This window comes from Ruegeria sp. HKCCA5929, from assembly GCF_013034525.1.
Classification (GTDB): Bacteria; Pseudomonadota; Alphaproteobacteria; order Rhodobacterales; family Rhodobacteraceae; genus Ruegeria.
This window is the reverse complement of record NZ_WQGE01000005.1, coordinates 56,920-167,960: the sequence shown is the minus strand read 5'-3', so window position 1 is coordinate 167,960 and position 111,041 is coordinate 56,920. Positions and strand designations below refer to the sequence as shown.

Here is a 111,041-nt window from a genome sequence, read left to right as displayed (position 1 = left end):
CCAGAAACTTAAGCGACTGACCCATGTAGACAGTACCATGGCCGGGCAGTTGTTCGCCAATCACCGCCGAGATCAGACCCGCTGTCAGCATCCCGTGGGCGATACGGCCCTCAAAGATTGTGTCGCGGGCATAATCGTCATCCAGATGCACCGGATTACGGTCAGTTGAAACCTGCGCGAACATCTCGATGTCTTCGTCCGTCACCACTTTGCGCAGGTAGCGGGACATGCCCATTTCGATGTCTTCAATACAGATCGTTCCGCGTGGAAGATTGTCCAACATGTTGCCCTCACTCGAAATCGGCCGTGAAAGAAAAAACCATCTTTAGGCCAAGGTTGGCAACTTTATTACTTCGCAACTGCAGAAAATCAAGTCTTTTCTGATTACCGCAAGCGACCGATCGTAAAGGTCGGGTTGATCTTTTCCCTTTTGATATAATCGGTTAGCGATTCATGATGCGGGTGGTGCGACGTTTTTGTCTCGGCTGCGGCCAGACCGCCTGAAATAAACAGGGAATCAATGCCCTCTCCCATGCCGCCCAGAATGTCTGTATGGGGTCCGTCGCCGATCACCAGAATGTCACCATCTGGAACATCATGCCCCAGCTCCTGCAACCTGCGGCGGGCCAGATCATAAATCGGCGGATGCGGTTTGCCGAAATACAGGCTTTCACCACCCATTTCGGTATAGAGCTTTGCCAACGCCCCCGCGCACCATTCCCGGACCTCTCCTCGGTCGACAACAATGTCGGGATTAGCGCAAAGCAGTTTCATTCCCATCTGCTTGGCATAGAGGAAGTCGGGTCGGTTCACATCCGGGTCTGCCATTGGATCGAACGGGCCACAGCAAACGATGCCTTCGGCCTCTTTAAGCGGCACACGTTCGATATGAACGGGGTGATGCAAAAGCTTCAAAGGTTCGAAAAAGCCCGCATCCCGCTGCCATTCACCCATGAAGTAAACCTTGTGTCCGACAGCGCCCCGGAACATCGCTGAGCGCGCGGAATCTCCGCTGGTCGCAATGGTGTCATAGGCATCGGCGGGCACATTGAACTGACCCAACTGTTCAGCCACGCCAGCCCGAGGCTTCGGTGAGTTTGTCACAAGTACAACAACCCCGCCTTTTGCACGATAGGTCTGCAATGCCGCAACGGCTTCGGGGAAGGCGGTGATGCCGTTGTGCACACAGCCCCAAAGGTCGACAAACAGCGCCTTATAGCGGTCAGAGATCTCGGCAAGCGAGGAAACGATCTGGGTCATTGGGGCCTCTGTAAGTAAATTCGCGGTTGCGACAGCTATGGCAAAGCTGAGACCCAAACACCATCCCGCATTCCCTTTTGCGCCGAGGATTTGGTGAATCTACTAGTCGTCTTCAGTAACGTCCGTAACATCCGGGGCCTGCTGGACGTTTTCAGTTCCCAAAATGATCTGTGCTCCAATTCGGGTCTGGTACCGAATAACGGCCAGATATCCGGGCCCGAGTTCCTCCTGCAATACATCAACAAGGGGGGGATCACGCAGGTTTTCAGGCAGCATCCCCGCAACGGAAGAAACTTTGAACTGTGCTTCGACAGGCAGGTCGACGATCAGCCAGACTTCGACCCGTTTGCGCTGGGCGTTGACATCTACCCGAATGATTTCAACTGAAACAGGATCGGCCCATTCTCTGATGGCTTCGGCCAGTTGCGCCTCGGTGCGCGTTTCAAGATATCGATTGTATGTGGACTTCCCGAGTTGCAGCACCACGACGACCAGGAATGCCAGCGCAACAAACACGCTTGCTGTAAAATTCAGTTTTCGCTTGCCCTTGCTGAAAACCACGGACCGTGCTGCGTAGACCAGATAAACGGCACAGGCCGAAAGAATAATTGCGCCAAGATTTGTTGCGAACAACAAGCCCGCCTCGTAGGCCTCGGCAGGCTCGCCAAAATACAACAAAATACCTGCTGCTGAGAGAGGCGGCACCAGAGAAACGCCAATGGCTGCGCCGGGCAAAAGGCTCAGCTCGGATTTGTTGATTTGAACATAGGCCCCGGCAACGCCAGCGGCGAGCGCGACGATCAGGTCTTCGGTTCCGGGGTCTGTACGTGCAAGAACCTGATCGGGGATCAAAATACCGCGTGGGACGTCTGCGACATAGACCATAAACCATGCCATCAGCACACAGGCACATGCCGCCAAGCATACCGTTAGGGCCAGAGCAACTGCGCGCTTTAGCCAGCCCATGACCATCGCGGCAGCCACCCCCAGGATTGGCGTCATAAGGGGCGCGACAAGCATGGCCGCAATGACAACAGCCCCGGAATTGCGCAGCAATCCCATGGTGGCAATCACAACAGACAGGGTCAGCAGCATCGCAAAGCGTCGCCAATATGCGGCTTTGTCTGTCCCCTCAAATCGAAGGATGCCCTTGGTCGTACTGAGGCTTCGAATAACGATGGTGTGTGCCTGACCTAATTTGAGTTCCGTACCCAAAGACAGATTAACAATCGTTACCGTTTCCGCAAATGGCCGAACAGAAAGAAAAAAAGGCGCCCGATTGGACGCCTTCTTTTTGGCTTCAGGTGCCGATCAAACCTTCAGGTTTGGAATGATCTGCTTTTTACGGCTCATGATGCCCGGCAGAACAACGGCATCGCCATCAACGGCGGCACCAAAGCTTTTCTCGGCAACAGATTTGACCAGATCGTTCGGAACCAGCAGCGTGGCCTCTTCGTTCAGAATGTCGACGACGAACAGAAGAACCTGGTCGACACCGTCTTCAGCGGCCACGTCAACCATCGATGCAGCCAGGCTGGCTTTGCGATCCAGCACAACGCCGGGGGCTGTTGTTTCCAGAACCGAGACGCGGAACTTGGTGCCGTCGACCTCGTATTCCTTGCTGTCCATGCGGATCAGCTCGGCGTCAGAAAAGGACGAGACGTCTGATTTCGCGGCAAACATGTCGGCGGCATAGGCCGAGATGTCCAGCTCCAGCTCAGCAGCCAGCTTTTCCGCCACCGCACGGTCATGCGCTGTGGTTGTAGGCGAGCGGAATTCCAGCGTGTCCGACAGAATGCAGGTCAGGGCCGCGCCCTTGATGGCGTCGGGCATCTTGGCAGCGTCGTCGCCCATGAGGTCGACCATGATGGTCGCGGTGCAGGCCAGCGGGCGCACGGTGATGTCGATCGGACCTTTAGTTTCCAAGCCACCGACCAGCTTGTGGTGGTCGATGATGGCGCGGATATCAGCGTCGTTGATGCTGGCGGGCAGTTCTGCCGGGTTGTTGGTGTCGACGATGACGACGGGGGTGTCCGCAGCCAGATCTTCGATGATGCGTGGCTTGGGCAGGTCCCAGTTTTCAAGCATAAAGGCCGCTTCGGTGTTGGGCTCACCCAGCAGAACCGGCTCGGTCTGCTCACCTTTGATCTCGTTCAAATACCACGACCACAGGATCGGCGAGCCGGTGGAGTCGGTATCAGGGGATTTGTGGCCAAAAACTAGCGTTGTCATGTCAGCGTCCTGCGGATTGGAAATTTGCGCGCCTTATAGGGCGAGCAAACGCGGTTGTCACGACACAGTCGATAATGTGCGACCGTTGGTCTGAAAATGGCCCAGCGGTTCAGAATTCCGCCCGCGTCAGGCTGTATCCTGCCTGCTCTAACTGGTTCAGCAGACCATGTTCATCGCTAAAGTGGCCGACGCCTACCGCAATGACGGCAGTTTGATCTTTGATCTCAAGAATATGCGTCATCCAATTGGCATTGCGTTCAATCAACAACTGCTGTTCGAACTCTGCCCATTCGGCCTCAAATTCTGCTTCGGTCAGACCTGAAAGCTCTTGCCCCAGCATTCTGCCCAATACAAAGACTTCCGCGTGTTTTTCTTCGAAATACGAGCTCGCCATGGTGGCGATCTGGTCTTCGATGTTTTGGAAGGTTCCAGCCATTCGAGCGAGTGATTGAGCCTGTTCTTCGATCGAGTAAGCGTCGAACATGGTCATCAGGTCTTCGATGCTTTCCAGCGAGTATTGCGGGATACCGTGCTCTTTTGCCAACTGCGTCAGACGCGCGTCCAATCCGTTGGTTCCGTTGGGATCCTGTATGATGCAAGCCGGCAAAGCCAAAGTCATACTCAGGAACCATGGGCGCATCTTGACGCCCATCCAGCTGGGAATGCCGCGATCAGCCATCTCTGATGAAAGAGTGGCCCAATCCTCTTCGGAAATCAGATCCACAAGTGTGGGCCCCGATGTGATCAGGACAGGGCTTGGGTCAGCTGCAAGTTTCCGCTCCCAATCTTTCATTTCCTCCTGAAGGATTTCGAAATAGAACGCATCAGCCTGCGTGAGCGTTGGAGTCAGACGCTCGACGATTGCGTCCATCTGCGGGTAGTTCAGGTGCATGGTGCCCACAAGATGCAGCACAGTGTCGTCTTTGGTCGCAATCCAATGATTGCCTTCGGGATACAGAATGTCTGCTAAAGCGTCCTGCAGGTCGGCTTGGACCGCAGGGGACAAATCGCCTCTCAGGTCGCGTCCCTCGCAGCCAGCCTGCACTATGGCGGGCCACAAAAGACCGAGGAAGAAAAGAAGCACGCGCATCGTTGAATTTCCTTTGAAATCAGAGTTGCTGCAACACTGTACTGGCGGATGGGATGTTGCAAGTTCGATTGCGTTTTCCGATCGGCGGGCTGGTAATCCACTGCAGTTTGCGTAGCATAAACCCATGACCCGCGAGCAGGACCTCTATCCCCCGATCAAAGCACTGTTGGAGTGCCAGGGGTACACCGTAAAGGGCGAGGTGGGTGCGGCTGATGTTGTTGCGGTGCGCGAGGGTGAGGAACCCGTGATCGTCGAACTGAAACTAAGGTTCACGCTGTCGCTGTTCCACCAGGCGGTCACACGGCTGAAATTGACAGATCAGGTTTATGTGGCTGTTCGTAAGCCCACGGGTCGAAGCGCGCGACGGGCGCTCAAAGATAATCTGGCGCTGTGCCGACGTTTGGGCTTGGGCCTGATCACAGTGCGCGCTGACAATGCGGTCGAAGTACAGTGCGATCCCGGCCCCTATGCGCCGCGCAAGAACAAAGCCAGGACCACGCGGCTGCTGCGTGAATTCGACCGGTTGGAAGGGGACCCGAACGCGGGTGGCGCCACGCGTCATGGCATCGTGACCGCCTATCGACAAGACGCGCTGAAATGCGCGGCCTTTCTGGCCGAACATGGCGCAACCAAAGGTGCAGAGGTCGCCAAATCGGCAGGCGTTCCGGCTGCGACCCGGCTTATGCGAGAAAACCACTACGGGTGGTTTGAGAAGGTTGAAAAAGGCGTCTACGGCCTTACTTCTCAGGGAAGCGAAGGGCTGAAGCACTGGGCTTACAGCTGGGAACAGCAGGACTGATCCGATCCGCGAAAAAAATCCCTCACAACTTGTTGACTCGGGGTTTTAGACTCCCTAGCTATGCGTCGTTATCACTCACGTACCCCGAGTGCTAACGCCCCGTCGGAAGGCGAGGGGAGGATTAACAACTTTGAGCCCAAGGAGCTGCAAAGATGGCATTGAAACCGCTTCATGACCGTGTGCTGGTTCGCCGTACCGAAAGCGAAGAGAAAACCGCAGGCGGCCTGATCATTCCTGACAGCGCAAAAGAAAAGCCCAGCGAAGGCGAAGTCGTCGCAACCGGCGAAGGCGCGCGCAAGGACAGCGGCGAATTGATCGCAATGGCGGTCAAAGCTGGCGACAAGATCCTGTTCGGCAAATGGTCGGGCACCGAGGTTCAGGTCGACGGCGAAGAGCTGCTGATGATGAAAGAAAGCGACATCATGGGGATCATCGAGTAAGCCAAAGCGCTTTCTCTGATCTTCATCACAAACTTATTTCTCAAGGAGAAACGACATGGCTGCAAAGGACGTCAAGTTCGACACCGATGCCCGTAACCGCATGCTGGCAGGTGTGAACATCCTGGCCGATGCTGTTAAAGTGACCCTGGGCCCCAAAGGCCGCAACGTGGTTCTGGACAAATCCTTCGGCGCACCGCGCATCACCAAAGACGGTGTTTCGGTTGCCAAGGAAATCGAACTGGAAGACAAGTTCGAAAACATGGGCGCGCAGATGGTGAAAGAAGTCGCCAGCCGCACCAATGACGAAGCCGGTGACGGTACCACCACCGCAACCGTTCTGGCCCAAGCCATCGTTCGCGAAGGTCTGAAGCAGGTTGCAGCGGGCCTGAACCCGATGGACCTGAAGCGCGGCATCGACCTGGCAACCTCGAAGGTTGTTGAAGGCATCAAGTCGGCCTCGCGCGAAGTCAAAGACTCGGCAGAAGTTGCTCAGGTTGGTACTATCTCGGCCAACGGCGAAGCAGAAATCGGTCAGCAAATCGCAGACGCGATGCAGAAGGTTGGCAACGAAGGCGTTATCACCGTCGAAGAAAACAAAGGTCTGGAAACCGAGACCGATGTTGTCGAAGGTATGCAGTTCGACCGTGGCTACCTGTCGCCTTACTTCGTCACCAACGCAGACAAGATGATCGCAGAACTCGATGACTGCATGATCCTGCTGCACGAAAAGAAACTGTCCTCGCTGCAGCCGATGGTTCCGCTGCTGGAACAAGTGATCCAGTCGCAGAAACCGCTACTGATCATCGCGGAAGACGTTGAAGGCGAAGCGCTGGCAACTCTGGTTGTCAACAAACTGCGCGGCGGCCTGAAAATTGCTGCTGTCAAAGCACCGGGCTTCGGCGATCGTCGTAAAGCCATGCTGCAGGACATCGCGATCCTGACTGGCGGTCAGGTCATCAGCGAAGACCTGGGCATGAAGCTCGAGTCCGTCACCATGGACATGCTGGGCACCGCCAAGAAGATCGAAATCACCAAAGACGAAACCACCATCGTTGACGGTGCTGGCGAGAAAGCCGAGATCGAAGCCCGCGTTGGCCAGATCCGCACTCAGATCGAAGAAACCACCAGCGACTACGACCGTGAGAAGCTGCAAGAGCGCGTTGCCAAACTGGCAGGCGGTGTTGCCGTTATCCGCGTCGGCGGCATGACCGAAGTTGAAGTGAAAGAGCGTAAAGACCGTGTGGACGATGCTCTGAACGCAACACGCGCTGCCGTTCAGGAAGGCGTTGTTGTGGGTGGCGGTGTTGCTCTGGTTCAGGCCGGTAAAGCACTGGACGCTCTGGAAGGTGCAAACGCTGATCAGAACGCAGGCATCAACATCGTTCGCAAAGCCATCGAAGCGCCGCTGCGCCAGATCGCCGAGAACGCAGGTGTTGACGGTGCGGTAGTTGCTGGCAAGGTTCGTGAATCCGGCGACGTAACGTTTGGCTTCAACGCTCAGACCGAAGAATATGGCGACATGTTCTCGTTCGGCGTGATCGACCCGGCCAAAGTTGTTCGTACCGCTCTGGAAGATGCGGCATCGGTTGCTGGCTTGCTGGTCACCACCGAAGCTATGGTTGCTGACAAGCCTCAGAAAGACGCACCTGCTGCAGGCGGCATGCCCGACATGGGCGGCATGGGCGGCATGATGTAACCACGTCGAATTCGCTGCGGCGAATTCTGACAGCCCCGACAGGTGATTGGCTGAATGGCCGAGCTACCAAGAGGGGGTGCCATAGTGCTTGTTTTCGGGGTCGCCTTCGGGCGGCCCCGTTTTTGTTGCCAATAGCCGCTGTGCGGCTATGCCTCCGGCGGGAGTATTTTGGAAAAGATGAAGAACGGGCCGCATGTCCAAGGATTGTGAGTGTCCATATCGCTTGCAACCGGATATGCGGGTTCCATGCAACTGTTTGTTCTGACCGCCTTGACCATGTGCGCCTTTGCGGCGAATTCCATCCTGAACCGGTTGGCCATCGACAGCGGCGCCAGTGATCCGGCCGGTTTCGCGGTTATGCGAGTGCTGGCGGGCGCGCTGGTTTTGACCGCGTTGGTTTTGGCACGTGGCGGGCACTTGCCTTTGCTCAACCGTCGGCGGGTCATTGGGGCGGGATCATTGTCTCTGTACATGATCGGGTTTTCCCTGGCGTACCTGACACTGGATGCAGGTCTTGGTGCGTTGGTTTTGTTTGCCGTGGTGCAAATCACGATGTTTGCATTCACTGCCGTCAAGGGTACGCTTCCAACCCGGCAACAGTTGGCGGGCGCGGCCATGGCCTTGGCGGGGTTGGCCTATGTCCTGTGGCCATCGGGCACGGTGCGGGTTGACCCGGCAGGCACCGCCCTGATGATTGCCGCAGGTGTCGGATGGGCCGCTTATTCTTTGGCAGGGCGATCCGAACCAGATGCTTTGCAGGGCACGGCTGCAAATTTCCTTATCGCTTTGCCTGTCACCGGATTAACGCTGCTGATCACAGGGGCAGAATGGAACATGACTGGTATGGGCTATGTGCTGGCAGTTGTGTCCGGGGGTATTACGTCAGGGTTGGGTTACGCTTTGTGGTATCGCGTGCTGCCGAACCTTGCGCCAACAGTGGCGGCCGTGGTTCAGCTCAGTGTGCCTGTCATTGCGATCCTGGGGGGTGTTGTGCTGCTTGGTGAAACGGCAAGCGCCCGGCTTGTCTTTGGCACGGCAGTGGTTCTGGGCGGTATTGCGCTGGCTGTGCTGCAACGTCAGCGGAGCTAGGGCTTTCATCGGCGTCTCATAGGCTTTATCTGGCGCGTATGAGACTATTGATTGCCCTGCTGTTTTTCATTTTCCCTGCTGCCGCCAGCGCGAAATGCGTGATCCTTTTGCATGGGCTGGCGCGGACTGAGGCTTCGTTTGCCGTGATGGAGGAGTTGTTCGAGGCACATGGCTATAAGGTCGTGCGCCCCGGGTACCCATCGACCGAAATTGGCATTCCGGAACTTGCTGAACAGACCCTGCCTGATGCTTTCGCCGCTTGCGGAGAGGATAAAGTCAATGTCGTTGCGCATTCCATGGGCGGCATCCTGCTGCGGTATTGGCTAAAGGATCACCACCCCGCCAACATGGGCCGCGCTGTCATGCTTGGCCCTCCGAACCAAGGCAGCCAGCTGGTTGACGAGCTCAGCGCGTGGGAGGTGTTCGGGTATCTGAACGGCCCAGCAGGGCTGCAACTGAGCACAGGGCCCGAAGGCATCCCTCGTCGTCTGCCCCCGGTGGATTTCGAACTGGGTGTCATCGCAGGAAGTGAATCTCTGAACCTTGTGTTTTCCTCGATTATCGATGGTCCCGACGATGGCAAGGTTTCGATTGAAAGCACCAAGGTCGAAGGTATGACCGATCATCTTATCTTACCGGTGACGCATACTTTCATGATGAACAACCCGCAGGTCATGGCACAGGCACTGCATTTCATCGAATTCGGTCGGTTTGATCCGCAGATCACTTGGCTCGATGGTGTGATGGACATAATAGACGAGATCTGTATCGGGCAGGACTGCCCAGACCCGGACTCGGAGCGTTCACGATGACTGCTTTGAACCTGACATTGACCGGGGCAGAGGTTCTGTTGCCGGGTGAGGGTTTGTCTCGTGCTGATCTGACCATAGCAGAAGGTGCGATACAGGCAGAGCCAACCGGGCGCAGGGTTGATCTGAGCGGCTATCTTGTCTTGCCCGGCATTATCGATCTGCACGGGGACGGTTTCGAACGCCATATCGCCCCACGTCGCGGTGCGATGAAGCAGATGAACGAAGGCATTCTTTCGGTCGAGGCCGAGTTAGCTGCGAACGGCATTACCACCGCAGTGCTGGCTCAGTTTTACAGCTGGGAAGGCGGCGTGCGAGGACCGGACTTTGCGGCGCAGGTGTTTCAGGCCATTGCCGCCGTAAAAGACAGCACCGTCACGGATCTGATCCCTCAACTGCGGTTTGAGACCAATATGTTGGAGGACTATGCCGGATTGGCCCGTCGCATCGCTGACTGGCAGGTGCCTTACGTAGTGTTTAATGATCATCTGCCGCATGATCGCTTGGCGCAGGGTAAAAAGCCTCCACGCCTGACCGGGCAGGCGCTGAAGGCCGGGCGCAATCCAGATGCGCATTTTGAGATGTTGCTCAACATGCATGCGCGTCGTCACGAGGTGCCAGCGGCGGTCGAGGCGCTGTGTGCTGACCTGGGGGAAATTGGCGTACGTCTGGGCAGCCATGATGACGCCACCGCTGATGCAAGGGCATGGTGGCGTGATCGAGGTGTCCGTATTGCCGAATTCCCGGAAACGCTGGAGGCTGCCGAGGCGGCACGTTCAGCCGGGGATCACATCATCCTTGGTTCACCCAACGTAGTGCGGGGTGGATCGCATAAAGGAAACGCCAGTGCGGTCGAACTGATCGCTATGGGCCTTTGCGATGCCTTGGCGTCAGACTACCACTATCCCAGTCCGCGCCGGGCTGCATTGATGCTGTTCAAAACCGGTTTGCTTGATTTCGAATCTGCTTGGAACCTGATTTCTTCGGGTCCTGCAAAAGTGCTTGATCTGCCGGACCGGGGCACACTTACCCCCGGCAAACGGGGTGATTTGGTCATTCTCGATGCGGCTACCCACCGGGTCGCATCGACCATGGCCGGTGGGCGTATCAGCCACATGTCAGGGGACATTGCGGCACGCTTTCTGAACGCAACGATGCCGTAGATAAAGTATTACTTTATCGCTTAATCCTGTTGAAATGCCCCATCTTGCGTCCGGCTTTGACCTCGGCTTTGCCGTATAGATGAAGTGCTACGTCCCGCTCGCGGGCCAGCTCGGGCACGCGATCCATGTCGTTGCCGATCAAGTTCTCCATCACCACATCCGAATGACGCTGCCCGTCGCCCAATGGCCAGCCCGCCACGGCCCGGATATGTTGTTCGAACTGATCCACAGCACAGCCATTCTGCGTCCAATGGCCCGAGTTGTGCACGCGCGGTGCAATCTCGTTTACGATCAGACCAGCGGGCGTGACGAACAGTTCTACCCCCATGACACCTACATACTCCAAGGCATTGAGAATGTTGGCGGCCAGCAGGATTGCATCTGTGCGCTGGGCAGGGGACAGGCGGGCAGGGATCGTGGTGGTGCGCAGGATGCCGTCGCGATGTACATTCTCGCCCGGATCGAAACAGGCCACCTGGCCGTCCAACCCGCGTGCTGCGATGATCGACACCTCGTGTGAGAAGTCTACGAACCCTTCCAGAATAGCAGGCGCGCCCGCCATGTCGGCCAAAGCAGCCTCGGCGTCCTCGGGGATGCGCAACCGCGCCTGCCCCTTTCCGTCATAGCCAAAGCGGCGTGTTTTCAGGATGGCCGGTGTCCCGATTTGTTCGATTGCCGTGTTCAGGCTGTCCAGATTGGAAATATCCGCAAACGGGGCCGTTTTCAGACCCAGGTCTTGCAGGAAATTTTTCTCGGTCAAACGATCCTGACTGACCCGCAGCGCTTCGCGCCCCGGGCGGATCGGGCGGTGGGATTCCAGAATGTCCAGCGCCTCGGTCGGGATGTTTTCGAACTCATAGGTGATGACATCCACCGCGTCGGCAAATGCTTTCAAGGCATCGATGTCGTCGTAAGCTGCCGTCGTGACACGATCCGCGACTTGCCCGGCGGGCGGGTTTGCGCCCGGTTCATAGATATGTGTGACAAAGCCCAGCCTTGACGCCGCCACCGACAGCATCCGGCCCAGTTGACCGCCCCCAAGAATTCCGATCACCGCACCTTGGGCAAGCATTTCTGCCATCTTCAACTCTCCAAACGTTTGCCAATTGCACTCAACGCCGAACGCAGCGCGTCATGCGCGCCCTGATCCTTCAGGGTGTCTGTCATCTGCAAGCTCAATGTGCCCTCTGTCGCAAGCGCGTCTCGCTCCTGCGCCAGCCGACCTGCGTTGCCTTTTTCCATCGTGGCCAGGAAGCCTGACATCAATTGAGTGGTATAGAATTCCGCCCTGTCAGCATCGCCGGTCGTCTCGCCCAGCCATTTGGCGCCGGTGGCCATCAGATCGAGAATGCCGGGCACCATGGCGCAGATAGCGAAATGTGCGTTCAGCGCGAATTCATCCGCAACCTTGACCACAGGGTTCTCGGGCTCAAACAAGCTGGCCAGCAACCGATCGTTGCCAAAAGCAGCCATCGGGCAGCCGCCGGTTTCAAGAAAACCCAGCGGAATGGTCTGCACGAAATCCGATGCTGGCGAACACAACTCGGAAAGCTGTTCGGCGGAAACCGCCGCCATGACCGAAACGATCTGCTGATCGGAACGAAAATTCAGAGGGGCCAGAACCTCAGCGGCGATATGCGGGCGCAGGCACAGGAACACAATGTTCGAGGCATCAATCACTTCCTGGGGGGCAGCGACCTTCACGCCCAGCTCGGTTTTCAAGGCGGAAGAAACATCGGTATTGCGCTCGGTCACGCAGATTTCATGTCCTTTGGCTGCCATCAGCCGCGCGATTGGGGCGGCGATATGGCCTGTGCCGATGAGGCCGATGCGGCTCATCCCTGCGGTTCCTCAGGGATTGAGGCTGACAACGCCTCGCGCCAGTTGTCCAGCCGTTCGGCCAAAGCCTCGTCTTGCAGAGCCAGAATACCGGCAGCCATCAGGCCGGCGTTGGCTCCTCCAGCGGACCCGATTGCCATGGTCGCAACGGGAAAACCCTTGGGCATTTGCACGATGGAATACAGCGAATCCACGCCTGACAGGGCGCGGGTGTGTACGGGAACTCCGATCACCGGCACCCGCGTTTTCGATGCCATCATGCCAGGCAGATGCGCAGCGCCGCCAGCGCCCGCGATGATCACGTGCAATCCACGCGATACGGCGGTCTTGCCATAGTCCCACAGCCGGTCTGGTGTGCGGTGGGCGGACACGATGCGCGCTTCATAAGCGATGCCCAGTTCGTCCAGAATATCTGCGGCTTCTTTCATCGTGGGCCAGTCAGATTGGCTGCCCATGATGATCCCGACTTTCACTTCGCTCATCCGCTTTTGTCCCTGCGCTCAGAAAGAGCGCGCACTATAGCCAAATCCGGTTCTCTGGCAATGCGCTACAGGGCGTTCAGGCAATGATATCGGGGGTCAGGCGGTCTTCGATGATGCGGATGATGTCTTTCAGACGCAGTTTCTCTTTTTTCAGTCGTCGTAGCGTCAACTGATCCGCAGTTCCCCGGTCATGCAGCGCTTCAATCGCTTCGTCCAGATCGCGGTGCTGACGGCGGAAAACTTCCAGCTCAACCCGCAGAACTTCGTCAGTTTTCATGGAAAGATCAGTGGGCGCGTTCATTGGCGACTCGGGGTTGTTGTGGTGCTTGCCCAACAAGATAGTGTGTCAGACGTTATCGCGCCAGACCTTGTGGACATCCTGGTTTCTTCCCATATTCTATTACAGGCGGTTGCCAGAACGGGGCCGCACACCACGTCGCTTTGACAATAAAGGACGAAAATACGTGTCGAAACTTACTCTTGGCTCATACCCGCATCTTTTGGGGTTCGAGCAACTGGAACGCCTTCTGGAACGGTCTGCAAAGGCTGGCAACGAAGGATACCCGCCCTATAATATCGAACAGACTTCGGACTTTTCCTATCGCATCACTCTGGCGGTGGCCGGGTTTGCCGAAGAGGATCTGTCGATCACGATCGAGGATCGCCAGCTGGTGATCCGGGGCCGTCAACGCGACGACAGCGAGGGGCGAATATTCCTGCATCGCGGCATTGCGGCGCGCCAGTTTCAGCGCATGTTCGTGCTGGCTGACGGTGTCGAAGTGGGCGAGGCGATCATGGAAAACGGTCTGCTGCACGTGGATCTGACCCGCGCCGTGCCGGAAGCTGTGGTGCAGACCATCAACATACGGAAGGGGTAAGAGCAATGAATACACCGATAGAACTCGACACCGAAGGCGACCGTATCGTTTATGTCAAAACGGTCGAGGTTGCCGATCTGCCGCGTGATCTGCGCGATCAGGCAGGGGATCTGGACCAGCTTTACGCTGTGCATGATTCCGATGGGCAGCAGCTGGCGCTGGTGGCCGACCGCAAGCTGGCTTTTGTGCTGGCCCGCCAGCATGACTTGTCCCCGGTGGCCGTTCACTGAACGGCCTCTCTGCGCCTATTGGGGCGTGACAATTCCCGCAACACAAGCGACACATACGAACTGGCGGACTATGCCGCTTTCACCTGTTCCCCGGAGCTAATCGCATGAGCTGGTTCGAATTCGATTGGGTAGACGCCTTCAGTGACCGCGCCTTTGGTGGCAATGGATGTGCTGTGGTTCATGACGGTGCACATCTGCCCGAGCAGGTGTGCATGGCCTATGTGCGCGAAACCTCTCTGGTCGAATGCACATTTACCGGCCCATCTGACGTGGCCGATATCCGCGTACGGTATTTTCTGGCCAGCCGGGAAATTCCCTTTGCCGGGCATCCAACAATTGCCACTGTCGCTGCCATGCGGTCGCGTGGGATGATCGAAGGCGAAAGCCTGACACTGGAAACCGGGGCAGGGGTCGTCTCGATTCGGTTGACAGGTGATGAGATCGAAATGACCCAGGTCGCACCTCAATTTGGTGCACATGTTCCTGTGGATCTGGTGGCTTCGACCATCGGCCTTCCTGAAAGCGCCATAATCTCTCCGCCTCAGTTTGTTTCAACCGGTCTGCCGTTCTGCATCACCGTTCTGCGTGACCATAAGGCCTTGCGAGCGGCTCAACTGGTCGAGGGTCCTTTGAGAAAAGTGGCCGAGGCCGCCGGATTTTCGGGTTCGGATATGGCTGAACCCTTTCTGGTCACGCTGGAAGGAGCCACCGATGCAGGTGATACGTTCTCGCGTCTGTTGCTCGCCCCTCCCAGCCCGCCCGAAGACCCGTTCACTGGGTCTGCTACGGGCGCCATGGCGGCGTATCTTTGGAAATATGGATTGATGTCCAAAGACAGTTTCATCGCGGAACAGGGCCACGACATGGGACGTCCCGGACAGGCGACTGTCACGCGTGTCGGCCCGACAGATGGAATGACCGGGATCAAGGTCGCTGGACGAGGGCATGTGTTGATGCGCGGGCAGGTCGATCTGCCGACGAACGAATAGACAAGGACCGGGATTTCGCAATTTTGCGCGGAACGTCTGACAAACAGAACTTCCGCTGAACTGGCCGCGTGTGGCCACGCCGCGATGTGAAATCGCACACTATACTGTCTTTACCGCCTTGGCGCAGGTCGCATCCAGTCCAGTGGTTTGATCGGCGCGGACCGAGGGTCGATTCCATGTCGGGCGCAAAGCGTATCGAGATATGATCCCGGAACCGGTAGTCCGGCCAGTTGGGTTGCCAACAGCTTTTTCTGATGACCGTAGACATGGACCGAATGCGTAACTTCGCCCTCGATCTCTTCCAGCGCCACGTTCGGGTCATGCAATTTCCAAAGCTCGGCCGGTGCCAGCGGATAGAGGGTCTCGGCCGCCATCGCGTACTTGTCTTCACCGGTTTGGCGCAAGAAATGCCCAAAGGCTTTTGGGCAAGAGCTGCCCCAGGGCAGGCTTTCTATACCCCAACTTTCACCGTTTGCGATACGCTCACGATTATGCCGTCTTGCACGCCGACCACGCCACGGTTGGGTTGGGTTTGCCGACATCACGAAATCTTGCATCAGCCCAAGTGTTTGGGAGTTATTGGGCAAGCGTAAAACCCCGGTTGGAAAGTCGTCGGCTTTGGAGCGCGCGAACACCCAATCAGACGAAAAGTCGAAGGCTTTCACGCAATATGCGTCGAGATCGACCCAGATAACCTCGCTTTGCTGAATCAGATGCAATCTGAAGATGTCAGAGAATACGGCTACGCCCTGTCGGTCTCCGGGTTGCAGGGGATAGGGCGAGGGCCAGAAGACGTCGCTGGCGGGGCGCGTCTGGACACCTGCGGGGATGCCTTGTGTCTCGTGCGGGAGATACAGAACAAACGCATGCCCTTGGTCCAGAAAGGATCGAATGCAGATCTGCTCCAGCCAGGTCAGATCGGACCCGAACCAGAAACTGGCAATGGTTGGCAAAGTGCGAGTCATGGTTCGTGTCTACCCGGCATCCCGCCACACAGCACCAACCCAAGCAGCGCTTGTCAATCAGGACAAACAAAAAAGGCCCCCGGAAACCGGAGGCCGAAAAGTCTTGGTGCGCTGGCGTCAGTTTGCAGCGATCAACCCCATGCTTTCCAGCTTCAGCAGAACCTGATGGGCACAGTTATCGACGTCGACATTCTCTGTCTCGACGGACAACTCCGGGTTCTGTGGTACGTCATAGGGGTCAGAGATGCCGGTGAACTCTTTGATCTTGCCCTCGCGCGCCAGCTTGTACAGCCCCTTGCGGTCACGGCGTTCGCATTCCTCAATCGAGGTCGCAACATGCACTTCACAGAAGGCACCGAACTGTTCGATCTCTTCCCGAACCGCCCGGCGGGTGGTCGCATAAGGTGCGATCGGTGCACAGATGGCGATACCACCGTTTTTGGTGATCTCGCTGGCCACATAGCCAATGCGGCGGATGTTCAGGTCGCGGTGCTCTTTCGAGAAACCCAGTTCTGACGAAAGGTTCTTACGCACGATGTCTCCATCCAGCAGCGTCACGGGACGGCCACCCATTTCCATCAGCTTGACCATCAGCGCGTTGGCGATGGTCGATTTGCCCGAGCCTGAGAAGCCGGTGAAGAACACGGTAAAGCCCTGTTGGCTGCGTGGCGGCTTGGTTTTGCGCAGTTCGGCCACAACCTCGGGGAACGAGAACCATTCCGGGATTTCCAAACCCTCGGCCAGACGGCGGCGCAGTTCTGTGCCGCTGATGTTCAGGATGGTGACATCATCTTTATCGAGAATCTCGTCATTCGGCTCGTATTGAGCGCGTTCCTGCACATAAACCATGTGTTTGAAATCAACCATCTCGACGCCAATTTCATCTTGGTATTGGCGGAACAAGTCCTGCGCGTCATAGGGGCCATAGAAATCTTCCCCGGCTGAATTCTTCCCCGGACCGGCATGGTCGCGCCCGACGATGAAGTGTGTGCAGCCGTGGTTGGCGCGGATCAGCCCGTGCCAGACCGCCTCGCGCGGGCCAGCCATGCGCATCGCCAGGTTCAACAACGACATCGATGTGGTGGATGCTGGATATTTGTCCAGCACAGCCTCATAGCAACGGACACGGGTGAAGTGATCCACGTCTCCGGGCTTGGTCATGCCGACCACAGGGTGGATCAGCAGGTTGGCCTGTGCTTCCTTCGCGGCGCGGAAGGTCAGTTCCTGATGCGCGCGGTGCAGCGGGTTGCGGGTCTGGAAAGCCACAATGCGGCGCCAACCCAGCTTGCGGAAATAGGCGCGCAGTTCGTTCGGTGTATCGCGGCGGGCGCGGAAGTCATAGTGAACGGGCTGTTGAATACCCGTCACCGGACCGCCCAGATAGACCTTACCGGCCACGTTGTGCAGATAGTTGACTGCGGGGTGTGCGTCGTCGTCTGCGCCGAACACCTTCTCGGCCTCACGCGCCTTGTCCGGCGTCCAGCGGTCGGTCACGGTCATGGTGGCAAGGATCACGCCTTCCTGATCGCGCAGGGCGATGTCCTGGCCCAGCTGGATGCTATCGGCAAACTCTTCGCTGACATCCAGCGTGATCGGCATCGGCCAGAGCGTACCATCTGACAGACGCATATTCTCGACCACACCGTCATAGTCGGCCTCGGTCAGGAAGCCCTTGAGCGGATTGAAGCCGCCATTCATCAGCAGTTCCAGATCGCAGATCTGGCGTGGGCTCAGGTCATGGCTGGTCAGATCCGCCGCCTCAACCTTCAGTTTCGCAGCCGAGTCATACGACACATAAAGCTCGGGGATCGGGCCATAGGGCATGACTTTTGCAGGGCGCGGAGCCGCCTCAGTTTTCACTTGCTTGTTCATTTTCCAAAGACTTTCAGACGGTTTCCGACACGCGGATGCGGTGCTTGTACAGGTGATCGTAGTGAGGCTTCATCCGACGATGGACGCGACGCACACGTTCCGGAGCATCAGCCACTTCGATATATTTACGTTTTTGTGGTGTCAGGCCGGTGGATTGCGCCAGATTGGCGTGGAACGAGCCGCCATCCCACCAACTGTGCTCGGACGGGTCGCCGCCCGCTTCCCAGGTCAGCGCCTCTGGGATGAAGGGAATGCCAACGGAGTCGCAGAACGCCTTGGTCATGTCATGGGGGTTTTCCAGCAAGTCGTCACTGTCAACAACCGGGGGGGTCTTGCCGTCGTTCAGCGCCGTCAGCAGGTCGAACAGCGCGCGCTGCTCGGGAAAGCCAACCTCCAGCTCATCGAAATCCGGCCATTTGTTGTACATGGACGAAATCGTCTTGGCCGGGTCGCGGATCAGGAACGCATGGGTGAAATGCGACAGAAACTCAGGATCCCACATGTGGTTGATATAATGCGGGAAGTCTTTGATGAAGACGGGGCCTTTTTCGGCACGGGCTTTGATGTCGTCCGACACGCTTTCCAGGGTGAGGCCGGGGGTCGTGACCTCACCTTCTTTGTAGCGCGGCCACATTGGGTCTTCACCTTGGTACCAGGCTTCGCCGAAAGGTTCGTGCAGGCAATCCAGATCGCCACGCTGGCGCATCATCCATTCAAACGCGGTCGAGGTAGAGCGGGGTATCGCCCAAAGAGCTACAATCTTGTGCATTCGCTTCAGTCTTTCAGTGAGGAGAGCAGGCTGCCCTGCTGGGTTTCCGGGGCCAGGCCCAGGGTTTTGAAGATGCGCCAGTAGAGCGCAGTGTCATGGCCGATGACCGGCTTGCCGAGGCGTTCTTCCAACTCGACCTCATAGTGAACCGGACGTTGCGCAATTCCGTCAGACGGACGGCGGTAGTTGCTCATCCCGTTGATCAGATAGGCATCCACATTGGGGGCTTTGTCGGCGGTATAATCGAAGGACTTGTAAATCAGCTCTTCGTCAAAACACCAAATGCAATCATCGACCGCCTCTTGGCTGTCGAACCAACCCTGATCAAAGAAGTTGCCGGCCCAGACCACGTCGAACCCGGCTTCTTTCAGAAATCCTACAGTTCCTTGATACCATGTGTCCCTGTGATAGCAGGCGTTGAGCGCAACCTTTTCGACATTCTGATCCCGCAGCGCCTCGACCATCGAATAGCCAGACATGTGAAACGGCGTTTCGTACTTGTCGCTCAGCATTTCGATATGTTGGCGGATGCCCTCAACACCTAGACCACTGGCGTGCACCCAGTTCGAACCGACCTGCCCGCAGACGTCAGCGCCGTTGTTGGCCATACATTCCATGTATTCTTCCAGCAGGCCAAAGTTCTTTTTACGCTGATCAAGGCGATGGGCGTAGTCCGGCACGTGAAGCATACGCCCGTGAACGCCCACACTGCGCGGAGCCATGCGCAGGAAGTCCGACGGGGCTGCATCAAAGTCATGCGGAGGGCAAGTGAAGCCCACCTGATGCGGGAACAGTTTAACCTTGGGGTTTTCCCACTTGGGCGGCTTTACGTAGGTGTTCATCGCTCTTCTTTTCCATTGGAGAATTCTAGCCGAGAGTTAGACCTGTTTCGCCTAATTTTCCTATTGCTTTTTTGTGCCTCTACTCATATCGAAATTGATATGACGTCCCGTATGTATAACCTGCCATCAACAAGTTCTCTGATTGCGTTTGAGGCGGTGGCGCGGTTACAGGGGTTTGCGCGAGCAGCCGAAGAACTTAATACCTCTCAGCCTGCAATCAGCCGTCACATCCGCAATCTGGAAATTCGTTTTGGGGCGGATCTTTTTCATCGGGACAGAACACCGATTTGCCTGACGGCTAAAGGAAGCTTGTTCTATGCCGGAGTCGTTCAGGGATTTGACGCATTACAGAACGCGGTTCGGGATCTTGAGCGCGTCGAGAACCGGGTCACATTGGTGTGTTCACATTCAGTATCGCATCTGTTGCTTATGCCCCGCTTCGGAAAACTCCGGCAGGCGTTGGGTCGCAATGTCGAGCTACGTTTTATGACATCGGCGTACAATCTGGTTCAGGCTGCTGTTGAGACAGGCGGTGATATCGTTTTTGAATACTCTGCATCACCGCCGGAGCACGAACATGTCGTTGTTTGCAAGGAAGAAATTAAGCCCATTGGAACGCCCGAGAACGTTGCCAGAGCGATAGACGCTTTGCAGGGCAAATGCGATCCGCCACCGCTTTTGAAGCTTCAAAAGGAAAACTATGGTTGGATGGACTGGTCCGACTGGCAAAGCGCGCATCCCGACTATGCCAATTGGCCGATTTCGGAAGAATTCGATAGCTATGTCTATTTGTTGGAAGCCGCTGCTTCCGGTGAGGGGCTTGGCCTTGGGTGGCGTAGCTTTGTCGATGCCTATCTGGACCGTGGCGATCTGGTTGAAATGCCCGATGACTGGTATTCAAGAGAGACGATTATTTATGCCAGGCTGACCCGCTACGGGCAACAGAACCCTATCGCTCGAAAATGCCTCAAACTGCTGGAGAACCTTTAGCCACATCGCTGTTGGTCCACGAATTTATAGCGGACACATGGGGGCGAAACACCGTATCGCAACACAAGCCTTTGATATGGGCAGCATCAGGCGTAAAACAGATTTGCGAGCAGAATCCCCTGCCCTCGAAAAATCCCCTGCCCTCGTAAAAAAACGTCAGATCAATCACCGCTTGAAGCTGAAGAAACGCCGTATCTGCTGATCATCATTTCAACACTGTTTGCGATCGTTTGCGCCATTTCCGATTCGCTAAGCGTTCCACCCGTGAACATCAGCGGCCAAAAAGCACGCGCCTTGATCAGACCGACAAACTCGATCCCCGCGCGTTCGGGATCATCGACCTGCAACTGCCCGTCCTGGGCCGCATCCTTCAACATCGCAATAAAGGTCTGGGTCTTGTCCAGTTTCCCTTGAACCTTCGCCGCAAGTTCAGGGTTGCGCAAAGTTTCGCTGACCACCATCCGCGCCATGGCGATCACGTCGGGATGCATCAGAATCCGCCCCTCGGCCCAGGCCAGTTCAGTCAATTGCTCACGAATATCGCGGCCTTTTTCATACCGGATTTCCAGAACTTCGGCAAAACGGCTGGACAGCTCAACAACGATAGAGCGAAAAAGATTGTCCTTACTTTCGAAATACTTATACAGCGTACGCTTGGACACTTCTGCCCGAGCTGAAATTCGATCCATACTGGCCGCAGCAAAACCCTTTTCCTGGAATTCGGCCACAGCAGCTTCGATGATCTGTGCGTATTTGGACGCATTCGGTGTGCTGCATTCGTTCATATCAGAGCTATAGACCCATTGACGGGGAGCGGTCAAACCCTAGGTAAACGCAAGAGTTTACGAGGGCGCAAATCTGTGCCACTAGTAAACCCGCCAGTTTACCACTCTGGGAACCAGCGCTAACAGGAGAGTCCCCAATGTCCTTAACTTTGAAACTAAACGGCAAGACCCATGAGGTTGATGCCGAACCCGGCACGCCCTTGCTGTGGGTGATCCGGGACGAGTTGAAGCTGACCGGAACCAAATTCGGATGTGGCGTTGCGTCGTGCGGCGCGTGTACCGTGCATTTGAATGGCGAGCCTGTCCGCTCGTGCCAGACTTACATCGAAGACGTCGAAGACGCCGAAATAACCACAATCGAAGCGGTTGGCGACGACAAGATCGGTGCTGCTATTCAACAGGCATGGGTCGAGCTGGATGTGGTTCAATGCGGCTATTGCCAATCGGGTCAGGTGATGTCGGCAGTGGGGCTGCTTTCGGAAAATCCCAATCCCTCTGCGGAAGAGATCGACGATTACATGGCTGGCAACGCGTGCCGCTGCGCCACCTATCAACGCATCCGCGCCGGTATCCAGCGCGCGTCTGAAATCCTGGAGGCCTGATTCATGACTATCAACACTTCCCGCCGTGGATTTCTGAAAGGTGCTGCCGCTGCTGGTGCCGTCCTGCTGGTTGGCGCTCGTCCTGATGGCTCGCTTGCTGCCACAACAACGGAAAGCGCACAGTTCAATCCGTTTGTGAAAATTGACGCCGATGGCACAGTGACCGCTATCGTAAAGCACTTTGAGATGGGTCAAGGACCAGCGACCGGCCTGCCCACTTTGATTGCCGAGGAAATCGGCTTACGCATGGACCAGATCGAGTATGAATTTGCGCCGTCCAATGCACAGGTCTACGCCAACTTGGCGTTCGGTCAGGCACAAGGCACCGGCGGGTCGACCGCCATGGCAAACTCTTGGCAACAATACCGTCAGGCCGGAGCCGCAGCGCGCGAAATGTTGATCAACGCAGCCGCTCAGGCTTGGGGCGTGGATGCATCGGGTGTGACCATCGAGGAGGGCATCGTCAAAGCGGGCGACAAGTCGGCACCGATTGCTGAATTTGTTGCTGCTGCTGCACAACTCGAAGCGCCAGCCGAACCGCAGCTTAAAGACCCGTCAGAGTTTCGCCTGATCGGCAACGAAGCCGTGCGCCGTAAGGATTCGGCGATCAAAGGCAATGGCCAGGCCATTTACGGCATGGACCTGCACCTGCCCAACCAAATGGTTGCGATGATCAAACGTCCAGACGCTCGCGGTGGAACGGTCAAGAGTTTTGACGACAGCGGGTCACAGCAAGTCAAAGGTTTCATCAACGCAGCGACCCTGCCGAACCAGGCCGGTGTGGCTGTCTATGCCGAAAACACATGGGCGGCTATTCAGGCGCGTGAAGCGCTTGAGGTTGAATGGGATGTTTCCGCTGCCGAAACCCGCAGTTCTCAGCAAATTGAGGAAGAAATCCGCGCCGCTTTGGACGCTGCGCCTCAGTACAACGTCAACGGGGCGGACGCGACCGAAGTTGCAGCAAAGATCGACGGTGCCGACACAGTTCTGGAGAAAACGTTCTACTTCCCGCTGCTAGCACATGCACCGATGGAACCGATGAACTGCACCATCGAACAGGCAGAGGACGGTACGATTGTGCTGCACGACGCGGCGCAGATTCCTACCATCGTACATTTCGCCCTGGCCGCAGTCTTTGAATTGCCGCCTGAGAAAATCCAGATCAACACCCTGTTGGCCGGTGGTTCTTTTGGACGCCGCGCAACACCGGACGCAGACTATCAGGTCGAGGCGGCGTTGGCCTTTGTGCTCACAGATCGCACCCGCCCGGTGAAGCTGGTTTGGACACGTGAAGATGATATCCGCAGCGGCTATTACCGCCCGGCGTTCGGCCACAAGGTTCGGATTGGACTGGACGGTCAAGGCGACATCGTCGGATGGCAGCACCAGGTCGCAGGCCAGTCCATCATGAAAGGTACACCCTTCGAAGCGGTATTGGTTCATGACGGCATTGATCACAGCTCGATCGAAGGTATCGCGGACAGCCCTTATGCAATTCCCGGTATGGCCTTGGGGTTAACGGACACACCAAAAGCAACCTCGCTTCTGTGGTGGCGGTCTGTGGGGCACACCCACACGGCCTATGTCATGGAAACCATGATGGATCTTGCCGCTCAGAGCGCGGGACGCGATCCGGTAGAGTTCCGCTTGGCTCATTTGTGCGACAGCAGCAATCCTGACCAGCAGCGCAAGGCGGCCGTGTTGAAGCTGGCTGCGGAAAAGGCTGGCTGGGGAACCCCTCGTGAGGGCCGGGCATTAGGTGTTGCGGTTCACAAGTCTTTTGGGTCTTACGCAGCTGAAGTGGTCGAGATTTCGGGCGATCCGGAAAGCGGCATCAAGATCGAAAAGGTCACTTGCGCCGTGGATTGTGGCATTGCCGTGAACCCCGATACTGTGCGCGCCCAGATGGAAGGTGGCATTGGATACGGCATTGGCCATGTGATGCGTGACCAGATCACACTGACCAGCGGAGCGGTAGATCAGAGTAATTTCCCTGACTATGAACCGCTTCGCATTGGCGATATTGCCGCGATCGACGTGCATATCATGCCGTCCGCCGAGGCACCGACTGGTGTTGGCGAACCCGGCACTCCGCCTTCGGCGCCGGCGCTGGCCAACGCGATCCACGCCTTGTCGGGCGTTCTTGTTGCGCAACTGCCGATGGAAGAGAACGGCGTTAGTTTTGCATAAATAGCTTCGCCCCGCGCCGGGTCACACCAGCGCGGGGCTTGGCCTTGGTCTCCTGATCTAGAATTTGATCAAATTTGGTGACAAAACAGGTTCATTGAAGTACATCACGGGGAACCAGCACCGACGGAGCCCCCTATGGACCTGAGCGCCCTGCACAATTTTCGCGTTGCCGCATGTGACTTGAATGGCCAGATGCGTGGCAAGCGCGTTCCCCCTGCCTATGCGGACAAATTGGACAAAGGCGCTGTTCGAATGCCGTTTTCAGCATTGAACGTCGATCTATGGGGCGCCGATATCGACGGCAGCCCGCTTGTCTTTGAAACCGGTGATGCTGATGGCGTGTTGCGTCCGACCGAACGCGGCGCAGTCCCTGTACCATGGCTTGAGAGTGAAACAGCCCTGGTGCCAATGAGCCTTTATGATGATGAAGGCGTTCCATTTGCCGGAGATCCACGCCACGCGTTGTCAGCCACGCTGGACCGTTATGCGCAACGCGGCTGGTCGGTCATGGCGGCAACCGAGCTGGAGTTTACTCTGGTGGATGCCTCTGGCCCGCAACCGCAACCTCCGATAAACCCTATTACCGGACGTCGTATGTCGGACGAAGCCGTTCTGTCGGTCGCTGAAATGGACGCGTTCGAGGAGTTTTTCACCGACCTGTACGACGGCTGTGCCGACATGGGCATCCCTGCACAGACGGCTATCTCAGAAAGCGGTATCGGCCAGTTTGAGATCAACCTGAACCACCAAGGCGCTATGCGATGCGCTGACGATACGTGGCTTTTCAAGACCTTGACGCGTGGGCTGGCCCGCAAACATGGGTTTGCGGCTACCTTCATGTCGAAACCCTATGCCGATGATGCAGGCAACGGGATGCATGTGCATTTCTCGGTTCTGGATCAGGACGGGCGCAACGTGTTCGACAACGACGGGTCAGAAGGTACTCAGGTTCTGAAGTCTGCCGTTGCAGGCTGTGTTGCGGCCATGCCGGGAAGCACACTGATCTTTGCGCCGCACGGCAACTCTTACACCCGGCTGGTGCCGGGCGCTCATGCGCCGACGGGGGCGTGCTGGGCCTACGAGAACAGAACTGCTGCCATTCGTATTCCGGGCGGAAACCCATCCGCGCGCCGTATCGAGCACCGCGTCGCAGGAGGGGACATCAACCCCTACCTCATGCTGACTGCGGTTCTGGGGGCGGCACTGGTTGGTATAGAAGACGGGCTGCAACCGCCTGCTCCGATTTCCGGAAATGCGTATGATCTGACAGACTTGCCGCAGCTGATGCCCGACTGGTCAACGGCAATAGACCGATTTGAAGCAGACCCCATGATCGCTCGCCTGTTCCCTACCGATCTGATCCGGTATCTGGCCATGACCAAACGACAGGAAGTCAAACGGTTTTCGGGCATCCCACCAGAGGCGCACTGGCTGAGCTACCTTGAGGCGGTTTGACCCTCTTGCCGCCTTGTATGGACTCGGCTAGTATGAATTTGATCAAATTTGGTGACGTATGAAAATCGGCATATTACAAACCGGCCACACCCCCGATGTGCTGCAGGGTGAATTCGGAGATTACGATGCTCTGTTTCCCAAACTTCTTGATGGGCACGGGTTTGATTTCGAAACCTTCGCCGTGGTGGACGGCATTTTCCCGAAGGATGCTGATGACGCAGACGGTTGGGTCATCACCGGTTCGCGCCATGGCGCTTATGAAGACCTGCCTTGGATTGCACCGCTGGAAGCACTGGTCCGAGAGATCCACCAAAGCGGCAAACCCCTTATTGGTGTGTGTTTTGGTCACCAGATCATCGCGCAGGCCCTTGGCGGCAAGGTCGAAAAATTCTCGGGCGGATGGGCCGTAGGGCGCACCGAATACGACTATAACGGGGATAAGGTCTGGCTGAATGCCTGGCATCAGGATCAGGTTGTAGACCTTCCTGAACAGGCGCGTGTTCTGGGACGGAATGCATTCTGTGAAAACGCGATGCTGGCTTATGGGGACACAATCTGGACCGTTCAGGCGCATCCAGAGTTTTCCAACGGTTTCGTTTCGGGCCTGATGCGAACACGGGGCAAAGGCGTGGTTCCCGACACCCTTATGCAAGCCGCCGCAAACCGTGAAACTGCACCTGATGACAATGCCAGAATCGCGCGCCAGATGGCCGAGTTTCTAAAGAAAGAGAGAGCCTGATGGCTGATTGGACCGATAAACTGCCGGACGCCGCCAAAGCGTATTTCCATGGGCAAAGGCTGGACGAGGTTGAGTGCATCATCTCAGACCTGCCGGGTATTGCGCGGGGCAAGGCGGTGCCTGCCTCAAAGTTTGCAAAGCAGTCGTATTTCCACCTACCCGACAGCATATTCTACCAGACCATCACTGGTGGCTGGGGTGAAGCTGCGGGTGAAGATGGCTTTATCGAGCGGGACATGATCCTGAAGCCCGATTTCTCGACCACCTCCGCCGCGCCCTGGACCGGAGACTGGACGCTGCAGGTGATCCACGACGCCTATGACCGAGAGGACAACCCTATCCCGTACAGCCCGCGTAACGTCCTGAAGCGTGTTGTACAGCTTTATCACGACAAGGGCTGGAAACCTGTTGTCGCGCCCGAGATGGAGTTTTTCTTGGTCGCCCCCAATGTCGACCCGGCACAGGGCATTAAGCCGATGATGGGGCGCTCTGGTCGCCCAGCCGCCGCGCGACAGGCCTATTCCATGACTGCGGTGGACGAGTTCGGCCCGGTGATCGACGACATCTATGATTTCGCTGAACACCAGGGGTTCGAGATCGACGGCATCACGCAGGAAGGCGGAGCCGGACAGTTGGAGATTAACCTGCGTCACGGCAATCCGATCAAGCTGGCGGATGAGGTGTTCTATTTCAAACGCCTGATCCGCGAAGCCGCGCTGCGCCACAACTGTTTCGCGACGTTCATGGCCAAACCGATCGAGGAAGAGCCCGGATCGGCCATGCACATCCACCATTCGATCATCGACATGGAAACCGGTGAGAACATCTTCTCCGGTCCGCAAGGCGGTGAGACGGACGCGTTTTACCATTTCATCGCAGGCTTGCAGAACCACTTGCCTGCTGGTCTGGCGGTGATGGCACCATATGTGAATTCGTACCGTCGCTATGTGAAAGACCACGCCGCGCCGATCAATCTGGAATGGGCCCGCGACAACCGTACAACCGGTATCCGCGTGCCCCTATCCAGCCCGGCGGCGCGCCGTGTCGAAAACCGCATCGCCGGAATGGACTGCAACCCGTATCTGGGCATCGCGTTGTCACTGGCCTGCGGCTATCTGGGACTGGTCGAACAGGAACGCCCCCGCCGCCAATTCTATGGCGACGCTTATGAAGGCGAAGGGGATATTCCTCAGATCATGGGGGAAGCGCTGGATCTGTTTGACGGGGCCACTGCCCTGCACGAGGTCCTTGGACCTGAATTCGCCCGCGTCTACGGCATTGTAAAACGGGCCGAGTACGAGGAATTCCTGCAGGTCATCTCTCCGTGGGAACGCGAACATCTTTTGGTCAACGTCTGAGACGCGCCGTGAACCTGCTTTATTCTAATGACCGCAAGGGCGAATACCCTGCCAGTTGGTACGCTGCGACGTCAAACCCGACGGATCGTTTCCCCGCACTGTCAGAAGACGTCAAAGCAGATGTGTGTGTTGTTGGTGGTGGCTATACCGGCCTGTCCGCAGCATTGCATCTTGCCGAAGCCGGGTTCGACGTCGTATTGCTTGAGGCCCACCGCGTCGGCTTTGGCGCATCCGGCCGCAACGGTGGTCAGTTGGGCAGCGCACAACGGATGGATCAAGAGGATCTCGAAAGCCTTGTTGGCGATGAAGATGCCGCCAAACTGTGGAGTCTGGCCGAAGACGCCAAGGATTTGGTCAAGTCTCTGATCACCAAACACCAGATCGCATGTGACCTGAAACCCGGCGTCGCGGTTTTGGGGCTAAGCACCTCAGAGCAGAAAGAACTGCACGACCATGCCGGTCACCTGTCTGACCGGTACGGCTATGATCAGATTGAGCTGTTGGACGAAAACGCAGGCCGCGCGCTCTGCCCGTCCCCAGCTTACAAAGGCGGCTATCTGGATATGGGCGCGGCGCACCTGCATCCCTTGAACTATGCCTTGGGGTTGGCGCACGCGGCGGCAAAAGCGGGTGTGCGGATTTTTGAAAGCACCGAGGTCACAGGGATTGATGACTCCCGGCCTGCGGTTATCTGTACCTCTGACGGTACTGTTCGGGCCGAGCATGTGATCCTGGCGTGCAACGGCTATCTGGGCGACCTCAATCGCTCCGTGGCTTCTCGGGTCATGCCCATCAACAACTTCATTGCCGCCACCGAGCGATTGGGCAGCGATGCGGCGCGGGTTTTGACACAGGATGTCGCGGTTGCGGACACCAAGTTTGTGGTAAATTACTTCCGCCTAAGTGCGGATGGTCGACTGTTGTTCGGGGGCGGAGAAAGCTATGGCTACCGTTTCCCTTCGGACATTGCCGCCAAGGTTCGCAAACCCATGGCCGAAATTTTCCCCCACCTGCGTGATGTCAAAATCGACTATGCTTGGGGGGGAACGCTGGCCATTACTATGCGGCGGATGCCCTATTTGGCCCGCGTCGCGCCAAACATCCTGTCCGCTTCGGGCTATTCCGGTCACGGAGTTGGCACCGCGACCCACGCCGGGCAGCTCATGGCATTGGCCATTCAAGGACAGGCTGAAGGGTTCGACACAATGGCGCGCGTGCCTGCCCTACCTTTCCCCGGCGGACCCGCGCTGCGCAACCCGCTGTTGGTGCTTGCGATGACCTGGTTCGCTCTGCGCGACCGGCTTGGGGTCTGATCCACGTAAATTACGACAGATTGGTGAATTTTTGCCAACCCTGTGATTGAGGGCTTGGATTGCCATGTGATTACCTTTATCTTTCCCAAAGATAGAATTCGGGAAATCCAAATATGACGCTTCCACCAAACGTCCATGACGCCGAACCCATCCCCGCAGCAGCCCGCGAAGCCATCGACGCCTTGATGCAATCAGGCGATCTGTTCCGCTATACCGCAGCGCAAGACGCCCCGGTGGCCTTGCTGGAAGCTGAGTTCGCGGAATTGCTGGGCTCGAAATACGCGCTTGCAGTGTCGTCCTGCTCGGCCGCTCTGTTCCTGTCGCTCAAGGCGCTGGATTTACCCCGCGACGCGCGCGTTCTGATCCCAGGCTTTACCTTCGCAGCAGTGCCGTCATCCGTCGTTCATGCAGATTGCATCCCCGTACTCTGCGAAGTGGGCGAAAACTATCGCATCGACATGGCCGATTTCGAAGTCAAGCTGAACGGCGTACAGGCCGTGATCATCAGCCATATGCGCGGACATACATCCGACATGGACGCAATAATGGACCTGTGCGACGCGCGCGGCATTCCAGTGATCGAAGACGCTGCGCATTCGCTGGGCACCACGTGGCATGGCCGCAATATTGGTACGATCGGCAAGGTCGGTTGTTTCTCGTTCCAATCCTACAAGATGATCAACGCAGGCGAAGGCGGCATTCTGGTCACAGACGATGCCGATCTGGTGGCCCGCGCTGTCATCATGTCCGGCGCGTATGAGCATAACTGGAAGAAGCACAAAACCCCGCACGGCGATAACTCGCCCGAGTTGGAAGAGGCGTTTGCCCGTTGGCAGAACAAACTGCCCCTGTATAACCTACGTCTTAGTAATCTGAGCGCGGCAGTAATCCGCCCTCAGATCCCGGAACTTGCGCGCCGTGTGCGCGACGGTCTGGCGAACCACGACTATGTGGCTGAACGCCTGAACACCTCACCCTATATCGATGTTCCCGCACCGCTGGCACCTGAACGGCGTGCACCCGACTCGATCCAGTTCAATCTTGTTGGGATGGACGAGGCCGAGATTCGCGCGTTTGCCGCCGCATCCGAGGCACGCGGCGTAAAAGTTCAGGTCTTTGGTCTGAGCGAGGACAATGCCCGCGCCTTCTGGAACTGGCAGTTCCTTCCTGAAACATTCGAACTGCCGCAAACCCGCGCCATGCTGATGAAAGCCTGTGACGTCCGCCTGCCTGTGCGACTGACGCGCGAGGAACTGGATGTGATCGCGGATATTATTTTGGCCTCGGTGGGTGAAGTGACCGGCCCGATGCCGGTCTATGGCACCTAAAAAAGCAGGCCCGCTTAGCTGCGGGCCTTTTCTTTTCGATATCAGTTCAGCTTGGATAGTTTCTGCTGAAGCTCTGCCAGCTGTTTCTTGATATCATCCAGATCCTCTTTCGGCTCGGCCTTTTCCTCTTGCGCGTCAGGCGCAGACCATCCGCCGGACAAGCCCCCGGTCATGGCTTTCAAGAACGCTTGTTGCTGCGCTTGCAGCGCGTCGAAACCCGGCATCTGAGACATCGGGTTCATGGCGCTCATGTTCTCCATCATCTTGCTTTGGCTTTCGCGCAGCATCTCGAACGAGCTCTGTAGGAATTGCGGCATCATACCCCCGCCCGGCACCATATAGCTGCGGACCAAATCGTTGAGTACGTTCACCGGCAGTACGTTTTCACCCCGGCTTTCATGTTCAGCAATGATTTGCAGTAGATACTGCCGCGTCAGGTCATCCCCGGTTTTCAGGTCAATGATCTGCACCTCACGCCCGTCGCGGATAAAGCCCGCAATATCTTCAAGCGTCACGTAGTCGCTGGTCTCGGTGTTATACAGCCGACGGCTGGCATAGCGCTTGATCAGCAGCGGTTTTTCTTGGTCCGACACCGGGTACCCTCCCCAAGGATGATGCGTTGCAGCACAGGTTATGCGACTGCAGCACAAAAAGAAAGGGCAGGTCAATCGACCTGCCCAACGCGATTGCACCTCATGGGAGGATTGGGTGCGCTTCGCGGACGTTCTTACTTGGCCGCTGCGGCTTTCTTAGCAGCAGTGGTCACGTCGTTGGTTGCTTTTTTGACAGCAGCAGTTGCTTCTTCTGCAGCGTCTTTACCAGCAGCCATCAGCAGCTCGACGGTTTCGGTCTGAACTTTTTTCGCGATTTCAGCGAAAGCAGCCAGGTTTTCAGCTGCAACTTCAGCCGACGCGCTTGCAAAATCGGTTGCCGCTTTTGCGTAGTCAGCAGGTTCTGCCTTTGCTTTCGACATCTCGGTCAGTTTGGCCAGAGTTTCTTTGGTCCATTTGTTCGAGATCTCAGCCGATTTCTCAGCAGCTTCCAGAGCAACACCCGACAGCTTTTCGTTCAGCGAAGCGGTCGATTTGAATGCGTCTTCCATTGCGGTGGTGTCCACCGGGAATGCGCCCATCATGTCTTTCATGATCGCGCTAAAGTCTTGGGTCTTTGCCATTGTCCTAATCCTTTTAGCCGGTCCGGGCCCACCCCGGGCTTCATCAGCTTGAGGACAATATGATTGCTGCGCCGCAGCATTGCAAGTTTTTTCTTGCTGCAGCGCAGAAAAAGTTAAGTTTCAAAATGAAATCAGGCGTTTGGATTTGCCAACACATAGGCCCCCGGGGCGGGCGCAAGGATTGGATGGTCCGAATCGCCTGCATCGCGTGCTGGCACTTGTTTGCCGGACCGTTTCTTCAGCCAAGCGTCCCACATGGGCCACCACGATCCTTGGTGAAAATCTGCTTCTTTCAGCCAAGTATCAGAGTCCGCTTTCAAGTCCGGATTGGTGTAGTGCCCATATTTCTTCTTGCTTGGCGGGTTCACAATACCGGCGATATGGCCCGACTCTGAAACCACGAAAGTCTTCGACCGCGAGCCCATCTTTTGGACACCGCGATAACAGTCTTTCCAGGCAGCGATATGATCGGTTTCGCAGGTGATGGCCATCAAGGGAACGTCGACGTCGCTTAACGTCAGCTTGTGACCCATCAACTCAAAACCGTCCGTTGCGAATTCATTGCGCTGACACAGGCCACGCAAATACTGCACGGCCATTTTGGCCGGAAGGTTCGCACCATCGCCGTTCCAGTACAGCAGGTCAAACGCCGGAGGCACCTCTCCCATCATATAGCTGCGAATGGCCGGTCCATAGACTAGGTCGCGCGACCGAAGGAACGACATGGTACGCGCCATGATCCACGAGCGAAGGACACCTTCCTTGTTCACTTCTTCCTCGATACCGTCGATGAAGTCGTTCTGCAGGAAAGGCGTGAACTCACCCTGATCAGAGAAATCCGTCAACGCCGTAAACAGCGTGGCCGATTTGACCGACTTGTCACCGCGCTGTTTCAACAACGACAAGGTGAGGCTGAGCGTCGTGCCCGCGATGCAATAGCCGACCGCGTTGACTTGCTTGACCTTGCAGATCTTCTTGGCGACGTCGATTGCCGTCAAAAAGCCGTCCTGAATGTAATCTTCCATGCCGGTTTCGGCATAACTTTCGTCTGGATTGACCCAACTGACGACGAACAAGGTGTAGCCTTGATCGGTGATCCATTTGATCAGGCTGTTTTGCGCTTTCAGGTCCAGAATATAGAACTTGTTGATCCAGGGCGGAAACAGGACGATCGGCGTCTCGTATACGGATTCCGTTGCAGGCTTGTATTGGATCAACTCTATCATCCGGTTGCGGAACACCACGTCTCCCGGTGTGGTTGCCAGGTTTCCGCCAACCTCGAACGCATTTTCATCCGCAAGCTTTACAACCAATTCGCCATCATTGGCCTCCAAGTCGGAAACAAGGTTTTCCAATCCCTGAATCAAGGACTGGCCTTCGGTCTCAACCGCTTTTTGCAGGGCATCAGGGTTTGTTGCCAGAAAATTGGTGGGGGCCATCATGTCGATGATCTGCTGCGAAAAGTACTGCAAACGCTGTTTGTCCTTGGCATCCAGATCGTCGACCGAGGCGACAGCTTGTGCAATGGCCTGCGCGTTGGTTTGGTATTGCTGTCGGATCAGACGGAAATAAGGGTTGGTTTCCCATAGGGGGTTCGAGAAACGCTTGTCTCCGGGGGCGGGGTTTTCGTCTTCCACTTCACCTTGGGTCAATGCCTGCTGCGCTTCGGCAAAGTTCAGAACAGACTTTCCCCAGAATTCTATTTGCTGTTCCAACAGTTTGGCGGGATTTTGCCAAGCTTCGGCCCAATATGCCGTTGCTGCTCGTGCGAAAAGCTCTTGATTCGGGCCATCCAGCGCGGGGGTATGCGGCTTTTTAGTAGCCATGACCTCAATCAATCGCTTCGAGAGCTGCTCGACCTTGTCCATATTTTCTTTAAGGCGTTCAATGTGTTCGTCTGATACGTCTGGCATTTGGTCTTCGCTAGTTGTCATTTTAACAATTCCCCCCTAACCTCGCTGCTATGCAGAATAACGTCGTGGGTGCTGGGGGGCAAAGCGACGAATGGTCCGAACTTTCAGGCTGACACTCAGGAGGCCCCATTTATGCGCTACATGATGACCTACGACCTTATGGAAACCATGCGCAACACCAACCAATGGCTTGGTGCGACGGCCAGCGCGATGGCCTCTTACCCGATGTTTTCGATGGTGCCCAACCCGGCTTTCAACTGGATGGCCGCCTGGGGTGAGGTGACTGAGCGTACTTTCCAGCGCATGATTGTGAAACCTGACTGGGGTATTCGCACCTTCACTTGTGAAGACGGCAAGGACCACCTGGTTGAGATTACAACTGTTCTGGAACGCCCATTCGGCGATCTGGTCCATTTCCGCGTCAACGGCCGCGAAGAACAGCCGCGCAAGGTGCTGCTGGTCGCGCCCATGTCGGGCCACTACGCAACGCTGCTGCGTTCGACCGTCAAAAGCCTTCTGGTCAATTGCGAAGTCTACATCACCGACTGGCATAATGCGCGCGATATCCCTGTGTCTGCGGGCAAGTTCGATGTCGAGGATTACACCCTCTATCTTGTCGATTTTATGAAAGAGTTGGGCCCAGAAACGCATGTTGTTGCAGTCTGTCAACCGGCCCCTCTGACCCTTGCGGCCACAGCCTACCTGGCCGAAGTGGAACCGAAAGCACAACCCAGCACCTTGACCTTGATTGGCGGCCCGGTCGACCCGGATGCGACCCCCACCGACGTGACCGATTTCGGACGGCGCGTGACCATGGGTCAGTTGGAAGAAACGATGATCCAGCGTGTCGGCTTCAAATACAAAGGCGTCGGTCGCATGGTCTATCCCGGCCTGTTGCAGCTTGCATCTTTCATGTCGATGAACGCCGAACGCCATTCCAAGGCTTTTTCGGATCAGATTCAACGCGTTATCCGGGACGAAGCCTCGGACATGGACGCCCACAACCGGTTCTATGATGAATATCTGGCCGTCATGGACATGACCGCCGAGTTTTATCTTTCGACTGTCGAGCGTGTCTTCAAGAACCGCGAGATTGCGCGGAATGAGTTTGTCGTCGCCGGTCACAAGGTGGACATGTCCAAGATCACGGATGTTGCAGTGAAAACTGTCGAAGGGGCAAATGACGATATTTCAGCACCCGGTCAGTGCATCGCCGCGCTTGAACTGTGCACCGGCCTGCCTGACAGCAAGAAGGCAAGCCATGTGGAACCCGGCGCAGGTCACTACGGCATCTTCGCAGGCCGCAGCTGGCGTGACAACATCCGCCCGCTTGTGATTGATTTCATGAATGAAAACAGCCGCAAGCCACGTCGCCGCGCTGCCAACACCAACAAAGTCGCGTAAAACGGAATGAGCGAGCCTGCGCATAGCGGCCTCGCCTTTTCCTGCCAGTGCGGAAAGTTGCAAGGGCACATTTCCGCAAGGGGCGTTCGGCAAGGGACTCATGTCTCCTGTTTTTGCCACGATTGCCGCGCCGCACAGCTGTATTTCAAACAACCGGACCCAGCCCCCGGACCTGTCGACATACTGCAGATGGCACCGGAAGAGATCGAAATCTCTACCGGCAGTCAATTTTTGGCCGCAATGAAGCTTGGCCCCAACGGGATGCTGCGATGGTACGCCAGTTGCTGCAATGCCCCGCTGGCAACAACGCCACCACGCGCAAGTTTTCCCTTTGCCGGATTTCTGGTTCGCAGGATCACCGACGACATTTCGGTCCTGGGTCCCGTCACAACGCGCGGATTTGTGCCCCAACCCGATGGAAAACAGAAACACGAGAAAATCAGGTTTGCGGCCTTCGGTCTGATACGTCGCGTTGCAGCTTCGCGTCTGTCTGGGCGTTGGAAGAACACACCGTTCTTCGACCCGAAATCCGGCGAACCCGTTGCGACGACCTTGCTGATAACGAAAGACGAACGCGCAGCGCTCTATCCATAGTCGAACCGCAGTTGAGCATTTAGCCAAGTTTGCAGGGCTTCGTTCACGTGGTCAGGCGCTTCAAGGGTCAAAAGATGACCTGCGTTTTGAAGAACAAGCATTTCGGCCTCCGGTATCAAATCAGCCATAAACGAATGTCGTCTGACCGGTGCAAGAGTGTCATGTGCGCCGCATAGCACCAGTGTCGGCACCTTGATTTTCCGCAAAGCCGCTTGCTGATCAGGGCGGCGTTGCAAGGCTCGCATCTGGCGCACGAACACTTCGGCCCCCAGCCCCTCTGCCATCGCCAAAAGATCGTTCAGGATGGGGATGCGCCGAGGCCCCGGCGCCAAGGCATCGGATCCTACAAGTTTGCGCATCATCTCTTCCAGACGACCGCCTTGCGCACCAATGATCAAATCTTCCCGACTGGCCGCCATTTGCGGTGTATCGGCCTGCGCATCAGTGGCCATCAGACACAGCCGAGAAATCCGTTCCGGCGCCCTGCGCACCAGTTCCAAGGCCACCACGCCCCCCATACTGTGCCCGGCTAGGGCAAAACGATGCGGCAGTTGGTCGAGTAACCCCGATGCGATTTCTTCAATCCGCTCGCCGCCAGACACAGGTGCGACAGTCACAGACCGCGCACGCGACAACAGCTCGATCTGAGGGCGAAACAGTCGGGCATCACACATCAACCCAGGCAAGAACACCAGCGGCTCGATCACGCGGGGCCTCCATTTACTCGGTTTTCCGAGCCCTTCCCTTTTCTGTCAGGATGAAAGGTTTGCTACAATCGAGCAAGGGAAACCTTATGGATAGGCGATTCCGCGAAACGCAGGGAAATCCGCGTACCGGAGCTGACGTTTGGCCCTGTCTTCATCGGGTTCGGCCCCCGGCTTCAACAGGCAGCCCCGCGGGTCGATATAACTGTCAATCCTGCGCAGCGGCTCGGGCCGCCACACCAAATTGAATGCACAAAGCTTGGGAAAAAACCAGATCTCGGAATAGGTCAGATGATCGTGCATCCACCACGCCAGATCCCGCCAATCCCGCCCTTGTGCGTAGTGATCTGCAAACCAAGGGATCACGATAGAAGCTCCTGCAATTCGCGCATCGCCTTCGCCGCGATCCCAGATATGGCATTCCAGCGGGTTGTCATTGCGGGCGCAGTTCAGCCGGTTTTCATTGCCGAACCGGTTCAAAGACGGCGACCTGTACCCTGATCGCACGGCGACACGGCCAAAGGTTTCCTCCAACGGGTCCAGCAGTGTTTCGCAAAACGCGCGCCCCGTCTCGATCGCCAGGTCCGGATTGTCGGGAATATTCTGTTTTTGGTGGAAATTGCCGATCTCCGAATACAGAAAATCGCGCATGAAGAAATGCCGGGACAAGCGAACGCGACCCAAGGTCTCTAGACTCCACATGCTGCCCGGCTTTCGCATTTTGCCTCCTCAATTCCGGTTGGGCTTTACTCTATCCCCAGTTCTTTCAACCAAGTCAGGATACCCTCAACGGCGGCATCGGTCTGCCCCGGCGACATCAGCCGCCCGGCAATGACATGTGATGCGGGATCGTCTCCTGGCCCCATTGTGACCAACTCGACCGTTGCTGAAGCGCCCCAGGCCTCGGCGACTTTATGTGTCTTGTCGGGACGCACAACCTGATCATCGTCCGAAAACCAAAACAAGGCTGGCACCAGAGCTTCGGAAAAATCCAACGCATAAACGACATCAACCAGAACGGACATCGGAACGACGGCTTCCCAAGGATAGACGGCGGACCAATACGTGTTCTTCTCTGGATCCGGTCCGGACACATCACGCTCTGGCCCCATAAGGATCGGTAACCAATCCCGGGCCCAAGGCAGCGTCGGCACCCACGCCGCGGCAGTATTCACACCGAAATTCGGCGACACAAAGACCATTGCGGCAACATCTTTGCTAAGATCCGCGTCAAGCGCTGCAGCCGCTGCCAAAGTACCACCGGTAGAGGTTGAGATGACGATCACCTTGTCGCCAACCGCCCGTGCCGCAGCCAACCCTTCGGCAGTGTCCTGCATCCAACCTGAGGCCGTGCCTTCCGCCATGGCAAATCCATCTCGGCCATGACCCTGCAGGCGCGTGTAGACAAGGTTTGCCCCAAGCGCATCGGCGACCAGATCAGGCACCGGACGGATTTCTTCGGAACTTGCAGAAAACCCATGGATATAGAGCACAGAATAAGGTGTGCGCTGTTCCTTGAAACCTTCCTGCCAGTCCACACGCTTCTCAACGCCCGGAACAATATCGCCAAAGGCTGATTCAGTGCTTTCGAAATAGACCTGAACACCTTCACCAAACTTGCGCGAGTCGAATGTCGGGCGCAAATTCACTTCCTCGCGCGGCCCAAACCAATAGAGGAGGCCGCCGACGACAATCAGCGCCAACAGAAACCGCCCAAGCAACCAGCCCAAACGCTGCATCAGACGCCTCCCACCACATCCAGCACCGCGCCTTCAATCAGCCCCAGACAGGGACCGTCCGAAAAGCGATGATCCGCATCCTTGACCAGCAAAAGGCGCATATTCGGCCCGGTTGCGTGATCCAATAGCCGCACCGCGGTTTCCGTCGACACCGCCGTATCCGCCGTTCCCTGAAGGAAACGCACCGGGAAAGGCAGATGAAGCGGATCTCGAAGAACCAACCGCTGCCGCCCGTCTTCGATCATTCGTTTGGTGATGATGTAGGGTTCCATATAGTCAGAAGGCAGTTCCACCTGACCAACTTTGTCCAGCTCCGCCTTTTGTTCATCGCTGAATGCCGCCCAGTAGCCGTCTTCTGTGAAGTCCGGCGCAGCAGCAATTGTGACCATGCCCGCAATCCGGTCCGGCATCGCTTTAGCCAACAACAACGCCTGCCACCCACCCATGGAGGATCCCACAACAATCAACGGCCCATCAGTCAACGCCGTCACGGCCGCTACAGTATCTTCGTGCCAATCGCCGATACACCCATCGGTAAACGCTTCCGAGCTTTCACCGTGCCCCGAATAGTCAAACCGCAAGAAGGCCTGCCCTCGCGCCTGTGCCCAGGCCTCCAGATGAACCGCCTTGGTGCCTTCCATATCTGACATCAGCCCGCCCAGGAAAACGATGGTCGGGCCCGCACCCTCACTTTTGTGATAGGCCAACCGGCGGCTTTGCGCCGTCTCCAGAAAATTTGTTGCTGCCATGAAATCCTCTTTCCTTTCGCAGCATCATGCACGCCACGTACCCAAGTGCAATTCCCGGATCCCTCTTCATCTGGCTCAAAATACCTCGGGGTGCGCGAGGGGCTGGCCCCTCGCTCCTGCCCTTGACACAGGATCAACCACCTGCCAAACGAGCCGAACGCAAATAACCCGCAACCGGGCGTTCAGTGGGCGCCAAACCGACGAGGAGAGCCGATATGGCCCTGGATTCAAAATCCGTCTCTCTCACCTTTCCCGATGGCAATGCACGCAACTATGACGCAGGCGTTACACCTGCGCAGGTGGCTGCAGATATTTCAACTTCATTGGCCAAAAAGGCCATCTCGGCCACGGTAGATGGCCAACACTGGGATCTGCAATGGCCCATTGAAGCTGACGCCCAGATCGCCATCCACACCATGAAGGATGAAGAACAAGCCAATGAGCTGATCCGTCACGATCTGGCTCACATAATGGCGCGCGCCGTTCAGGAAATCTGGCCCGCCACCAAGGTCACCATTGGCCCCGTGATCGAAAACGGCTGGTACTATGACTTTGACCGAGCGGAACCGTTCACGCCCGAAGATCTTGGCCTGATCGAGAAAAAGATGAAAGAGATCATCAACAAGCGCGATCCCGTGACCACCGAGGTTTGGGACCGTGACCGCGCGATCGAATTTTATAAGGCCAACAATGAGCCCTATAAGGTCGAGTTGATCGAATCCATCCCTGGCGACGAACCGCTGCGCATGTACTGGCACGGCCATTGGCAGGACCTATGCCGTGGCCCGCACCTGCAACACACCGGCCAGGTGCCGGGCGACGCGTTCAAGCTGATGTCAATCGCTGGCGCCTATTGGCGTGGCGACAGTGACCGCGCGATGTTGCAGCGCATCTATGGCGTGGCCTTCACAGGTAAAGAAAAGCTGAAAGCCCACCTGCACATGTTGGAAGAGGCTGCCAAACGCGACCACCGCAAGCTTGGTCGTGAAATGGACCTGTTCCACATGCAGGAAGAGGCCCCCGGCCAGATCTTCTGGCATCCCAACGGTTGGACCGTCTACACGCAATTGCAGGACTACATGCGCCGCCAGCAGCGCAAGGGCGGCTATGTCGAAGTCAACACCCCTCAGGTCGTTGACCGCAAACTGTGGGAAGCTTCGGGGCACTGGGACAAATATCAGGAAAACATGTTTATCGTCGAAGTGGACGAGGAACATGCGCGTGAAAAGGCGATCAACGCTCTGAAGCCGATGAACTGCCCTTGCCACGTACAGATATTCAACCAGGGTCTGAAGTCTTATCGCGACCTGCCGCTGCGGATGGCAGAATTCGGATCGTGCAACCGTTATGAGCCGTCAGGTGCCCTGCACGGCATCATGCGCGTGCGCGGCTTTACGCAGGATGATGGTCACATCTTCTGCACCGAGGATCAGATTGAATCCGAGACTGCCGAATTCATTCGCTTCCTTTCCGAAATCTACAAAGACCTCGGGTTCGAAAACTTCTCGGTCAAATTTTCGGATAGGCCCGAAAAGCGCTCTGGATCGGATGAGGTTTGGGACAAGGCCGAAGCTGCCCTGCTCAGCGCGACCCGTGCGGCGGGGATCGAACCGGAACTCAACCCCGGTGAAGGCGCGTTCTACGGCCCGAAGCTTGAATTTGTTCTGACCGATGCAATCGGCCGTGACTGGCAGTGCGGAACGCATCAGGTGGACTTTGTTCTGCCTGAACGTCTGGATGCGACTTATATCGGAGCCGACGGCGGCAAACACCGCCCTGTGATGCTGCACCGGGCAACTTTGGGTTCGTTCGAACGTTTCATCGGCATTCTGATCGAGGAACACGCAGGCAAGCTGCCTCTCTGGCTGGCCCCGCGTCAGGTCGTGGTCGCCTCGATCACGTCCGAGGCCGACGCCTATGTTGCCGAAGTTGTTGAAACCCTGCGGGCCGCCGGTGTGCGGGCCGAAGCAGATATTCGCAACGAGAAGATCAACTACAAGGTCCGCGAGCACTCGGTTGGCAAAGTGCCGGTGATTCTGGCCGTTGGTCACCGTGAAGTTGAGGAACGCACCGTCAGCGTCCGGCGTCTGGGTGAAAAACAGACGCAGGTTCAACCGCTTGATGTTGTAACAAATGAGCTGTCGCAAGCAGCCACACCACCAGATCTGCTGTAACAATCAGCGGCATATCGCTGGAAATCCGGCCCTTGAAACGGGGCCGGATTGTAACATTTCACTCTTTCTTCATCAAAAACAATGCATTAGGCTTCAAGAGGGCGTGCCGCCCCCTGACGCGCTTGTGAGACACGGGCTCGTGAATTCAACTCTGGCCGACAAGCCACTAGTTTTGTCAGTGTCACAAGCAGACATACCCTGTCATCAAGAGGATTACCGAGATGTCGAACACAGCTAAGTCCCTGGTTATCGCAACCGCAGTCGCAGCCGCCGTATCGGGCGCTGCAACCACAGCAACCGCGCAAGCCAAAGAAAAATGCTATGGCGTATCGCTGGCCGGTCAGAACGACTGTGCAGCTGGCCCCGGCACCACATGCGCGGGCACCTCGACCGTTGACTATCAGGGCAACGCATGGACCCTGGTTGACGCCGGAACATGTGCAGACATCGAACTGCCGGCCGAAGCAGACGGCACCCCGCGGAAAGGTTCGCTGGAAGCACTGGATCGCGACCTGCCGGCATAAGGTCGACCAAACGAATTCAGAGGGGCGGGCCAGATCGCCCGCCCCTTCCTTTTCGTGATCAAGGAACTGACCCATGTTGGATGATGCGCTCCGCTCGAATCGCCTGCCCGCAGCGCCGGGTGTAGGGTACAAGCCGCAACACTTCGCTCAGATACTTGAACACGCGCAGCCTGTTGCATGGCTGGAAATTCACGCCGAGAACTATATGGGCGATGGTGGGCGCCCCTTGGCACAGCTGCGCCACCTGTCCGAACATTTTCCGATTTCAGTCCATGGCGTTGGACTGTCCATAGGTGGCGAAGACCCCTTGGACCCAGACCACCTTGCCCGACTGAAACACTTGATCGGCTGGTTGAAACCCGCGAGCTTTTCCGAACATCTGGCCTGGTCCACCCACGAAAGCCATTTTTACAACGACCTGCTGCCGCTTCCTTACACGGACGAGAGGCTGACGCGAGTCTGCGAGCACATCAATCAGGTGCAGGACACCGTTGGGCAGCAGATGCTCCTTGAAAACCCGTCCAGCTATCTGGCTTTTGAAGAAAGCACCTGGTCGGAACCCGATTTCCTGCGAGAGATTGCCAAACGCACTGGCTGTGGCTTGCTGCTGGATGTGAACAACGTCTTTGTTTCGGCCACCAACCTCGACTTCTCGCCCCAAGGCTATATCGACGCCTACCCGCTTGAAAAGGTGGGTGAAATCCATCTTGGAGGCCATGATGAGGACGAAGATGATCACGGCCATCCGTTGCTGATCGACAGCCATGGGCGCGAAGTGGTCGATCCGGTCTGGGCCCTGCTCGACTATGTTCTGGAACGGTCGGGCCCCAAGCCGCTGCTGGTCGAGTGGGACACCGATGTACCCGACTGGCCGGTGTTGCGCGAAGAAGCAGTTCGCGCTCAGACCGCACTGGACCGGGTACCGGCATGAGCGTATCTCAGTCCGAGTTTCGCGCCGCCATGATGGATGCTTCCGCGCCGGTTCCATCCGGTCTGCTGGACGCCGACGCGCAACCGGCTGGGCGCAGGTTCAGCGTCTATCGCAACAATGTTGCCGTTTCTCTGACCGAAGCGATGCATCAGGCGTTCCCTGTGATCGCTAAACTGTTGGGTACTCAGAATATGGACGGGCTGGCCGGGATTTTCTTGCGCCAGCATCCGCCATCCTCACCGCTTATGATGTTCTACGGTGAGGCGTTTCCCGAATTTCTGGCTGGGATGAAGCAGCTTTCGCATCTTGGCTACCTGCCCGACATAGCCCGGTTGGAACTGGCGCTGCGCCGGTCTTATCACGCAGCCGACAGCCAACCTGCACCGACCGAGGCATTGGCCGTAGACCCCGAACAGGTCATGCAGGCCAGGTTGCAGTTTGCCCCATCCATGCAAGTGATCCGGTCGACATGGCCCATTCATGCGATCTGGCGTTTTAACTCTGTGGCTGACGCCCCGAAACCTCAAGCGCAAGCTGAGGATGTGTTGGTCACGCGCGCCGAATACGACCCTGAACCTCATTTGCTGCCAGTGGGCGGGGCGAACTGGATCACGCATGTGCAAATTGGGGACACGATCGGATCGGCGTTTGAGAAAACCGCCGCTGAAACCCCCGAATTTGATCTCGGAACCACTCTGGCACTGCTTTTACAGGGCGGTGCAATAACCTCTGTGACTATCGAAAGGCCGAAGACATGACTGCGCTGATCTCATTGCACAACAACACCCTGGGACGGTTGGGCGTGACCTCCGGCTGGCTCACACCAAGCTTGGCCCGGCTGGTTTTTGCCGCGACGTTGCTTGTGTACTACTGGAACTCGGCAACAACCAAACTGGGCAGCGGTATCTTTGGGTTTCTGCGCCCATCGGATGGAGCCTACGTGCAAATTTTCCCCAAGGCGATGGAAGCCGTCAGCTATGACAGCTCGCAACTGGGCGTCTTCCATTGGGCTGTGGCCGTCGCAGGCACATGGGCCGAATTTCTGCTGCCAGCCTTGATCGTCATCGGTCTGCTGTCGCGATTTGCCGCCTTGGGTATGATTGGGTTTGTCTGGGTCCAGACCATTGTGGACGTGACTGGTCACGGTGCTGAACTGGGCAGCTATTTCACCAACGCCCCAACCTTACTGGACGACCGAACAATCTGGACATTCCTGCTGGCGGTGATTGTCATTCATGGTTCAGGCCCGCTCTCGGTTGACCGGATCCTGCACCTGAAGTGATCTAGAAATGCGCCTTGGGCTGATCCGGTTTTCCTGCCGCCAGCCCAAGCACGCCCGCCACACCGGCGAAGGCAATCGGGAACATGGTAAAGACACCAAACCCAAACGCGTAGTACATTGCCCCTGCTGAGATCAGCAACAAAACCCCACCGATCAGAGCCCGCGCAGGCGCCATAGCGCCACCGGCAATCGCCAACAAAGGCGCGACGATCGAAAGGGCCTGGATCAGGCCGGGGTTGTCGACTTGGCTCAGAACGCCATCTATCTCGCCAACATGGTCAACCACAACCACCCTGGCATACCCGAAGAACCCGACGATCATGCCGATCAGTCCGGCAATAACGCCCAAAATCATTGCGGCATTGCGCATAGGTAATCCTCATTCTTGACCATTGGCAGATAAGCACCCGTTTAAGAAATGCCAAGCTGACCCCGCGTTTCAGCGGTCCACCCCAACAGCAGCCGACCGTTATCCTCGATCAACGGGCGCTTCATCAACGTCGGATGTTCCTTCAAAAGCTCCAACGGTACTTTTGCACGCTGACTCTCATCCAACCCGCGCCAAGTGGTTGATCTTGTGTTGAGCAGAGCATTGCCGAATTCGGCAAAAGCCTGCGACAGCACCGGCTCGGGTACGCCATCAATTCGAACGTCGAGAAAGACCGCATCTGGCAAAGATTTCAGCGCCTTACGACAGGTGTCACAGGTCTTTAGCCCATAAAGTTTCATTTCTTGGATACTCCTGCTCGTGCTTCGATTTTGTGCAATCACGCCAGTTTTTGGCAGTTATTCTTGATTTTTTACTTCACCGTGCAATGTTGAAAAAGGCGAAACATGTAAATTGGACTGTTCTGCAAACGCGAAACAGTGGGGTTTACGATGACGCTCACCACAGCCCCCACCAATTTGTGGGACAATGCGTAAGTAGAAGGAGACACGGGACATGCCAACCGGCACCGTGAAATGGTTCAATACCACTAAAGGCTATGGATTTATTGCCCCTGATGAAGGGGGCAAAGATGTGTTTGTTCATATCTCGGCCGTAGAACGGTCCGGCCTCACCGGACTCGCAGACAACCAAAAAGTCTCGTACGAGTTGCAGGACGGACGCGATGGCCGCCAAATGGCAGCTGATTTAAAGCCGTTGTAACGACACCCCCGCACTGCGCGGGGTTGAAACATCTTAGGATGGCGGCCAATTTCCGGCCGTCACCCGCCCCCCACCGGATTTGTTCCATTACCCTCGCGCGGGCTTCGGCTTGTCATGAGCAGTCCAGTTGTCGCCCATGGCAACGATGCAGGACGTCCCGGTTGCGTAGGTCACGACCATCGTCCAGTCGCCGCGTGGGTTAGACCAGACCTCCATGATTTGCTCAGGTCCACGAATACCGGTGGCCACGCGCTCGGAGCGGAACTGTCCCTTGAGCTTTTGGTGCAACCTGGGTGTGGGTTCACACAGAATTTCAGCGATAGGTGACTGCGCCTGCACGGGCAAAGCCATGCCTGATACAAGACACAGTAAAGCGGGTTTCAAAATACGCATCATGGAACCAATGTAACGGTTCCATGACAGAATGTATAGACAATCGCTATGCGTTGACAGCCGTTACTTGCGGATGATCTCTTCAAACTCGCGCCATTCACGGGCGGTCATGCCCGAGTTTTCCTGCGTGACCGTCTCGCCCGCCAGCATGTTCCGAAGACTCTCTACCATCTGAGCAGACAGGTTGACTGCGCCCAACCGGTAATCCTCGAACGCTTTGTAAGCAAACGGCACCCAGTCGGCGACAATCTTGCACATCGCATCGGCATATACGCGGATTTCGTATTGCGCATGAGGGTCCGCGCGCAAGCGCAGGAAATGGAACAGGTTGTGCAGGTCAACCTTCCAGTACCATTGCGTATAGATATTGGCGGGAAGGTTCATCCGGGCCAACTCACGCGCCAACCCCTGTTGCCCGTCCTGGCTGATCAGGGCTTCGTAATTGTCATAGCAGCGGGTACTGTCGGCCTTCAGTATCTCCAAAACACGCGCGGCTTCTTCACCTTCCAGCGTTGATCCACGGCCCTGATTGTTCACCTCTGACTGCGCCGCCACATGTTCGGGCGCGGGGATGTAAAACTCACGATCCAGAATAGAGTACCGGGCGGAGTATTCGTTCACATTTGCCGTCCGGTGCCGAATCCATTGGCGGGCCACGAAAACCGGCAGTTTTACGTGCAGTTTGACTTCGCACATCTCAAACGGGGTCGAGTGCCAGTGCCGCATCAGATACCGGATCAACCCTTCGTCGTTCTGAACCGATTTTGTGCCTTTGCCATAAGACACACGGGCCGCCTGACAGATCGCGGCGTCATCGCCCATATAGTCGATCACGCGGACAAAACCGTGATCCAGAACCTGATGTGCGGTGTACAAATGGTCTTCCATTCCCGCTGAAACGACGCGACGTGTGGGATGCGATTGCGCGCGTTGCGCCTCGATCTCGGCCTGTTGGTCAGCGGACAGCGGCATCAAATCTTCCTTTCTGGCAATGAGTCGCCCCCTACTATATATCGCTAACCCCGCCATCGGAACCGCGATATATGCCGCAACCTGCTCTAATTTCGATTTGGGCTGTGCAGTGCCCTCGACAGGCCAAACCAGTGCGCTAAGTTGCTGGCAAAACAAATCAATGAAGGATGGCCAAAATGGCGCTGACATATCTACACACTATGATCCGCGTGAAAGACCTGGAAAAGTCCATGGCGTTTTATGAACTGCTGGGATTAAAGGAAACACGCCGATATGACAGCGAGGCCGGGCGATTCTCGCTGATCTTCATGGCGCCTCCGGGGCAGGAAGACGCCCCAATCGAACTGACGTACAACTGGGATGGCGATGACAAGTTACCCAGCGACAGCCGCCATTTTGGCCATCTGGCATACGGTGTCGACAACATCTACGAGGTTTGCCAGCATTTGCAGGACAACGGCGTGACCATCAATCGCCCACCACGCGACGGTCGCATGGCCTTTGTCCGTTCTCCGGACAACATCTCGGTCGAGTTGCTTCAAAATGGCGACGCGCTGGAACCAGCCGAGCCCTGGGCCAGCATGGAGAGCACCGGCCACTGGTGATCCGTTGGATCATAAAGATGGGGCTGGCCCTGTTGGCCAGCCCTTTGCGGGCTGAACAATGCCGTTTGGCCCTTGCGCTTGCGTTGGACATTTCGGTTTCGGTCGACGACGCGGAAGACATTTTGCAGCGACAGGGACTGGCCGCGGCACTGCTGGCACCTGAAGTGCAAGAAGCGTTCTTCTCATCTCCGCTACCTGTTGCGTTGGCCGTTTATGAATGGAGCGGGCAAAGCACCCAGCACGTTATCCTGAACTGGCGCTTGATCGAAAATCACGGAGATCTGGTGGCTGCGGCGACCCGGATAAGTCAGTCGATCCGGTCCAATGAAGGCTCGGCCACGGCTATGGGCCACGCCTTACGGTTTGGGGCCGAACTGTTCCAAACCGCGCCTTCGTGTCTGTTTCGCACCATCGATCTTTCAGGAGACGGGTCCAACAACGACGGTTATGGACCACAGATCGCATATCAGCGGTTCTTTAGTCATGACATCGTCGTTAATGGTCTGGTGATAAACGCCGCTGATTTTGAAGGAGAACTTTTTCTCATCCCCTTTTTCGAAAACAACGTCCTGCATGGCCCGGGCGCTTTTCTGGAAGTCGCACAAGGTTTTGAAGACTTCGAACGCGCGATGCGCAGAAAACTTGAACGGGAACTGAGCGGGCTGCAAATTGGTGCAGTACAAGTGTACGACCAATGAAGACGCGCTTGCTGGTCATTCTGCTCTTCCTGCTGTCAGGGCCTGCCCTTGCGCAATGCCGCCATGCCTTGGCTTTGGGTCTGGATGTGTCGGCATCTGTCGATAGCGGTGAATACAGATTGCAGCTTGAGGGCCTGGCCGCTGCTCTGCGCGATCCTGAGGTCAGTCAACTGATGGTGGCGAATGGCTCAACATCCATGAGGTTGGCCGTTTATGAATGGACAGAACCAGGGCACGAGAGGGTTCTGCTCAACTGGACTGATATCCAAACCTCGACCGATCTGAACGCCATAAGTACGCGTCTCATCCAGACATCGAGGCGATCAACCGCAGAAGGAACGGCGGTGGGGGCGGCGATGGAATTTGGTGCTGAGTTGTTGAATCAGCAAAAGACGTGTTGGCGGCGAACTCTGGATCTGTCAGGCGATGGCAAACACAACCTTGGGCCCCATCCCCGAGATGTCAGAACAGCGTTGCGCGGCAGTGGCATTACGATCAACGGGCTTGTTATCGGTGCGGATGATCCAAGTTCAGGTGATCGGCGTTATGTGCAAGTTGGGGAATTGTCGGCGTATTACAATGCCTGGGTTATTTCCGGCCCAAACGCGTTCGTTGAAGTCGCGCTGGGGTTTGAGGCCTACGCAGAGGCCATGACCCGCAAATTGATCCGAGAGTTGGACAGCCTCGTTCTGTCAGATGCACGCCCCTGATCAATAGATATACCTGATCTGATCGGTCCAGTACCGTTCCACGCGGCGCAGAGAGGTTGTGATATCCTCGATGCCATCCAGTTCCAGCACGCCTCGTCCCTGCAAGCCTTCGGCGTGGCGGGCAAACAAATCCGAGACGATATCCCGGATCTCTCGGCCTTGGGGCGTCAGGCGCACGCGCACCGAGCGGCGATCGATCTCACAGCGTTGGTGGTGCATGTATCCCATCTCAACCAGTTTCTTGAGGTTGTAGCTGACATTGCTGCCCTGATAGTAGCCACGGCTTTTCAGTTCACCGGCTGTGACCTCATGATCACCGATGTTGAACAACAAAAGCGCCTGCACAGCGTTGATTTCCAAAACGCCAACGCGTTCAAACTCATCCTTGATGACGTCCAGCAGCAACCGGTGCAACCGCTCCACAAGGGCCAGCGCCTCAAGGTAGCTGGTCATGAACCCCTTGGTTTCCGGTCCGGAGACCTTCATTTCCATACTCATCCGACCCTCCGATTCAGTCGTGCTGTTTGAGACACGATGAACCGAAAATCCGAAAAATCGGTTAAGCTTGAATTGTCTTTATTTTTGAAATGTTTGTGCGATGTCCGAAACGAGATCGGCAAACTGGCTGGGGGGCTGAACCTGTCCGGTCACCCATTGATAGAGATCCTGATCATTTTCATGAAGCAGCGCGTCATAGATATCCAATCCGGCGTCATCCATATCCGCGAGATTACGATCCGCATAAGCGGAAAGAATAATATCCATCTCTTTGATCCCACGCCGCATCGAGCGCATTTTCATACGCTTGATGCGCACATCCCGCTGTTCGCTCAATGTCGTTGCTCCAACATCAGACGCATTTTCTTTTCAAGCCGCGCCGCGCGCTCGGCGCAGGCGCGCATTTCACCGCGAATGGCGCGCAATTCAGCCACGGCGGTTGATAACTCCATTCCGCCTTCGCCCTCGTCCACCGGTGCGTCCATTCCTTCGCCTTCGCCAGTCAAAAGCCACATGATCGAAACGTTGACCATCCCAGCCATCATCGACAGGCGGTTTGCGCGCGGCTCGGACAGGTCGTTTTCCCAATCAGCAACGGTCGCCTTTTTGACACCGAGGCGTCGCGCCAATTGCGCCTGGGTCATTCCGGCGGCTTCACGCGCGCCAGCCAGACGGTCCCCAAATGTTGCAGAATCCGGACCATACCAGTCGTTTTCATCAGTCATTCGGATCTCCAACTCAGAGTTTCTATACGGCTTGAACGTCTTTCGGGCGCACCCTATGACAGTCAGGTTGAACATACAAACCGAGGCCGACCATGAGTTTCCTGTCTGCGACACTGTCACGCGTCAAACCTTCGCCCACCATCGCCATGACAGCCAAGGCAGCCGAACTGCAGGCCGCCGGTCGCGATGTCATCCGCCTGAGCGCGGGAGAACCGGATTTCGACACGCCTCAGAACATCAAAGATGCCGCTGTTGCAGCTATTGCGGCAGGAAAAACCAAGTACACCGCGCCAGACGGCATTCCCGAGCTCAAACAAGCGGCCTGCGCCAAGATGAAGCGCGATCATGGCCTGGACTACACCCCTGCTCAGATATCGGTCGGAACCGGCGGCAAACAAACGCTGTACAACGCCCTGATGGCGACAATGAACCACGGCGACGAGGTCATCATCCCAGCGCCCTATTGGGTGAGCTACCCGGACATGGTGACGCTTGCGGGCGGTACGCCGATTATGGTTGCGACAACGCTGGAGAACAATTTCAAGCTGACCGCAGAACAGCTTGAAGCTGCGATTACCCCAAAGTCAAAATGGTTCATCTTCAACTCACCCTCAAACCCGACAGGTGCCGGTTATAGCCGGGACGAGTTGAAAGCGCTGACCGACGTCCTGATGCGCCATCCGCATGTCTGGATCATGTCGGACGACATGTACGAGCACCTCGCCTATGACAGATTCGAGTTTTGCACGCCTGCCGAAGTGGAACCCGGCTTGTATGACCGTACACTCACCTGCAATGGGGTTTCCAAAGCGTACGCCATGACCGGCTGGCGCATTGGCTATGCAGCGGGTCCGGTCGAGATCATCGCGGCAATGCGCAAAATCCAGTCTCAATCCACCTCAAACCCGTGTACGGTCAGCCAGTGGGCCGCAGTTGAGGCGTTGAACGGCACGCAGGAATTTCTGGCCCCGAATAACGAGATGTTCAAACGCCGCCGCGATCTGGTTGTGCGCATGCTGAACGAGATCGACGGCATCACCTGCCCGACGCCGGAGGGTGCGTTTTATGTTTACCCTTCAATCGCCGGGCTGATTGGTAAAACAACTCCTGCCGGAACGGTCATCGACACGGACGAAGCTTTTGCTAATGCCCTGTTGGAAGAGGCAGATGTTGCCGTTGTCTTCGGCGCTGCCTTTGGACTTTCGCCGAATTTCCGGGTCAGCTACGCTACGTCCGATGCGGCGCTGACCGAGGCCTGCAGCCGCATTCAGCGTTTCTGTGCATCACTGAGGTGACCATGTCTGCCGATCTTCCCGAATATTACTTTCGCATCCGTGAAAACGGGGCTGCAGTGTTTCGGGTCGATACGGAAAATCGCCAACGCCGGATTGAGATGGACCAGATCGCGGTCATCAACATCCGCAATGGTGACGTCAAACCGCAAGGACAGCGGACCCTTTCAGAGCGGGATCAGGCCGAAATCCACCGTTGGATGGAAGAGCGCCGGGCACTGCTGGCGCAGCGCGACATTGACGACATTCACCGTGCCGTCGATCATCTGAACCTGACTACTCAATGGGTTCAGTCCAAGGCAACCGACGCCCAGCTTGAGGATGTGACTGACAGGCTGCTGATGGCGATGCATGACCTGCGCACAGTTCTGGTTCGGAAAAAAGCAGATCGGCTGAGTAAAGACTAAGCAGGCTCAGCCGCTGCTGGCATTTGCCGCACCGAATGCATCCAGAACCGGGCCATGAGGAGCACGGCAGCAAATGCCAAGCCAAGCACGAGCCCCAGCCAGATTCCAATGCCATCCATCTGCCGGACGAAACCGAAATAGTACGACGCCGGGATACCCACAACCCAATAGCTGAGCGCTGCCATGACCATGGGAATCTTGGCATCCTGCAACCCGCGCAACAGGCCCAGCGCAATGACCTGCGCGCCGTCCACCAATTGAAACAACGCCGCCATGGCAAGCAACCCGGTTCCAATGGCAAGGATTTGTCCACGCTGCGGATCGTCCGCCTCCATAAACAGGGAAATCAATGGTTCGGCACAGGTCAGAAACAGGATGACTGTGAACACAGACATAACCAGCGACATGCCTGTCACCGCAATTGCGCCTTTCTCCAGATGCGCGCGATCCCGACGTCCCAGCGCATTACCGGCCCGGATAGTGGCCGCATTTGACAACCCCAGATGCACCATGAACGTGGCCGAAGCGAGGTTCAGCGCGATCCCATGCGCCGCCAGTGGAACCTGTCCCAGCCACCCCATCATCACAGCTGATGTCGCAAACAAAGACACCTCGGCCAACGTGGTCAGGCCAATCGGGACCCCAAGCTTCCACACACTGACAAACATCTCCCAATCCGGTCGCCAGAAACGCTGGAAAAGGCTGTGTTCCGGCAGCGTTCGAACCACGTAGATGACAACAGCGATCAGCGAAACGACCTGCGTCGCGATTGAGGCGATTGCTGCACCCATCACACCCAATTCCGGTGCGCCCCAATTGCCGAAGATCAGCGCATAGTTGGTCACCGCGTTCACAAATGCCGCCGCGACTGTGATCCACAGCACAATCTGCGTGCGCTCCAAGGCCGCAAGGTAGGATTTGAGCACCATCACGATAAGGGCCGGAAACAACCCCCAACCAGCTACGCGCAAATACTCGGATGCTGTTTCAGCAACCTGTGGCTCCTGCTTCATGGCGATCAGGATTGGATAAGACCACCACAGCAACGGCATGACCACTACTGCGTAGAGCAACGACAGCCAAAGCCCCATGCGGGTCGAGCGTCGAATACTGGTTTCGTCCCCTTCCGCCGCAGCTGTGGCAACCATCGGCATGACCGCCCAGCCGAACCCGGCCCCAAACAAAAACAGCACAAAGTAATAGCTGCTGGCCAACGTGACCGCAGCAAGTGCCTCGACCCCGTACCAACCCAGCATGATGGTATCGGTCAAACCGATGGCAAACTGCGCCAGATGGCCACCGACCAGCGGCAAGCCAAGCACGGCAATGGCCCGAAAATGGGCGGGGTATGTCATCACTTTTGTCATTGCACCAGCCATATGCGCGGGCTTGGTGCGGGACAAGAGCGGATCAGTAAAATTTCACTTTGAGACTATGGCGCCCGCCTCACCATTAAGAACGGGCGCGTTGAGGATTAGCGGGCATCCGGATGCAATGTTGCGCCCAGAATATGCTCGGACCGGTGGATGACGTGGTGGGCCTGTCCAACGATCAATGGATCAGGGTCCCCTACGACGTTCAAGTCCTTGCCCGGGTAATCCAGCGTCGACAGGAAATGGCGCATACAATTCAGGCGCGCACGTTTCTTGTCATTCGACTTGATGATCGTCCATGGCGCGTCTGCGGTGTCAGTATAGAAGAACATCGCCTCTTTCGCCTCGGTATAGTCGTCCCATTTGCTAAGGCTGGCCTTGTCGATCGGCGACAGCTTCCACTGCTTCAGTGGGTCGGTCTCGCGGCTTTTGAAACGGCGCTGCTGCTCTTCCTGCGTGACCGAGAACCAGTACTTGTACAGCTGAATACCCGAGCGCACCAGCATCCGCTCCAGTTCCGGCGTCTGACGCATGAATTCCAGATACTCGTTGGGCGAGCAGAACCCCATCACACGTTCGACACCCGCGCGGTTGTACCAGGACCGGTCATAGAACACCATTTCGCCAACGGTCGGCAGTTCCTGAACATAGCGCTGGTAATACCATTGCCCCTTCTCTTCCCAGGTCGGTTTGTTCAGTGCAACCACGCGGGCCTGACGCGGATTCAGATGCTCCATGAACCGTTTGATCGTGCCACCCTTGCCAGCGGCATCACGGCCTTCGAACAGCAGAACGAACCGTTGCCCCGTATCCTGCGCCCACAGCTGAACCTTCAAAAGCTCCGCCTGTAGGCTTGCCTTCTGCGCCTCATAGGTCGACCGCGCCATCTTGCGGCCATAGGGGTATTTTCCGCTTTCGAACGCCTGCCGGATCTTCTCGGGGCTTGGCTCTGCCGCGTTTGCCGCCTTGGCCTCTACGACTTTGATCTGAGGGGATTTTGCTTCGACCGGAGCAATGGCTTCCATACATCTTATCCTTTTTCAACTGTCCTGAATGAGGGCTAGCAGAAACGTCGAAAATCCGCTTTGATTGGTGTCAAATTGATGCCTCAAAAACCCATAAATTCCACTCTGGATCAGAGGTTCCGATGCACACGTCATTTGCCGATCTGAATGGTCAGTCCTTTTGCCTCCGAACATGGGGCGAACCTGATGCGCCACCGCTTTTGATGCTGCATGGTTTCCCGGAATACGGCGGTGCGTGGGCAGATCTCGCCCCTTATCTGGCGGATCGCTTTTACTGCATTGCTCCGGACCAACGTGGATATGGCCAAAGCTGGTGCCCTGAAGGGGTACAGGACTATACCCTGTCCCAACTGGTGTCCGACATGGCCACTTTGATTGAGACCCACGGTGCACCTTTTGCTGTACTGGGTCATGATTGGGGTGCATCGGTGGCCTATGGCCTTGCCATGTTCCGCCCTGATCTTGTTGACCGGCTTATAATTGCAAACGGCGTCCACCCAGTTCCGTTTCAACGCGCCATGGCCGCAGGCGGTGCGCAATCAGAAGCCTCGCAATACATCAACCAACTGCGGGCGCCCGAAGCGGCACAAAAACTGTCCGAGAACAACTTTGCATTGCTCGAAAGGTTCTTTCGCCACGGCATGGGACTGGATTGGCTGACCGAGAGCCGCATGGCCGAATACCGAGCGGAATGGGCGCGACCAGGACGGTTAGAGGCGATGTTGAACTGGTATCGCGCCTCTCCGCTGGTTGTCGCGCAGCCAGGGCTTCCCGCAACAGACCTGCCGGATCTGCCGCTGGATCGGCTGCATGTCCGATGCCCGCATCTGTTGCTTTGGGGACCGGATGACAAAGCCCTTTTGCCCGAGGCAACTGAAGGCTTGGAAACCTTCGCGCCCAATCTGACCCGCATCACGATCCCTGGCACTGACCACTGGCTGCATCACCAAATACCGCAGGACGTTGCACAGGCCATTCAGGAATGGATTCAAACGGCCTGACCTGTCAGGTCCATTAACGATGGCCCCAATCGTCGGGGTTGTCAGAATTGTTCGGCGACAAACCCAATTCGTCGCCATCGGTTGAACATCCCAACCCCAAAACTGTCCGGTTTGCATAAGAGAAGTACGAACAGACCTGATTGATCTCAAGGATCTCTCCGTCGTCCCATCCAGCCTCGCGCAGGGCGATCACATCCGCCTCAACCATATCCCCCGGCGTTTCGGTCAGTTTACGGGCATAGATCATGGAAGCCAGATGCGCTGCATCCAACGGAGCGGCGGCCGGATCGCGCGTCTCAATCGCCGCCCGGATCGCATTGCCCCGCGCCTCTTCGCCAAGCAACCGCTGCAAGCCGGCAAAATGATGTTCAACGCAATACCCGCACCGGTTCAGAGAACTGACCCACACGCCCAACACCTCAAGGAACCATTTAGGGATCTTGTTGCCCGAATGATGCAGGACTGCCTTGTAGATCGCCATGTGACCTTCCATCGAATGCGGCCGCAGGCTGTGCGCCATCATGATGTTGTCCACATTGTTGTCCGGGCCTGTCACCCGGTCATAGAGTTTCTTCAGTTTGCCCGTGGCTTCAGTGAAGGGGATGGTTTTGATCCAGCTCATTTGGGGTCCTGCTGTAGTAGTTCTTTGATAGCCAGAGACTATGAGCGCTTTGAATTGGTGGCGAGATAAAATTCAGCGTATGTCGGCAATTAGCCCTAAGCCGTCAATGATGTCCGCCGCACTGCTGCGCGTTTTGAACCTATGTTACGCACGTAAATTGACTTCTGTTTCGCGTGGCCCGGCGTTCACCCGGGCAAACATTTATTGTTTGAATGAACAGGCGCATGGTACGTTCTTTTAGACAGCAGTTCGTTATCTGCTGAGCAGCGAACAACAATTCAGATCCCTGCAGGGTTGGCAAAAGGTAACCATGGGCGATCGCAAACACGAAACAGCATCACGCAGAAGCACTGGGAGTTTAAGGATGAACGATTCAACGCCATCCCGCCGGCTGACGGCGGCGGACTTTGACCAAGACCTTTTAGATCTCTACGACTACTATGCGCATGGTAAGATTTCGAAACGCGAATTTCTCGATCGCGCTGGTAAATGGGCCGTCGGCGGGCTGACGGCGGCGACTATTCTCAGCACGCTTTCGCCAAATTACGCGCTTGCGCAGCAAGTGGCTGAGGACGACCCCGATATTGTAGGTGAAGATATCGTCTATCCGAGCCCGAACGGCACTGGTGACATTAAGGCTTATCTCGTCCGGCCAACAGAAATAAACCCTGACAGACCACCTGCTGCAATTCTTGTCGTGCATGAAAACCGCGGGCTGAACCCTTACATCCGGGACGTCGTGCGTCGCCTCGCAAAGGCAGGTTTCGTCGCGATGGGTCCGGATGGGCTGTCTTCACTCGGAGGGTATCCGGGAACCGATGATGAAGGTCGGGAGATGCAGCGCACGCTTGATCAGGGACAACTCCTGAACGATTTCTTCGCGGGGTTTGAGTATCTTCAGTCGTTGGATGGAACAAATGGTAAGGTCGGGGCAACTGGTTTCTGCTACGGAGGCGGAGTGGTCAGCAGGCTGGCAGCCGCTTACCCGGAAATGTCGGCAGGCGTTCCGTTCTACGGCTCGTTTCCAGACGCTGACCAAGTGCCCAACATCCAAGCGCCGCTGATGGTTCAGCTGGCCGCGCTTGATCAACGCATCAATGCGATGTGGCCTCCATTTGAAAAGGAGATGGTGGAAAACGACAAAGTTTACGAGGCCTACATCTATCCAGGTGTGAACCACGGCTTCCACAACGATACAACTCCGCGTTACGACGAAGCTGCGGCAAAGCTGGCCGAAGAACGCATGGTGGCTTGGTTCAGAACGTATCTTGCGGGCTGAACCAGTTTGCACCCACGAAGAACCGGGCACGATCCATTCAGTTTGCCGCGCTCCAAGTACGGAATGCCAATGACAGCTTCGTCGTCCGCCAAAACGACGAACGAAATACGCAACATCACCAGTACAGCGAAGGTTTCGTTTGGGTGCACGCGCACCCAAACATCCCACAACACCTCGCGCCCCTCTTCCCCCGGACCACATCACCTGCCATAATGGGGGAAACTCAAAAACAAGAGCAGCCCATATGCCCGACGATCTGTTGACGCCCGAAGCGACCAATACCTATGACGCCTCCTCGATCGAGGTGCTTGAAGGTCTGGAACCGGTCCGCAAACGCCCCGGCATGTATATCGGCGGCACCGATGAGCGCGCGCTGCACCATATGGTGGCTGAAATCCTAGACAACTCGATGGACGAGGCAGTCGCGGGCCATGCCAACCGGATCGAGGTCGAGCTGCACGCGGATTACGCGCTGACCGTGCGCGACAACGGGCGCGGCATTCCGATTGATCCGCACCCCAAGTTTCCCGACAAATCCGCGCTTGAGGTTATCCTGTGCACCCTGCACGCGGGTGGTAAGTTCTCGGGCAAGGCGTATCAGACCTCGGGCGGTCTGCATGGTGTGGGTGCATCCGTGGTCAATGCCTTGTCAGATTCGATGGTCGTGCAGGTGGCGCGCGACAAGACGCTGTTCGAACAGCGGTTCTCGCGCGGTGTGCCGCTGGGCCCCGTGGAAAAGGTCGGCGCGGCCCCCAACCGGCGCGGCACCATGGTGACCTTCCACGCCGATCCTGACATTTTCGGCCATCACCGGTTCAAACCCGCACGCCTGTTCAAATCCATCCGCTCCAAAGCCTACCTGTTCTCGGGCGTTGAAATCCGCTGGAAATCCGCCATCGACGACGGTGAAACACCGACCGAAGCCACCTTCCACTTCCCCGGCGGTCTGTCGGATTATCTGAAAGAGACGATGAACGGCTCGTCCACCTATGCCGAGCAACCTTTTGCGGGCACTGTGGATTTCAATGAAAAATTCGGCACCCCCGGTAAGGTCGAGTGGGCGATCAACTGGACGCCCTCGCGCGACGGGTTCATCCAGTCCTACTGTAACACCGTCCCCACGCCCGAAGGCGGCACCCATGTGGCGGGGTTCTGGGCCGCGATCCTCAAGGGGATCAAGGCGTACGGCGAGCTGATCAACAACAAGAAGGCCGGTCAGATCACTCGCGATGACCTGATCACTGGCGGCTGCGCGCTGGTGTCCTGCTTTATCCGTGAACCGGAATTCGTGGGCCAGACCAAAGACCGCCTCGCCACGGTCGAAGCGCAACGGCTGGTCGAAAACTCGGTCCGCGACCATTTCGACAACTGGTTGGCCGCGGATACGAAATCTGCAGGGGCGATCCTCGACTTCCTCATATTGAGAGCCGAAGAACGCCTGCGCAGACGGGCCGAGAAGGAAACACAACGCAAGTCCGCCACTAAGAAACTTCGTCTCCCCGGCAAGCTGGTGGACTGTAGTAGTTCAACACGGGACGGCACGGAATTATTCATCGTCGAGGGCGATTCTGCGGGCGGGTCTGCGAAAATGGGTCGCGATCGCAAAACACAGGCCCTGCTGCCCCTGCGCGGCAAGATCTTGAACGTGCTGGGCGCGGCCAGTTCGAAACTGGGCACCAATGCCGAAATCAACGATCTGACCCAGGCGCTGGGTGTCGGCCTTGGCACCAAGTTCAACGTCGACGACCTGCGCTATGACAAGGTCATCATCATGACCGACGCGGATGTGGACGGGGCGCATATCGCCTCGCTGCTGATGACGTTCTTCTTCACCCAGATGCGGCCGATGATCGACGCGGGCCACCTGTACCTAGCCTGCCCGCCTCTGTATCGCCTGACCCAAGGCGCCAAACGCGTCTATTGTCTGGACGAGGCCGAGCGCGACGAGTGGCTTGAGAAAGGTCTGGGCGGCAAGGGCAAGATCGACGTGTCGCGCTTCAAGGGTCTGGGCGAGATGGACGCCAAGGACCTGAAAGAGACCACGATGGACCCCAAATCCCGGAAACTGATCCGGGTCACCATCGACGAGGACGAACCCGGCGAGACCGGCGATCTGGTCGAGCGTCTGATGGGCAAGAAACCCGAACTGCGGTTCCAGTATATTCAGGAGAACGCGCGGTTCGTGGAGGAGTTGGATGTTTAGGAAACAGTAGTTATGATACAATATTTAGACCATGATGACTTTAAGAAATCTAGAAAAGCAGTGATCATCACTTCGGTGTCAATTTTGTTAGCGTCGACTTTTGAGTTCTCCAACCAAACACTGAAAATTCTGGGACTTGAAGCAAAGTTCGACATTGCGAATTTAATTGTTCTTCTAAAGCTGAGCTTGCTTTATTTTTTCTCTGTTTTCTTATTGAAATTGCTGGCAGAGGGAGCTTCGGTTTATGAAAGCACTTTACTGACTCGCTATGAGTCTGGAACCCCATCTGAGCGATTGAAAAAAATCTACGATGACATGGCCTCATCAAAGACTTACACCGTCGCGGAAACTGACTTGGTACCAGCTATGTTGAGGCCAAATAACCTTAGTTCGGAGGAGCTTCTACATAGTCTAACCAAGCGTTTCAGGAGGATTAGAAATATCGCCAGCTATGCCGACATGCAGTACTTTTTCTTTGCGCAAGTACTTACACCGATAGCACTGGCCTTTGTAGCGTTTTGGAACAGCAACGCACTGAAAGCGTATCTAAATTGATAAAACGTGAAAACTTGTAAGAAGAACCAGTATTTTCAATACTCTCCACTACGAGGGTGAAACAACTTCTCACCGCATACGATTGGAAAGTAAATAGGATATCAGCTCTTCTGCTGCCGCGGTACAAACCTATCGCAAAGCCATGTGAGCGGGTCAAACGTGCATGAAGCCGCTCCTAATATCTTGCGTGAACTAGAAACGCACCGACACCACACGCGCCCTCAAAAAACCAAAATCTACTGCAATTCAAACATCTTCGGTTTACTAATCAAACCAAGACCCGGCTTCCCAGTGACAAGCTGGCTTGGATTTAACGATTAAGGATTTGCAATGGCCCGCCTTTATGACAGTCGAAAACGTGTTCTCGTAACCGGTGGGGCCGGGTTTCTGGGCTCGCATCTGTGCGACCGGCTTCTGGATCAGGGGCATGAGGTTTTGTGCGTCGACAACCTGTTCACCGGCACCAAACGCAATATCGACCATCTGCACAACAACCCGCGGTTCGAGTTCATGCGCCATGATGTGACCTTCCCTCTGTTTGTGGAGGTCGACGAGATCTATAACCTCGCCTGCCCGGCCTCGCCCGTGCACTATCAACACGACCCGGTGCAGACGACCAAGACCAGCGTTCACGGCGCGATCAACATGCTGGGTCTGGCGAAGCGGCTGAAATGCAAGATTTTTCAGGCCTCAACTTCTGAGGTCTATGGCGATCCTACTATTCATCCGCAGACTGAAGATTATTGGGGCAACGTCAACCCGGTTGGTCCGCGCTCGTGCTATGACGAGGGCAAGCGCTGCGCCGAGACGTTGTTCTTCGACTATCACCGGCAGATGGGGTTGGAGATCAAGGTGGCCCGCATCTTCAACACGTACGGCCCGCGAATGCACCCCGCCGATGGGCGCGTCGTGTCGAACTTCATCATGCAGGCGCTGACCGGTCAGCCGATCACAATCTTTGGCGACGGCACGCAGACCCGGTCATTCTGTTACGTGGATGATCTGATCGAAGGGTTCATTCGCCTGATGGACACCGACAAGGATGTCACAGGCCCGGTCAATCTGGGCAATCCCAATGAATTCTCGATGAACGAACTGGCCAGTGAGGTGCAGGCGCTTGTGGGCACCGACACACCGATCAGTTTCAAGGACCTGCCACAGGACGACCCCAAGCAACGCCAGCCCGACATCACTCTGGCGCGGAGCGTGCTGAACTGGGAACCCAAGGTGCAGTTGAAAGAAGGGTTGTCGTCCACAATCAGCTATTTCAGAGAGCTACAGTCAGAAGCCGCGTCCCACTGAACAAGGGGCTGCTTTCCCCCAATTGGCCAGGATTGCTCAGGTCTGCGCCCAGGCATCAACAGGCTGGCACGCAGGGGCGATGGCAATTTCTCGTTGCCTAAACCTTTGATCTCGTTCACACTTACCGCAACATAACAACAATTGCTTGAGGTCCGGGCGTCCAATTTCTTTTACCGACTACGATTTTTAGACGGGAGGACGACATGAAAGCACTAACCTTCGGACTGGCTCTGACCCTGCTGGCCTCACAAGCCCCTGCGCAGCAGATGCTCAGCACTGCATCCCCGATTCCGGACGGGGCCGAGACCCGTTTTTGCTATTATGATGGTATGGCTTATTCCGAGGACGCGTTTGTCCTGATGGTCGGCGATAATACTGTTACCTCGACGATCACCACGGTTCAGGAACGCCTGCTGCGCTGCCACCGCAACAGCGACGGGACCCTGAAATGGAAACCGCAGAGCACGTTCTCGACCAACAACTAAGCCCTGCTAACGCGATCAGACGGCGAGCCCAATCAAGGCAACGCCTAAGGCCATAAGTACGGCGGCCCCCAGCCGTCGTATCCAGTTGCCTTCCTTCAGGAAGATGAACCCGATCAGCGCAGCAAAGATGACTGAGGTTTCCCGCAGCGCCGAGACCGCGCCCAGTGGTGCAAAGTTCTTAGCATACAGCACCAGCCCATAGGCGGTCATCGAAACCAGCCCGCCCAGAATGCCTGTCATCCAGACCTTGGTCGGCAAGAATTTGAGGGTATCGCGTTTCTTAATTCCGACAAAGCCTGCAATGAACAGATGCAGGAAAGCCCCCCAGGCCCAATAGCTGAGCGTATTGCCCGAAAGCCGGACGCCGATCCCATCCACAACCGAGTAGATCGAAATGCAGAACCCGGTGCCCAGCGCAAAGCCAAGCGCGCTGCGTCCGACCCCCGAGCGCAGCGCTTTCCAGCTGCTCAGCTGAATGCCAAATGCAATCAGTGCAATGCCACCCCATGCCTGCAATGGCAGCACCTCGCCCACCAGAACCATCGCCCAAAGCGAAACCAGCGCCGGAACGATTCCCCGCGCAATGGGGTAGACCACACTCAGATCGCCATGCTGATAAGCTTTGCCCAGCATGAAGTAATACCCGAAATGCACAACGGTCGAGATCAGGATGTAGACAAAGCTTTCAGCACTGGGCAATGGCAGGACCATCACCATCACGGCTGCTGGCAACACGTGGCCCAAAGCGACAAGGCCCAACATCGTCGTGCGATCCGCCGCTGTCTTGACGATGGCGTTCCAAACCGCATGCAGCAGTGCCGCAGACAGAATGATAAGGATGACAAACAGGGTCATGCCCGGACCTTTCCCGCAGATATTATGCGTAAAAAGGGTCTGTGGCCCTATTCACTTGGCACGATCTCGGCCAAAACGCCGATTTTTGTCAACCCGGTTTCACACAGGCTGCTGACCAAGCCAGTTCACGATTTGCTCCGCCGGCCCTTGCCAGCCGGGCTCCATAAACAGAAAATGCGCGTGGTCCTGAACCAACAAAAAGGTTCCACGTTCCCCGTACCTTTCTGCCAAGGCGCGGCAGGTGTCGGGGTTAACCGCCCGGTCTTCTGCACCCGAAACGACTAGAACCGGGCAGTCGACCTTTTCGAAATCGACCTTTATCGCGTGATCGTCGTCGAACATCCAAAAGAACATTTCGAACATCACGCGCCCACTTTCGGCCCCCAGTTGATCGAACACAGCATGCTGTTGAGCCTCGTCCATTTTATTAAGCGCAAAAGGCGCCATCAGGTCGAATTCGACACGCATGGGCTGTTTCCAGAAGGCCCCACCTTCCATCAACGCCCGCGGCACGGCGCGTTCGTCGTCGGTTTCCGGCAAAGTGCCCCAGGGTGCATTGGGGTTAATCAACACAATAGCACTGGCCAAACCGCGTGAGGCCACCTGTTGCGCAACCACACCCGCGATGGCGTGACCCAGCAGAACCGGTTTGCTGCCCAGGCCCTGCACAAATTCAGCTATGTCATTGGTATAATCCAACACGCTGGTTTCCGTCAGACCGGGATCAGTGTCTGCTTTCGGATCACCGCCATGGTGACGCAAGGCTGGTGTATGTACGGTCCATCCCCGATCCCGAAAGAAAGTTGCGTAATCCTGCATGCACCAGGGTCCGGCAAACGCCCCATGAATCAGAACAATTTCTTTTGGCATCGAAATCTCCTGTGGCTCTGCAATCAGTATGAACATCCGGTAAGATGTTACAACAGCCCGTGATCCCTGTTGCAGGACGCAGGCCAGGTCCTAAGATCGGGACTATGAGCTTTGTAACCGACAACCAACTGCCCCTGCTGATCCTGTTTTTTGTGATAGGATCGATCGGTACGGCGTTTCTGTTCCGAAAACCAGCGGGGCATCGGGCGTGGAAACTGGCCGACTTGGTTTGGGTCGTTCTGGGCGGCATCGGGGCGTTGGTTGCGGTTATGGCCGGGCTTTACACTTCCGACAGCTCTCGGCTGGATCGTCAGATCGACGTGGCCTATGCGGCCACTCTGGCCTTTGATCGCGATGCGGCACGGTTTCGCCTGCGCTTTTGTGATCCGGCCTTTGACCCGGATACGGCTGTTTTATGCGACAAAGTCGAGTTCCTCTCGGCTTCAACCGCCAGCAATTCTGAACTGCCGTTGTTCATTGCCGTCACCAATGAGGTCGCCCCATTGCAGGGGCTGCATTTCCTGTTCGGACGCCAAGCCAAAGATGACATGGATGAAATGCGCAGCGCTGCCGCGCAGGCTGACGCCTTCGATATCGACCAGTTTCTGGTCTTCACCTCGCTGGACGACGAAACGCAGACAGCTATCAACAACATGCGCCGGAAAGTACCGGCCATTGCTGGGGACTACCTGATCCTGGCCCAAAGCTATGATGACCTGATTGAACAGGTTGGTAAATTGAAAGACGAATGGGAATATTTGCAGGCCAACGCCCACATTCTGGTTCTGCAAATCGTAGCTTTGTGCCTTGTCAGCTTTGCAGCCCCGTTCCGGTTGGGGAAATCGCTGGTCGAGCTACGTACGACACTTATCGCCGATACGCCTGTGCCAACACCTGCGGATCCGTCCCCAGAAAGTAACGCAGCAGAGTCCACAGGTTCCGACTACCCCGCCGAATCCAGCCCGCCTGCTCATACCGCTCCGCGCTCGTAAAGGCCCGTGCATCCAGAAGTGTGATCCGGGGCAATCGACGCGCTAGGGCGACGTCTTCCATCAAGGGTTGGTCCGGAAAACCGCCTGCGGCATGGTAGACATCACGCGGCACCAAAAGCCCCTGATCCCCATATGGCAGCCCGAACACCCGGCTGCGCAGATTGGCCCAGCCCGAGACCCATCCCGGCGCAATACCCCGCGCTTTAAACGCCAATCGAAAGGCCGCAGGTCCGTTGCTGGATAGATGGGCGCTCACCGCCTCGCTCCAGCCGCTTTCCAATACAGTGTCAGCATGCAGGATCAGCAACCAATCTCCATTGGGCTCTGCGCAACCTCGGCGCAATTGCCCACCGCGTGACGGCGCGCCTGTGACAACCCTTGCTCCGGCCTCTTCCGCGATCTCCAGTGTCAGGTCGTCAGACCCGCCATCGCTGATGATCAGGTCCCGGATCAGCCCGGCATGCAGTCCCTCCATCAATGCGCCAAGGCACTCGGGCAAGGCATCGGCAGCGTTTAGGGTCGGAATAACAACAGAGATCGGGGCTGGCACGTCTGATACCCTCTGGTCTTGGCGGCGGATCTTCCTATATCACGAGGCCAAGGGAAATGACGAGGACCAAGCCATGCCCACCCGCCGCATCCTGCGCCTGACCGGCTCGGACACCGAAAGTTTTTTGCAGGACCTGATCACCAATGACATTCAGGGTTTGAATGACGGGCTGGTATATGCCGCGCTGTTGACGCCGCAAGGCAAGTATCTGGCGGACTTTTTCCTCAAGCGTGATGGCGATGGCATTCTGCTGGACGCGGCCGAGCACCTTGCCGATGATCTGATCAAACGTCTGAACATGTACAAACTGCGAGCAGACGTGGCCATCGAAAGCACCGATATGAACCTGCAGCGCGGAACCGGCTCCTCGCCCGAGAGTGCCCTGCCCGACCCGCGGCACCCTGACATGGGCTGGCGCATGTATTCTGCGGCACCCGAACAGGATGATGGCACAGATTTCGATGCACTGCGTGTGCAACACTGTATTCCTGAAGCGGGTACTGAGCTGACCCAGGACAGCTATATCCTCGAATCTGGGTTCGAAGCGCTGAATGGCGTGGATTTCAGAAAGGGTTGTTATGTAGGTCAGGAAGTGACCGCGCGCATGAAACACAAGACCGAATTGCGTAAGGGTCTGCGTAGGGTCTCTGTCGACGGCACCGCGCCCGTGGGGACCGAGATCACAGCTAATGGCAAACCGGCAGGCACCCTGTTCACTCAATCCGGGGGCCACGCGATTGCCTATCTGCGTTTTGACCGCGCAAGCGGTGAAATGCAGGCGGGCGAGGCCACGGTGAGACTGACCGACTAAGTACCGCTTGTTGCCTAATCAGCACGAACTCCACGTCGGCACATATCGCCAAGTTTGAACCTGTTCCTCAGCCCTGCCAAACTGAGGGAAACAGGTCAAACCGGATACACCCATGTTTCGACTATATTCCGCGATTTGGCGCGCCAGTGCCGGACGGCAGATCATCCTCATCGTGCTGTCCATCGCCATTGCGGCGCTTGCCGCCGTTCCGCTGGAGTTTCAGCGCGACATCGTCAACCACCTGACGGCAGATGATGTCGGCACTGAAAAGCTGATCCAATTGGGTATTGGTATGATGGCCGTTATCCTGCTGAGCCTTGGGCTGAAATGGATCCTTGGATACCGTGCTGGCACTTTGGGTGAAGACATGATCCGACTGATCCGGCAGCGCCTGCTATGGCGTTCAACCGATCTGAAGGAAACGGGCGAGGACCTACGCAAAGGCACCATGACCACGGCCATTTCAGCCGAGGCTGAAGAGTTGGGAAAGTTCGCGGGCGGCGCTTTCTCGGATCCGGTGGTTCAGATTGGAACGTTGATCAGCGTGATCGGCTATATTTCATCCACGCAACCGGGGCTTGGGCTGATCGCTTTTTCGATGATTGTGCCGCAGATCATCATCGTTCTGGTGTCGCAACGCAAAGTGAACACTTTCGTGGCAGAGCGCGTCCGCATCCTGCGCGGTGCCACAGACCGGCTGACGACCGAGGATATCGAAGCGGTCGAGCGGGACATCAACACCATGTTTGACGAAATTTACCACACACGGCGACGTATGTTCCTGTGGAAACTGTCGGCCAAATTCCTGCTGAGCGTGATCAATGGGGCCGGTACCGTCGGTATTCTGATGCTGGGCGGTTATCTGGTGTTACAGGGGAAAACGGATGTGGGCACCGTTGTGGCCGCCACCAGTGGCCTTAGCCGAATTCAGGGGCCGACCGCATTTCTGATCGCTTTTTATCGCCAGGTCAGCGCCAATCGCATCAAGTATGAACTAATGCTGGAACTGTTTGGCCCCGACCCAACACGTTATCGTTACCGCCCTAACGCGTAAAAAAACCGCGCGGCGGGTGCCTGCGCGGTCTCTTTCACAAAGTGACGGAACGTCACGCGCGTTCCGAGTATTCCATCGTTTCGGTGTTCACGACGATCATTTCGTCCTGACCGATGAAAGGAGGCACCATGACTTTCACGCCATTGTCCAGCACCGCAGGCTTGAACGAGTTTGCAGCGGTCTGGCCTTTGACGACCGGCTCGGTCTCGACAATTTGGCAGGTCACTTTCTGCGGCAGCGTCGCGTTCAGCGCCTCGCTTTCGTAGAATTCAACGACAATGGTCATGCCATCCTGAAGGAACGGGCGACGTTCGCCCAGCAAATCTGCCGGCAATTCAATCTGTTCGTAGGTTTCTGCATCCATGAACACCAGCATCCCATCGGATTCGTACAAGAATTGCTGATCTTTCTGCTCAAGGCGAACACGCTCGACCTTGTCCGCAGACCGGAAACGCTCGTTGAGTTTTGAGCCATTGCGCAGGTTGCGCAGTTCGACCTGAGCAAACGCCCCACCCTTGCCCGGTTTTACGTGGTCAACCTTGACCGCTGCCCACAGGCCGTCGTTATGCTCAAGCACATTGCCGGGGCGAATTTCGTTCCCATTTATCTTGGGCATTACATAAATCCTTCACAAACGGTTGATGCATCAGTTGCGGTCCCTATATCTGGCGGGATCACACCTGACAAGACAACGACACCTAGTGCTGCACTTGCAGCAAGCCATGCAAGTGACGCAACGCAACTATGCATTTTAGCTGTATCCGAATCGCACCTAATAGGTCATAAGGACCCTCACGCCGAAAATGCAAGAGCAAGAACAACAAGGAAGACGAGATGAGAGATTTCGTTGACGGCACTGCCTTTAACAACGAGCAAGGCAATCGTGCGCGCAAACTTTTCGCGGCCGTTGTGTTGGCTGCACTCGATGACGCTATCGCCGATGACAAGAAATACGGCAATGGCCCCGAACAAATCGCCCGCTGGGCCCGTTCGCGCGATGGGCGCGAAGTTCTGTCCTGCGCGGGTATTGACCCGAACGAGCGGGTTGTCAGCGGACTGATGGAGTTCGTTGGTCGCGGTGTACGGACCTCGGTCGCACTGTCCCGTGAAGAAAGCGAGCGCCGCAACGCCGCTCAGCACGCAGAAGCCGCCTGAACTTAAGCGAGTTCGCACAGAAAAAACGCGCTCTGTCCGCCAGAGCGCGTTTTTCTATGCTCTGCCGCGATGTCCCAAAGGCTAGAAAAACAACAACCACTGCCGTGCCACCCAAACTTCGGCCAGCAGCATGACGCCAAACATGGACTTGCCCCAGACAGACAGACCGCGCTGCCACAACATGACGTAAGCAGCCAGACAAACTGCAGCAGAAACCGGAGCGACCCACAAAGCGTGGTGACTGCTGTCCCAATAACTGACCGGGCTGTGAAACACCCAATCGCTCAAAGGCCAGAATTGAGGTCGCCCGTCGCCCGCATGCAGCACAAAATCTGTCGCTAGGTGCAACAAACCTGCCGCTGCTCCGACAGCCACGGCGTGCCAGCCACGCCAAACTGCCAAAAACAGTACAATCCCCCAAAGGATAAAGGAGTTGTCGATCGCAAAGACGGTTTGCCAGGCCTGCGAATAGTACAGTTGCCCAAAGACCACCTGTTCCGGAATGCCCAATACAAACAACGACACTCCCACCATGAGATACAGGGACAAATCCGGCAGCACTGCCCCAAGCATTGCAGCCAACAGGATGCGGCCCTGCGGCGGTCGGGCAAAAGCGGCAGCCCCGATCAAAAGATGCGCTGGAGTGTTCATCGGGGGCTTTCCCTTCCCGCTCAAATCAAGTCATCTGCGCCCTGACTTATAGGAGACAACCCATGGTTCGCGCCATCATGATTCAAGGCACCGGCAGCAATGTCGGAAAATCGGTTCTTGTGGCCGGGCTTGCGCGCGCCTTTACGCGCCGGGGTATGCGGGTTGCTCCGTTCAAGCCACAAAACATGTCAAACAATGCGGCCGTCACCGAAAACGGGGGCGAGATCGGCCGCGCGCAGGCGCTTCAGGCCCGTGCAGCGAAGCGGGCGACCCATACAGATATGAACCCCATATTGCTGAAGCCCGAGACGGACACCGGTGCTCAGATCATCGTTCAAGGGCAGCGCGCGGGTACGATGAAGGCCGGGGACTACCGTAAGGATAAGTCCAAGCTGCTGGGGGCCGCGCTGGAAAGCTTTGACCGGCTTTGTGCGGATGCGGATCTGGTTCTGATCGAAGGTGCGGGCAGCCCCGCTGAAACCAATCTACGCAACGGTGACATCGCCAATATGGGTTTTGCCTGCGCCGCAGGTATTCCCGTGGTTCTGGTCGGCGACATTCATCGTGGCGGCGTGATCGCGCAGATCGTCGGCACTCAGGCTGTGCTGGACGGCGGCGACCTGGCGCAGATCCGGGGTTTTGCTGTTAACCGGTTCAAAGGGGACGTGTCTTTGTTCGACGAAGGGCGTGACGACATCGCCGCCCGTACTGGTTGGCCCTGCTTGGGTGTCGTGCCCTGGTTCCATGACGCGTGGAAATTGCCTGCTGAGGATATGATGGACATTCGCTCTCATACCGGCGGCACGTGCAAGGTGGTTGTGCCTCAGCTGGAACGGATGGCCAATTTTGACGACCTTGATCCGCTGTCCGCTGAACCAGACGTGAGTGTCGAGATCATCCCAGCCGGACGCCCCCTGCCCGGTGATGCCGATCTGGTTCTGCTGCCGGGCAGCAAATCCACCATCGGGGATCTGGCCTATTTTCGAGCGCAGGGTTGGGACATCGACCTTTACGGCCACGTGCGGCGTGGCGGGCACGTTCTGGGCCTGTGCGGCGGCTATCAAATGCTGGGTAAAACCATTTCCGACCCGGATGGGGTCGACGGCAGACCCGGCAAGGTCGAAGGCTTGGGGTTGCTGGATGTCGACACTGTGATGGGCGGACAAAAGCAAGTCATTTTACGCTCGGCCCATGCCCTGCCCGACCGCGATCCGGTCAGCGGGTATGAAATCCATATGGGACACACTGAAGGACCTGATTGTGACCGTGCATGGCTGGAGGTCGAAGGCAAACCAGAAGGTGCCGCCAGCGCCAACGGACGGATCAAGGGCAGCTATTTGCACGGTATCTTTTCGTCTGACACGTTCCGGGCGCGCTATCTTTCAACGCTGGGCGTGACCTCGGACGTCGCTTATGAGGATGGCGTCGAACAGGTTCTGGATGACTTGGCAGACCATTTGGAACGCCACATGGATCTTGATCTGCTGCTGAGCCTCTCCCAATCCCCTAGGCGCAGCTAGGCGTTACTCCAGATCTTTTGCGGCTAGGGCACGTGCAATCTCGCGCCGGACCATCTTGCGCACATTCCGCGTGATCCGCTCGCCCATCGTGCCCTGCAGCTCTTGCCTGACAACTTCGGCAATCAGGGCGCGCAGATCCTCTTCATCCATGTCGATACTTCTGTCATCGACTGCAGGCTCTGCGATCACCTCGGTCTCGGTCCTCGGCGCGCGGATGAACTCAGCTTGAACGTGTGCTTCGCCCTCATCGTCGGACGCGTCAGCTTGCTCAATGTCAATGGAACCGACGGCCTCGGCTGCGGCAAATTCTGCTTCTACGTTCCACGGCAAAGATTGCGACGGTGTGCCCGAGTAAGCATCTTCGCTGTCGCCATCCGGTTCCCATTGATCTTCTGTTTGTGCAATGGCCGCTTCCAGCGCTTCGATCTTAGCGCTTAAGCTGGTGGCAGCATCCGCAGACTGAGCAGGTTTAGGCGCATCGGCCGCGTCCTCTGCGGCGTTGGCCGGCTCGCCGGCCTGCACAATATCGCAGGCCCGCAGCAACATGGGTTTCGCCGAGTCGGACATCTTAAGGTCCGAGTCGGTCTGGATGGGAACCCCATTGGTCTGCTTGGGCGTGCTGACACGCAAAGCATCCGTCAAAACCAGCCGCCCCGGCTTTCTCGATACAGGCTGTTGATCCGAGACGGATTTATCGCGGTTGTCTTCGCTTACCAGACGTTTGACCGAAGACAGAACGTCTTCGATCCCTGCTTTTACGACGTTATCAGTCATTGTTCTCTACCGCTCTATCCTTGGATCGAGTGTAGCCAAACAATCTCAACCTCACAACAAATAGTATGACCGATCAGTCCCGACGCAACGCTTTGAGGACGCGATCCAGATCTTTGCTCTGTTTGCTGACCTGTGCCGGTGCCTTTTTGACCAGGTTGTAATACAAGGTCGGATCGTAAATCTGCACCGCCAAACCCAGACGTTCAGCCGTCAGCAGACCCTGAGCCTGCAACAACTGGTAAGCCGCGCGCGAGCGTTCAGTGCGTGAAGCAACTTCGGCCAATTGCGCATCCAGCAAGTCCTGCTGAGCGTTCAGCACATCCAGAGTTGTCCGCGCGCCCAGTGTTGCCTCTTCGCGAATCCCGTCAAACGCCACTTGCGAGGCACGAACCCGTTCAGTCGATGCCCTGAGGCTGGCGCTGGCCGCCTGGAACGCCGCATAACGATCAGTCACGCCCTGTGTGATGTTTTTTTGGACATTCAACAGGTTCGCGCGCGACGCATCCCGGGTCGCCATTGCGCGACGTATATTCGCAGCCAACCGACCACCAGCATAGATGGGCTGGTTGAAGTTCAGCGAGATAGTCGCATCGTTGATATAATCATCGTTGTCGTAGCTTTCTGTGACCCCCGCGTCAGCGTTCAGGCTGACGTTCGGTCCAAGATTGGCCCGCTGCTGCTGCACGATCAGATCAAATGCGCGCACCTGATGCTGTGCTGACAGAATCGCGGGATGGTTGCGCTGCGCCAGACTGACGGCCTCAGCCTCGGACCGCGGCAGGTTGGGCAGACTCGGCTGTCCCGCTGTACGCCCCGGTGCCTTGCCAACCGCGTTCACATATTCTGCCTGCGCGATGCTCAGCTCACCACGCGCGACCGCCAAATCCGCCTGCGAGCTCGCCAACTGCGCTTCGGACAAGGCAACGTCCGTACGCGTGACTTCGCCAACCTCGAAGCGATCATTCGATGCTCTGAGTTCTTCGGCCGAAACTTCGACGTTGTTCTGGCGGATCGCCACGGTTTCTTCTTGCAGCAACACGCCCAGATAGGCGTTTGCCGCACGGATCAGAACCTGTTGTTCGATGTCGATCAGAGTTTGCCGCGTCGACAACACGGTTTCCTGCGCAGATTGCTTGCCCAGAATCGAAGCCCCACCGTCATACAGAAGCTGACCCAGGGTCAGACCCGTAAAAAACCGCGACGGCTCATTGGTTGTGACCACATTGCTGGTCCGACTGCGGGTATAATCCTGGCTAACCTGCACCGTCCAGTTGATGATCGGCCGCAACGCCGACAACGCAATGGCCACATCTTCATCCGCAGCCCGCAAAAGCGCCCGGTTCTGTTCCAGCAAACCGCTTGTGTTATACGCACCGATGAAGGCGTCTGTTATGTTATCAGCCCACGCTGCACGCTCTGGCATTACGCTCATGGCAAGCCCTGCGGTCACTGCGAATGCCTTGACCAGCCTGCCTGTCGCTGAACCACGCATACCGAAATCCTCTCAAAACGAAATTACACTGCCCTACAGGCAGTTTGCGGCCTTGTTTTCAACTAATCAAGGCGGAAGAAAAATCTATCGGCGGACTATAGCGAAAATGCACACTCAGCCGAAAAACTCTCCAAGACCGGTGCGCTGGCGTTGAATGCGTCGCGCCAGCTGACCTGACCGCCAGACTTCCGACCAACCCGCACCGTCCCCAAGTTGCCGTCGACAAACAAACAGGCGATTCGGCCGTGTTCCTTGAGCTGATCAAGCAAACCTTCGGGGATTTGCTCGACACCGCCCTGCACCATGATCACGTCGTAGGGGCCATGTTCGGCAACGCCCTGTTCCAGCGGGCCCACATGAATGATGGCATTGTCAACATCTGCTTCGGCCAGAAGGCTTTGCGCCTCAGCCGCCAGTGCTTCGTTACTTTCCACTCCAACGACCAACTGCGCCATGCGCGCAGCCACCGCCGTGGAATACCCCATGGCCGGCGCGATATCGAGAACCATCTCATCATTCGAAATGTTCAACGCATCCAGCATCTTGGCCAGTGTCCGCGGCTCAATCATAGCGCGCCCCTGGCCCATATCGATCAGACCGTCGACGTAGGCAGCTTCACGCTGAGCATCTGGAACAAAATTTTCGCGTGGCACGCTCAACATTGCTTCGATGATCGGGAATTTGGTGACATCAGAGGGTCGGACCTGTGTATCAACCATTGTGCGGCGCCGGGCTGCGAAATCTGTCATTGGATATCTCGTCTCATTCCCATGGATGTCCGGCTTGTGCCACATCCTGACCCGACCAGCAACGGCCCTGTTGCCGCAACCCAGCCAAGGTGTCGAAATAATCCGGCACCAGCTCATCCGAAATTCATTCTTGTCGCCAAATTTGTACGCAATCCACTGGACGCCCTCCTGGAAAGCTGCTAAAACCCCAAGCACACCACGGCAAGTATTTGATTTTACTTGAAAAGGCGAGTTGGCGGAGTGGTGACGCAGCGGATTGCAAATCCGTGTACACCGGTTCGATTCCGGTACTCGCCTCCAAAACTCTAACTATAAATATTGAACATTTTTTTGGCAGATGCCCACCCGATCGGCATTCACCATTATCGCCGGTTTTCAACCCGAGCACACTCTGAACAAACTTTTGTAGTTTTCAGGGGGTATCTTGCGCTGGCCTTCGCATGAGAAGGTGGAGGCTGGTCCCGCAAAAGACTTCGGCATCCAGAACGGCTATCGCGAACGCGAATTAAAAGTATTACACCGCCTAGCATCGGCGGTGCAACTTCATTCAGCGACATAGGTGAACATCAGCCAGCTTTGCCCGAGTTCATCTGCGGCGCGGCCATAGAATTCGTTCAGGCTCAGGCTGACGATCCGCAGTTACGGTGGTTCGTTCCCGCCCGCAATCGCGATGCTGCAGACATGCACGTCCCCTAAAGAGGTACCTGCGACTTTCAGAACGCAGGTCTCGCCCACAGCGAAACACCACGATAGCTCTTCGAGAAAGAGGCCTTCGTATCGCTCTTCATCGATGACGTAGTCTCTTGCCCGCGCGTCATAGCGATAGTCGGGCAGGTTCGGCGCATAGTCGAGATCCCAGGCCGGGTAGAGCCGAACAGTGTCATCGTTGCTCATCTCGAAATCCACTTCGGGCCAGAGCCTGATCCACCGCGTGAAATCGTCCATGTCGCAGACACGGAACGTATCGCTGCGCCAGCCGCCAGTTTCCAGACACATGGTGTTTTCCTTTTTTGCCTGTTTCCTGCGGGTGTCCGAAAAACCCGCCCCGGCACAGTGGCCGGAGCAGGTCTGGTCAACGTCGAAAGAGCTGGTTGTCGCGTTCGGATTGGCCGTTCGGTCTCTGGCCGTTGCCGTTCTGGTGATGCTGCTTTTGCGGGCCGCCACCGTTCTTTTGACGGGCGCTAGAGTTCGGCGTGATCTCCATCACATCGCCTCCGGCCCGCTCGATGCGAATATGGGCGTCGGTCCGCTCCAGCAGTTTCTCACAATCCGGCTCACGTGAGCCGAATAGCCAGCGGAGCATCTGCATTCCGGGTCTCCTTGGCTGCTGCGTCCGAAGGGTGTCCGAAAAACCGACGCTGACGAGCGAGCCTTCAAGGAACGGGAGTCAACTCAGTCAGTTACCAATGCTGGTTCATAAGGGCGTTGCCCAATCGCAGACGATCAGTGGTACCGCTTCGCCTTCAACATTGGCCACCTGCCCCGCTGCAGAAGGAAAAGCGGACGTTGGTGGAATGTGCAGCGAGAATTGCTGGACCAATGTCCGAGTCGCGGACAAACCGGTCATTCTCGTTTTTTGAAACCTACACAAATTAAAATTCGACATTCATCGAGGTCTCGACTGCATGTACACCTATACCTACGACAATGCCTGCAAAGATAAGCCCAACAAAAGCGTTGATAACCGCCAAAGCCCGGCTTGCGGGTTTCTCCGGCCTAAGGTCTCCGTAGCCAACTGTAGTTGCGTTAATGAAAGCATGGTAAACGCTCGGCCCGGTCGACCAGCCTTCGATCCGACCAATTGATACCCCCAGCATGCACACCAAGACCAACAAGAATACAAGTATCGGTGACAGATAGATCATGTCCCAAAGGAAAACCGACAAAAACGTGCAAATGTAGCTAGCGTCGCAACCCATGGCGAAACTCTACCTCTCTGCCAGTTGGGGGCCTAATTGAATACCAATGTCTTAACAGGAAGCAGAATGGCCTGTGCCCGCAAGACAATTGCATTTGCTATACCCATGCCATCCACAATCCTTGCGATGAAAGCAGACAGGCCCGTGATCTCACCGGCGTCGATTTCCTTTGCTCGGCTCGTATAAGCAACTCCAACGCACGCACTACCGGGCGGGATGCTCTCAAGATGCTTTGGGAAAATAGGTGCTAGGAACGCTGTAACTGTACCAGGTCGCGCTCGATCCTGCTGATCCAGCAGCGCATCCCCCGGTCGGAACTGCCCCGCAGCAATCGCGTCCTGCACGTCGTCCACAACCATTGGAATTATGGTTAACGGTTTGGACGCACAGGTAATTTCCACCAGCATACCCGGCTTTAGCACACTGGCAGAAATCTGACCGAAAGCCGCAATAAAACGCCCCTGCCCCGTGACCTCTGGCACCAAAATCCCGGCAGGGCGTAGAATTGGATTAACGATGTCACCGGGCTTTAGGAGAAACTGCGTTACCGTCCCGTTCACCTCGGCAAACACGGTGGATTTTGATATCTCGGCCTCAGCCTCTCTCAAAACCGCACGCGCAGTTTCAAGCTGTGCAGGGAGAAGGGTGGATAGGCGCAATTTGGCACCGTCTAGCGAGGCAATAGCGGCTGCGCGCTGACTTTCTGCGCCGGTCACTGCTGTTTGCAAGCGCTCCAGTTCCTGCTCACTAACAACGGCGTTGTTTCGTTCCGCAAGCTCCAAACGCCGCTCCAAATCGCTCGTTGCCTGAGCAAGATTGGCCTCTGTTGCCTCGACCTGCGCGGTGGCGCCCGCGACTTCCGTTGCAGTTAGGCCCAATGCCGCCTCAATCTCCTCAATACGACGCTGAGCCGTTTCCGCTGCTGCCTCCTGCCGTGTGGTGTCCAATCGGAAAATGGCCTCACCAGCATTCACGTCGTCATTATTGGCAACGTAGACTTCCGCGACCCGCCCCGCGCGATCCGACAGAATGGTAACCGTACGAAACGCAGCAGAGACATTCCGCGTTGAGGGATGGAAATAGAAGATCACCGTGATCAGCGTCACAGCCAGTATTGCACAGGCGGTCAAACCCCACCGCAACTCATACCAGACGTTGAAAAGGGTTATTTCGCGGCCCCACCGCTTGCCCTGTTTGTAACGGCGATACAAATAATCCGGGACGATTGTGATCAGCGCAGAGAAGACCAACTCAAGCATCGTCGCTCTCCGAGACGTCTACTTCGGTCTTAAGTGGAAAGATTTCATGCAACGGCACGGCGGCGATCAGAATTGCCGCGATCCAAAAGGCGTTGTTCAGGGTGAAGAGAGAGATCAACCCAAGCACACCGACCAACTGCATTTGGACCTTATGAGCACCTGCTGCCATGCGGTCGGGAATGGCCTGTACGGTAAAGTAGAGTGCACCAAAACCCAGCAGCACTATCACTAGAACCAATCCAACAACGATCAGAAAACCGTCTGTCTCTCCCGGAGGTGTTACCCAAAACGGGAGCCTTCCCATTGCCTCATCAGAAATAGAACTGTTCACCTGTCTTCCCCCCGCATCCAAGTGATCACATTCGAATATAACTGATTGAAATCAAGAAAACCAATTTGACTTGAGGCTTTGGAATTTTCTCAAAGGCATCATTTCAGACTTGGCTAAACCACCGGGCTTTGAGATTGGAGTACAGATCAATTACCGGGAATTTAATCAGAATAATCTAAAGTCTGCTCTGGAGGCGCAGCTGCCGAATGCATCCGCAGCATTCAACTGGCACGGTAATGACCGCTCAGGGCTCGTAGCGGTCATTCGCTGCACTTGGCATGAGCATCCGCTTTGCGGACAAAGCCGTCGTTTGCTTCGGCAACGATCAATTGGGGAGATCAACCCATCAACCCATCAATCCATCAACCCAGAAAGAACTCGAACGGGTTATCTAAACGCGTCACAAACCAGACAAAATTGTCTAACAACAAAATATTTACAGCAAAAGGCGCGGTATTCTTGCTCTTGTAGTGCTAAGATGAAGAGATATCGCTTGGTTTTCTTTTCTGGTAAATGAGCCAATACCTTGAGACGAATTCTTGCTTTCGCTGCACTATCGGCTGCAAATACGACCAGTCCAACCTTTGCTCAAAGTATAAACCCTGATGCCTCCGAGGCTGCTGCACGGGCGGCTTTGTCTGTCTTGAGTATCGCTGCCACTCCAAATGAGACTTTATCCTCGTTTTCTTTTCTTGATGCTTCCGGAGGTACCAAAAGTCTACGCTCGACCCAGCTGCGAGGAGGGTACAAGCCATTTGAAAACGGACTTTATTTAGAGGGTCTTGTTGCCTACCAAAAGTACAACCCGGTTATCTTCTTCCCAGAGATTGCTGCCGGTACTGAGTTGGATGTAACTTGGTCAAGCGTGGCAGCAACGGTTGGCGTCGGCTGGGAGTTTCCATTGATTAACGAATGGAAGATTCGGCCGGTCGGACATCTCTCACTTGGCCAAGTGACTGCAGATGCCATTTTTGCCGACTTTCCACTGCTGGGCCCGAGATCTAACTCCAACGAATTGATCGATGGGAATTTAAACGCATTCGGGATCGGTGCTTCGCTTGGCATTTTCCGAGAGGCGCAATTTGGGCCCTGGCAAGTGGAATATCGCGTCCGTCAAACATTCTTGGAATTTAACCCGATCAATGAGCCGCAGGCTGGGAACGCAAGTGCGAGTTCCAATCAAACAACCTTGTTCTCACGTCATCGCTATCCGTTGGACAACGTCAGACTCTTCGAACTCCCAACGCAACTTGTTCTGGATGCCGGTGTCGTGCTGTATCACGGTGACAGCGCAACCGTTCTTGATACCGATTGGCTAGCAACGGCTGGTTTCGGACTTGAGATTGATACTCGCTTGACCGGCCTACCGGCCGTGCAAGCGGGGCGTTTAATGTTAAACGGTATAGTTGCCGAAGAATTTTCCGGTTTTTCTATAGGCTTCGGTCTGCGGTTCTAAGTCGAGGCTGCTCTAACCTGACAATAACCGATGAGCCCAATTTCGTCTTGAACCGCGACTTGTAAGTGCGCTGAGTTGAAAAGTGACCGCTTCGGACGCAGAGCAGCCGTTCGCTACGTTCTGCCTGAGTGACAGCTTTGCGGACTTTGCAGCCAACCGCATTCTTAATTCAAAGGACCGCAGTCAGCCCGAAGCAGACCTTCAAAACCGAACTTTACAACGGCAACTTAGCGAACAAATCCATTCATTCGCATTCACCACTGGAATGCCCGCAACCGGCCCGGCCAAGCATTTTCAGCTAAGAGTCCAATCGAACAAATTTAAAGCGGTTTCTTAATTGGTTTTTGTGAGAAACACGCTGGTTTCAGGGTTCAGATCATCATTCGGATCCGTCAAAATGCCAGCTGGGAAGGAAACCGAGATAGGTCGATCCATTGTATCGAGGCAGAGCATGTGGTTATTGTCTCCGTCGCCCAGATCAGCAAGCGCTGCGGGCGTCACAATGCGCTGAGATCCATCTTCGGCCTCTACGAGGATACTGTACAGATCACGTTCCACCTCGCCCGGTTCCTTGCCGTTGGCCAGCGTAACGCCACCCGCCCAAGTTACCCGAATGGCCTGAACAGTGTTGTCACTTGGACAAAGGCTTCCTCTGGTTCGGCGTGGCCCCAAGTTTCCGACCAAAGTCCAATCCTCAACAACCTCGGCAAAGATCATTGAGGGCCCGTCTTCCAGCGGAGTTACGGCTACCGTAGCACCTCGAAAATCAAGTGTCCCGTCGATGGAATTAAGGTGTCCAATAACTTCGACTTCGATGGGGGGATCGTCGGGAAGGTTCCCAAAATCCCCGATGAGAAGCACCGTGCGCAATTCCCCGGGGTCGGTAGCGGGCAACACAGACGCGCAGTGCATTGCTCCGATCTGGCCTGACTTTGTTTCAACTCTGAAGTCACCTGCCTGCAGAGTTTCCAGATCTACCTGGGTAGAAAAAATGACAGGCATCCCGTGTTTGCCTCTGGAACCTCTGCAAATGAAGTTTGCCACTCGGGGCAACGCCTCGAGCCCATGGAAAGCAGAAAGCAACTCGGCTTCTTGTCCTCCGGCTGAACTCGGCAATCCGAGGTTTGGGGTTGTATCTTCAAGTTCTCGACTTGAGACGCCTTGCGCGCATACAGTTGTACCTGACAACACAAACGCAGTGGCAGGTGCAAGCAGTGTGATCGCTTGAATCCAATTCCTAAACTGCTTCAGCAATAAGGTTATTCTCCCCATTTGGTCTCCGGTGCCGCGGGCTTCCGCGCTGTTACGTGTTGGAATTAAAATAACACACGCAAACACATTTGGTCGAACTTGCCGCTACGCAGGTTCCAACAACGCTTCGGAAAGCTCGTACTCCGAAAGGGCTCCCGGTGCACCTATTGCAACAAGCCTTGTTTCGGGTTTTCGGTGGCCCCATGCACCATCCCTTGCGATGTCCATGCGTTTTCCGACAACCTGTACAAGAATGCGATGATCCGGATCCTCCTCACTGAAGACAAAACCCTTGAGACGATAGACATCTCCGGGAAGTTTCCGAATAGCGCTACGAAGAGAGGATAGGCTTATCGGTCGGTCAGCTTTCATCATGGTAGTTGAAAAGCTGTCTGAATGATCAGAGTGGTGACAACCGCAATCTGTCCCATGTTCACGATGATCAGGTATTTCTGTTTCGAGCTGTTCGGCGGCAAAGCGACCAACAGAAAGAAGTATGTCCAGAGGGACGTCCGCATTGACAGCTTCGACCAATCGATATCGACGGAATCGAGACCCCAGCCAATCGTGCACCTTCTGAACTGTGGCCCTGTCGACAAGATCAACCTTGTTCAGAATTACCATGTCCGAAAACGCAATTTGTCGGAGTTTCAGTTCCATTTGTTCCGGCGCGGCAAACAATTGTTCCGCATCGACAAGACACATGAGGCTGTCCAAGCGGATCATGTCGCGGAACCGTTGATCCGTAAACGTCATCGCAATTGACGATGGGTCCGACACGCCGCTTGCTTCAAGAACGATATATTCCGGTTTCTCAGGCCTGGCGAGAACGGCCTCTACCGTTTCGATCAGGTCATCTCGGATCGAGCAGCACACACAGCCATTCGCAAGACTCATCACATCATCTTCGAGACCGACTACCAAGTCAGCGTCAACGTTTATTGATCCAAAGTCATTCACCAGAACTGCAACCCGCAACCCGTGATTGCCTGTCAGGATGCGGTTCAAAAGCGTTGTCTTACCGGCGCCGAGAAAGCCGGTAAGGATCGTTACGGGGATCGCAGAAGTCGAACCAAATTCAATCATTGTTCGATCTCCTCTCAGTCTTCATCACGCGGGCCGATTACATCCGAAACTTTGATGGTAAAGTCCTGCGGCCAGTCCCCGCCGGGTGCTCGGAAAACGTCAGTTGGGTAGTATTCGCGTGGATCGATCTCCATATCGCGGTACTTTTGGTCTTGCTGATCTGCTCGAGTGAGCCTCGGATTCGGCAATGTGATTTCATCCGGGAGCTCAATACGCCCGGCCTCGGCTGCCGCAGCCAGTTCACGAAATGGTGGCACAGTACCGGATTTTCCGGGCAGTGCAGCTTTCCTGTACCAGATGGCATCCTTGGTCACGTTCACAACGGCTACATCGAGACCCCATTGGAACAGACCGTCATAGTGGGCGCGAATACCAGCCAGCATTTCAGCATCGATATCCTCGTCCTGTGTATAGTGCGTTACCATTCCCAACCGCGGCCTTGTGTCAGCAAATAGCTTACCCACGGCATAGTGGGAGGTATGATGCGTATCGATGGTGTAGTTGAACAGATCCTGTGGGATACCGTATTTGTAGGTCATCAACTGACCAATATCCTGTCCCGACATTTCGGTTACAAAGACATCCACGCCTTCACCGTATTTCCGTGAAAGCTCATCCGGGCGACCATCGCCTGTCCATACAAAGCTCAGACCATTCCAATCGAGCCGATACCCAACTGCGCCGTCCTTGGCGTGGCTGCGCGGCCAGGACCGAACAGTCACACCGTCTTGGTCATAAACGATGCCACCTTCCTGGCTGAAATCGAACTCGTTGACTTCGATCTCATAGCCATCACCAATTGGGAACACATCGAATGCTTCAAGGTGCCATTTGAGCATCTGCTGCATGCCTTTGACCATCCCAGCTGTGCCAAGCTCGGGTGTCCGACCGGACGGGCCGTGAATACGAAGTGGAGTGTACCCTCCTGACCAGGCCCGGAATGGGTAGATGTAAGGGATGTCGGCATAGTGGTCGACATGCAGGTGAGAGATGAAGATGTCGTTGATCAGCTGCCCCGGCACCTGCATGGCAATGATATTGCGGACACAACCGGATCCAAAGTCGAAGAAGAACCGTTTTCCATTTCCCAACTCTACCATGATACACGTACCCGCCTGATCTTCGCGCGGCGGATAGGGGGTCGAGCCACAGAATGAGATGCGCATCTCATCTGGTCCCAACTCCTCACTAAGCGGAAAATAGTTCGCATTTGAACCTGTCATGTACTTCGTCGGACGGAAATACTCTGGCAAAGAGATACCACCTGCGGGTCGCCCACCGTATGGGTTCTTGAGAGTTTCTCCCAGCGGGCCGTCTCCTTCGTGGGCCTCGGCACTCCCCGCCGCAAACCCAGCCGCCCCTGTCGCGGCGGCTCCAGTGGCTAAACCCTTAAGAACACTCCGTCGTGAGGGGTCTTCAATTTGCTCTGTCGCCTGAACTTGTTTGTGCTCCAGGTCTTTACCATTGTCTTCCTTGGTCATGGTTCGGTCCTCAGTTAAAAGTGTTACGAAGATTGCGCTTCACCATCCGGCGAAGCTCGTTCACGAGTTCAGATCTGATGTGGGCCCATTCCGCGCGCTCTTGGGCTGGGGTCGAAACGTCATCCAACAGCTCGGAAGCTTTCTTAAGGTCTTCGATAACCTCTTTGAGCAAAGCATCCGTTTCGATACGCCCTGACAACGCCTCGGACAATTCTGCAATTTCTTTTGTCAGGTCCACCGCCACTGGATAAATCCCGGCTCCCACTATCTATTCTCACATCGAAATGAGTGCGGTTGACCGCGCACGCCAAGTGAGTCACCGTGAGTTGGGGGTGAGTTTGCCTTGAACAAAGCCAATGAATTGCCGATAGATCAACATGTTGAGCAGCCGTCGCCGGATCTTGTCCGGGAAGCACTCGAACGCGTTGTATCGAGCGACGAGTTTCAAGCTTCGCCCCGTCTCCAGCAGTTTCTTACATACGTAGTCGAGGAAGCTATCGCGGGTCGTGGTCCCCAGATACGAGGTAAAGCTATCGCTGTGGAGGTCTATGAGCGTCGCATTGATGGCACTGGCGGTCAAAACCTCGTTCGCGTCGAAGCCAGGCGGCTACGTCGACTGCTACACGCGTTTTACGAAGAACAATGGGACGGTGACGGTGTTCGCATTTTTGTTGACCCTGGCGGATACAAGCCGCGGTTTTCATACGAACCTACAATCGAAGACCGAACATCAAGTGAACTGAAGATCGACAATCCAGTTGGCCTTTGGCGTTCGCTGAAATTGCTGCCAGCCGGACTGGGTGTTCTTGCATTAGTCGCTGTGCTTGGCGCCTGGATGAGCCAGGATTACAGGGAGGTTGTTCCAACGACTCAATCCATCGAGAAAGCAGAACGTGCAGCACTGGGAGAGCATTCGTTGACAAGACTCCAGGCGGCCAACCTTGCAGACCAAGCCCGAGGCATGTTTTTTCCCGTTTTTGATGTCAAGCGTCAGCAATTAGCACTGGGAATGTTCCAGCACGCGATGGAACTCGACCCGGCCCTGTCTGACGGTTATGCCGGATCAGCGCAGGTCCTGGCGATCCTGGCGGTGTTGTCGCCGGATGAAGCACAAAGGGATGATTTCTTCAATCAAGCCTCAGAAATGTCAGGAAAAGCGCTTGAATTGTCCCCTGCTGATGCGTGGGCAAACGGCGCAAATGGCTGGGTGCTGGCTGTTCAAGACCAGCCAAACGAGGCATTGAAATACGCAAGAATGTCCGTCGAACTGGCACCGAATGATGGCCATATTCTCGACCTTGCAGGTATCACCGCCATCTTGGCTAACGCCCCGAAACTTGCTGCCGAGGTTAGCACCCCGGAGAGACCCAAATCAGGATCTGGCAGGTTTGGTGCGAGAAACATTTGGGGCGTTTCGCAACTTATGCTCGGGAACTACGAAAATGTTGTTGAAGCCTTTCAGGGAGCGCCAGCTGCCGGAGCGCCAGTCAGTGCTCCTTCGCTCTTATTCCAAGCCGTTGCGCACGATCAGTTAGGAAATTCAGAAGAAGCACGACGGCTCGTTGCTGAAATGCGCGGGACATGGCCTGAGTTTCCGTCCGAGTTTCTCGCCGACAGGATTTTCCACAACGACGTCAATACGCGGAATTTGATACTGGAAACGCTGAGTAGATACTGACGAAACCTATTGCGGCTATTGCCTATGTTGGTTTCAGACTTTCGCCACCAGACTTGCGGAAATCGGAACTGATACCAAAAGCAGCGCGAGAATCCAGAATGCCGCCGCCAATGTCGATGTCCCAGCTATGAAACCAATCAATGCTGGCCCCATAAGTATGCCTGCATATCCCGTTGTAGTAACCGAGGCGATCGCAATCCCCGGTGGCATCAAGTTTTGACGTCCAGCAGCGCTGAATAAGATCGGCACCACATTCGCGGCTCCGAGCCCAATCAAGACAAACCCAAGCATGGCAACAACCGAGTTGGTCGATAGCAAAAAACTCGCGATCCCAAGAATTGCGATTGATCCGCCAACCAGCAACACAAGATATTCCCCACATCGCTCGACAATTCGGTCACCATTCAGGCGGGCTAATACCATTGCGATTGAGAACAATATGTAGCCGACGCCGGCGCTTTCGGGTTCGGCGAGTTCAAGATCAATGATTAAAAGAGCGCCCCAATCCAGCAGGGCACCTTCGACCAAAAACGTGATTGCCGCCAAAATGGCTAAGAGCAGAACAATCCCACGCGGAACGACAATGGGTTCCGGATCCTTGCCACTGACCTCCAAAAACCGGGAGCGGGCCAACAGCATCGAAGCCAATGCCACGATAGCCCCCACCATGGCACAAGCCAGAACTGGGATGGATAACGACAACAACAGTGTAACCAAACCAGCTCCGAAAAACCCACCAATACTGAACTGGGCGTGAAAGTTCGACATAAGGGGGCGATTTTCGATAGCTTCAATTTCCGCGCCATGAACGTTCATTGCGACGTCGATGGTCCCAAGTGATGCTCCGAAAACGAATAAAGCTGCACCCAATGCTATTGGCGTTTGCGATAGTGCCAGTAATGGAAGCATGGCGATCAAGCCATAACCTCCAAGCAAAATAAGTGGACGCGCTCCACTGCGCGCTGCCAAGACGCCGGTAGCCGGCATGGCGACTATGGATCCAAATCCAAGACAAAGCAGGAGTAAACCAAATTGAGTTTTGTCTACGTCAACGGATTCTTTGAAAAAGGGAAAAAGGGGCGCGCAGCAGGCCAGGGAAAAACCCGCCGTAAAAAAGGCCAAACGTGTGGCTAAACGCGCCGAGTTTGTAGCCGAATGATCAGTCGGCTGGCCAATACTCCAGGTCAATTCACTTACATGAGAACTGTTGGTCATTTGGTCACCACACGCGTGTGAGACGCGATCAAATCTGTTGTCGCGTTGTGTGAATCTGTGACAACGGCATCTATCTCTGAGAGCGCTACTGTTCGATGACAGGCTCTTAGGCCGATTTTCGCGTGACTAGTCACAACAATAGTGCGGCTTGCGGCGCGGTGCATTGCCTTCTTCATCATGGCTTCTTCTGCATCGTCCGAGCTTAAACCGAACTCTGCCTCCAGTCCGCACGCTCCCAGAATGGCAACATCTGCCGCGACATCCCCAACCCGTTCGATTGCGGTGTCTCCTGTCGCAATGCCGCCTTGCGGCCTTAGGCTACCACCCAAAACATATACCGGGACGTTCTTTTGCTGGCAGGCAATCGCAATCCAGGGCGACGGTGTGATCACAAGACGAACCTCTTCCTGGGGCAGGTGTTCGACTATGGCAAGTGTTGTCGTGCCTCCATCGATCAGAAGTGTCGCTGCACTGCCGATCTCTCGGATAGCGGCCGATACCAGTTTCGTGTCAGGCGCGACATCTCTCGACAGTCTTTTATGCAACGGCGTTGCCGGAGTGGACAAAGGCACAGCGCCACCGCGAACGCGTTGGGCCTTTCCCTCTGCTTCGAGGGCGAGAATATCCCGCCGGATCGTATCAACTGACACGTCAAATTCTTGAGCAGCTTCGACCGCAATGACTTGCTGCCCTTCCTGCAAGCGCCGAGCCAGTTCGAGTTGTCGTGTGTCAGGGACATTCAGATTCATGCAGAAACTTTCAGAATATTGCAAAAAACCGCATAGGCTATTATGCGATTTCCGTCAATACTGAAAAGTATGTGAGCGAGACTGGGATGAAATTGAACCACATTGCTCTTTGGACAAAAGACTTGGAGCGCTCCTCGAAATTTTGGGTAGAGTTTTTCGAAGCGGAACTCAGCGACAGGTTTGAGAGTGTGAATCGCCTCAGCTTTGCCCCCCGCTTCGCCACGTTGCCAAACGAAGACGTCCGCATCGAACTGATGGAAGGGCCATGGGTGAAGCCCTGCTCTCACGAGGAAGGTGGCTGGGCACACGTTGCCTTTTCAGTAGGTAGTGTATCGAATGTTGATGCGGTCGCAGATCGCTTCAAACACGCTGGGCTGCTAGTGTCCGAACCGAGGCGAACGGGAGACGGATATTATGAAGCAGTGGTTCGATCTCCGGAAGGTCTCATGGTGGAGATCGTCGAATGAATTCACTTATAGCCAGAAGTTTTTTGAGTTTATTACTATCAAAAGCAAAGGCCCTATGCTTCTTAGCTTCGAGACGAGCGTCACAATCCATTCAAATTATCTCCGCTTAGAAAGTGTACGGCGGTTGACAAAACCCGCGATAAATCTGGACCTCGCCCTGTGTGGATAACGGGTAGACTTTGCAGATTTGCTACGCTTGATTACTGCGCATAGCCGCCGTCGGTTGATCGCGCAGCATCGGTCAATATGGCCTCAGAGCCGCCTTTCGCAGGGCATCTGGCAGATGACTGCTTTCAAAAGACGAACGGCTGGTTAAGCTGTTCGCTCAATGTTCAGATGTCTGTTTTCTCCGAAATTCTGAGGGCGTCCTCAAGCTCAACGCCAAGGTATCACACCGTGCTGTCAACTTTCGTATGACCGAGCAGAAGTTGCACGGCGCGCAGATTGCCCGTCTTGCGATAGATCTGAGCTGCCTTTGTGCGTCTCAACGAATGCGTGCTGTACGCTCGGCTCGAGACCTATGGCGGAAATCCGTTCACGAACCAGGCGTGCATATTGCCGCGTTTAGACATCCGGTCTTATGTGAGCTGGCTTGGAAAGAGACAGGCACACCCGACCATCTTGGGGCTCCGTGCCCAATTCCAGATGGTTTCGCGTGTGTTTTCAGACACCTCGAACTGCACCACCGCTTCGCCTTGCTTTGAGTGATGGTCACGTGCTCGCGCACCTGATCTCCGCTTACAAGATCGGCGACCTTTAGTTTTACAAGGTCGCAACCCGCGCAACTTACTATCGATCGCCAGATTGAACATCGCCAGATCCCGCAAGTTGCCGGCCAGTTCGAGCCGGGCGCGAATGGCCCAGACCTACTTTAGAAGCAATGGACGTTTCTGACCGACCAATCGCCCTTTGTTCCAGAAGGCGCGATTTGGTTGGACTGCGGGAAGTTGAATTTTGGACATGAGCTTTCCTCCATCCATCCCTCCCGCTCCATGCTTCGACACCTTGTTGACCGGTGAAGTCTAAGCAGAATACTGAATGGCAGGTTTCGAAACATCGTCCAATTCGATGATGCTGTACTGCCGCAAGGCTGCTCTGAGCCCAAAGTAGACACTGCGGTCACTGCTTTTGTGAGTATCCGCGTATCTGTTCAATAGCTCGAGCGGCTACACTGCCCGACAAAGACTCGTCGACGTTTGCTTCTAACGCAGGCAACGCAGAAGATGCTCCTTCGCCGATTTCCCCTAAGGCTATGGCCGCTTCTTTTCTGACAAAGACCGAAGGGCTGTCCAGCAGCATGATCAATTCCGGAACTGCTGGTGCTGCTTCGGACCCAAATAGCGCCAAAGATTGAGCTGCGTCACGCTGTTCTTTGGCATCCCCGCGTGACAAATCGGCTCTAAGGCTTGCGACTGTCGTGCTCGGCGGAAGCGCTGCCATTTGCAGGCCTTTTTTTAATCGGTTGTTCAGGTATTTCTGCTCGCCAATCCAACGCACAATAAAGAAATACTCGCGAACAACTTCGTTCAGACCACTCTCTTTTTCACCTTTACGCCATCGATCTATCAATGCCCGCGCAGCCCGCCGGTCGCCATTCAATGCCAAAATCGAGGCGGCAAAAGGCATCAATTCAATTGCCTGAGGGTTTCGCTCCAGTTCATGCAATATGGCTACCTCAGCGCCTACCAGATCATCCATTGCAAAATACGCAGCACCTTCGAACAACGCATAATGGCTGGGGTACGCAGGGTCGAGACGCATCGCAGCTTGAACAAATGCAAGACCTTCCTCAGGTTTACCGCCCGCAATCAGAGCCCATCCCATCGTCAAGTGCGCTTCGGGGTCACTGGGTTGTAAAGCAATGGCTTTTGCCGCTTCCTGTCTGGCTTCATCCGTTCCTCGGCTTTTACCAGTAGCACTGTCCCAATCCGGAAGATTTAAACTGACAATTGCTCTGACCACGTGGATCAGTGAGGTATCCTGCTGCGTAAGCTCACGATAGTACTTGTAGAACAGGCCAATGTGCATCTGCTCTTCGGCGTCCGCGAAGCCAGTCCAATGGTGAAAAATGTGTGGTCGTAAATGTGCCAGAGCAAGTGTTGCCCACGCGCGTCCATAATCAGGATCCAGCTCAACCGCGCGTTCGAAATGCGGTATCGCAGCCAGGTTGTCCTGCTCATTGAAGCGCGAATAGAGTTCCCAACCACGCTGGAAGGCTTCGCGCGCCTCGATCGTTTCAGTTTCTACGTTTTCGATTGCAGTCCGACTTTGAGAGTCAAGCGGAACATCTAACTCCCGCGCAATTGCCAGCACAATGCTGTTTTGCAGGTCAAAAATGTCATCAATTTCACCATCGAAACGTTCTGCCCAAATCAATCTACCGTCCAATGTGTCGGTCAGGCGGATATTAACCCGAAAACCATCGCCGGTGCGCCTAAGGCTACCATCGACTACGTAGCGAACACCCAATTTCTCGGCAAAGCTAGCAACATCAATGTCGCGGTCCTGAAAAGCGAAAGATGTGTTTCCAGCGATGACGAATAGCCCGGAAATCCGAGACAAATCCGTTATCAGGTCCTCAGATACACCATCGATCAGCATCTTGTTGGAAGCGTCACTGGTAAAATTTGTCAACGGAAGCACGGCAATCGAAGGCAAGTCAGGTAGCGGGTAGACCATTTGCGCTTCTGAGGCGCGCAGTTGACCCTTTTCCCATGTCTTTACCCCGAAATACCCTAACACAGCTAGCACCATCAAGACTGCAGCCAACTTCATGAAACGTGGCGTTAGCTTGGTTTCGGGCTTCGATAACGACCGCGTCGCATCGGTTTCGATGCGGAAAGCCTCAACCGGCTCCGCGATATTCTTGACTGCCTGAGGGCCAATAGGTGCAAAGTTGAAAGGTACCTTGTTGCGGGCGTATTCGACGATCGACTGTGACGCAATTATTCCCCCTGGCTCCGCCAGCGCCTCAAGCCGAGCGGCCACGTTGACGCCGTCGCCCAAGATGTCATTAGCGTTCGAGACAACGTCTCCGACGTTCAAACCGATCCGAAAAACGATAGCGTGGTCGGGCTCGATTTCTGAGTTTCTTTTCGAGAGTTCAGATTGTATCTCTACGGCCGCGCGAACAGCATCGACCGCACTGTGGAATTCAATCAGAAAACTGTCACCCGCTGTGTTCGCAATGCGCCCGGTATACCCGGAAATCAATGGTTCGATGACTTGGGAACGGATCTCACGCAGCTTGTCGATGGTACCTTCTTCATCCAAACCGACCAATCTTGAATAGCCTGCGATATCGGCGGCTAAGATAGCTGCTAATCGACGTTTTGGTCGGCTTTCCATAATTTCGCAGCCTATCATTGGGCTGTTTTTCTGGAAACCGGTTTTCACGGCAAGGCATTCAGTGCTGACTATTGAAACCTATGTGTCAGCCATTTGGATCGGACAAATACTCGTAGTTTATTGATTTTCAGGCTAAGATTCTGCAGAAAGCGTTAAAATGCACACGCCAGCTTTGTTCGCAAATCAGACTCTAACGGACTTGAACCGCTCGTTAAGGAATGGCAACCCAAAGGGAATCCAGCGTCACGCAGGAAATGTCACATGAAAAACCTTGTTCTAACGTGCTGGTTTGGAGCTATTTCCCTAGGGTTCACGGCGTTTCCATCTGCTGCACAGCCCCGGCTAGGTTGGGCGTATCAGATTGATGGGCTTGCCGCGTTTCAAGGGGACGCGGATTTGAGCGGCGGTGGCGAGTTCTCTGCAAGTCGATCATTTCTACGTGTCACCGCACTTTACAATCTGGAAGAAGGAAATTCCGTTGGGCTTTCCACCAGCTTTGGCAAGCTGGATTATAACTTCAGCCAACCGAACAACCAGCCTTGGGAAAACATCCGTGACCTTCGCATTGCTGTTCCTGTCCGGTTTCGTGTGGGTGATACAGCTACGGTTTTTGTGTCGCCACAAATCAGGTGGGACTATCAAAGCGGGGCCTCGTCATCTGACGGCAGAACCTATGGTGTTTTTGCTGGTCTTGCTTGGAAACTGAGCGAGCGCCTGACGATAGGCCCGGCCTTTGGTGCGTATTCTCAATTTGACGATGACAGTACTGATTTTTTTCCGGCTTTGCTGATCGACTGGGACATAAATGATCGCTGGAACTTGAACACTGGCTCTGGTTTAGGAGCAACGCAAGGTCCCGGATTGACACTGAGCTACTCGTTGAATGACACGATAGACCTTTCGTTGACCGCGCGATCGGAAAGGATACGATTCAGGTTGGATGGGGATGGCCTTGCCCCGGATGGCGTAGGTGAAGATAAGAGTATCCCTGTAGTTCTTTCTGTTGGGTACAACCCGAATCCCGGGGTTTCATTGAGCGTCTTTGCAGGCGCAGAAATTGACGGCCGCCTGACGCTAGATGATGCGAATGGAGCGGAAATTAGTCGTCAGAGCTATGAAACAGCGCCATTGGTCGGTCTGGCATTTAGAGTTAGGTTCTGATCGCAGCATTGAGCCTGTTTGCCAGATGCGTGCGTAGGTTTTCTCGCAGCTGAGTCCATACTTCCGCTGTGTCCGCGAAGCAGTCGTTTGTAAGGGTTGCGGCGCACGGCTGCTCCGAGCCCTGTTTGGCCGATGCCGCAACCTGAATGAATGGCTGTTTTCGCGGTCCGGATATGAAAGCCAGAGGAAAGTCACGTAAATCAGTAGCTTTTTCGTAAGTGAGGAAATCTAAGTCGCTGGCGATATTGCTTAAGTTGAAAACTTCACGCGAAAATCCCGAGGTGTGATCCCTGTTGCTTCGTGGAACTTTCGGCCAAAGGCCGAATGGTCAGAATATCCGATTTCAAAAGCGATCTGTTGAATTTGTTTTGTTGAATGGATCAGCAACTCTTTGGCGTTCTCAATCCGGACTGCATTTACATAGGCCATTGGTGTCAGTCGGGTTACGGAGGTGAAGCGTCGGATGAATGTGCGCGCTGCAAGCCCGGCAGATTTGGCCAGATCATCCACCGACAGGTTGTCCGCATAATTACTTTCGATATGCAATTGTGCCTTTCGCACGGCTGTATCCTGACGCGACAGGTTTGGGGTGAAGCTGCGATAGCGCCGTTGGTCGATCCGGGCAACGTCAACGACAAAGTAGCGCGATGTTTCAATCATCACATCACGGCCGATCAGGCGCTCGATCAATGCGAGAGCAAGATCAACCCAAGCCATCATCCCGCCTGCGGTGATAAGATCCGTATGTTCAATCAGGATTTGATCCACATCGGTCGCGACACTGGGATAGTGCTCTTTCATTTGGGTCTCCAAGCCCCAATGCGTTGTCACCGGTCGATTGCCCAGAACATTGGCTTCTGCCAGCCAAATCAATCCAGCACATACCGAACACAATAGCGCTCCGCGAGCGTGTTCCCGACGAAGTGACAGAGGGATGTCAGGCTGCGCTATGACGTCGATCTCTTGGCCCGTGGGTGGCAGAATGTAGACATCATATCCAGGCTCAACGGCGTCTGTGAGTTCCACACACAAAGAGCGATCGCGTTTCAAGGTTCCGGCAAGCTCTAGCATTTCTTTGATGCCATGCACTGCGGAAGTCAAAGCGCCCATATAGCTTATGACGGCGATGCGTTTGGCTTGGCTCATCTTGTCATTATCTGCATAGTTTTTGTCATTTGTGCCAGTAGCGAAATGGCGAGGAAAAATCAATCTGGTTGCAAGTAACATGAAAGGACATGACCATGAAAAACCTCAGGTTATCCCGCCGGACATTTTCCACAGCCCTTCTTGGCACTGCAGCGTCTGTGGCATTCCCCCCGGTTGTCTTTGCGGGAGAAGTCGTCTCTTTGAACATTGGGACAAAGGTAGTTTCGATGTTGTCGGACGGTCATTTCAGCCTTCCTTCCGCCTTTTTCCAGGGAGCTGACGAAGAAGCCTTAGCCGCCGCAGGCGATCCCATTGATATCGGGGCCACAGCCTGGCTGGTGCGAGATGACGACCGCATCATTCTTGTGGACACGGGATCCGGTCAGGCCCTGTCAGGAATGTTTCCGACCGTCGGCAAACTGGACGCGCTCCTTGCTGCTGAACGGATCGAAAAAACCGCCATCTCCGATATCGTTCTGACCCATATGCATGCAGATCACATTGGTGGTTTGATGGGTCCGGACGCGGGTGGGTTTGCAAATGCAAAAATCCATGTGGCTGAGGCCGAATGGGCGTTCTGGACAAATCCCGCGTTGCTTGCCAATGCGCCAGAGGCGGACAAACCGATGATTGAATTGCTGCAATCCATCGCCGCACCTTTGGCGGATCGGGTCACTACATATGTGGGAGAAGCTGATCTTGGTGGAGGCGTCACACTTGTTCCGCTGCCCGGACACACGGCAGGTCACAGCGGCGTCCGCGTTGCGGCGGTAGATGGCGAAGCTCTCTTCATTGTCGGTGACGCGGTCATTTCAGAAGCCTTGCAATTCGCGCATCCGAACGTGAGTTGCGCGCTTGATTCCGATCCAGCGCAGGCGATTGCAACACGGACAGAGTTGTTGGTCCAGTTGGCGGAAAACGAAACGGTGTTTTCCGCAACGCATCTTAGCTATCCGGGCACCGGGCGCGTCGAACGCGCTGGCGAAGGCTTTGCCTTTGTTCCTCTGACCTGAAAATTAAAGGTGTAGGTGGGCGCGTATTTATTGCTTCTACCTAAGCCGATGCTTCATGTACTGGCGATCATGGTTGTTCAGATATTCGCATTTGCATTCTAAATTGCTTCACTGAGCGAACCAATGGTCTGAAATTTATGACAACGCCTCTCAAGAGCATTTTCGTCTATCTTTCGTGAAGCAGCCATAGGGGTGCAACATCTTCATGCCCGTTTGGTCCCGCGCTGGGGTAATTGATGCACTACACAGCGAAAGACTGCTTTGAACGCAAAGCGGAAGTGTAACAGACACACTGCGCCAGCCTACAGCGGCCGGCAAATTCACCCATCATACAAAGGTTGAGTTTTGTCCAACCGAGCGTTTACGCTCAAAGCCCGTCGCGTAGCCATTACATGATCTCTTTCAAAGAAAATCTGTCTAACCACTTCAGCGAGGTTCCAAATTGCGTAGGTTTAGCAAATTCAACTGCAGTGCTTTGGCCGTTGTTTTACTTTCGCAGGTACTGATTGCCGCTCCACTTGACGCGCAGGAGGCAGCCCCGGTGACTTATTCGCTGGAAGCAGACGTGGTTTATGGACAGGGGGTCGTGACGAAAGAGGGTAAGGAGATTTCGCGCGATTTGTGGATGGACGTCTATCATCCGACCAAAGGCACAGACACGCCGCCGCGACCTGCTTTAATCCTCACCTTCGGCGGCGCATTCCATCGCGGCAGTCCGCGACTTACGTTTCAATCGGGTGGTGCTCAGGATACCTCGATGGGCAATTATTGCCGCCGTTTTGCCGCGCGGGGCTATACCTGCTTTGCAATCGATTATCGGCTGACACCCGAAGGGCCTGTGCCATCGGGTGAAGGTTATCAAACAGATTGGATCGCGCCAGACAGTCTGTTGCCACTATTGCCCCAAGCCAACCACATTCGGGGCACTATGGACCTGCCGCCGCTTGATTTCAGCATCCCCGAACAAGAGAAGGCAATGGTTGATGGTGTGATCTCGGCTGCCGAGGATTTGCGCGAAGCGGTACTGCATATCCAGGACTCCGCGACCACTTACAACATCGATCCGAACCGTATTGTACTTGGAGGGTTTTCCGCAGGCGCAGTGACGTCCTGGAATGTTGCACATGGTATGGGAGTTCCTGTCTCTGGTGTTTTTCTCCTCTCGGGCACAGACGCCGGGTTTGACGTGAACAAGGCGGTTACAGCTTCGTCAAACAGACCGCCGATACTCATGTTCATGGGTCAGTATGATCTGCCGGGCGCGTTGTCTTCAGTTCCCCTCCTTGTCGCTCACTACGAAAAAGTCGGCGTGGAGCATGAGTTTGCGTGGGTACCGGGCTTTGGCCATTTCTATCCTGCCGGAGCAGCCAGCTTGGGTGGCGACGCAGTAAGCATGTCCGTGGAAGGGCGGATTGCCAAGTTCCTCGAACGCGTAATTGGCAAAGAACAGTGATGCACAGATGAACAGCTGCAAGCGGCGGTTGACAACTGCCTTAGCATTGGTCGCCTTCAGCAAAGGCAGTTTTGTCCACACACCTGACCTTGAGCCATGTTCAGGCGTGGCAAAGCATGATCTATTGCGTCAGGTGATAGGTAAAAGCCCAATTTGCTCGCGCCTCGCTCCTATGGTCAGGACCCATTGATTTCCGCTTGGTTGCGTGATTCACGGTTCGAAAACGAGCGATGAACATGTCTGATCTTTTCTGGTTGACAGACGCGCAGATGGCGCGGCTTGAGCCTTTCTTTCCGAAGTCTCATGGCAAAGCTCGCGTTGATGATCGACGTGTACTGAGTGGGATTATCTTCATCAATCGTAATGACTTACACTGGCGTGGACGCCTGATGGGGCGGACCAAAGGCGGCTTGAATACCAAGCTGCACGCCATCTGCGACGGCCAAGGACGTCCGCTGAACCTGTTTGCGACTTCAGGACAGGTCAGCGATTATATCGAAGCCCGTGCATTGGTGAACAGTTTGACGAAGGTGGACTGGCTACTCGGCGACCGTGGCTATGACGCCGATTGGTTCCGAGACGCATTGAAAGACAAAGGGATACGCGCTTGCATCCCTGGCCGGAAACAGTGGAAGAAACCAGTGAAGTACGACAAGCGTCGCTACAATCGGCGCAACCGGATCGAAATTATCTTCGGCAGTCTTAAGGATTGGCGGCGCGCGGAAACCCGATATGACCGCTGTCCCAAGGTCTTCTTCTCAGCCATCGCTCTCACGGCAAACGTTATCTATTGGCTATGAGTCTTGACCCCTAGAGAAACCTGCCGTTCTAAATCGGCCTGACCACCAAGTTTCCCTGTCGCGTCACTCATCACCTGCGCGCTGATCGCTACTTAGAGGAGCGGATAGCGCCGATGATAGTGATAAACATCGTGAGTATTTGAGATCGTTGCCGAAACAACCACCCGCTCAGGGCCTGAGCTGAGCGCCCTTCGTTGGTCAGTTCTGCCAAGTCCATAAAGTAGGACGACGCGGAAACTGCTGGAAATTTACTCATGGATTTGGTGGTTGGCTGATTGGACGGCAACTTCAAGCTCGCCGCCATCCATCTGCTTCGAAGTCGATTAGAAGGAGAGCTGGTAGTAGGCTAACAGCAACACCGCGATGATCACAAGTTCAACGACCAGCGGGGGCAGAACAGCTTTGTCAAATCCGTCCGCCAATATTCCAACAATACGACCGACAGCGACAACACCCATCAGGATCGCAACAGCCACATAGCCCAGTGTCTGACCGGTGGTCAGACCGATCACCAGCAAAACCATTGAGGCCAGAAACAGCCCGCCAATCACCGAACGGATCGTACTGAGTCCGGCGGTGCCGACCGGCTCGATGGCAAAGTTGGCGACCATGCGCCGAGGAGCAAACATTGACATGATGCCGAGGCCAGACAGCATGATGGTTGCGAGGATGACGAAGATGTTCAATGTGGTATCCATTTCATTTCTCCCTTAAATTGAGCGAACTGTCGCAGTGCCTGGTTCGCGTTGTCCTGAGTGGTGATATCTGACAGAGCCCTGTCTATGCTGGCTTGATCCACGACTGGCCCGGTGGGATAACCCGTTTGACTGGCATAGAAGTGGCCGGTTTTGAATTCCGGGTTTAGCAAACCATCGAGATACCGTTTTGCCCCGGCCTCAACGCTGTGCATCATGCCGAACAAGGGCATCAACACTCCGCCCACGTGTTTGAAGACAATGCGTTTCATAAGTGGCAGGTCGTCAAAGCCAGCGGTTCCTGCGGTGCCTCCGGGGCTCATGGTGACAAAGCGAATATGGGGGTGCTGGCGCGCCATCGCCCCCATCCACAGGGTCGCGGTGAGCTTGGCATAGCCATAGGTCTGCATAGGGTCGCCCTCAGGTCCGAACTTGCTGCCGTCGGCGATTGATTTGAATTCGTCGACTGTTCCATCGGACAGGTCGGGGCGGTGCATACCCATTTTGGGAATACCACGAGCAGCCTCGGACCCGGCGTATAGGATTGTGGATGTCACCAACTGGCGTTCCAGCAACGCGTCTACCAACACCACGTGGCCCAAAACGTTTGTTGCGAAAATGTTAGTCACGCCATCGCTGGTGAGGCTGTTTGGGTTCTGCTCGCCCGTTCTACCCGCATTCAGGATTACAGCGTCAATCGGGGTGGAAAGTTCGGCCACAACGGCGCGAACCGCGGCCGGATCGGCCACGTCCATCAGGACAATTTCAAAAATCTTGCGTCCGGTTTCATGTTCCAGCGACGATTTCGCTGCTTTGGCTTTCGTTGGGTTGCGGCAGGCCAGATAGACCTTGGATATGCCTTTCTGAAGCGCAAGTTGCCGGGCCGCTTCTCGGCCCAGTCCGGCATTTGCGCCGGTGATCAATACAGATTGTATCTGGTTCATCGGATAGGGTCCTTGGGTTTAAGTTCGATAGGCCCAAGGTAGGGTGGTCAATAAATGAACTGTAGATGGACAATTGTGGACACCGTGCCTCAATTATGAAACACAGGCTTCATGTCGATAAAGGAAAGCCACTCACTTAACTGGGTTGATCTGAAGTACTTTCTTGCTGTTGCCCGCACCGGAACATTGCGGGGCGGCGCTGATAGCATTCAGGTCAACCACACGACATTGACCCGGAGACTTTCAGTTATGGAAGAACGTGTCGGAAGTCGCCTCTTTGATCGCTCCAAGCAAGGTCTGGTTCTGACACAGCTTGGCGAAGATCTGATGCCCCATGCCGAACGGGTAGAAGCCGAAATGGCCGCTGCGTCTCGGGTCATTGTCGGACGGGATGCGCAACCTTCGGGCACGGTATACGTAACGCTGCCCCATGGTCTGGCGATGACCTCGCTGATGGATGATTTCGCCGCCTTCGCTGACCTCTACCCGGACATTACCCTCAACATGAACTTCACCAACGACATCCGCGATCTGACACGACGCGAAGCGGATGTCTCGTTGCGCATAGCAAATGAGGTGACTGATGATGTGGTTGGCAGAAAACTCGTCCAAATGTCACAGGCCGCCTATTGCACACGCGACTACGCGGAACGTATTAGCGACAACGGAGGCGCGGGATTGCACCTGATTGGCTGGCATGAGCCTGAAGAAGTAACCACAGCGAAGTGGGTCAAAGACAGTTATTATCCCAAGGCCACGCTGAAACACCGTGTATCTGAACTTGTTCCATTGATCTCGCTGGCGGCTTCCGGGCTGGGCATGGCGTACCTTGCCTGCAATTTGGGAGACCGGCACCCAAACCTGATCAGAGCACCGTTTCAAAAACCCATGCCATACAGAAGCATCTGGCTATTGCTACACCGCGACCTGAAGAACACGGCCCGGGTCAGACTATTCGTGGATTTCTTGGCCGCGAGCGTCCAATCGAGGCGGAATGAGTTCTGGGTTGCTGGAACGACACTGCCTCAATAGAAAACATGCAGACAATCGAATGGGTAATATTATGTCCAAAATCGGGTCGTAATCGAAATTTCATGACAATGAATGCGGGATGAACTAAAGGTTTATTTCAGAATAAGTAATAAGTTCTGGACGTCTAGTGGAACACATAACCTTTACCTTCGAGATGGGGGTCGTTTGCGCCCTTCTCGCCTTCACAGTTTTCCTATTTGTGTCCGAGGTCGTCAGAATCGACCTTTCCGCCATACTGGTTCTGGTTCTCGTTGGTCTGCTCAGCTACGCACCCGGCCTTGAAAATCTGGCGGATGTGCCGCGTCTGTTTGATGGGTTTGCGTCAAACGCGGTCATTTCGATCATTGCGGTCATGATCGTTGGTGCTGGATTGGACAAAACCGGCATCATGAACAAGGTTGCGGCCGTTATTCTGAAGTACGGCGGCAAATCGGAAAGCCGCGTGCTGCCGATCATCTCGGGAACTGTTGGCGTCATTTCTTCCTTCATGCAAAACGTCGGCGCTGCCGCCTTGTTCCTGCCAGTTGTCAGCCGGATATCCACGAGATCGGGAATACCGCTGTCGCGCCTGCTTATGCCGATGGGGTTCTGCGCGATCCTGGGGGGGACGATGACGATGGTGGGGTCCTCACCGCTGATCTTGCTCAACGACCTGATACAAACGGCCAATGACGGCTTGCCGGACAATCAGAAAATGCAGCCGTTCGGGCTGTTCTCGGTAACACCGATTGGGGCGGTGCTGATCTTGACTGGAATCGGGTATTTTCTGCTGCTCGGGCGCTGGGTTCTTCCTGTGGCGGAAGGGGCCGACAACACGGGCACCGGTCAGGGCACACAAGAGTATTTGCAGCGGGTGTATGGGCTAAAGGCAGATGTGTTCGAAGTTGTTGTGCCTGCAGACAGCCCGCTGGTCGGGCAGATCCTGGCCGATATCAACCATGAGAACCACCTGTACATCATTTCAACTTTTTATCGCGGCAAAACGTCAATGGTTCAGGTTCTGACCGCTGAAATCGCAGCCCCTTGTCGGCTGGCGATTGTTGGACGGCGTGGCGAGGTAGAGGTTTTTGCGAAGAAATTCGGCTTAACAGTTCTTCCCGATCTGGATGTTTTTGTTGAGGAGTTCGCACCCACCAATGCCGGTGTCGCCGAAGTTGTCGTTACCCCCGACAGTAAATTGATCGGCAAATGCCCGCGCGAGCTTTTGTTCCGCAAAACATACGGCATGTCGCTTCTGGCTATTCACAGAGGGGAAGAAACGCTCAGCCACGTTGAGACTGAAGATCACGAATCCACTCAGATTGGGCTTGAAAAGTTCCATGCCGGGGACATGCTGGTCGCGCACACGCGGTGGGACAATCTGATGCGGATCACCCGCGATCCGGATTTCGTTGTGGTCACAAGCGATTTCCCGCAGGAGGAATTGAGGCCGCAGAAAGTCGGGTGGGCGCTTGCTTTTTTCGCTATTTCAATATGCCTGATCCTGTTTACCGACGTACGCCTTTCGCTTTGTCTTCTCACAGGGGCAGCTGGCATGATGCTGAGCCGCGTTCTCAGCGTGGATGAGGCTTACCGTGCCGTTGGATGGAACACTGTTTTCCTGCTTGCCTGCCTCATACCTTTGGGACAGGCGGTGCAAAATACCGGCACAGCCGCATGGATCGCACAGCAGATCATGGTCATTCTCGACGGCTGGCCGCTTTGGTCGCTTCAAGCGGGCATTGCTGTTCTGGCAACGGCGTTTTCATTGGTCATGTCGAATGTTGGCGCCACCGTTCTGCTCGTACCGCTGGCTGTGTCCATTGCAGTGGCTGCCGGAGGCAACCCTGCAGTCTTTGCGCTGACCGTTGCCATTTCCACCTCGAACAGCTTCATCATCCCGACCCATCAGGTCAATGCGCTGATCATGGGTCCGGCAGGGTACAAGGTCATGGATTTCGTCCGTTCAGGCGGCATCATGACCGCGCTGTTCCTTGTCGTTTCATTGGTGATGATCAACGTTATGTACTAGCGCGGCAATCGGGGCCGGATTTCTGGGCTGGCCCACCCCGATTGCCGATTAGTTTTGTTGGAAAGGTTAGCTTGAACCTCTACGCCGAGCCCCGGCCTTGCGGGACAACCTCATACCCCGGCTCTTCCGGTTCATCATCTTCCATCTCCGGCGGGAAACCGGGGGCTGTGATGTCCAAACCAGTCGCCTCTTCCAGACGTTTGATGATATTCGGCGACAGCTCGCGATCGCCATACCGGGCAATGCCATCTTCAAAAATCTTGATCATGACCGGATTCATTTCCAGAGGCACCCCGGCGCGGTCCGCTACCTCTTGAAACAGACCAATGTCCTTTTTCACCAAGTCCATAGTGAAGGAGATGTCGCGCGAACCATTCAGTATGACCTGACTTTCCGTTTCATGCACAAAGGACGTACCGGACGAGATTTTTATCGCCTCATATGTCGTGTTGAGATCCATGCCCGCCGCCTTTGCCGTGACCAGCGCTTCGGCGCAGGTGATCAGGTTGGCTGTGGCCAGATAGTTGGTCAGCACCTTCAAAACCGAGGCAGAGCCCAATTCACCCGTGTGCAAAACACGCCGTCCCATGGTGGTCAGAAACGGCAGAATCCGCTCAAAAGTCGCACGGTCACATCCCGCGAAGATCGAGATATTGCCGGTGGCCGCCCGATGGCACCCGCCCGAAACCGGGCAGTCCACCGCCGCACCGCCGCGTTCGATCACCTCGGCCCCCAAACGCTTGACCTCGGCCTCATCGGTTGTCGACATCTCCATCCAGATCTTGCCGGGGCCCACTTCAGGCAGCATCTCTTGCATGACCGCATCTGATGCCGCAGGCGATGGCAAGCAGGTGATGACCGCATCGCAATCGCGCATCAACTGTGCCGGGCCTTCTGCCGCCTTTGCACCGCGGGCGACGAACTCGGCCACCAGATCCGTGTTCAGATCGTGCACCGTCAGATCAATCCCGTTTCGCAGCAAGGAACCCGAAAGCTTGCCGCCAACGTTTCCCAACCCGATGAATCCTACTTTCATATGTCGCCTCTCCCTGCTGGCTTGTACCCGTCATGCGATCACGGATTTATCTGACCATTCATGCCGCCCAACGACAACCACAGGTCGCTTTTCACACCCGCCCCCTGATGTTACGCGCAACGCGCTTGACAAGCGGGCCAGCGGTGCCGCATGACCCATTCGTTGGTGTCGGCAAGAGCCGATGAAAAGGGAATGCGTCAACGGATCTTCCGCCAAACGCAGCCGCCCCCGCGACCGTGACCGGAGAGGGTGCCCAATGCCACTGGCCTAGGCCGGGAAGGCGGGACATCCGACAGAGGACCCTGACGTACCGGCCCTCTGACATCCTCAAGCCGGGAGACCTGCCAGCACCCGAAGTTGAAACCGGGCGGGGTGTTCCGGTATCGGGTCCATGTTGCAACACGTGGCCCGCTTGAAACCCCGTCCCCCGCGAAGAGGATTTGGGGGGATGAGAGACATGACTGAGACCACACCGGTCGAGCTGCTGGTCTGCACGACCTGCCGCCGCGGGCTGCCTATCGAAGACGATGCGCAACGCCCCGGCACATTGCTGCACCAGGCCTTGGAACAAGCCGAACTGCCTGAAGGCATCACCCTGAAACCTGTCGAATGCCTTTCGAACTGCGATCAGGGCTGTTCTATCGTGCTGCGCGGTGGCCCCGATCGCTGGACCTTCGTTTACGAAAACCTGAACGAAGTGGACCATGTCGATGTAATCGTCGACGGCGCAACCAAGTATCTGGCCACCGAAGATGGCCTGGTGAAATGGCGCGAGCGCCCTGAACATTTCCGCAAAAACTGCGCTTCGCGCATTCCCCCGATTGGAGCCTGACATGTCGAATCTCGAAAAACTTCCCGTCACCGTGATCACCGGCTTTCTGGGCTCGGGAAAAACAACGCTGGTCAAACACCTGATGCAGAACCCGCAGGGCAAACGTCTGGCTGTTGTCGTCAACGAGTTTGGCGATGTGGGCGTGGATGGCGACATCCTGAAATCCTGCGCCATCCCGGATTGCCCTGCGGAAAACATCATGGAGCTGGCAAACGGTTGCATCTGCTGCACCGTGGCCGACGACTTCATCCCAACCATCGAAGCCCTGATGGCGCTGGAGCCGCGCCCCGAGCACATCCTGATCGAAACCTCTGGCCTCGCCCTGCCCAAGCCGCTGCTGAAAGCGTTCGACTGGCCGGATATCCGCTCAAAGATCACTGTCGATGGCGTGATCGCTCTGGCCGATGCCGAGGCCGTCGCCGCCGGTCGCTTTGCCCCGAATGTCGAAGCTGTCGATGCCCAACGCCTCGCCGACGACTCGATCGATCACGAAACGCCCCTGTCCGAGGTGTTTGAGGATCAGATCTCTTGCGCCGACATCATCCTGTTGACCAAGCCTGATCTTGCAGGACCCGAAGGTGTGGCCAAGGCCAAGGAAGTCATCGCCTCCGAAGCACCGCGCCCCCTGCCTGTTGTCGAAGTCGCCGAGGGCGTTGTGGATGTCCGCGTTGTACTGGGTCTGGAAGCCGCAGCCGAAGACGACATGGATGCACGTCCGTCGCACCACGACGGTCATCACGATCACGAACATGACGATTTCGAAAGCATCATCGTCGAGTTGCCGGAACAAACCGATCCAGCCGATCTGGTCGCCAAGATCGAACGTCTGGCGACCGAGCTGAACATCCTGCGGGTCAAAGGTTATGCGGCAGTACAGGGCAAACCCATGCGCCTGCTGGTTCAGGCTGTGGGCACACGCGTCCGTCACCAATATGACCGCCCATGGGGACCAGAGGAAGAGCGCCGTTCGCGTCTGGTTGTTATCGCCGAGCATGACGACATCAAAGAGGCCGAAATCCACGCGATCCTCGCGGGCGTCACCGAGGCTGCCGAGTAAACCATGCACGTCGTCTTCCGCGAAAGCCACGGGCTCGAGGAAACCGAGACCCCAACCGATCTGGGCCAAAGCCCGGCGGATCTGGTTGTTTTGTCCTTCTCGGACAGCGACCTCGGCGCTTTCGCGGCGGGCTGGCATCGTGGCGGCGGAACCGAGGGTCGAATGCCAACGCTTCGACTGGCCAATTTGACCGCTCTCAAACACCCTCTGTCCGTCGACACTTATGTCGAGCAGACGTTGGACGGCGCCAAGGGCATTCTGATCCGCCTGATCGGCGGCGTGCCTTACTGGTCCTACGGCTTGCAACAGGTTCTGGCGCTGGCGCAGGCCAAGGGTATCGCGCTTGCCATTCTGCCCGCGGATGGGCGCGAAGATACGCGGCTGGATGACTATTCCACCCTGCCCGTTTCAACGCTACGCCGTTTGGCCCATCTGTGCGACACCGGTGGCGAGGTCGCGGCGCAAGCGGCATTGGCCCAGATGGCCTTGGCAGCCGGGCTTTATGCCGGGCCGGTGATGGGCGCAAAGACCCTGCCTGAATGCGGCGCATGGTGCCCGGATCGTGGTGTAATCCCAACGGATACCGCGTTCGAAGGCGACGCAAAACGTATCGTCGTCACGTTTTACCGCGCCTACCTGACGTCGGCCGACACTGCCCCAGTCGCAGCTCTGATCCGCAGCTTGCGTGCGCGCGGATTTGCGGCAGTGGGCCTGTTCGCGCCTTCGCTCAAAGCGCCAACTGCTGCCGATTGGTTGCGCGAGACGCTTGGGGCGTTGACCCCCGCTGCCATCATCAACGCAACGTCCTTTTCGGGCAAAGGCGCGTCGGGCACGTCTCCGCTGGATGCCGCCAATGTGCCGGTGTTTCAGGTCGCTCTGGCCACCTCGCGCCGCAAAGCCTGGGCTGAGGCGGAACGCGGTCTCTCACCTGCCGACCTTGTCATGCATGTTGTCTTGCCCGAGGTAGACGGGCGGATTTCGGCGGGCATCGCTTCATTCAAGGAACCGGGTAAACGCGATCCTCATCTGGAATACTCCCGCTTTGCCCACCGGGCCGAGGCCGAACGGATCGAAGCCATTATCGATCGGGTGTCAGGCTGGCTGCGCCTGAACGACAAACCGAAGGCGGATCAGATCCCGGCGTTGGTGCTGTCGACCTATCCCGGCAAAGACTGGCAGATGGCCCATGCGGTGGGTCTGGACGCGCTGGCATCCGCCGAGGCGATGCTGTCCGATCTCCAGAACGAAGGCTATGACACCGCGTCAGCAGAACCGATTACTGAAACACTGTTGGACGCTCGGATTTCATGGCCGCTGGACGAGTACTTGCAAGCGCTGACCGATCTGCCCGAGCAATTGCAAGCCGACCTTCAAACGGTTTGGGGCAAATGCGAAGACGATCCGGCCTTTGCAGATGGCGCGTTCCACTTCACAGCACTGCGCCGGGGCCAAGCTCTGGTCGCGTTGCAACCCGAACGCGGTACACCGGAACTGCGCGATGACGATTATCACGACCTGTCGCGCACGCCCCGTCACAGCTATGTCGCCTTTTATCTGTGGTTGCGCAAAGGTCTTGGTGCGGACGCGCTGATCCATATCGGTGCGCATGGCACTCTGGAATGGTTGCCCGGCAAATCTGTGGCCCTGTCTGCCGATTGCTGGCCCGAAGCGCTGATCCGCGACCTGCCAGTGATCTACCCCTTTATCGTCAACGACCCCGGCGAAGCCGCGCAGGCCAAGCGTCGGGTCGGGGCCGTCACCCTGGGCCATATCCCACCACCGATGAAGGAAAGCGGGACACCGGACAGAATGGTGCGGTTGGAGTCGCTGCTGGATGAGTTCTCGAACGCAGACGGGTTAGACCCCAAGCGCCGCGACCGTTTGCAAGAAGATATCCGTGACGAAGCGCAGGCCATCGGGCTGGAAAACGATCTTGGCCTCGATCAAGCCACCTGCACAGCCGAGGCGATCACCCGGATCGACCGCTTTGTGTGTGACATCAAGGAAAGCCAATTCGGTGACGGGCTACATATCTTTGGTCGCGTGCCCGAAGTGACAGGCAATTTTGACCCAACGGCTTCGGCCCATGCCGAACGAAGTGCTCTGATCGACGCGCTCGCGGGCAAACGGATCGAGGCTGGTCCATCCGGCTCTCCGTATCGTGGGCGATCGGACGTGCTGCCGACAGGGCGGAACCTTTATACTACCGACCCACGCTCGGTCCCGACCCGCGCAGCATATGCGCAGGGCGTCAAACTGGCTGAAGAACTTGTGCGCCGTCATCTGCAGGAAGAAGGCGATTACCCCAAAGGGCTGATTGTAGACCTGTGGGGCTCAGCGACAATGCGCACCGCGGGTGAAGAATTTGCCATGGCGCTGCATCTACTGGGCGTCAAACCCGTTTGGGACAAGGGTTCCGAACGGGTGTCGGGCGTCGAAGTCCTGCCGATTACCGATCTCAGCCGCCCGCGTCTGGACGTCACTCTGCGCGTGTCGGGCTTGTTCCGGGATGTGTTCCCGACCCTTTCGGCGCTATACGGCCAAGCCGTTCGTGCTCTGTCTGCGCGTGACGAAGCACCGGACTGGAACCCCTATGCAGGCTTGGCCCCTACGGCCCGCGTCTACGGCCCGGCGCCCGGGAGTTATGGCGTCAACATGACCCAATTGTCCGAAGTCTACACCGACGAAGCGCGCGCCCAGGCGGGTGAGGCTTGGCTGGAAGCCAGTTCTTTCGCGCTGGAAGGCGAACACATCGCACAGGACAAAGACGGTATCACCCAGCGCGTGGCCAATGCTGACAGCTTTGTTCACCTGCAGGATCTGACCGAGACCGATCTGCTGCTGGCCAATGACTACGCTACGCATGAGGCCGGATTTGCGGCAGCCAAGAAAATCACCGGAGGTAGCGTGCAGCTTTACCATCTGGACAACACAAACCCCGAAAACCCCCGCGCCCGAACCCTGCCGGAAGAGATCAGCCGTGTCGTTCACGCCCGCGCCGCAAATCCCAACTGGATCGCAGGGATGCAGCGGCATGGATTCCGGGGCGCGGCTGAAATCGCGGCGACGCTTGATCACATGGCATCCTTCGCCCATCTGTCCGGGACGGTCGCACCACATCTTTTCGATCTTTACCACGATGCCACTTTGGGCAACGAAGAAGTGGACGCCTTCCTGCAAGAGGCTAATCCCCTGGCCCATCAAGCAATGCAGGACCGGTTCCGCGCGTTGCTGGAGGCCGGGCTTTGGAACACCCGTCGAAACTCGATCCGGGCGGATCTGGAGGGCCTGACATGAGCGCTCCTATCGTGCAGGGTTGGTGCCCCGGTGCCCATCGTCCGATGATGTCCGGCGACGGGTTGGTCGTGCGGGTCCGGCCCCGGCTGGCGCGTCTGACAGCTGATCAGGCATTGGGTCTGTGCGACCTTGCAGATCGGTTTGGCAACGGGTCGATCGACTTGACCAACCGTGCCAATCTTCAATTGCGGGGCGTGGAGGACTATGACCATCAGCCGCTGCTTAAGGAGCTTGCAGCGCTAAACCTTCTGGATGCGGAACCCGGCATCGAGGTGCGACGCAATATTCTGGTCACACCGCTGTATCAGGCTGGTGATTTGACTGCGCGCCTCACCCAGGAACTGATCGACCGGTTGGCAGAGTTGCCTGCCCTTCCCGCCAAGTTCGGCTTTGCCGTCGACACCGGACCCACGCGGCTTTTGAACGCGGATTCAGCGGATATTCGTCTGGAAACGGGCGTTGACGGCCTAATCCTGCGCGCCGATGGCTGCGAAACCGGGCGGCCCGTGACCGAGGCCGACGCCATTGATCATGTGATCGCGTTAGCCATGTGGTTTTCAACGACATACACGTCCGAAACTCGCCGCATGGCGCGGGTCATCGACGCGTTGCCGCAGGAATGGCAAGGACATGTGCCCGGCCCCCTTGGCGCAAATCTGCAACCCGGCCCATGTGATCTGGGCGCGCTTTATGGCGCGGCTTTTGGATCGCTGCCTGCGCGCAAGCTTTATGACCTAATTGACGACAGCGGCGCGACTGCCCTGCGTGTCACGCCGTGGCGGCTGATCTTACTGGAAGGCGGGGCGGCGATACCCGCAACAGAGTTTGTCACGGACGCCTCTGACCCGCTGATGACCACCGACGCCTGCCCCGGCGCACCGTTCTGCCCACAGGCGCAGGTGGAAACCCGCGACATCGCCCGCGCCTTGGCTGCGCGCATACCCGGACGACTGCATGTCTCGGGCTGTGCCAAGGGCTGTGCCCGGATGGGGCCTGCCGACATCACTTTGGTGGGCGCAAACGGACGATTTGATCTTGTAAAACAGGGCCGCGCAGGGGATGAGCCCTGCCAGCGCGGGCTCGACCCCGAAACACTCATGACTATGGACTTCACCTGATGCCCTACACATACGAAACCGATGGCGCGGCGATCTACAAGGAAAGCTTTGCCACCATCCGGTCCGAGGCTGATCTGGCCCGTTTTGATGCCGATGAAGAGCAGGTCGCCGTCCGCATGATCCACGCCGCGGGCATGGTCGGGCTGGAAGAGTTCGTCCATTTCTCGCCTGGTTTTGTGACGGCTGCCCGCACGGCCTTGGAAAACGGTGCACCGATCCTGTGTGATGCGCGTATGGTCAGCGAAGGTGTGACCCGCTTCCGGCTGCCCGCCGATAACGAAGTGATCTGCACCCTGCACGATGAACGCGTGCGCCCTTTGGCCGCCGAGATGAGCAACACCCGCTCTGCTGCCGCGCTGGAACTGTGGCGTCCGCATCTGGACGGTGCATTGGTCGCCATCGGTAACGCGCCAACCGCCCTGTTTCACCTTCTGAACATGTTGGAAGACCCTGATTGCCCGCGCCCCGCCGCGATCATTGGCTGCCCCGTGGGCTTTGTCGGCGCGGTAGAATCCAAGGATGCGCTGTGGGAGGCACAACCGGTGCCGTCCTGCATTGTCAAAGGTCGTCTGGGCGGCAGCGCCATCACCGTGGCAGCCGTCAACGCCATCGCAAGCCGGGCAGAATGAGCATGGGCACCATATATGGCGTGGGCCTTGGCCCAGGCGACCCGGACCTGATGAGCGTCCGGGCGGATCGCCTGTTGCGTAACGCCAAGCACGTGGCTTTCTTCCGTAAGCCAGGCCGCAGCGGTCAGGCCCGCAAGATCGTCAACGGAATGATCCCTGAAGGTGCGGTGGAATTTCCGATGGAATACCCCGTAACCACCGAGATCCCCGTCACGGACCCGCGTTACAATGAGTTGCTCGCCGCCTTCTATGAAGACTGCACCGCTCATCTGAAAACACTGTCCGAACAGGGCGAAGACGTTGTGGTTCTGTGCGAGGGCGATCCGTTCTTCTATGGCTCGTTCATGCATCTTTATAACCGGTTGCGCAACGAAGCTCCGGTGGAGGTTGTGCCCGCAATCACCGGCATGTCTGGTGCGTGGACCGCGACAGGTGACCCGATCACATGGGGTGATGACGTGTTGACCGTGCTGGTTGGCACCTTGCCCGAAGACACTCTGGCCGAGCGTATGGCGCAAACCGATGCGCTGGTTGTGATGAAGATCGGGCGGAACATCGACAAGGTGAAGCGGGCTTTGAAAACCTCAGGTCTTTATGACCGGGCGTGGATCGTCGAATACGCGCAAATGCCGAACCAGACGGTGACAAAACTGTCGGAGGCTTGCGAAAAGATCACCCCGTATTTCTCGATCATCGTGGTGCATGGCCAGGGACGGCGGCCATGAGCGGTTGGGTCAAGATTGCAGGGTTGGGACCGGGTGATGAGGCACTGGTGACACCAGAAGTCACTGCGGCGCTGGCAGAGGCCACCGATGTGGTAGGTTACATCCCGTACGTGGCCCGTGTGGCCGAACGCCCCGGCCTGACCTTGCACGCAAGTGATAACCGGGTCGAAATCGACCGCTCGCAACATGCGTTGCAAATGGCAGCTGAGGGCAAGAAAGTTGTTGTCGTATCCTCGGGCGACCCCGGTGTGTTTGCCATGGCCGCAGCCGTCTTTGAGGCGCTGGAGAGCGGCCCTTCTGAATGGCGCGATCTTCAGATCGATGTACTGCCGGGTATCACCGCGATGCTGGCCGCATCTGCGCGAGCAGGCGCGCCCATGGGACATGATTTCTGTGCCATAAACCTCAGCGACAATCTGAAACCGTGGTCACTAATCGAAAAGCGTCTGCGTCTGGCGGCACAGGCGGATTTCTCAATGGCCTTCTACAACCCGCGCTCAAAGTCTCGCCCGGAAGGGTTTGTAAAAACACTCGAAATCCTGCGTGACGAATGTGAGCCAGAGCGCCTGATTATGTTCGCACGCGCGGTTTCGCGGGCGGACGAGGCGATCCGGATTTCGACGCTTGCCGAAGCCACACCCGAGATGGCGGATATGCAGACAGTGGTCATTGTGGGTTCGTCCCGCACCCGCGTGATCGAGCGCAAAGGCGCACCAATCGTCTACACCCCACGCTTCACCCCTGATAAGGATCAGGGATGAGAAAGCCAGTCCAGAACCTGTGCGACAGTCGTAAGCTCGGTCCGTTGTGGCAGAACCGGGCGGTCGATCATCAGCACAGGCAGGCCCAATGCGCGCGCCGCGTCCAGCTTGGCCCGCGCACCGGTGCCTCCTGCGTTCTTGGAGACAACAAGCTGCGTCCCATGGCGCTGCATCAGCGCGCGATCGTCGGCTTCGGTAAAGGGCCCTCTGGCAACGACAACTTCGGCATTCGGCAGGGGCAAGCTGTCGGGGTCATCCACCAGACGCAGCAGAAAATTGTGCTGGGGCTGGGCTGCAAAATCCTCAAGATGCATACGGCCAACGGCCAGGAAAACCCGCTGTGCGTCCCCGGACAGTGCATCGACAGCCGCCGCGATGTCAGGGACGTGATGCCAGTTATCGCCGGTCTGCGGCGTCCACGCCGCGCGGGTCAGCGCGGCCAGGGGCGTCTGCGTTGCCCGACACGCCTCGATCGCATTCCGGCTCATCTGGGCCGCAAACGGATGGGTTGCGTCCACGACATGAGTGATGGCGTTGTCGCGGATGTAATCTGCCAGACCTTCCGACCCGCCGTAACCGCCAACACGTACTGGCAAAGGCTGCGGGCGTGGCGCTTCCACTCGTCCCGCGTAGGAATAGGCAGCCGTAATCCGTTGTTCCGAAAAGGTTTTAGCCAAGGCGTTGGCCTCGGTCGTGCCGCCAAGGATCAGCACATTGGGGATCAGGAGGTTGGTCATGTCTGATGCTCCGTGGCTGACAGTTCTGGGGCTGGGCGAAGATGGGCTTGATGGCCTGTCGCCAACAAGCCGTCAAGTGCTGGACCGGGCCGAAGTGATCATGGGGCCACCACGCCACCTGTCACTGCTGCCCGAAACCGGGGCGGAACGCATTGAATGGCCGGTGCCCTTCTCGGATGGTTTGCCGATCCTGCAAGGGCTGCGTGGAAAGCAAACTGTAGTTCTGGCCTCGGGCGATCCGTTCTGGTTTGGCGCGGGGTCTGTCATTGCGCGCAACTTCGATGCCGGTGAATGGACCGCCCTGCCCGGCCAATCCACCTTTTCGCTGGCCGCTGCCCGGCTCGGCTGGCCCTTGGAAAGCACTTTGACCTTTGGCCTGCACGCCGCGCCGCTGACCCGGCTGCGCCCCCATCTGGCCCCGGGTCTGCGCGCGATTCTGTTGTTGCGCGACGGAAAGGCTGTGGCGGAACTGGCAACATACCTGACTGAAACCGGTTTTGCAGATTCTTCCCTGCACGTGATGCAGGCTTTGGGCGGCCCGCGCGAAAACTCTCAAACCGTCACACTGACCGAGGCCCTTCTTGGCACGTTCGACCACCCCGTCTGCGTTGGCCTGGACGTCACCGGCGCAGGTCCTGCGCTGTCCAAAGCGTCTGGCAAACCCGATGACATCTTTGAAACCGACGGGCAGATCACCAAACGTCCCATCCGAGCGCTGACCCTCTCAGCGCTTGCCCCGCAACGGGGCGAACATCTGTGGGATATCGGTGGCGGCACAGGTTCAATAAGCATCGAATGGCTGATGTGTGATCCGACCCTTTCCGCGACGTGTATTGAGCCCCGTGCCGACCGGGCTGAGCGAATCCGCCGAAATGCAGATACGTTGGGGCAAGATCGATTGAATGTAGTACACGGAACCGCACCAGAAGCGCTGTCCGGTGTCGACCTGCCGGATGTCGTTTTCATCGGCGGAGGATTGAGCGCCAATCTGCTGGCGTGGCTGCGCGATGCGCTTCCCAAAGGCACGCGCCTTGTAGCCAACGCTGTCACATTGGAAAGCGAGGCCCTGCTGGCACGTTGGCACGAAGACTTGGGCGGTGACCTGCTTCGGATAGAACTGGCACATTCCGCCCCGCTGGGACAGAGGCGCGGCTGGAAATCCGCCTATCCGGTGGTGCAGTGGAGCGTAACGCTATGATCGTTGCTGGCCTCGGTTTCTCCTCTGCTGCAACAGAAGATAGCTTGCGTGAAGCATTTAACGCGGCGACTGCGAACCATGATGTGGCAGCCTTGGCGACTGTAACCGACAAGGAAGGCCATTCAGCACTGACATCTTTTGCAGAAGAGGTGTCTCTGCCCGTGCATTTCATTGCCGCAGCCGATTTGGCCGGGCAACGCACACTCACCTGCTCGACCCGCAGCCGTGCCACCTATGGCACCGGAAGCGTGGCCGAAGCATCCGCATTGGCCGCCGCCGAAAAGCTATTTGGCTTGGGCGCGCGGCTGCTCTCACCCAGACAGATTTCAGACGACCGGCTGGCGACCTGCGCCATAGCCATCGGAGGACAAACATGACCGTTCATTTCATCGGCGCCGGACCGGGCGCTGCCGACCTGTTGACGCTGCGCGGGCGCGATATCATCGCATCCTGCCCCGTGTGCCTTTATGCTGGTTCACTGGTGCCCGAAGAGATCCTGAGCCACTGTCCCGAGGGCGCAAAGATCATCAACACCGCGCCCATGGATCTGGATCAGATCATGGCCGAGATCGACGCGGCCCATAAAGTGGGTCAGGATGTGGCGCGCCTGCATTCGGGTGATCTGTCGGTCTGGTCGGCTATGGGTGAGCAAATCCGCCGCCTGAAAGAGATGGGCATCCCGGTCAGCGTCACACCGGGCGTGCCGTCGTTTGCCGCTGCCGCTGCTGCGCTGGGTACGGAGCTGACGTTGCCGGGTCTGGCGCAATCCGTGGTGCTGACCCGGACGCCGGGACGAGCATCCTCGATGCCCGAAGGCGAGACGCTGGAAAACTTCGCGCGCACAGGGGCGACGCTGGCCATTCACTTGTCGATCGGCAATCTGGACAAGGTGATCGCCGATCTGACACCAGCCTATGGAGCAGATTGCCCGGTAGCCGTAGTTTACCGCGCCAGCTGGCCGGACGAGCAGATCATTCGAGCCACGTTGGAAACACT

General features: G+C 56.3%; 115 protein-coding genes, 1 tRNA gene, 1 pseudogene and 1 riboswitch (2 of these 118 only partly in view). Of the genes and pseudogenes, 60 read left to right on the top strand and 57 right to left on the bottom strand.

The window, feature by feature from the left end:
• The 5 genes from GOV90_RS13710 to GOV90_RS13690 form a co-directional block, all read right to left on the bottom strand.
• Positions 1–283, bottom strand: the 5' portion of a protein-coding gene (locus GOV90_RS13710) for a MaoC family dehydratase (protein WP_171091711.1). The gene continues 161 nt to the left of window position 1, outside the view; 283 of the gene's 444 nt are visible here — the first part of the coding sequence; it begins with the start codon at positions 281–283; the stop codon falls past the left edge of the window.
• A gap of 101 nt (positions 284–384) precedes the next feature.
• Positions 385–1,260: a TIGR01459 family HAD-type hydrolase gene (locus GOV90_RS13705; protein WP_171091709.1), complete on the bottom strand. Its 876-nt coding sequence runs from the start codon at positions 1,258–1,260 to the stop codon at positions 385–387.
• A 102-nt stretch (positions 1,261–1,362) separates the two neighbouring features.
• Entirely contained in the window at positions 1,363–2,355 is a 993-nt protein-coding gene (locus GOV90_RS13700; protein WP_171091707.1) for a DUF389 domain-containing protein, read from the bottom strand.
• A gap of 216 nt (positions 2,356–2,571) precedes the next feature.
• On the bottom strand, positions 2,572–3,492 hold the full coding sequence (locus GOV90_RS13695) for a manganese-dependent inorganic pyrophosphatase (protein ID WP_171091705.1): 921 nt from the start codon (positions 3,490–3,492) through the stop codon (positions 2,572–2,574).
• 109 nt (positions 3,493–3,601) lie between these two features.
• On the bottom strand, positions 3,602–4,582 hold the full coding sequence (locus GOV90_RS13690) for a TraB/GumN family protein (RefSeq protein ID WP_171091703.1): 981 nt from the start codon (positions 4,580–4,582) through the stop codon (positions 3,602–3,604).
• A 124-nt stretch (positions 4,583–4,706) separates the two neighbouring features.
• On the opposite strand from GOV90_RS13690, the gene GOV90_RS13685 reads away from it, so the two are divergent.
• The 6 genes from GOV90_RS13685 (at position 4,707) to GOV90_RS13660 (ending at position 10,578) form a co-directional block, all read left to right on the top strand.
• A complete protein-coding gene (locus tag GOV90_RS13685) occupies positions 4,707–5,381 on the top strand; it encodes a DUF2161 domain-containing phosphodiesterase (protein WP_171091701.1) in 675 nt (224 codons plus the stop codon).
• Positions 5,382–5,533: 152 nt separating this feature from the next.
• Positions 5,534–5,821 (top strand): co-chaperone GroES, encoded by a 288-nt coding sequence (gene groES, locus GOV90_RS13680; protein ID WP_170352338.1) that lies wholly within the window; start codon positions 5,534–5,536, stop codon positions 5,819–5,821.
• Between the two features lie 55 nt (positions 5,822–5,876).
• A complete protein-coding gene (groL, locus tag GOV90_RS13675) occupies positions 5,877–7,517 on the top strand; it encodes a chaperonin GroEL (RefSeq protein WP_171091699.1) in 1,641 nt (546 codons plus the stop codon).
• 246 nt (positions 7,518–7,763) lie between these two features.
• Positions 7,764–8,606, top strand: a complete 843-nt coding sequence (locus tag GOV90_RS13670) for a DMT family transporter (protein WP_171092019.1) — start codon at positions 7,764–7,766, stop codon at positions 8,604–8,606.
• A 38-nt stretch (positions 8,607–8,644) separates the two neighbouring features.
• Positions 8,645–9,418 carry a triacylglycerol lipase gene (locus GOV90_RS13665; RefSeq protein ID WP_171091697.1) on the top strand — a complete coding sequence of 258 codons (774 nt, stop codon included), beginning with the start codon at positions 8,645–8,647 and terminating at the stop codon, positions 9,416–9,418.
• Positions 9,415–10,578 carry an alpha-D-ribose 1-methylphosphonate 5-triphosphate diphosphatase gene (locus tag GOV90_RS13660; protein WP_171091695.1) on the top strand — a complete coding sequence of 388 codons (1,164 nt, stop codon included), beginning with the start codon at positions 9,415–9,417 and terminating at the stop codon, positions 10,576–10,578. The genes GOV90_RS13665 and GOV90_RS13660 overlap by 4 nt, the downstream gene beginning before the upstream one ends.
• A 13-nt stretch (positions 10,579–10,591) precedes the next feature.
• Here the strand turns inward: GOV90_RS13660 and GOV90_RS13655 are convergent, their stop codons facing one another.
• From GOV90_RS13655 to GOV90_RS13640, 4 genes are all read right to left on the bottom strand, one after another.
• Complete coding sequence (locus GOV90_RS13655; RefSeq protein WP_171091693.1) at positions 10,592–11,659, bottom strand: 5-(carboxyamino)imidazole ribonucleotide synthase; 1,068 nt, start codon at positions 11,657–11,659, stop codon at positions 10,592–10,594.
• A 2-nt stretch (positions 11,660–11,661) separates the two neighbouring features.
• Complete coding sequence (locus GOV90_RS13650) at positions 11,662–12,417, bottom strand: NAD(P)-binding domain-containing protein (RefSeq protein ID WP_171091691.1); 756 nt, start codon at positions 12,415–12,417, stop codon at positions 11,662–11,664.
• On the bottom strand, positions 12,414–12,899 hold the full coding sequence (gene purE, locus GOV90_RS13645) for a 5-(carboxyamino)imidazole ribonucleotide mutase (protein ID WP_171091689.1): 486 nt from the start codon (positions 12,897–12,899) through the stop codon (positions 12,414–12,416). The genes GOV90_RS13650 and purE overlap by 4 nt, the downstream gene beginning before the upstream one ends.
• Positions 12,900–12,975: 76 nt before the next feature.
• Entirely contained in the window at positions 12,976–13,200 is a 225-nt protein-coding gene (locus GOV90_RS13640; protein WP_050604880.1) for a YdcH family protein, read from the bottom strand.
• Positions 13,201–13,363: 163 nt separating this feature from the next.
• Here GOV90_RS13640 and GOV90_RS13635 point away from each other — a divergent pair, with 163 nt between their 5' ends.
• The 3 genes from GOV90_RS13635 to GOV90_RS13625 all read left to right on the top strand — a co-directional run bounded on the left by GOV90_RS13635 (position 13,364) and on the right by GOV90_RS13625 (position 14,996).
• On the top strand, positions 13,364–13,777 hold the full coding sequence (locus tag GOV90_RS13635) for an Hsp20 family protein (protein ID WP_171091687.1): 414 nt from the start codon (positions 13,364–13,366) through the stop codon (positions 13,775–13,777).
• 5 nt (positions 13,778–13,782) lie between these two features.
• The gene (locus tag GOV90_RS13630; RefSeq protein WP_171091685.1) at positions 13,783–14,007 is read left to right on the top strand and encodes a DUF1150 family protein; all 225 of its coding nucleotides are present in this window, start codon (positions 13,783–13,785) and stop codon (positions 14,005–14,007) included.
• Positions 14,008–14,111: 104 nt separating this feature from the next.
• Positions 14,112–14,996 (top strand): PhzF family phenazine biosynthesis protein, encoded by an 885-nt coding sequence (locus GOV90_RS13625; protein ID WP_171091683.1) that lies wholly within the window; start codon positions 14,112–14,114, stop codon positions 14,994–14,996.
• Positions 14,997–15,106: 110 nt separating this feature from the next.
• On the opposite strand, the gene GOV90_RS13620 is transcribed toward GOV90_RS13625, so the two are convergent.
• From GOV90_RS13620 to GOV90_RS13605, 4 genes are all read right to left on the bottom strand, one after another.
• Positions 15,107–15,961 (bottom strand): hypothetical protein, encoded by an 855-nt coding sequence (locus tag GOV90_RS13620; RefSeq protein WP_171091681.1) that lies wholly within the window; start codon positions 15,959–15,961, stop codon positions 15,107–15,109.
• A gap of 117 nt (positions 15,962–16,078) precedes the next feature.
• Positions 16,079–17,833: a bifunctional sulfate adenylyltransferase/adenylylsulfate kinase gene (locus tag GOV90_RS13615; protein ID WP_254440149.1), complete on the bottom strand. Its 1,755-nt coding sequence runs from the start codon at positions 17,831–17,833 to the stop codon at positions 16,079–16,081.
• Positions 17,834–17,846: 13 nt separating this feature from the next.
• Positions 17,847–18,602, bottom strand: coding sequence for a sulfotransferase family protein (locus GOV90_RS13610; protein WP_171090842.1), 756 nt, complete (start codon positions 18,600–18,602; stop codon positions 17,847–17,849).
• A 5-nt stretch (positions 18,603–18,607) separates the two neighbouring features.
• Entirely contained in the window at positions 18,608–19,444 is an 837-nt protein-coding gene (locus tag GOV90_RS13605; protein WP_171090845.1) for a hypothetical protein, read from the bottom strand.
• 111 nt (positions 19,445–19,555) lie between these two features.
• Here GOV90_RS13605 and GOV90_RS13600 point away from each other — a divergent pair, with 111 nt between their 5' ends.
• Positions 19,556–20,434 carry a LysR family transcriptional regulator gene (locus GOV90_RS13600; protein ID WP_171172860.1) on the top strand — a complete coding sequence of 293 codons (879 nt, stop codon included), beginning with the start codon at positions 19,556–19,558 and terminating at the stop codon, positions 20,432–20,434.
• Between the two features lie 161 nt (positions 20,435–20,595).
• Here GOV90_RS13600 and GOV90_RS13595 read toward each other — a convergent pair whose 3' ends face one another.
• Positions 20,596–21,219 (bottom strand): TetR/AcrR family transcriptional regulator, encoded by a 624-nt coding sequence (locus tag GOV90_RS13595; protein ID WP_171090848.1) that lies wholly within the window; start codon positions 21,217–21,219, stop codon positions 20,596–20,598.
• Between the two features lie 137 nt (positions 21,220–21,356).
• Here GOV90_RS13595 and GOV90_RS13590 point away from each other — a divergent pair, with 137 nt between their 5' ends.
• The 7 genes from GOV90_RS13590 (at position 21,357) to GOV90_RS13560 (ending at position 30,204) form a co-directional block, all read left to right on the top strand.
• A complete protein-coding gene (locus tag GOV90_RS13590; RefSeq protein WP_171090850.1) occupies positions 21,357–21,821 on the top strand; it encodes a (2Fe-2S)-binding protein in 465 nt (154 codons plus the stop codon).
• Positions 21,822–21,824: 3 nt separating this feature from the next.
• Positions 21,825–24,011 (top strand): xanthine dehydrogenase family protein molybdopterin-binding subunit, encoded by a 2,187-nt coding sequence (locus GOV90_RS13585; RefSeq protein ID WP_171090852.1) that lies wholly within the window; start codon positions 21,825–21,827, stop codon positions 24,009–24,011.
• A gap of 135 nt (positions 24,012–24,146) precedes the next feature.
• The gene (locus tag GOV90_RS13580; protein ID WP_171090854.1) at positions 24,147–25,466 is read left to right on the top strand and encodes a glutamine synthetase family protein; all 1,320 of its coding nucleotides are present in this window, start codon (positions 24,147–24,149) and stop codon (positions 25,464–25,466) included.
• Between the two features lie 58 nt (positions 25,467–25,524).
• Complete coding sequence (locus GOV90_RS13575) at positions 25,525–26,205, top strand: type 1 glutamine amidotransferase (protein ID WP_171090856.1); 681 nt, start codon at positions 25,525–25,527, stop codon at positions 26,203–26,205.
• A complete protein-coding gene (locus GOV90_RS13570; RefSeq protein WP_171090858.1) occupies positions 26,205–27,563 on the top strand; it encodes a glutamine synthetase family protein in 1,359 nt (452 codons plus the stop codon). Before GOV90_RS13575 ends, GOV90_RS13570 begins: the two co-directional genes overlap by 1 nt.
• 8 nt (positions 27,564–27,571) lie before the next feature.
• The gene (locus GOV90_RS13565; RefSeq protein ID WP_171090860.1) at positions 27,572–28,876 is read left to right on the top strand and encodes an FAD-binding oxidoreductase; all 1,305 of its coding nucleotides are present in this window, start codon (positions 27,572–27,574) and stop codon (positions 28,874–28,876) included.
• 113 nt (positions 28,877–28,989) lie between these two features.
• Positions 28,990–30,204, top strand: a complete 1,215-nt coding sequence (locus tag GOV90_RS13560; protein ID WP_171090862.1) for a DegT/DnrJ/EryC1/StrS aminotransferase family protein — start codon at positions 28,990–28,992, stop codon at positions 30,202–30,204.
• Positions 30,205–30,245: 41 nt separating this feature from the next.
• Here GOV90_RS13560 and phaR read toward each other — a convergent pair whose 3' ends face one another.
• The 3 genes from phaR to GOV90_RS13545 all read right to left on the bottom strand — a co-directional run bounded on the left by phaR (position 30,246) and on the right by GOV90_RS13545 (position 33,312).
• Positions 30,246–30,797, bottom strand: coding sequence for a polyhydroxyalkanoate synthesis repressor PhaR (phaR, locus tag GOV90_RS13555; protein WP_171090865.1), 552 nt, complete (start codon positions 30,795–30,797; stop codon positions 30,246–30,248).
• 134 nt (positions 30,798–30,931) lie between these two features.
• Positions 30,932–31,378, bottom strand: a complete 447-nt coding sequence (locus GOV90_RS13550; RefSeq protein ID WP_171090867.1) for a phasin family protein — start codon at positions 31,376–31,378, stop codon at positions 30,932–30,934.
• A gap of 131 nt (positions 31,379–31,509) precedes the next feature.
• On the bottom strand, positions 31,510–33,312 hold the full coding sequence (locus tag GOV90_RS13545) for an alpha/beta hydrolase (RefSeq protein ID WP_171090869.1): 1,803 nt from the start codon (positions 33,310–33,312) through the stop codon (positions 31,510–31,512).
• Between the two features lie 111 nt (positions 33,313–33,423).
• On the opposite strand from GOV90_RS13545, the gene phaZ reads away from it, so the two are divergent.
• Positions 33,424–34,695 (top strand): polyhydroxyalkanoate depolymerase, encoded by a 1,272-nt coding sequence (gene phaZ / locus GOV90_RS13540; protein ID WP_171090871.1) that lies wholly within the window; start codon positions 33,424–33,426, stop codon positions 34,693–34,695.
• A 6-nt stretch (positions 34,696–34,701) separates the two neighbouring features.
• Positions 34,702–35,289 carry a DUF6151 family protein gene (locus tag GOV90_RS13535; protein WP_171090873.1) on the top strand — a complete coding sequence of 196 codons (588 nt, stop codon included), beginning with the start codon at positions 34,702–34,704 and terminating at the stop codon, positions 35,287–35,289.
• On the opposite strand, the gene GOV90_RS13530 is transcribed toward GOV90_RS13535, so the two are convergent.
• From GOV90_RS13530 to GOV90_RS13515, 4 genes are all read right to left on the bottom strand, one after another.
• Entirely contained in the window at positions 35,280–35,996 is a 717-nt protein-coding gene (locus tag GOV90_RS13530; protein ID WP_171090875.1) for an alpha/beta fold hydrolase, read from the bottom strand. The genes GOV90_RS13535 and GOV90_RS13530 overlap by 10 nt on opposite strands.
• An 84-nt stretch (positions 35,997–36,080) precedes the next feature.
• The gene (locus GOV90_RS13525; RefSeq protein WP_171091211.1) at positions 36,081–36,695 is read right to left on the bottom strand and encodes a hypothetical protein; all 615 of its coding nucleotides are present in this window, start codon (positions 36,693–36,695) and stop codon (positions 36,081–36,083) included.
• A gap of 44 nt (positions 36,696–36,739) precedes the next feature.
• Positions 36,740–37,732 (bottom strand): carboxylesterase, encoded by a 993-nt coding sequence (locus tag GOV90_RS13520; protein ID WP_171090877.1) that lies wholly within the window; start codon positions 37,730–37,732, stop codon positions 36,740–36,742.
• Complete coding sequence (locus GOV90_RS13515) at positions 37,732–38,481, bottom strand: alpha/beta fold hydrolase (RefSeq protein WP_171090879.1); 750 nt, start codon at positions 38,479–38,481, stop codon at positions 37,732–37,734. The genes GOV90_RS13520 and GOV90_RS13515 overlap by 1 nt, the downstream gene beginning before the upstream one ends.
• Positions 38,482–38,696: 215 nt before the next feature.
• Here GOV90_RS13515 and thrS point away from each other — a divergent pair, with 215 nt between their 5' ends.
• The 5 genes from thrS (at position 38,697) to GOV90_RS13490 (ending at position 43,392) form a co-directional block, all read left to right on the top strand.
• Entirely contained in the window at positions 38,697–40,655 is a 1,959-nt protein-coding gene (gene thrS / locus GOV90_RS13510; protein WP_171090881.1) for a threonine--tRNA ligase, read from the top strand.
• Between the two features lie 221 nt (positions 40,656–40,876).
• Positions 40,877–41,179 (top strand): DUF2282 domain-containing protein, encoded by a 303-nt coding sequence (locus GOV90_RS13505; RefSeq protein ID WP_171090883.1) that lies wholly within the window; start codon positions 40,877–40,879, stop codon positions 41,177–41,179.
• Between the two features lie 73 nt (positions 41,180–41,252).
• Positions 41,253–42,110: a DUF692 family multinuclear iron-containing protein gene (locus GOV90_RS13500; protein ID WP_171090885.1), complete on the top strand. Its 858-nt coding sequence runs from the start codon at positions 41,253–41,255 to the stop codon at positions 42,108–42,110.
• Entirely contained in the window at positions 42,107–42,868 is a 762-nt protein-coding gene (locus GOV90_RS13495; RefSeq protein WP_171090892.1) for a DNA-binding domain-containing protein, read from the top strand. The genes GOV90_RS13500 and GOV90_RS13495 overlap by 4 nt, the downstream gene beginning before the upstream one ends.
• Entirely contained in the window at positions 42,865–43,392 is a 528-nt protein-coding gene (locus GOV90_RS13490; RefSeq protein WP_171090894.1) for a DoxX family protein, read from the top strand. The genes GOV90_RS13495 and GOV90_RS13490 overlap by 4 nt, the downstream gene beginning before the upstream one ends.
• Before the next feature lies 1 nt (position 43,393).
• Here GOV90_RS13490 and GOV90_RS13485 read toward each other — a convergent pair whose 3' ends face one another.
• The gene (locus GOV90_RS13485) at positions 43,394–43,762 is read right to left on the bottom strand and encodes a hypothetical protein (protein WP_171090895.1); all 369 of its coding nucleotides are present in this window, start codon (positions 43,760–43,762) and stop codon (positions 43,394–43,396) included.
• Positions 43,763–43,803: 41 nt separating this feature from the next.
• Positions 43,804–44,121: an ArsC/Spx/MgsR family protein gene (locus GOV90_RS13480; protein ID WP_171090897.1), complete on the bottom strand. Its 318-nt coding sequence runs from the start codon at positions 44,119–44,121 to the stop codon at positions 43,804–43,806.
• A gap of 214 nt (positions 44,122–44,335) precedes the next feature.
• On the opposite strand from GOV90_RS13480, the gene GOV90_RS13475 reads away from it, so the two are divergent.
• Positions 44,336–44,542, top strand: a complete 207-nt coding sequence (locus tag GOV90_RS13475) for a cold-shock protein (protein ID WP_008758035.1) — start codon at positions 44,336–44,338, stop codon at positions 44,540–44,542.
• A gap of 87 nt (positions 44,543–44,629) precedes the next feature.
• Here the strand turns inward: GOV90_RS13475 and GOV90_RS13470 are convergent, their stop codons facing one another.
• The gene (locus GOV90_RS13470; protein WP_371732034.1) at positions 44,630–44,926 is read right to left on the bottom strand and encodes a hypothetical protein; all 297 of its coding nucleotides are present in this window, start codon (positions 44,924–44,926) and stop codon (positions 44,630–44,632) included.
• Positions 44,927–44,998: 72 nt separating this feature from the next.
• Positions 44,999–45,907, bottom strand: coding sequence for an FAD-dependent thymidylate synthase (gene thyX, locus GOV90_RS13465; RefSeq protein WP_171090900.1), 909 nt, complete (start codon positions 45,905–45,907; stop codon positions 44,999–45,001).
• 176 nt (positions 45,908–46,083) lie between these two features.
• On the opposite strand from thyX, the gene GOV90_RS13460 reads away from it, so the two are divergent.
• From GOV90_RS13460 to GOV90_RS13450, 3 genes are read left to right on the top strand one after another with little or no spacing between them, the layout of a single operon-like run.
• Positions 46,084–46,512, top strand: coding sequence for a VOC family protein (locus GOV90_RS13460; protein ID WP_171090902.1), 429 nt, complete (start codon positions 46,084–46,086; stop codon positions 46,510–46,512).
• Positions 46,509–47,210 carry a DUF1194 domain-containing protein gene (locus GOV90_RS13455; protein ID WP_256367911.1) on the top strand — a complete coding sequence of 234 codons (702 nt, stop codon included), beginning with the start codon at positions 46,509–46,511 and terminating at the stop codon, positions 47,208–47,210. The genes GOV90_RS13460 and GOV90_RS13455 overlap by 4 nt, the downstream gene beginning before the upstream one ends.
• Positions 47,207–47,920, top strand: a complete 714-nt coding sequence (locus GOV90_RS13450; RefSeq protein ID WP_171090904.1) for a DUF1194 domain-containing protein — start codon at positions 47,207–47,209, stop codon at positions 47,918–47,920. The genes GOV90_RS13455 and GOV90_RS13450 overlap by 4 nt, the downstream gene beginning before the upstream one ends.
• On the opposite strand, the gene GOV90_RS13445 is transcribed toward GOV90_RS13450, so the two are convergent.
• From GOV90_RS13445 to GOV90_RS13435, 3 genes are all read right to left on the bottom strand, one after another.
• The gene (locus GOV90_RS13445) at positions 47,921–48,418 is read right to left on the bottom strand and encodes a MarR family winged helix-turn-helix transcriptional regulator (RefSeq protein WP_371732477.1); all 498 of its coding nucleotides are present in this window, start codon (positions 48,416–48,418) and stop codon (positions 47,921–47,923) included.
• Between the two features lie 78 nt (positions 48,419–48,496).
• The gene (locus tag GOV90_RS13440; protein WP_171091216.1) at positions 48,497–48,721 is read right to left on the bottom strand and encodes a succinate dehydrogenase assembly factor 2; all 225 of its coding nucleotides are present in this window, start codon (positions 48,719–48,721) and stop codon (positions 48,497–48,499) included.
• A 29-nt stretch (positions 48,722–48,750) separates the two neighbouring features.
• Positions 48,751–49,143 (bottom strand): helix-turn-helix domain-containing protein, encoded by a 393-nt coding sequence (locus GOV90_RS13435; RefSeq protein WP_171090907.1) that lies wholly within the window; start codon positions 49,141–49,143, stop codon positions 48,751–48,753.
• 92 nt (positions 49,144–49,235) lie between these two features.
• Between GOV90_RS13435 and GOV90_RS13430 the strand changes: the two genes are divergently transcribed.
• Positions 49,236–50,438 (top strand): pyridoxal phosphate-dependent aminotransferase, encoded by a 1,203-nt coding sequence (locus GOV90_RS13430; RefSeq protein ID WP_171090908.1) that lies wholly within the window; start codon positions 49,236–49,238, stop codon positions 50,436–50,438.
• A gap of 2 nt (positions 50,439–50,440) precedes the next feature.
• Positions 50,441–50,842 carry a hypothetical protein gene (locus GOV90_RS13425; RefSeq protein WP_171090910.1) on the top strand — a complete coding sequence of 134 codons (402 nt, stop codon included), beginning with the start codon at positions 50,441–50,443 and terminating at the stop codon, positions 50,840–50,842.
• Here GOV90_RS13425 and GOV90_RS13420 read toward each other — a convergent pair.
• A complete protein-coding gene (locus tag GOV90_RS13420) occupies positions 50,839–52,209 on the bottom strand; it encodes an MATE family efflux transporter (RefSeq protein WP_171090912.1) in 1,371 nt (456 codons plus the stop codon). The genes GOV90_RS13425 and GOV90_RS13420 overlap by 4 nt on opposite strands.
• A gap of 107 nt (positions 52,210–52,316) precedes the next feature.
• Positions 52,317–53,240, bottom strand: coding sequence for a polyphosphate kinase 2 (ppk2, locus tag GOV90_RS13415; protein ID WP_171090914.1), 924 nt, complete (start codon positions 53,238–53,240; stop codon positions 52,317–52,319).
• 122 nt (positions 53,241–53,362) lie between these two features.
• Between ppk2 and GOV90_RS13410 the strand changes: the two genes are divergently transcribed.
• The gene (locus GOV90_RS13410; protein WP_171090917.1) at positions 53,363–54,241 is read left to right on the top strand and encodes an alpha/beta fold hydrolase; all 879 of its coding nucleotides are present in this window, start codon (positions 53,363–53,365) and stop codon (positions 54,239–54,241) included.
• A gap of 13 nt (positions 54,242–54,254) precedes the next feature.
• On the opposite strand, the gene GOV90_RS13405 is transcribed toward GOV90_RS13410, so the two are convergent.
• Positions 54,255–54,863 (bottom strand): carboxymuconolactone decarboxylase family protein, encoded by a 609-nt coding sequence (locus GOV90_RS13405; RefSeq protein WP_171090918.1) that lies wholly within the window; start codon positions 54,861–54,863, stop codon positions 54,255–54,257.
• A 364-nt stretch (positions 54,864–55,227) separates the two neighbouring features.
• Here GOV90_RS13405 and yghX point away from each other — a divergent pair, with 364 nt between their 5' ends.
• From yghX to GOV90_RS13380, 5 genes are all read left to right on the top strand, one after another.
• Positions 55,228–56,142, top strand: a complete 915-nt coding sequence (gene yghX / locus GOV90_RS13400) for a YghX family hydrolase (protein WP_171090920.1) — start codon at positions 55,228–55,230, stop codon at positions 56,140–56,142.
• Positions 56,143–56,386: 244 nt separating this feature from the next.
• A complete protein-coding gene (parE, locus tag GOV90_RS13395; protein ID WP_171090922.1) occupies positions 56,387–58,345 on the top strand; it encodes a DNA topoisomerase IV subunit B in 1,959 nt (652 codons plus the stop codon).
• Positions 58,346–58,357: 12 nt separating this feature from the next.
• Entirely contained in the window at positions 58,358–58,900 is a 543-nt protein-coding gene (locus tag GOV90_RS13390) for a hypothetical protein (protein WP_171090924.1), read from the top strand.
• A gap of 330 nt (positions 58,901–59,230) precedes the next feature.
• Complete coding sequence (locus GOV90_RS13385) at positions 59,231–60,202, top strand: UDP-glucuronic acid decarboxylase family protein (RefSeq protein ID WP_171090926.1); 972 nt, start codon at positions 59,231–59,233, stop codon at positions 60,200–60,202.
• Positions 60,203–60,405: 203 nt separating this feature from the next.
• Positions 60,406–60,687, top strand: coding sequence for a hypothetical protein (locus GOV90_RS13380; protein ID WP_171090927.1), 282 nt, complete (start codon positions 60,406–60,408; stop codon positions 60,685–60,687).
• A 15-nt stretch (positions 60,688–60,702) separates the two neighbouring features.
• Here GOV90_RS13380 and GOV90_RS13375 read toward each other — a convergent pair whose 3' ends face one another.
• The 3 genes from GOV90_RS13375 to GOV90_RS13360 all read right to left on the bottom strand — a co-directional run bounded on the left by GOV90_RS13375 (position 60,703) and on the right by GOV90_RS13360 (position 63,954).
• Positions 60,703–61,542 carry a DMT family transporter gene (locus GOV90_RS13375; protein ID WP_171090930.1) on the bottom strand — a complete coding sequence of 280 codons (840 nt, stop codon included), beginning with the start codon at positions 61,540–61,542 and terminating at the stop codon, positions 60,703–60,705.
• A gap of 99 nt (positions 61,543–61,641) precedes the next feature.
• Positions 61,642–62,412 (bottom strand): alpha/beta hydrolase, encoded by a 771-nt coding sequence (locus tag GOV90_RS13370; protein ID WP_171090931.1) that lies wholly within the window; start codon positions 62,410–62,412, stop codon positions 61,642–61,644.
• 867 nt (positions 62,413–63,279) lie between these two features.
• A complete protein-coding gene (locus tag GOV90_RS13360; protein ID WP_171090933.1) occupies positions 63,280–63,954 on the bottom strand; it encodes a TIGR04283 family arsenosugar biosynthesis glycosyltransferase in 675 nt (224 codons plus the stop codon).
• Positions 63,955–64,027: 73 nt separating this feature from the next.
• Between GOV90_RS13360 and GOV90_RS13355 the strand changes: the two genes are divergently transcribed.
• Both GOV90_RS13355 and GOV90_RS13350 read left to right on the top strand, forming a co-directional pair.
• A complete protein-coding gene (locus GOV90_RS13355) occupies positions 64,028–64,765 on the top strand; it encodes a folate-binding protein YgfZ (RefSeq protein WP_171090935.1) in 738 nt (245 codons plus the stop codon).
• Between the two features lie 112 nt (positions 64,766–64,877).
• The gene (locus tag GOV90_RS13350; RefSeq protein ID WP_171090937.1) at positions 64,878–65,819 is read left to right on the top strand and encodes an ABC transporter transmembrane domain-containing protein; all 942 of its coding nucleotides are present in this window, start codon (positions 64,878–64,880) and stop codon (positions 65,817–65,819) included.
• Between the two features lie 52 nt (positions 65,820–65,871).
• Here the strand turns inward: GOV90_RS13350 and efp are convergent, their stop codons facing one another.
• On the bottom strand, positions 65,872–66,435 hold the full coding sequence (gene efp, locus GOV90_RS13345; RefSeq protein ID WP_170459112.1) for an elongation factor P: 564 nt from the start codon (positions 66,433–66,435) through the stop codon (positions 65,872–65,874).
• Between the two features lie 218 nt (positions 66,436–66,653).
• On the opposite strand from efp, the gene GOV90_RS13340 reads away from it, so the two are divergent.
• A complete protein-coding gene (locus GOV90_RS13340) occupies positions 66,654–66,974 on the top strand; it encodes a DUF6280 family protein (RefSeq protein WP_171090939.1) in 321 nt (106 codons plus the stop codon).
• An 81-nt stretch (positions 66,975–67,055) separates the two neighbouring features.
• Here the strand turns inward: GOV90_RS13340 and GOV90_RS13335 are convergent, their stop codons facing one another.
• On the bottom strand, positions 67,056–67,625 hold the full coding sequence (locus GOV90_RS13335) for a cobalamin biosynthesis protein CobQ (protein ID WP_171090941.1): 570 nt from the start codon (positions 67,623–67,625) through the stop codon (positions 67,056–67,058).
• A gap of 62 nt (positions 67,626–67,687) precedes the next feature.
• On the opposite strand from GOV90_RS13335, the gene GOV90_RS13330 reads away from it, so the two are divergent.
• A complete protein-coding gene (locus GOV90_RS13330) occupies positions 67,688–69,145 on the top strand; it encodes a cobyric acid synthase (protein ID WP_171090943.1) in 1,458 nt (485 codons plus the stop codon).
• A 3-nt stretch (positions 69,146–69,148) separates the two neighbouring features.
• Here GOV90_RS13330 and GOV90_RS13325 read toward each other — a convergent pair whose 3' ends face one another.
• The 3 genes from GOV90_RS13325 to GOV90_RS13315 all read right to left on the bottom strand — a co-directional run bounded on the left by GOV90_RS13325 (position 69,149) and on the right by GOV90_RS13315 (position 72,160).
• Positions 69,149–69,919: a hypothetical protein gene (locus GOV90_RS13325; RefSeq protein WP_171090945.1), complete on the bottom strand. Its 771-nt coding sequence runs from the start codon at positions 69,917–69,919 to the stop codon at positions 69,149–69,151.
• 73 nt (positions 69,920–69,992) lie between these two features.
• On the bottom strand, positions 69,993–71,411 hold the full coding sequence (locus GOV90_RS13320; protein ID WP_171090947.1) for a TolC family outer membrane protein: 1,419 nt from the start codon (positions 71,409–71,411) through the stop codon (positions 69,993–69,995).
• A 95-nt stretch (positions 71,412–71,506) separates the two neighbouring features.
• Positions 71,507–72,160 carry a protein-L-isoaspartate O-methyltransferase gene (locus GOV90_RS13315; protein ID WP_171090949.1) on the bottom strand — a complete coding sequence of 218 codons (654 nt, stop codon included), beginning with the start codon at positions 72,158–72,160 and terminating at the stop codon, positions 71,507–71,509.
• A 226-nt stretch (positions 72,161–72,386) separates the two neighbouring features.
• On the opposite strand from GOV90_RS13315, the gene GOV90_RS13310 reads away from it, so the two are divergent.
• Positions 72,387–72,460, top strand: a tRNA-Cys gene (locus GOV90_RS13310).
• Positions 72,461–72,799: 339 nt separating this feature from the next.
• Here GOV90_RS13310 and GOV90_RS13305 read toward each other — a convergent pair.
• The 5 genes from GOV90_RS13305 to GOV90_RS13285 form a co-directional block, all read right to left on the bottom strand.
• The gene (locus tag GOV90_RS13305; protein ID WP_171090951.1) at positions 72,800–73,156 is read right to left on the bottom strand and encodes a hypothetical protein; all 357 of its coding nucleotides are present in this window, start codon (positions 73,154–73,156) and stop codon (positions 72,800–72,802) included.
• Between the two features lie 76 nt (positions 73,157–73,232).
• Positions 73,233–73,469, bottom strand: coding sequence for a hypothetical protein (locus GOV90_RS13300; protein WP_171090953.1), 237 nt, complete (start codon positions 73,467–73,469; stop codon positions 73,233–73,235).
• A 283-nt stretch (positions 73,470–73,752) separates the two neighbouring features.
• Complete coding sequence (locus GOV90_RS13295; RefSeq protein ID WP_171172859.1) at positions 73,753–74,079, bottom strand: potassium channel family protein; 327 nt, start codon at positions 74,077–74,079, stop codon at positions 73,753–73,755.
• Positions 74,080–74,111: 32 nt separating this feature from the next.
• On the bottom strand, positions 74,112–75,338 hold the full coding sequence (locus tag GOV90_RS13290; RefSeq protein ID WP_171090958.1) for an HlyD family secretion protein: 1,227 nt from the start codon (positions 75,336–75,338) through the stop codon (positions 74,112–74,114).
• Complete coding sequence (locus GOV90_RS13285) at positions 75,331–75,669, bottom strand: hypothetical protein (protein WP_171090960.1); 339 nt, start codon at positions 75,667–75,669, stop codon at positions 75,331–75,333. The genes GOV90_RS13290 and GOV90_RS13285 overlap by 8 nt, the downstream gene beginning before the upstream one ends.
• 526 nt (positions 75,670–76,195) lie before the next feature.
• Here GOV90_RS13285 and GOV90_RS13280 point away from each other — a divergent pair.
• Positions 76,196–77,125, top strand: coding sequence for an autotransporter domain-containing protein (locus GOV90_RS13280; RefSeq protein ID WP_171090966.1), 930 nt, complete (start codon positions 76,196–76,198; stop codon positions 77,123–77,125).
• A gap of 333 nt (positions 77,126–77,458) precedes the next feature.
• Here the strand turns inward: GOV90_RS13280 and GOV90_RS13275 are convergent, their stop codons facing one another.
• The 4 genes from GOV90_RS13275 to GOV90_RS13260 form a co-directional block, all read right to left on the bottom strand.
• Positions 77,459–78,127, bottom strand: a complete 669-nt coding sequence (locus tag GOV90_RS13275; RefSeq protein WP_171090968.1) for a hypothetical protein — start codon at positions 78,125–78,127, stop codon at positions 77,459–77,461.
• 354 nt (positions 78,128–78,481) lie between these two features.
• Positions 78,482–79,462 (bottom strand): GTP-binding protein, encoded by a 981-nt coding sequence (locus GOV90_RS13270; RefSeq protein ID WP_171090970.1) that lies wholly within the window; start codon positions 79,460–79,462, stop codon positions 78,482–78,484.
• Positions 79,463–79,476: 14 nt separating this feature from the next.
• Complete coding sequence (gntH, locus tag GOV90_RS13265; RefSeq protein WP_216602324.1) at positions 79,477–80,943, bottom strand: guanitoxin biosynthesis MBL fold metallo-hydrolase GntH; 1,467 nt, start codon at positions 80,941–80,943, stop codon at positions 79,477–79,479.
• 10 nt (positions 80,944–80,953) lie between these two features.
• A complete protein-coding gene (locus GOV90_RS13260; protein WP_170594381.1) occupies positions 80,954–81,208 on the bottom strand; it encodes a hypothetical protein in 255 nt (84 codons plus the stop codon).
• Between the two features lie 78 nt (positions 81,209–81,286).
• Here GOV90_RS13260 and GOV90_RS13255 point away from each other — a divergent pair, with 78 nt between their 5' ends.
• Entirely contained in the window at positions 81,287–82,621 is a 1,335-nt protein-coding gene (locus GOV90_RS13255; RefSeq protein WP_171090972.1) for a hypothetical protein, read from the top strand.
• 33 nt (positions 82,622–82,654) lie between these two features.
• Here GOV90_RS13255 and GOV90_RS13250 read toward each other — a convergent pair whose 3' ends face one another.
• Together GOV90_RS13250 and GOV90_RS13245 are read right to left on the bottom strand one after the other, a co-directional pair.
• Positions 82,655–83,836, bottom strand: a complete 1,182-nt coding sequence (locus GOV90_RS13250) for an MFS transporter (protein ID WP_171090974.1) — start codon at positions 83,834–83,836, stop codon at positions 82,655–82,657.
• On the bottom strand, positions 83,833–84,585 hold the full coding sequence (locus tag GOV90_RS13245) for a DeoR/GlpR family DNA-binding transcription regulator (protein WP_171090976.1): 753 nt from the start codon (positions 84,583–84,585) through the stop codon (positions 83,833–83,835). Before GOV90_RS13245 ends, GOV90_RS13250 begins: the two co-directional genes overlap by 4 nt.
• An 86-nt stretch (positions 84,586–84,671) precedes the next feature.
• Between GOV90_RS13245 and GOV90_RS13240 the strand changes: the two genes are divergently transcribed.
• Positions 84,672–85,052, top strand: a complete 381-nt coding sequence (locus GOV90_RS13240) for a VOC family protein (RefSeq protein WP_171090978.1) — start codon at positions 84,672–84,674, stop codon at positions 85,050–85,052.
• Positions 85,053–85,441: 389 nt separating this feature from the next.
• Here GOV90_RS13240 and GOV90_RS13235 read toward each other — a convergent pair.
• Positions 85,442–85,864, bottom strand: a pseudogene (locus GOV90_RS13235) (tyrosine-type recombinase/integrase).
• 307 nt (positions 85,865–86,171) lie between these two features.
• A complete protein-coding gene (locus GOV90_RS13230; protein WP_371732478.1) occupies positions 86,172–88,448 on the bottom strand; it encodes an adenylate/guanylate cyclase domain-containing protein in 2,277 nt (758 codons plus the stop codon).
• 348 nt (positions 88,449–88,796) lie between these two features.
• Between GOV90_RS13230 and GOV90_RS13225 the strand changes: the two genes are divergently transcribed.
• Positions 88,797–89,561 carry a hypothetical protein gene (locus tag GOV90_RS13225; protein ID WP_371732479.1) on the top strand — a complete coding sequence of 255 codons (765 nt, stop codon included), beginning with the start codon at positions 88,797–88,799 and terminating at the stop codon, positions 89,559–89,561.
• Between the two features lie 249 nt (positions 89,562–89,810).
• On the opposite strand, the gene GOV90_RS13220 is transcribed toward GOV90_RS13225, so the two are convergent.
• On the bottom strand, positions 89,811–90,707 hold the full coding sequence (locus GOV90_RS13220; protein WP_171090982.1) for a GlxA family transcriptional regulator: 897 nt from the start codon (positions 90,705–90,707) through the stop codon (positions 89,811–89,813).
• 95 nt (positions 90,708–90,802) lie between these two features.
• On the opposite strand from GOV90_RS13220, the gene GOV90_RS13215 reads away from it, so the two are divergent.
• The 3 genes from GOV90_RS13215 to GOV90_RS13205 all read left to right on the top strand — a co-directional run bounded on the left by GOV90_RS13215 (position 90,803) and on the right by GOV90_RS13205 (position 93,973).
• The gene (locus GOV90_RS13215; protein ID WP_171091221.1) at positions 90,803–91,720 is read left to right on the top strand and encodes an MBL fold metallo-hydrolase; all 918 of its coding nucleotides are present in this window, start codon (positions 90,803–90,805) and stop codon (positions 91,718–91,720) included.
• Positions 91,721–92,261: 541 nt separating this feature from the next.
• Positions 92,262–93,173 carry a dienelactone hydrolase family protein gene (locus tag GOV90_RS13210; protein ID WP_171090983.1) on the top strand — a complete coding sequence of 304 codons (912 nt, stop codon included), beginning with the start codon at positions 92,262–92,264 and terminating at the stop codon, positions 93,171–93,173.
• 236 nt (positions 93,174–93,409) lie between these two features.
• Complete coding sequence (locus GOV90_RS13205; protein WP_171090986.1) at positions 93,410–93,973, top strand: IS5 family transposase; 564 nt, start codon at positions 93,410–93,412, stop codon at positions 93,971–93,973.
• Positions 93,974–94,296: 323 nt separating this feature from the next.
• Here GOV90_RS13205 and GOV90_RS13200 read toward each other — a convergent pair whose 3' ends face one another.
• Both GOV90_RS13200 and GOV90_RS13195 read right to left on the bottom strand, forming a co-directional pair.
• A complete protein-coding gene (locus GOV90_RS13200; RefSeq protein ID WP_171090988.1) occupies positions 94,297–94,671 on the bottom strand; it encodes a DUF4345 family protein in 375 nt (124 codons plus the stop codon).
• On the bottom strand, positions 94,656–95,612 hold the full coding sequence (locus tag GOV90_RS13195; RefSeq protein ID WP_171090990.1) for an SDR family NAD(P)-dependent oxidoreductase: 957 nt from the start codon (positions 95,610–95,612) through the stop codon (positions 94,656–94,658). Before GOV90_RS13195 ends, GOV90_RS13200 begins: the two co-directional genes overlap by 16 nt.
• 111 nt (positions 95,613–95,723) lie before the next feature.
• Here GOV90_RS13195 and GOV90_RS13190 point away from each other — a divergent pair, with 111 nt between their 5' ends.
• Complete coding sequence (locus tag GOV90_RS13190) at positions 95,724–96,644, top strand: LysR family transcriptional regulator (RefSeq protein WP_171090992.1); 921 nt, start codon at positions 95,724–95,726, stop codon at positions 96,642–96,644.
• Between the two features lie 154 nt (positions 96,645–96,798).
• The gene (locus tag GOV90_RS13185) at positions 96,799–98,655 is read left to right on the top strand and encodes an SLC13 family permease (protein WP_171091224.1); all 1,857 of its coding nucleotides are present in this window, start codon (positions 96,799–96,801) and stop codon (positions 98,653–98,655) included.
• Positions 98,656–98,734: 79 nt separating this feature from the next.
• Here GOV90_RS13185 and GOV90_RS13180 read toward each other — a convergent pair whose 3' ends face one another.
• Positions 98,735–99,691: an NAD(P)-dependent oxidoreductase gene (locus GOV90_RS13180; protein ID WP_171090994.1), complete on the bottom strand. Its 957-nt coding sequence runs from the start codon at positions 99,689–99,691 to the stop codon at positions 98,735–98,737.
• A 146-nt stretch (positions 99,692–99,837) separates the two neighbouring features.
• A riboswitch (cobalamin riboswitch) is annotated at positions 99,838–100,055 on the top strand.
• Between the two features lie 93 nt (positions 100,056–100,148).
• On the opposite strand from GOV90_RS13180, the gene GOV90_RS13175 reads away from it, so the two are divergent.
• The 7 genes from GOV90_RS13175 to cobJ are packed head-to-tail and all read left to right on the top strand — an operon-like array spanning position 100,149 to position 108,110.
• Entirely contained in the window at positions 100,149–100,523 is a 375-nt protein-coding gene (locus tag GOV90_RS13175; RefSeq protein WP_171090997.1) for a DUF1636 domain-containing protein, read from the top strand.
• Between the two features lies 1 nt (position 100,524).
• Positions 100,525–101,580 carry a cobalamin biosynthesis protein CobW gene (gene cobW, locus GOV90_RS13170; protein ID WP_171090999.1) on the top strand — a complete coding sequence of 352 codons (1,056 nt, stop codon included), beginning with the start codon at positions 100,525–100,527 and terminating at the stop codon, positions 101,578–101,580.
• 3 nt (positions 101,581–101,583) lie between these two features.
• The gene (cobN, locus tag GOV90_RS13165) at positions 101,584–104,877 is read left to right on the top strand and encodes a cobaltochelatase subunit CobN (protein ID WP_171172858.1); all 3,294 of its coding nucleotides are present in this window, start codon (positions 101,584–101,586) and stop codon (positions 104,875–104,877) included.
• Positions 104,874–105,995 carry a cobalamin biosynthesis protein CobG gene (locus GOV90_RS13160; RefSeq protein WP_171091003.1) on the top strand — a complete coding sequence of 374 codons (1,122 nt, stop codon included), beginning with the start codon at positions 104,874–104,876 and terminating at the stop codon, positions 105,993–105,995. Before cobN ends, GOV90_RS13160 begins: the two co-directional genes overlap by 4 nt.
• The gene (locus GOV90_RS13155; protein WP_171091005.1) at positions 105,995–106,624 is read left to right on the top strand and encodes a precorrin-8X methylmutase; all 630 of its coding nucleotides are present in this window, start codon (positions 105,995–105,997) and stop codon (positions 106,622–106,624) included. Before GOV90_RS13160 ends, GOV90_RS13155 begins: the two co-directional genes overlap by 1 nt.
• Positions 106,621–107,349, top strand: a complete 729-nt coding sequence (locus GOV90_RS13150) for a precorrin-2 C(20)-methyltransferase (RefSeq protein WP_171091007.1) — start codon at positions 106,621–106,623, stop codon at positions 107,347–107,349. The genes GOV90_RS13155 and GOV90_RS13150 overlap by 4 nt, the downstream gene beginning before the upstream one ends.
• Positions 107,346–108,110, top strand: a complete 765-nt coding sequence (gene cobJ, locus GOV90_RS13145; protein ID WP_171091009.1) for a precorrin-3B C(17)-methyltransferase — start codon at positions 107,346–107,348, stop codon at positions 108,108–108,110. The genes GOV90_RS13150 and cobJ overlap by 4 nt, the downstream gene beginning before the upstream one ends.
• Here the strand turns inward: cobJ and GOV90_RS13140 are convergent.
• On the bottom strand, positions 108,101–108,847 hold the full coding sequence (locus GOV90_RS13140) for a cobalt-precorrin-6A reductase (protein WP_171091011.1): 747 nt from the start codon (positions 108,845–108,847) through the stop codon (positions 108,101–108,103). The genes cobJ and GOV90_RS13140 overlap by 10 nt on opposite strands.
• Between GOV90_RS13140 and cbiE the strand changes: the two genes are divergently transcribed.
• The 3 genes in view from cbiE to cobM are tightly spaced (each overlapping or abutting the next) and all read left to right on the top strand, a layout consistent with a single transcriptional unit that may run on beyond the window.
• On the top strand, positions 108,846–110,045 hold the full coding sequence (cbiE, locus tag GOV90_RS13135) for a precorrin-6y C5,15-methyltransferase (decarboxylating) subunit CbiE (RefSeq protein WP_171105968.1): 1,200 nt from the start codon (positions 108,846–108,848) through the stop codon (positions 110,043–110,045). The genes GOV90_RS13140 and cbiE overlap by 2 nt on opposite strands.
• On the top strand, positions 110,042–110,422 hold the full coding sequence (locus GOV90_RS13130) for a cobalamin biosynthesis protein (RefSeq protein WP_171091015.1): 381 nt from the start codon (positions 110,042–110,044) through the stop codon (positions 110,420–110,422). The genes cbiE and GOV90_RS13130 overlap by 4 nt, the downstream gene beginning before the upstream one ends.
• Positions 110,419–111,041: the 5' portion of a precorrin-4 C(11)-methyltransferase gene (cobM, locus tag GOV90_RS13125; protein WP_171091017.1), read on the top strand. It continues 172 nt past the right edge of the window; 623 of the gene's 795 nt are visible here — the first part of the coding sequence; it begins with the start codon at positions 110,419–110,421; its stop codon lies beyond the right edge, outside the window. Before GOV90_RS13130 ends, cobM begins: the two co-directional genes overlap by 4 nt.

Excerpts from the sequence above, each read along its gene's own strand:
- GOV90_RS13705 (WP_171091709.1), bottom strand. The coding sequence starts at position 1,260 with ATGACCCAGATCGTTTCCTCGCTTGCCGAGATCTCTGACCGCTATAAG.
- GOV90_RS13700 (WP_171091707.1), bottom strand. The coding sequence starts at position 2,355 with ATGCTGCTGACCCTGTCTGTTGTGATTGCCACCATGGGATTGCTGCGC.
- GOV90_RS13695 (WP_171091705.1), bottom strand. The coding sequence starts at position 3,492 with ATGACAACGCTAGTTTTTGGCCACAAATCCCCTGATACCGACTCCACC.
- GOV90_RS13690 (WP_171091703.1), bottom strand. The coding sequence starts at position 4,582 with ATGCGCGTGCTTCTTTTCTTCCTCGGTCTTTTGTGGCCCGCCATAGTG.
- GOV90_RS13685 (WP_171091701.1), top strand. The coding sequence starts at position 4,707 with ATGACCCGCGAGCAGGACCTCTATCCCCCGATCAAAGCACTGTTGGAG.
- groES (WP_170352338.1), top strand. The coding sequence starts at position 5,534 with ATGGCATTGAAACCGCTTCATGACCGTGTGCTGGTTCGCCGTACCGAA.
- groL (WP_171091699.1), top strand. The coding sequence starts at position 5,877 with ATGGCTGCAAAGGACGTCAAGTTCGACACCGATGCCCGTAACCGCATG.
- GOV90_RS13670 (WP_171092019.1), top strand. The coding sequence starts at position 7,764 with ATGCAACTGTTTGTTCTGACCGCCTTGACCATGTGCGCCTTTGCGGCG.
- GOV90_RS13665 (WP_171091697.1), top strand. The coding sequence starts at position 8,645 with ATGAGACTATTGATTGCCCTGCTGTTTTTCATTTTCCCTGCTGCCGCC.
- GOV90_RS13660 (WP_171091695.1), top strand. The coding sequence starts at position 9,415 with ATGACTGCTTTGAACCTGACATTGACCGGGGCAGAGGTTCTGTTGCCG.
- GOV90_RS13655 (WP_171091693.1), bottom strand. The coding sequence starts at position 11,659 with ATGGCAGAAATGCTTGCCCAAGGTGCGGTGATCGGAATTCTTGGGGGC.
- GOV90_RS13650 (WP_171091691.1), bottom strand. The coding sequence starts at position 12,417 with ATGAGCCGCATCGGCCTCATCGGCACAGGCCATATCGCCGCCCCAATC.
- purE (WP_171091689.1), bottom strand. The coding sequence starts at position 12,899 with ATGAGCGAAGTGAAAGTCGGGATCATCATGGGCAGCCAATCTGACTGG.
- GOV90_RS13640 (WP_050604880.1), bottom strand. The coding sequence starts at position 13,200 with ATGAACGCGCCCACTGATCTTTCCATGAAAACTGACGAAGTTCTGCGG.
- GOV90_RS13630 (WP_171091685.1), top strand. The coding sequence starts at position 13,783 with ATGAATACACCGATAGAACTCGACACCGAAGGCGACCGTATCGTTTAT.
- GOV90_RS13625 (WP_171091683.1), top strand. The coding sequence starts at position 14,112 with ATGAGCTGGTTCGAATTCGATTGGGTAGACGCCTTCAGTGACCGCGCC.
- GOV90_RS13620 (WP_171091681.1), bottom strand. The coding sequence starts at position 15,961 with ATGACTCGCACTTTGCCAACCATTGCCAGTTTCTGGTTCGGGTCCGAT.
- GOV90_RS13615 (WP_254440149.1), bottom strand. The coding sequence starts at position 17,833 with ATGAACAAGCAAGTGAAAACTGAGGCGGCTCCGCGCCCTGCAAAAGTC.
- GOV90_RS13610 (WP_171090842.1), bottom strand. The coding sequence starts at position 18,602 with ATGCACAAGATTGTAGCTCTTTGGGCGATACCCCGCTCTACCTCGACC.
- GOV90_RS13605 (WP_171090845.1), bottom strand. The coding sequence starts at position 19,444 with ATGAACACCTACGTAAAGCCGCCCAAGTGGGAAAACCCCAAGGTTAAA.
- GOV90_RS13600 (WP_171172860.1), top strand. The coding sequence starts at position 19,556 with ATGTATAACCTGCCATCAACAAGTTCTCTGATTGCGTTTGAGGCGGTG.
- GOV90_RS13595 (WP_171090848.1), bottom strand. The coding sequence starts at position 21,219 with ATGAACGAATGCAGCACACCGAATGCGTCCAAATACGCACAGATCATC.
- GOV90_RS13590 (WP_171090850.1), top strand. The coding sequence starts at position 21,357 with ATGTCCTTAACTTTGAAACTAAACGGCAAGACCCATGAGGTTGATGCC.
- GOV90_RS13585 (WP_171090852.1), top strand. The coding sequence starts at position 21,825 with ATGACTATCAACACTTCCCGCCGTGGATTTCTGAAAGGTGCTGCCGCT.
- GOV90_RS13580 (WP_171090854.1), top strand. The coding sequence starts at position 24,147 with ATGGACCTGAGCGCCCTGCACAATTTTCGCGTTGCCGCATGTGACTTG.
- GOV90_RS13575 (WP_171090856.1), top strand. The coding sequence starts at position 25,525 with ATGAAAATCGGCATATTACAAACCGGCCACACCCCCGATGTGCTGCAG.
- GOV90_RS13570 (WP_171090858.1), top strand. The coding sequence starts at position 26,205 with ATGGCTGATTGGACCGATAAACTGCCGGACGCCGCCAAAGCGTATTTC.
- GOV90_RS13560 (WP_171090862.1), top strand. The coding sequence starts at position 28,990 with ATGACGCTTCCACCAAACGTCCATGACGCCGAACCCATCCCCGCAGCA.
- GOV90_RS13550 (WP_171090867.1), bottom strand. The coding sequence starts at position 31,378 with ATGGCAAAGACCCAAGACTTTAGCGCGATCATGAAAGACATGATGGGC.
- GOV90_RS13545 (WP_171090869.1), bottom strand. The coding sequence starts at position 33,312 with ATGACAACTAGCGAAGACCAAATGCCAGACGTATCAGACGAACACATT.
- phaZ (WP_171090871.1), top strand. The coding sequence starts at position 33,424 with ATGCGCTACATGATGACCTACGACCTTATGGAAACCATGCGCAACACC.
- GOV90_RS13535 (WP_171090873.1), top strand. The coding sequence starts at position 34,702 with ATGAGCGAGCCTGCGCATAGCGGCCTCGCCTTTTCCTGCCAGTGCGGA.
- GOV90_RS13525 (WP_171091211.1), bottom strand. The coding sequence starts at position 36,695 with ATGTGGAGTCTAGAGACCTTGGGTCGCGTTCGCTTGTCCCGGCATTTC.
- GOV90_RS13520 (WP_171090877.1), bottom strand. The coding sequence starts at position 37,732 with ATGCAGCGTTTGGGCTGGTTGCTTGGGCGGTTTCTGTTGGCGCTGATT.
- GOV90_RS13515 (WP_171090879.1), bottom strand. The coding sequence starts at position 38,481 with ATGGCAGCAACAAATTTTCTGGAGACGGCGCAAAGCCGCCGGTTGGCC.
- thrS (WP_171090881.1), top strand. The coding sequence starts at position 38,697 with ATGGCCCTGGATTCAAAATCCGTCTCTCTCACCTTTCCCGATGGCAAT.
- GOV90_RS13505 (WP_171090883.1), top strand. The coding sequence starts at position 40,877 with ATGTCGAACACAGCTAAGTCCCTGGTTATCGCAACCGCAGTCGCAGCC.
- GOV90_RS13500 (WP_171090885.1), top strand. The coding sequence starts at position 41,253 with ATGTTGGATGATGCGCTCCGCTCGAATCGCCTGCCCGCAGCGCCGGGT.
- GOV90_RS13495 (WP_171090892.1), top strand. The coding sequence starts at position 42,107 with ATGAGCGTATCTCAGTCCGAGTTTCGCGCCGCCATGATGGATGCTTCC.
- GOV90_RS13490 (WP_171090894.1), top strand. The coding sequence starts at position 42,865 with ATGACTGCGCTGATCTCATTGCACAACAACACCCTGGGACGGTTGGGC.
- GOV90_RS13485 (WP_171090895.1), bottom strand. The coding sequence starts at position 43,762 with ATGCGCAATGCCGCAATGATTTTGGGCGTTATTGCCGGACTGATCGGC.
- GOV90_RS13480 (WP_171090897.1), bottom strand. The coding sequence starts at position 44,121 with ATGAAACTTTATGGGCTAAAGACCTGTGACACCTGTCGTAAGGCGCTG.
- GOV90_RS13475 (WP_008758035.1), top strand. The coding sequence starts at position 44,336 with ATGCCAACCGGCACCGTGAAATGGTTCAATACCACTAAAGGCTATGGA.
- thyX (WP_171090900.1), bottom strand. The coding sequence starts at position 45,907 with ATGCCGCTGTCCGCTGACCAACAGGCCGAGATCGAGGCGCAACGCGCG.
- GOV90_RS13460 (WP_171090902.1), top strand. The coding sequence starts at position 46,084 with ATGGCGCTGACATATCTACACACTATGATCCGCGTGAAAGACCTGGAA.
- GOV90_RS13450 (WP_171090904.1), top strand. The coding sequence starts at position 47,207 with ATGAAGACGCGCTTGCTGGTCATTCTGCTCTTCCTGCTGTCAGGGCCT.
- GOV90_RS13445 (WP_371732477.1), bottom strand. The coding sequence starts at position 48,418 with ATGAGTATGGAAATGAAGGTCTCCGGACCGGAAACCAAGGGGTTCATG.
- GOV90_RS13440 (WP_171091216.1), bottom strand. The coding sequence starts at position 48,721 with ATGAAAATGCGCTCGATGCGGCGTGGGATCAAAGAGATGGATATTATT.
- GOV90_RS13435 (WP_171090907.1), bottom strand. The coding sequence starts at position 49,143 with ATGACTGATGAAAACGACTGGTATGGTCCGGATTCTGCAACATTTGGG.
- GOV90_RS13430 (WP_171090908.1), top strand. The coding sequence starts at position 49,236 with ATGAGTTTCCTGTCTGCGACACTGTCACGCGTCAAACCTTCGCCCACC.
- GOV90_RS13425 (WP_171090910.1), top strand. The coding sequence starts at position 50,441 with ATGTCTGCCGATCTTCCCGAATATTACTTTCGCATCCGTGAAAACGGG.
- GOV90_RS13420 (WP_171090912.1), bottom strand. The coding sequence starts at position 52,209 with ATGACAAAAGTGATGACATACCCCGCCCATTTTCGGGCCATTGCCGTG.
- ppk2 (WP_171090914.1), bottom strand. The coding sequence starts at position 53,240 with ATGGAAGCCATTGCTCCGGTCGAAGCAAAATCCCCTCAGATCAAAGTC.
- GOV90_RS13410 (WP_171090917.1), top strand. The coding sequence starts at position 53,363 with ATGCACACGTCATTTGCCGATCTGAATGGTCAGTCCTTTTGCCTCCGA.
- GOV90_RS13405 (WP_171090918.1), bottom strand. The coding sequence starts at position 54,863 with ATGAGCTGGATCAAAACCATCCCCTTCACTGAAGCCACGGGCAAACTG.
- yghX (WP_171090920.1), top strand. The coding sequence starts at position 55,228 with ATGAACGATTCAACGCCATCCCGCCGGCTGACGGCGGCGGACTTTGAC.
- parE (WP_171090922.1), top strand. The coding sequence starts at position 56,387 with ATGCCCGACGATCTGTTGACGCCCGAAGCGACCAATACCTATGACGCC.
- GOV90_RS13390 (WP_171090924.1), top strand. The coding sequence starts at position 58,358 with ATGATACAATATTTAGACCATGATGACTTTAAGAAATCTAGAAAAGCA.
- GOV90_RS13385 (WP_171090926.1), top strand. The coding sequence starts at position 59,231 with ATGGCCCGCCTTTATGACAGTCGAAAACGTGTTCTCGTAACCGGTGGG.
- GOV90_RS13380 (WP_171090927.1), top strand. The coding sequence starts at position 60,406 with ATGAAAGCACTAACCTTCGGACTGGCTCTGACCCTGCTGGCCTCACAA.
- GOV90_RS13375 (WP_171090930.1), bottom strand. The coding sequence starts at position 61,542 with ATGACCCTGTTTGTCATCCTTATCATTCTGTCTGCGGCACTGCTGCAT.
- GOV90_RS13370 (WP_171090931.1), bottom strand. The coding sequence starts at position 62,412 with ATGCCAAAAGAAATTGTTCTGATTCATGGGGCGTTTGCCGGACCCTGG.
- GOV90_RS13355 (WP_171090935.1), top strand. The coding sequence starts at position 64,028 with ATGCCCACCCGCCGCATCCTGCGCCTGACCGGCTCGGACACCGAAAGT.
- GOV90_RS13350 (WP_171090937.1), top strand. The coding sequence starts at position 64,878 with ATGTTTCGACTATATTCCGCGATTTGGCGCGCCAGTGCCGGACGGCAG.
- efp (WP_170459112.1), bottom strand. The coding sequence starts at position 66,435 with ATGCCCAAGATAAATGGGAACGAAATTCGCCCCGGCAATGTGCTTGAG.
- GOV90_RS13340 (WP_171090939.1), top strand. The coding sequence starts at position 66,654 with ATGAGAGATTTCGTTGACGGCACTGCCTTTAACAACGAGCAAGGCAAT.
- GOV90_RS13335 (WP_171090941.1), bottom strand. The coding sequence starts at position 67,625 with ATGAACACTCCAGCGCATCTTTTGATCGGGGCTGCCGCTTTTGCCCGA.
- GOV90_RS13330 (WP_171090943.1), top strand. The coding sequence starts at position 67,688 with ATGGTTCGCGCCATCATGATTCAAGGCACCGGCAGCAATGTCGGAAAA.
- GOV90_RS13325 (WP_171090945.1), bottom strand. The coding sequence starts at position 69,919 with ATGACTGATAACGTCGTAAAAGCAGGGATCGAAGACGTTCTGTCTTCG.
- GOV90_RS13320 (WP_171090947.1), bottom strand. The coding sequence starts at position 71,411 with ATGCGTGGTTCAGCGACAGGCAGGCTGGTCAAGGCATTCGCAGTGACC.
- GOV90_RS13315 (WP_171090949.1), bottom strand. The coding sequence starts at position 72,160 with ATGACAGATTTCGCAGCCCGGCGCCGCACAATGGTTGATACACAGGTC.
- GOV90_RS13305 (WP_171090951.1), bottom strand. The coding sequence starts at position 73,156 with ATGTGTCTGGAAACTGGCGGCTGGCGCAGCGATACGTTCCGTGTCTGC.
- GOV90_RS13300 (WP_171090953.1), bottom strand. The coding sequence starts at position 73,469 with ATGCAGATGCTCCGCTGGCTATTCGGCTCACGTGAGCCGGATTGTGAG.
- GOV90_RS13295 (WP_171172859.1), bottom strand. The coding sequence starts at position 74,079 with ATGGGTTGCGACGCTAGCTACATTTGCACGTTTTTGTCGGTTTTCCTT.
- GOV90_RS13290 (WP_171090958.1), bottom strand. The coding sequence starts at position 75,338 with ATGCTTGAGTTGGTCTTCTCTGCGCTGATCACAATCGTCCCGGATTAT.
- GOV90_RS13275 (WP_171090968.1), bottom strand. The coding sequence starts at position 78,127 with ATGCCTGTCATTTTTTCTACCCAGGTAGATCTGGAAACTCTGCAGGCA.
- GOV90_RS13270 (WP_171090970.1), bottom strand. The coding sequence starts at position 79,462 with ATGATTGAATTTGGTTCGACTTCTGCGATCCCCGTAACGATCCTTACC.
- gntH (WP_216602324.1), bottom strand. The coding sequence starts at position 80,943 with ATGACCAAGGAAGACAATGGTAAAGACCTGGAGCACAAACAAGTTCAG.
- GOV90_RS13250 (WP_171090974.1), bottom strand. The coding sequence starts at position 83,836 with ATGACCAACAGTTCTCATGTAAGTGAATTGACCTGGAGTATTGGCCAG.
- GOV90_RS13245 (WP_171090976.1), bottom strand. The coding sequence starts at position 84,585 with ATGAATCTGAATGTCCCTGACACACGACAACTCGAACTGGCTCGGCGC.
- GOV90_RS13240 (WP_171090978.1), top strand. The coding sequence starts at position 84,672 with ATGAAATTGAACCACATTGCTCTTTGGACAAAAGACTTGGAGCGCTCC.
- GOV90_RS13220 (WP_171090982.1), bottom strand. The coding sequence starts at position 90,707 with ATGAGCCAAGCCAAACGCATCGCCGTCATAAGCTATATGGGCGCTTTG.
- GOV90_RS13215 (WP_171091221.1), top strand. The coding sequence starts at position 90,803 with ATGAAAAACCTCAGGTTATCCCGCCGGACATTTTCCACAGCCCTTCTT.
- GOV90_RS13205 (WP_171090986.1), top strand. The coding sequence starts at position 93,410 with ATGTCTGATCTTTTCTGGTTGACAGACGCGCAGATGGCGCGGCTTGAG.
- GOV90_RS13200 (WP_171090988.1), bottom strand. The coding sequence starts at position 94,671 with ATGGATACCACATTGAACATCTTCGTCATCCTCGCAACCATCATGCTG.
- GOV90_RS13195 (WP_171090990.1), bottom strand. The coding sequence starts at position 95,612 with ATGAACCAGATACAATCTGTATTGATCACCGGCGCAAATGCCGGACTG.
- GOV90_RS13190 (WP_171090992.1), top strand. The coding sequence starts at position 95,724 with ATGTCGATAAAGGAAAGCCACTCACTTAACTGGGTTGATCTGAAGTAC.
- GOV90_RS13185 (WP_171091224.1), top strand. The coding sequence starts at position 96,799 with ATGGGGGTCGTTTGCGCCCTTCTCGCCTTCACAGTTTTCCTATTTGTG.
- GOV90_RS13180 (WP_171090994.1), bottom strand. The coding sequence starts at position 99,691 with ATGAAAGTAGGATTCATCGGGTTGGGAAACGTTGGCGGCAAGCTTTCG.
- GOV90_RS13175 (WP_171090997.1), top strand. The coding sequence starts at position 100,149 with ATGACTGAGACCACACCGGTCGAGCTGCTGGTCTGCACGACCTGCCGC.
- cobW (WP_171090999.1), top strand. The coding sequence starts at position 100,525 with ATGTCGAATCTCGAAAAACTTCCCGTCACCGTGATCACCGGCTTTCTG.
- cobN (WP_171172858.1), top strand. The coding sequence starts at position 101,584 with ATGCACGTCGTCTTCCGCGAAAGCCACGGGCTCGAGGAAACCGAGACC.
- GOV90_RS13160 (WP_171091003.1), top strand. The coding sequence starts at position 104,874 with ATGAGCGCTCCTATCGTGCAGGGTTGGTGCCCCGGTGCCCATCGTCCG.
- GOV90_RS13155 (WP_171091005.1), top strand. The coding sequence starts at position 105,995 with ATGCCCTACACATACGAAACCGATGGCGCGGCGATCTACAAGGAAAGC.
- GOV90_RS13150 (WP_171091007.1), top strand. The coding sequence starts at position 106,621 with ATGAGCATGGGCACCATATATGGCGTGGGCCTTGGCCCAGGCGACCCG.
- cobJ (WP_171091009.1), top strand. The coding sequence starts at position 107,346 with ATGAGCGGTTGGGTCAAGATTGCAGGGTTGGGACCGGGTGATGAGGCA.
- cbiE (WP_171105968.1), top strand. The coding sequence starts at position 108,846 with ATGTCTGATGCTCCGTGGCTGACAGTTCTGGGGCTGGGCGAAGATGGG.
- GOV90_RS13140 (WP_171091011.1), bottom strand. The coding sequence starts at position 108,847 with ATGACCAACCTCCTGATCCCCAATGTGCTGATCCTTGGCGGCACGACC.
- GOV90_RS13130 (WP_171091015.1), top strand. The coding sequence starts at position 110,042 with ATGATCGTTGCTGGCCTCGGTTTCTCCTCTGCTGCAACAGAAGATAGC.